Origin of the sequence: Corynebacterium bovis DSM 20582 = CIP 54.80 (assembly GCF_030408615.1) — a bacterium.
In the GTDB taxonomy this organism is placed as follows: Bacteria; Actinomycetota; Actinomycetes; order Mycobacteriales; family Mycobacteriaceae; genus Corynebacterium; species Corynebacterium bovis.
Window position 1 is genome coordinate 173014 of the sequence record NZ_CP047187.1, and the last position, 115343, is coordinate 288356.

A 115343-nucleotide genomic window follows, 5' to 3' on the forward strand; every position below is an offset into this window, starting at 1 on the left:
GGGTGGGGACCGGCAGCGTGGCGAACTGGGCCGTGTCCAGCTGGTTCTCGGGGGACGGCTGGATGATCGCGAGGAGCCAGTAGGCGAGGACGCCGATCGCGGGGGTGAGGGTGAGGGGGCCCGCGGCGCCGTCGGCGGCGGACGCGCCCGCCCACGCGGCGAAGGCCACACCCGCGCCGAGGCCGTACAGGACGGTGAACACGATGCCGATGATCTGCGCGCGGTTGCGGCGCAGGGCCCGCGGCCAGAGGCGTAGGTGCAGGGAGAGGATCGTGCGGGTCACTGCGGTGCCCCCGGCGTCGTCGTGCCCGGGGCACCGTCGACCGTGCCGCCCCCACCCGGGTGAGTACCGGCGGAGGTGGGCGTCGTCCCCCCGGCGGGTCCCCCGAGCCACCCGAGCGAGCCCTCGGCGATCGTCCCGCCGCCGACGAGGCGGACGAAGACGTCGGAGAGGGACCGTCCGGCGCGGACCTCGTCGATGGTGCCGCTGGTGAGCACCCGGCCCTGGGCGACGACCGCCACGTGGTCGCACAGGCCCTCGACGAGCTCCATGACGTGCGAACTCATGACGACCGTGCCGCCGGCGGCGACGTACCGGCGGAGGATCTCCCGGATGACCTGGCCGGACACGGGGTCGACGGCCTCGAGCGGCTCGTCGAGGATGAGGATCTCCGGGCGGTGGAGGAGTGCCCCGGCGAGGAGGATCTTCTTCGTCATGCCCGCGGAGTAGTCGACGATGGACTTCGTGCCGGCGTCGTCGAGGCCGAGGGCGGTGAGCAGGTCCGCGCTGCGTTCCTCGATGACGGCCGGGGACATGCCGCGCAGCCGGCCGAGGTACTCGAGGTACTCGTGGCCGGAGAGGCGGTCGAAGACGGGCAGGCCGTCGGCGAGGAGGCCGTAGGCGTTCTTCGCGGCGAGCATGTCCGCCGTCGGGGCGGTGGGGGTGGGCGTCGGGGCCACCGGCATGGGGCCCGGGGCGGTGCCGGGGGAGCCGGCGGGTGGGGCGGGTGGGGCGGGGATGCCCGTGCCCCAGACGTCGTGCCCGCACACGAACGCGGCGCCGGCGTCGGGGCGCAGCAGGCCGGTCGCCATCATGATGGCGGTGGTCTTGCCCGCGCCGTTCGGGCCGACGAGGCCGTAGAAACTGCCGCGGGGGATGTCGAGGGTGAGGGTGTCGACGGCGACCTGTGAGCCGTACACCTTGGTGAGCCCGCGGAGCGCGAGGGCGGGCTCCCGGGGGTCCGCCGCGACCGGCGCGAGGTGCGGCTGCGTGCCGGCGTCCGGCGTCGGCGCGGGCGTGGGCGTGGCAGCGGCGGCGGCGTGGGCGGCGTGGGTGGCGCCCGGGGTGGGGGCCGGGGCGTCCGGCGCGGGGTGGTCGGTGGGCGTGGCGGCGGGGCCGGCGTTCCGGCCGGGGCCGTCGGGGCGCGGTGCGGTCATGGGGTCCTCCGGGAATGCGGTCATTGCCGTTCACAATGAAGCACTGAATGTCGGTCCGCAATACCGTCCCCCCGGGGCCGGGGCGGCACCCGGGCGTGGGGGGGCGGCCTGGCCGCGGCGTGCCGACGGGCGTCGAGCCCCGACGATCTGTGTCCTGTCACCCCCTGATGAGGGTGATGTGCGGTGTCGGTGCCGTGAATCGCTCCGTGGGGGGCGCGACGGCGCCGGGGAGCGGCGGGGCCTCGACCTCGGGTGACGGCGACGACGGGCGGACGTGACGCCGCCGGAAAGGCCGCCGGAAAATGCGACAGAAAGAACTTTTTTCCAGCCCTTACGGCCACGCGCGAGGCTTTGCTATCTCTTTGCGAAGGGTCCGCTCAGAGCAAGGAAGATGACATAGATGACATGAAGACCCTGTCCCCGTATTCCATCGTCAAACTGTCCCTGACCGTGCTGTTCGTCGGGTGCGTGGTGCTCGGGGCCGCCACAGCGGTCATGCTGGAGAGGGAGCGGGTCAGGGGTGTCGATTCCGCGGTGGCGGTCACGACCTCCGTGGACCCGGACAGCTCCCGGCGCTTCATCGCCGATGTCGAGGCCCTCTCAGCGAACACCGGTGCCACGGTCGTCGTGGACCGCACGGACTTCGGCGTGCGCACGCTCTATGTCGCGCAGGGCGGTCACGGCGCCCGGTGGCTGCGCGACGGGTACACGTCCTTCACGCCGTCCCTGACGTATGTCGTCCGACCGCTGACGGACCTTCCGGACGGTGACATCAAGCAGGGGTACGACATGTCGGGAGGGGAGGAGGTCACCCGGCAGTTCGTGGACCTCGCCCACCGCTACGGGGCGGACACCATCACGTTCCGGACGACGGAGCTGCAGATCCTGGTGGCCACGCCGTTCGGTGTCGGGCTGCTGGAGATCCTCTTCATCAGCCTTGCGCTCCTCCTGTACGCGGTGATCGTCAACGGTCGCCGGTACGCGGTGCTGTCGCTGCACGGGGCGGGACCGTGGAGGATGTTCCTCGGGGACCTGAGGGCCGGCCTCGTGGGGTGGGTCCCGTTCGCCCTCGCCGCCGCGGTCGTGGGGGCCGTGGTGCTGTACCTGGCGACGTCGGTCGACGGGCTCGTGTTGTTCGGCCGCCACACCCTGCTCTACGCCGTCGCGTTGATGCTCGTGCACCTGGTCGTGTGGTGGGTGGCCTGTCTGTGCTCCTCGCGGGTGGACGTCATCCGGTCGTTGGCCGGGAAGGTGCCCGCGCTGACGGTGGTGTCGTCCGGTCTGGGGTTGCGCCTCGTGTCGGTCATCCTGCTCGTCGTCACCACCGTGTCCCTGTGGAACCACCTCCCGGAGTTCCTGCGCCAGGAGCAGATGCGGGCGGACGTCCAACGGATCGGCGGACTCTACCGGGTGTCGGTCAACGCGGGTCCGACGGGCGAGGACCTCACGACGCTGGAGGGTCGGCTCACTCAGGTGGTGAACCGGCTGAAGGCTGAGGGGAAGGTCCTGGAGTTCACGAGGTTCGAGACGGTCGACCGGAGGACGGTCCTCATGATGAACCGGTCGGCGGCGGCGACGTTCCTGTCGGACTCCGCCCGGCGTGCGGTGGAGGACGTCCCGGAGGGGGCGGCCGTGTTCCTCCACGGGGCCGGGCCCACCGCCGGTGACGGCTCCGGTGACGGCTCCGGCAGCGGCGACGTGACGGCGCTCGTCGAGTCCGCGTCCCGCGGGTACTACGGGGGCCGGGACCTGTGTGGCGAGCGTGGGTGTGACGTGCGGGTCCCCGACGGTCCCTATTCCGTTCTCGACCCCGTTCTCGAACCCGGGATGTGGAAATCCGATGTCGTCCGGCACGACCCGATGGTTCTCGTCGCCCCGGACGACGTCGTCCCCGCCGACGACTCGACGGTCCTCTCGCTGATGTCGACCGGGAACATCCTCTTCCGCGACCGGGAGGCGGTGAACGAGCTGGCGGACGACGACGTCGTCCGACGGGGGATATTCCTGCAGCGGACGGTCCTGGACAGCTGGGACGAGAGTCACAACCAGTTCCGGATGACGGTGACCGCGGATGTCGTTGCGGCGGTGGTGGCGGTGGTGGCTGTGCTGGGGTTGGGGCTGGGGTTCGCGTACGTGTGTTACCTGGCGTGGTACCAGCGGTTCCGGGTGGGTTTCATCTTCGGGTTGGGGGTTGTGCGTCGGTTCCGGGCGGTGCTGGTGATGGAGGCGGTGACGGTGATGGTGGCCTTGGGCCTGCTGGGAGGTATCTACGCCGGGTACGCCGGGGAGGAGTTCTCCAACCCGGTGATGAAGCAGGCGATCCTGCACGTCATCTCGCCGTGGGCGGTGGTGACGGTGGCCGGGGTGGTGCTGGGGTCCTCGGCGGTGATTCTTTCCGCGTTGGGTGCCGCGTCGCGGCGTATCCAGAAGTCGCGGGCGGTGTGAAAGGTGGATGGTGTGAACATTGATGTTGTCGGTGGGGCGAAGTCGATCGGCGGGACGGTGATCTGGGACGACATGAATGTGTCGTTCGCCGGAGGTGGTGTCCACGTGCTGACGGGGTCGTCCGGGTCCGGGAAGTCGACGTTGCTCAACTGCATCGGGTTGATCGACCGGTGCACCGCGGGGCAGGTGCTCTACGACGGCACCGATCTCAACGGTGCGTCCGGGCGGACCCGGAGGAGGTACAGGCGTGACCGCGTCGGGTACCTGTTCCAGGACTACGCGTTGGTCGACTACGACACGGTGCGGGCGAACATCGGGTTGGCGATGGTCGGGCACCGGTCACGGTCGGCGCGGCGGGAGGCCGTGGACGACGCGTTGGAGCGGGTGGGCCTGGCCGGTCGTGGTGACAGCCGGGTGTTCCAGCTCAGTGGCGGGCAGAAGCAGCGGGTGGCGTTGGCGCGGTTGCTGGTCCGGGATGTCGCGGTGGTGCTCGCGGACGAGCCGACCGGGGCGCTGGACCGGGACAACGGGCGGATGGTGCTGGACCTGCTGCGGGAGATGGCCGGTGCGGGTGCGTGCGTGGTCATCGCGACCCATGACCCGTGGGTCGTGGAGCGGGCGGACACGCGGTTCAGCCTGGACGCCCACCTCGCGCGGTGACGGCGCGGCACGGCGGGCAGGGCCGACCGTGACGGTCGCGGCCCGGCGGCCGTCGCGCCGCGTCAGAGCAGCTCGGCGACGATCTCCGCGACCTCACGCGGGTGGTCGTTCATGACCAGGTGGCCGCTCGGGTGGATGATGAGGTGCCGCGCGGCGAGGTCCCCCGCCATCCGCGCCTGCTGCCGGTACCAGGAGCCGGGGAGCCGCCGCCACCGCCACGCCCGCTCGCTGAGCGCGGTGACGACGACCGTCGGCACCCCGTCCAGCGCCCCCGGCCGGCGCCGGCGTTCCCGCCGCACCTCGCGCGCCGTCGCCCGGAACGACGCGTTCTCGCGGACCGCCTGTGCCCCGGTGGCGAGCAGCGTCGAGACCCGGTGGTCGTCGACGACCCCCGACGCGCGGTCGAGAGCCCAGATCACCGGCCGCCACAGTGCCCACAGCCGACGCGGGTCCATGATCGGGCGCGGCACCCCGGGCGTCGAGGAGTCCAGGAAGACGATCCCCCTGACCTGCCCCGGCGAGGACGCCTCCAGCTGCCGCGCGGCGATCTCCGCGATGTAGCCGCCGAAGGAGTGCGCCACGTACACGACCGGCCCCTCGCCCGCGAACGCGACGGCCTGCCGGACGGCGAGGTCGTGGCGGAAGTGGGTGTCGGGGAGGGGGCCTCCGGACCAGCCGGGGCCGGGGCGGTCCGCGGGGACGACGTGCGCCTCCGGTGGGAGGAAGGAGGAGAAGGCGTCGGCGTCGGCGCCGGTGCGGGCCATGCCGGGGATGAAGACCACTCGCATCGCACCGATCGTAGTGCGTGCGCGGGGTCCGCGCGCGGGTGGCGTGGGGCGACGGCGGCGCGCGGGTGCGTGCGGCCGGTGCGGCGGGTGGGCGCGGGCGGCCCGGCGCGGGATGTGATGCACATGACACAGGGTTCCGGGAATGCGGCGGGGGCCGGTGTGGTTGACTCGACGGACAGATGAAGACAGACCGGTCTACCCGTCACCGGTCGGCGCCCCACCGCCCACACCGTGGACACCGTGCACCCGGTGCACCCCGCCCACCCGACGTCACGAGGAACACTCATGTCAGACCCGACCCCCACCGGCGGCGACCCCGCCGGGACCACCGCCACCGCCGGGACCACCGCCACCGCCGGGACCACAGCAGCCACCGCCACCACCGCCGACACCCCGGCGTCGACCCGGACCCGCCTGCCCGGCTGGCTCACCGGCTTCGGCGCGCAGGTCGTCGCGGGCCTCATCGTCGGCGTCATCCTCGGCCTCATCGCCCGGGGCCAGGGCGGTGCGGACGGCGGCAGCTGGCTCGCCGGCCTCCTCACGGGTGTGGGCGACGCCTACGTCCAGCTGCTCAAGGTCATGATCCCGCCCCTGGTCGTCGCCGCCGTGGTGACGTCCGTCGCGAACCTCCGGAAGGTCACCGGGGCCGCGCGCCTGGCGGTGAGCACCCTCATCTGGTTCGCGGTGACGGCGTTCTTCTCCGTCCTCGCGGGGCTGCTCGTCGGCACGGTCATGAAGCCCGGCCTCGGCGCGTCCGTCGACGCCGCCTCCGCCGCCGCACCGTCGACGACCGGCAGCTGGACGGCGTTCCTCAAGGGCATCGTCCCGCAGAACATCCTCGGCCTGGGCGTCGGCACGAGCCACGGGTCGCCGACGCTCTCCTTCTCCGTGCTCCAGCTGCTCGTCATCTCCCTCGTCATCGGCGTGGCCGCCGTGAAGACCGGGAAGGCCGCCGAGCCGTTCCTGGGGTTCATGGAGTCCTTCCTCTCGGTCGTGCAGACGGTCCTGTGGTGGGTCATCCGCCTCGCCCCGATCGGCACGGCGGCGCTCATCGGGCACGCGGTCGCGGACTACGGCTGGGGTGCGCTCGGGTCCCTGGGCAAGTTCGTGCTCGCGATCTACATCGGCCTCGCCCTCGTCATGGGGGTGATCTACCCGGTGGTCCTCAAGGTCACCGGGCTGCCGGTGCGCGGGTTCTACCGGCGGGTGTGGCCGGTGACGAGCCTCGGGTTCGTCACGCGCTCGTCGATGGGTGTCATGCCGGTCACGCAGCGGGTCACCGAGCGGTCGATGGGCGTGCCGACCGAGTACGCCTCCTTCGCCGTGCCGCTCGGGGCGACGACGAAGATGGACGGGTGCGCCGCCGTGTACCCCGCGGTCGCCGCGCTGTTCGTCGCGCAGTTCTACGACATCCCCCTCACCGTCACCCACTACCTGCTCATCATCTTCGTGTCCGTCATCGGCTCCGCCGCGACGGCGGGCACGACGGGGGCGACGGTCATGCTCACCCTCACGCTCTCCACGCTGGGGCTGCCGCTGTCCGGCGTCGGCCTGCTGCTCGCCATCGAGCCGATCGTCGACATGGGGCGCACGGCCGTGAACGTCACCGGGCAGTCGCTGGTCGCGACGGTCGTCGCGAAGCGCGCGGGGATCTGGTCGAAGGAGACGTTCGACGCCGCGCGTGACGGGATGGTCGACCGTGCCCCCTCCATGGCCGACGTCGCCGACACCGCCGGGTCCGCGGACGCCGGGGACGACGCTGACGCCGCCGGGTCAGACACCGCCGCCGCGCCCCGCGCCGGGGCCCGCGTCGCCGGCTGAGGGGCCCGTCGAACCCCCCGACCCCGGCGGGAACCCCGGCCCCGCCGGACGCCGACCGGGCCCGTCGACCCCCCGACCCCGGTCAGGGCAGCAGGTCGACCGCGTCCCACGCCCGGCGCAGCTCCGGGTCCGGGTCCGGCACCGTGAACTCGGCCGGGTCGCCCGCCCGATCCCCCTCGACCGCGCCGAAGACCTGCACCGTGTGGTCCTCGGACCAGCGGGGGAACCCCGGGTCGCCGTCGTGGATGAACGCCCGCCAGCGCGGCTGCATGACGGCGGTGGTCCGCACCATCGCCTCCCTCCCGCCGAGGGCGAGGGCCAGCGGGCCACGCCCGGCGTCGTACCGCTCGAACAGCACGGGCAGGTCGAGGGCGTGGATCGCGCGCACCCCCGTCGCCCGCAGCGACGGGGTCTCGAGGTCCAGGCGGTACATCCACGCGGCCCCGTCCGGCTGCACCGACGCGAGGCGGCGGGTGGGGGCCGTGAAGATCGCGTCGCTCATGAACATCGCGCACCGGCGCCGGGTCCGGCCGCGCGCGTAGAACCGGTCGAACAGGTCCGTCGACACGCTCCCGTCGATCGCCGCCGCGAGGCGCCGGGCCCGGGCGCGCTGGTGCGCGGTCGTCGCCGGCTCCCACCGCATGAGCAGGTACTCGTGCCGGTTCGTGCCTGTGAGCAGGGGCAGGCCGGTCTGCGCGCCGGGCGCGAGCGGGTGCGCGGGCAGCAGGTCACCGTCGACGACCGGGGCGAACGGCCCGGCGAGATCGTGGGCGGCGGACAGGTTGTCCCTGCTCAGGGCCTCGGTGAGGCGGCTGAGGGCCTCCGGGGAGGTGTCGACGAGCGCCTCCCCGGCCCGCACCTGCCCGCGCCCGGGGCCCGACGGTGCCGCGGCGAGCTCCGCCCAGTGGTGGGCCGCCCGCCGGCACCAGTACGCCGCGAGGTCCGGCGTGTGGACCATCGCCGCGGCCGGCGACTGGGAGATCGCGCCCGCGAGCAGCGGCCGGACCCGGGGGACGGCCGTGAGGGCGGACACCATCGCCCCGCCGGAGGACTCGCCCATGACGGTGATGCGCGACGGGTCCCCGCCGAAGACCTCCGCGTTGGCGTGGACCCACTCGACGGCGGTGACGATGTCGCTGAGGCCGACGTTCGCGTCCGCCCGCGACGGGTCCGGCATCATCGACGACGGCTCGGCGTGGGCGAGGGACAGCTGGCCGAGGACGCCGAGGCGGTAGTTCACCGCCACGTACACCGCGTCCATCGCGGTGGCGAAGTGTTCCCCGGTGAGCAGCGGCTCCCCGGCGGAACCGTGGACGTTGCCGCCGCCGTGGAGGTAGACGACGACGGGCCGGCGGGCCGACGGGTCGACCGCCGGGCCGCGCGGGTCCGGGCGGGGGACGACGACGTTGAGCCACAGGCAGTCCTCGGAGCCGATCCAGCCGAGCCGCCGGTTGCGGAACTGGGCGCAGTAGTCCCCGGGGCGGTCGGCGTGGAACACGCCGGTCCACGGGGTCTTCGGGACGGCCCGGCGGAACCGGAGGTCACCGGTCGGCGGTTCGGCGTAGGGGATGCCGCGGAAGGCGGTGACGCCGGTGGCGGCGTGGCCCTTGACGAGGCCCGTCGTCGTGCGGACCGTCCAGCGGTCGCGGGGTGCGGCGGGGAGGGCGGTGGTGGCCGTGGTGTCTGTGGTGTCGGTGGTGCTGCCGGGCGGGGTGTCCGGCGCCGACGACAATGAATCGGGCATGTCAGTCAGGATAGGCTCCGGTGTGGGCCGGGGCACACCGGGTACCGGTCAGTGACGTGTCACGCGCCCGGACCGCGCGGCGGTGGACGCGGCGTGCCCGGCGGGTGTGGCGGACCCGGGCCGCGCGGCGGTGGACGCGGCCGCCCGGTCCGTCCGCCCGGACCGCGCGGCGAGCGCGTACAGCGGCAGACTCACGGCCCCGGCCACGCCGAAGGGGGTCATCACCGCCGCGGGCGGGTAGTCCAGGACCGTGCCGAGCTCCCCGTTCTCGACGGCCACCCCCATGACGAGCGTCAGCACCCACAGGAGCACCAGCGCCGTCGTGGCCGTCAGATGTGTCCGCTGTGCCGTCGTCATGCCGTCCGTCCACCTCCCGGATCCCGCCCGGCGGGCCGTCCCCGGGGCTGCAGCTGTCCTAGCGTACCTGACCGGCGACGGGTGACACATCACGGAGGGGCGTGTCCCGCACCTCGCGCCGGCCGCCCCGCACCCCGCACCCCGCCCCGGCCGCGCCCCGGACCCCGCACCCCGCCCCGGACTCCACACCCCGCGCCCTACACCCCGCACCCCGCGCGGCGGGCGACACCACCGGCCACCGCGCGGGGCACCCGGCGGTGGGCGTCGTCCCCCGGGACCTCAGAAGGCCCAGTCGGACTCCTCCGTGGACTCCGCCCGGCCGATGACGTAGCTCGACCCCGACCCGCTGAAGAAGTCGTGCGTCTCGTTGGAGTCCGGGGCGAGCGCGGCGAGGATCTCCGGCTCGGTGCGCGCGGCCTCGTCCTCGTAGCGCGGGGCGTACCCCAGGTTCATCAGCGCCTTGTCCGCGTTGTAGTGCACGAACGCCATGACGCCGTCGATCATCGGCCGACCCCCGCCGCCCTGCACACCCTGCGCGTCGATGCCCTCGTACAGCTCGCCCGAGTACCGCGTCTCCAGGTCGAGGAGGGTCTCGACGAGCCCGTGCGTGAAGTCCTCCATCTCCGCCACCCGCTCCGGGTGCGCCTCCAGGCCGCGCTGGTACGTGTACCCCGAGTAGTAGCCGTGGACCGCCTTGTCCCGGAGGATGAGCCGGATCATGTCCGCCGTGTTCATGAGCGTGCCCCGGCAGCTGAACCACAACGGCAGGTAGAAACCGGCGTACAGCAGCAACGAGCTCAGCAGGGTCGCGGCGACCTTCCGCTTCAACGGGTCGTCGCCGGTGTAGTGCGCCATGACCGTCGTCGCGCGCGCCTGGAGCGTCGGGTTGCCGACGGCCCACGTGTACGCCTCCGTGATCTCGTCCGAGCTGCACATCGTGCTGAACACGCTGCTGTAGCTCCGCGCGTGGACGGCCTGCATGAACGCGATGTTCGTGTAGACCGCCTGCTCGTGCTCCGTGCGGGCGTCCGGGATCTGGCTGATCTCGCCGACCGTCGCCTGGACCGTGTCCAGGAGCGTCAGGCCCGTGAACACCCGCGTGGTCAACCGGCGCTGGGCGTCCGTCAGGCCCCGCCACGCCGCGAGGTCGTTGGACAGCGGCACCTTCTCGGGCAGCCAGAAGTTGCCCGTGAGGCGCTGCCAGATCTCCAGGTCCTTCGGGTCCTGCAGCCGGTTCCAGTTGATCGGGCGGAGGGGCGTGTCCGGCGAGCCGGCCCACTGGGGCGGCGTCTGTGACACGTCGATGTAGTTCATGTGTGCTCCTTCTGGTCGGGGAGGGTGGTCTGGGTGAGGTCCGGGGGTCGTCCGGGGCGGGGCCCGGGCCGGGTCCCGGGGGCCGGGGTTGTCCGGGGGTCGACGTGCGGCTCAGCCGGCGGTGGCGTGCGGGTGCGTCCGGGCCGGGTCGGCGGGCGTGACCGGGTGCGTCCGGGCCGGGTCGGCGGGCGTGACCGGGTGCGTCCGGGCCGGGTCGGCCGGCGGGGTGGGGGAGTCCTGGCGCGCCCAGAAGGCGTCGAGACCCTCCCTCACCCGGGCGACGTCCCGGGCGGTCCCGAGCAGCTCGAACCGGTAGAGCTCCGGCACCCCGCACTTCGCCGCGATGATCGGCCCCGCGCAGCAGAACGCCGTGCCGAAATTGGTGTTTCCGCTGGTGATGACGCCGCGGATCCAGCGGCGGTTCGCCGGGTCGTTGAGGAAGCGGATGACCTGCTTCGGGACCGACCGGCCGATGTCCCCGCCGCCGTACGTGGGCGTGACGAGGACGTACGGGCCGTGGACCTCCAGCGGCGGGTCGGAGCGGCGCAGCGGGATGCGGAGCGCGGGGACGCCGAGTTTCTCGATGAACCGGCGGGTGTTCTCCGAGGCGGAGGAGAAGTACACGAGCCGGGGCTCCGTGTGTGGCACGGATGGTCTCCTTCCGGTGGTACAGGCGGTGCGGGCCGGCGGTGCGGGCGGCACGACGTCCGCAAAGTTCAATACAATGAACTCTGGCATCACCGTACATTGAACAATCGTGTAGGGTCGGCGGGTGTAGCGAGACTCACAACCACATGGAGGTGCCTGACATGGCGAGACTGACCGAGCAGATGAAGGACATGATCGACGCCCAACTGCCGTTCCTGGCGACGGTGACCGACGCGGAGTCCCTCACCCCCGACATCGGGCCGAAGCGCACGCTGCGCGTGTGGGACGACGAGACGCTGATCTACAACGAGAACACCGCCCGGCAGCACCTCGCGAACCTGCTCGAGGGCTCGCGCGCGGCCGTCGCGGTCGTGGACTGGGACGCGCTCGACGGCTACCGGTTCATCGGGCGCGCCAAGGTGCTCGACGAGGGCCCGGCGTGGGACGACTGCGTCCGCTACGCCGAGGACCGTGGATGGAACCCGCCGCGGAAGGCCGTGCTCATCCACATCGAGCAGATCTACACGCTCATGCTGGGGAAGAACGCGGGGACGCTGCTCGCGAGCGACGACCCCACCGACGACGTGAGGTAGGACGACGGCGGGAGCGGGGGCCGGCGGATGAGCGTGGGGGAGCGCTCGTCCGGCGTGGACGACGGGGCGGGGTGGCCGGGTGGCGCGGCGCGGACGACGGGCGTGGACGACGGGGCGGGGTGGCCGGGTGGCGCACGGCCGGTGGCCGGTGACGGAAAACGGGACGCTCTAATACATCCATGCCAGAGAGGGGAAAACCGGCATAGAGTGGAGGAGTACACCCTATTTACTTTTTTGCAGCCCCCTGGGCTGCGTCCTCGGAATGAAAGGAAAGACAATGAGCGATCGCACTGATCCCTCCCGCCCGGACGTCGACCCCGCCGGCGCGTCCGCGGCCCGTCCGGTCGGACACACCGACGACGAAACCGCTGGCACCGCCGCCGCCACCGACGCATCCGGTGCCGGATACACCGCGGACACCGCCGCCGGAGGAGCCGGAATCGCCACTGTCGGTGACGTCACCCGCCTCGGTTTCCGCGTTCTCCTCATCCGCGGAATTTTCGCCCTCATTCTCGGCGTGCTGTTGTTCATCGCCCCGGCCGTGAGCGCCGCGGTCGTCGGCACGTTCATCGCCCTCGCCATCGGCGTGTGGCTCGTCATCGACGGCATCGGCACGATCAGCCTGGCGTTCACCCGGCGCCGCGGCGGTGCGCAGGGGTGGGGCTGGACGCTCGCCGGCGGCATCATCGCGCTCCTCGCCGCCGTCGCGATCATCGTCTTCCCGCTCACGTTCGCCGTGGTCGGGAGCCTGCTGGTGCTGTGGTTGCTGGCCGTCGGCCTGGTCATCCAGGGCGTCATCGAGTTCATCGACACCCGCCTCGGCGGGTGGGGCATCCTGCTCGGCGTCGTCAACATCATCTTCGGCGTGCTCATCGGCATCCTGCTGCTGACGCACCCGGCGTCCTCGCTGGCCGCGCTCGTGTGGCTCGCCGGGATCTACGGGATCGTCTTCGGCATCGCCGCGATCGTGTCCGCGTTCCGCGTCCGCTCGGCGGGTCAGGACGTGGCCGCGTCCGGTGCCGCCCGGAACTGACACCGGGGGACACGACGACGACCGGCCCCACCGCTGCGGGATCTCCGCAGGACGTCCTCCACGCACCTGAGGTGCGGGGACGGGACGTCACGGTGGGGCCGGTCGTCGTGAAGGAAGGGGGGCCCGGGACCGCGCCCGGGACAGGGGCCGGCTCAGGGGGCCGTCGCGGGGAGGCCCGGCTCAGGGCTCACCGCCACCCGGCCGCCCCGGCCACCCCGGTCAGAACCCCAGCGAGCCGACGATGGAGCTGCCCGGCAGGGAGCCGGTGAGGGAGCTGCCCGTCGACCCGGGGAGCGACCCGAGCGACCCCGGCCGCGGGTCGGTGACCGACCCCGGCAGCGAGGACTCCGGCGTCGACGGGGCCTCCGGGGTCTTCCGCCCGAGGCCCAGCTGGCTGTCGATCGTGAAGAACAGGTCCGTCTGGTCGGTGAGGCCCACGACGTTCGCGGCCCCCGGCCCGTACGCGGCGACGCGCAGCTGCGTGCCCGTGTGCTCCTGGGAGCCGTTCGGGTCCCCGTTGGTGCCGTAGCTGATCGTGAGCTCGGAGCCCTCGCGGGTCCGCAGCTTCGACGTCAGGCCCGGGTACAGGCCCGGCTCCAGCTCGTCGACGGTCGGCACGATCTGGCTCGTGTGCGCGTGGTCGGCGGTCGTGATGACGAGCGTCTCACCGTCCTGCTGCGCGAACTCCAGCGCCTTCTGCACGGCCTCGTCGAGGTCGACGGTCTCGCCGATCTGCCCGCACGGGTTCGCGGCGTGGTCCTGCTTGTCGATGGACGCGCCCTCGACCTGGAGGAAGAACCCGTCCTTGCGGGTCTTCAGCAGGTCGATGGCCTTCTGCGTCATCGCCGCGAGGGTCGGCACGGAGGCGTCGCGCTTCGGGTTGTCCTCGCAGCTCGCGGCGGGCTGCGCGTAGCCGCCCTGGGAGGCCTTCGGCCCGGTCCAGCGGACGGGCATGTTGCCGGAGGAGAACAGGCCCAGCACCGGGCGCTCCTGGTCGGCGGCGGTCACCGCGTCGAGCTCGGAGGCGTTCGTCGGCAACTGGTAGCCGCGCTCCCGGGCCTGGTCGAGCAGGGTCTTCCCCGCGTAGTCACCGGCCTTGGCCTTCTCGCCGAAGGTCTTCGCGCCGCCGCCGAGGGTGACGTCGGGCCGGGTGGTGAGCATCTGCTCGGCGATGGAGCCCCGCCCGCCGTTCTCGAGGGCGTTGTCCGCGCAGGACTTCGAGGTCGCCTCGGGGCCGTAGCAGCGGCGGTTGGTGACGTGGGAGACCTCGACGGCGGGGGTCGCGTCCTCGATCTCGGCGGTGGTGACGTTGCCGGTGGCCTTGCCCGCGGCCTTCGCCCGCTCGAGGAGGGTCTCCTGGTCCCTGCCGTTGATGTCGACGCCGATCGCGCCGTTGTAGGTCTTCGTGCCGGTGGACCAGGCGGTGCCGGAGGCGGCGGAGTCCGTCACGTAGTCGGGCGACCCGTCCTTGTTGAGGGAGTAGTGCGTGTACTGGCCGGTCGCGGGGAGGGCGTCGAGGCCGCGGAAGAACCCGCCGGCCCCCTCGGCGTAGTCGCGGGCGGCGGTGATCTCGGAGTCGCCCATGCCGTCGCCGATGAGGAGGATGACGTTCTTCGCGCCGGTGCGGCTGACCGCGTCGCGGATGGCGTCGGTCTGGTCGCCCTGGATGCGGCGGGCCCCGCCGTGCTCGGAGAGGGTGCCGGCGGCCTGCCGGGAGGCGACGCCCTGGCCGGCGACGGTGGAGACGTCGTCCTGCGCCGGGGTGCCGGTGCCCTGGGTGAGGGTGGCACCGGTGACGAGGCCGGCCACCGCGGCGGCGGCGACGGCGGGGACGGTGAGGCGGCGGGTGAGGGAGCGGCCGCGGCGGGTGGCGGCCGGGGTGGCCCCGGTCTCGGGGACGGGCTGGGTGTGGGGGGTGGGGTTCGTCATGGCTCCTCGTTGACTCCTTCGTGAGGGTGGTCAGCCGTCCGCGCGGGGCGCGCCGCGCTCCACCGGGCGTGCTTCGGAGCCGAAGCTACGGGGCGGTCGTGAACGGACCGTGGCCGGTGGTCCGCCGGTCGGTGAACGCCTCGTGAACCGGTGGTGCGGTCGCCGGGACCGGGTCCGGGGGGCGTCGGGACCGGGTGTGGGGGTGTCGACGGGGACCCCTCCGCGGGGGTGGCGCCCGCATTCCCCCACCGGGTATGTGACGTGCCCTGCGACGACGCCGCCCCGTCCCGCGCCACCCCGCCCCCGGTCCCCGGGGAACTCGCGGGCCCCGTCCCGCGACTGTTTCCCCGTCCGCAGCAGCACCGGCCCACGGCCCCCGCGCGGGGGCCGCCGACCTGAAAGGTCCGCACCACGTGACCGTGACACCCCTCACCGACGGCGCTCCGCCGTCACCGTCCCCCACACAGTCCGCGTCCGCGGCGGCGTCCGCGCCGGGTCCCCACACGGCCCGGCCGGGGCGGCGGTCGGACGGCCGGTCCCCGGGCCGCCGTCCCCCGCTGCGCCGCCAGCTCGGGGCGTTCATCCTCCGCCTGCACTTCTACGCGGGCATGGCGGTCGGACCGTTCATCCTCGTCGCGGCGCTCTCCGGGGCGCTCTACGCCCTGACGCCGACGGCGGAGGAGTACGTCTACCGCGACCTCACGACCGTCCCCGCGGTCGCGGCCCCGGTTCCGCTCCACGAGCAGGTCGACGCGGCGCAGCGCAGTCACCCGGAGCTCACGGTGGCGCAGGTGTGGCCGGCGCAGCAGCCCACGGACAGCACGCGGGTCCTCTTCGACGTCCCCGCCGACGCGGAGGGTAACCCGCTGGCGGTGTTCGTCGACCCCTCCGACGCCCGGGTCCTCGGCGAGGAGGCGACCTACTCCAGCCTCGGCGAGCTGCCCCTCCGGCGGTGGGTCTCCGGGTTGCACGAGAGCCTCAACCTCGGCGCGCCGGGCGAGGTGTACTCCGAGTTCGCGGCGTCCTGGCTGTGGATCATCGCGCTCGGCGGCCTGTGGCTGTGGTGGCGGCGCGTGCGGGCGGCCCGCCGCCGGGGCGCGCGGCCGGCCCGGCTGTGGTTGCCGCTGCGGGGTCGGGGGTCGACGCCGCCCTCCGCCGGGACCCCCGCGACCGCGGAGGCGACGGGCGGTGACGCCGCCGCACCCGCGGCCGGCACCGCACCCGCGGCCGGCACGGCGACGCCGGTGGGCACCCGCCGCGACACCGCCGTCCGCCGGCGCGGCGCGATGAACATCCACGCCGTGACGGGCGTGTGGCTGCTCGTCGCGGTCCTCGGCCTGTCCGCCACGGGGATCACGTGGTCGCACTTCGCCGGGGACAACGTCAACGCCGTCGTCACGGCGATGAAGTGGAAGGCCACGCCGATCGACACCGAGCTCCCGGGCCCGGTCGTCCCGCCCGGCCACGAGGGACACGCGGGCCACGACGGCCACGCGGGTCACGCCGGCCACGGCGGCGACGGTGCCCACGCGGGTCACGCCGGCCACGGCGGGGCGGGCGGGGACGCCGCGGCGACGGTCTCCCCGCGCACGGTGTCGGCGCAGATCGAGCGCGTCGTCGTCGCCGCCCGGAAGGCCGGGCTCACCGGGGCCCTGACCGTCCGGCCCCCGGCGAGCCCCACCTCCACCTGGCAGGTCAACGAGCGGTGGGTGCCGTGGCGCACGACGTCCGACGCCGTGTCCGTCGACGGCCGCGACGGCGGGATCGTGGACCGGCAGGACTTCGGCGACCTGCCGCTGTTCAGCCGCCTGTCCGCGTGGGGGATCTACCTCCACATGGGCATCATGTTCGGCCTGCCGCTGCAGATCGCGCTGTGCGTCGTGGGGCTGGGCATCGCGCTCATCGTCGTGCAGGGCTACCGCATGTGGTGGCGCCGGCGGCCGACGCGCCCGGGCTCCCGCGCGGGCCTCGCCGGGGTGCCGGGCGTGCCGTCGACGCTGCCGTGGGGCGCGTACGGGTGCGTGGTCGTCTTCGCGGTGACGGTGGGGGTGTTCCTCCCGCTGGTCGGGGTGTCGCTCGTGGTGTTCACGGTTCTCGACGCCGCCCTGGCGACCGCGCGGTCACGCCGGCGCGTGCGGGGCGGGGCGCGGGGGCGCTGAGCGGCCCGACCGGGCGGCGGTGAGCGCGCAGGCGACCGCGAGGAGCGTCGTCAGCGCGAGGACCGCCGCCGCCCCCGGCCACCCGCCGGCCGAGATGCCGAGGCCGGCGAGCGCCGCGCCGCCGAACGTGCCGAGGGACTGCCCCGCGCCGTTGAGCGACAGGACGGTCCCGCGTGCGGGTCCCGCGCGGCGGACGAGCAGCGTCGTCACCGAGGCGGCGACCACCGCGTGCGCGACCGAGGTCAGCGACGTCATCGCGAGTGCCACCGGGAGCACCGGGGCGAGGAAGAGCCCCGTGACGGAGCCGGTGCCGACGAGCGCGGCGACGACGGTGACCGTGAGGACCGTGCGGGGCGCGTCGACGGCGCGGAGGAACCGGCCGCCGAACCAGTTGCCGAGGAAGAACGAGAGCCCGGACAGGCTCCAGACCAGGGAGAACACCCCGGGGCCGAGGCCGAAGGTCTCGTTGTAGAACACCGCGACGAACGCGAGCTGGCCCATGAACGCGGCGGTGCGGGCAGTCGAGACGCCGAGGAGCGGGACGACCGCGGGGAGGCGGGAGGCGGTGCGCAGCGCGGTGAGGTAGCCGGGGCGGCGCGGGGGTGTCGTGGCGGTGGCCGCGGCGGGGGAGCCGGACGTGTGCGCGGCGGGGGTGGGTCCGACGGGCGTGCCGGGCGTGTGCGCGGCGGGGGCGTGCGGCGCGGCGGCCCCGAGCGACGAGCGGGTCTGCGCGACCGCGGCGACGACACACAGCACCGCGACGGCGACGAGGTCGCCCCGCCACCCCCACAGCAGCGCCGGCCCGGCGAGCAGCGGCGCGGCGAGCATGGCGGTGAGGGTCGTCGTCGAGGAGACGAGCGTCGCGGCGCGCCCGGCGGTGGCGTCGTCGGGGAAGGCGTCGGACGCGGCGGCGGTGACGGCCGGGGTGAGCGTCGCCGTGCCCCCGCCGACGAGCAGGCAGAACACGACCCACGACCACGTCTGCCCGAGGACCCCCGCGGCGCAGGCGAGGGCGAGGACGACGAGCGCGCCCGCGGCCACCGTCCGCCGCGGCAGGTGGTCGATGAGCGGGGCGCACGCCACGCCGGTCGCGAGCGCGGCCACCCCGCCGAGGCCGCGGAGGCCGCCGAGGACCGTGGCGTCCGCGCCGGCGTCGTCCGCGATGCCGACGAGGAACGTGCTGAAGACGGTGAACGGGACGAGGCCGAGGGCCGCGGCGGCGAGGGCCGGCCAGATGACGCGCGTCATGGCGGCGTCGCCCGGCGGGGCGGCGGCGGGGGGACGACGGGACATCTCCGCGACGCTACCCGGCGGCCCGTCGCCGCACCCGTGCGGCATCCACGCGCCCCACCCACGCGCCCGGCGCACGGGGGTGTCCGCGGCGACGCCCCGGGCCCCGCGGTCGGCCGGAACAGTGACTGACCGACACGGTGAGTGACGCTCTTGTGATACACGTGCTGTGGTGGAGAAGCACGATATTGTCGATAACGCCAGGGCGTGGACAAACAGCGAACTTACGCACGTTACCAGCGACGATGGTGTCGAATGGAGGTGCAGATCACACGAAGGGTGTGCTACTAATAGCGCACGTGATGTACCACTGTGGTGTGTCACGATCTGTATCGACCACAGAGTTCCCTTCGAAAGGAATGACATCGTGAAGATCTCGCGCATGTTCGCAGCGTCCGCCCTCGCGGCCGGCCTCGCCGTGACCGCCACCGGCGGTGCCGCCTTCGCCGCCGACACCACCGAGGCCCCGGTCCGGACCTCCGTCCCGGCCGACGCCCCGACCGTCCCGGCGAAGCCGTCCCTCGACCTCGCCTCCCTCGAGGCCGTCAAGACCTCCGTCCCGAAGGACGCCCCGTCCGTCCCGGAGAAGCCCTCCCTCGACCTGGGCTCCCTGACCGGCAAGAAGTCCCCGAAGGGCGAGAGCGAGCAGGCCGACCTCGTCGGCAAGCGCCTCGACAACGCCAAGAAGGGCATCGAGGCCGCCAAGAGCATCGTCGACACCCTCACGGGCATCGGCGGCCTCTTCGGCTTCGGCGGCAACTGAGCCGTCGCGGACGCTGCATGACGGTGGCCGTCGGCTGACGTCGGCGGTGACCGGCACGCGACCCCGCACCCTGAGGGTGCGGGGTCGTCGTCTGTCCGGGGGTGGGGCGGCGCAGCCGCGGGTTCAGGCGCTCAGGCCCGCCCGTCCCGCGCGCCCCACGCGGGCCCGCCCGCTCACTCGCCGGCGCCGGCGGGCACGCTGGACGCGTCGTCCCCCGACCCGGACCCCGACCCTGCCCCGGCCTCCGGCTCCGGCGACCCGGTCCCGATCGAGCCCCGGGACATCCGGTCGACGATCATCGCGATCGCGCCGTCGCCGGTGACGTTCGCGGCCGTGCCGAAGGAGTCGATGGCGATGTACGCGGCGATCATGAGCGCGACCTGGTCCTGGCTGAACCCGAGCATCGACTGGAGCACGCCGACCGCCGCCATGATCGCGCCGCCGGGCACGCCGGGTGCGGCGATCATCGTCACGCCGAGGAAGAGGATGAATCCCAGGGCCTTCGTCCACGTCAGGGGCATGTCGTCCATCGCCATGATCGCGAAGGCGAAGAGGCTGATCTTCATCATCGACCCGGCGAGGTGGATCGTCGCGCACAGGGGGACGGTGAACCCGGCGACGTTGGGGTTCACGCCGTTGCGCTTCGTCGCCTCGAGGGTGACCGGGATCGTCGCGGCGGACGAGCTCGTGCCGAGGGCCGTGACGTAGGCGGGGAGCATGTTCCGCAGGGCCGTGAACGGGTTGCGCCGGGCGTACGCGCCGGCGAGGAGGAACTGGACGATGAGCAGCAGCAGCGTCATGACCACCGCGAGGACCAGCACCTTCGAGAACACCGAGAGGGTCTGCGTGAGGTTGCCGTTCATGCCCATCGACAGGAACATGCCGAAGATGTACACCGGCAGCAGCGGGACGATGAACGAGGAGATGACCTTGTGCACCACGGCCTCGAGCTCCGTCGCGGCCCGGTACAGGGTGTCCGAGCGCACGGCCGTCATCGCCAGGCCGACGACGAAGGCGAGGATGAGGGCGGTGAGCACCTCCATCGGCGGGGTCATCTCGACGGTGAAGTAGGCCTTCAGCGCCCCGGCCTCGACGTCCGCCGCCTGGGCGGTGCTGTCACCGGCGAGAAGTCGCGGGTAGACGCCCTGGGACACGCCGTAGGCGACGATGCCGGAGATGACGGTCGAGGTGTACGCGACCGCCGTCGTCACCCCGAGCCACTTCCCCGCGCCCCGGCCGAGCCCGGAGATCGCCGGGGTGATGAGCGCGAAGATCAGCACCGGGATGAAGAACCCCAGGAAGTTGCTGAACAGGCCGTTGACGGTGACGAACACCCGGGCCAGCCACTCCGGCATGACGGCGCTCAGCGCGATGCCGAGGATGATGGCGACGACGATCCGGAACAGGAGGGACCCGGTGAGGCGCGAGACATTCATGGGGGAGACAGTAGTTCACGAGCCCGAAACGGACAGCTTGGTCTAGAATATCGGGGACGACGCCGTCCCGGCGGCCCCGCACCCCGCACCCCCGTCCGGTGCACCGCCCCCGGGCCGCGCCCCCACACCCCACCCGCGACCCCGCTACGAGGAGACCCCGTGACCGACAACGACCACACGACCCGCGCCGACGCCGGAACCGCCGCCCGCCGCGCGGAGGCGCGGGCGGCCGCGGACCGGGCGGCGGCGGCCCGCCCCGCCGGCTTCGCCACGACCGCGATCCACGGCGGGTACGAACCGGACGGCCACACCGGCGCGGTGAACGTGCCGATCTACACGTCCACGACGTTCGCCCAGGACGGGGTCGCGCAGCTGCGCGGCGGCTTCGAGTACGGCCGCTGCGGCAACCCGACCGTGACGTCCCTGGAGCAGACCGTCGCCGCGCTCGAGGGCGGGTTGTTCGGCCGAGCGTTCTCCTCCGGGATGGCGGCGACGGACACGCTCCTCCGGGCGCTGCTCCGCCCCGGCGACCACCTCATCCTCGGCGACGACGCCTACGGCGGGACGTTCCGCCTCATCGACACGACCTTCCGCGAGTGGGGGGTCAGCCTGTCCGTCGTCGACACGACCGACCCGGCGCAGATCCGGGACGCCCTGCGGGAGAACACCCGCCTGGTGTGGCTGGAGACGCCGACGAACCCGCTGCTCACCGTGACCGACATCGCGGCGGTGGCGGAGGTCACGGCGGGGCACGCGGCGCGGCTCGTCGTCGACAACACCTTCGCGAGCCCCTACCTGCAGCGACCCCTGGACCTGGGGGCGGACGTCGTCATGCACTCCACGACGAAGTACCTCGGCGGGCACTCCGACGTCATCGGCGGGGTCGTCGTCACGTCCGACGAGGAACTCGACGGGGAGCTGCTGTTCCTCCAGGGCGGCGTCGGCGCGGTCGCGAGCCCCTTCGACGCGTACCTCACGACCCGGGGGATCAAGACCCTCGGGGTGCGCATGGACCGTCACTGTGCGAACGCCCAGGCGGTGGCGGAGTTTCTCGACGCCCGCCCCGAGACGACCCACGTCCTCTACCCCGGCCTGCCCGGTCACCGGGGGCACGACGTCGCCGCCCGGCAGATGCGCGGCTTCGGCGGCATGGTGTCCGTGCGCTTCGCCGCGCTCGGCGGGCGGTCCGCCGAGGAGACGGCCGTGCGCTTCTGCGAGTCGACGGAGCTCATCTGTCTCGCGGAGTCGCTCGGCGGGGTGGAGTCCCTGCTGGAGCACCCGGCCCGCATGACGCACCAGTCCGCCGCCGGGTCGCAGCTGGAGGTGCCGGACGACCTCGTGCGGATCTCGGTCGGCATCGAGGACGAGGCGGACCTGCTCGCGGACCTCGGCGCGGCGCTCGACGCGCTGCACTGAGCGGGGGTGGGCCGACGCGGCCGTGCGGCCGTGCGGCCGTGCGGAGGGGGACCGGCGGGCGCGCGGCGGTGACGGCGGCGGCTCGCTCCGGGCGGGGCGGGCGCAGTAGGGTCGCGGACATGACCCGCACCACCACCGACACCGACGCCACCACCGCCGCGGCCGACACCACCGGCACCACCGGCGACACCACGCAGCTGCCCGGCGGCGCCGTCCACGGGCTGCCGGACGACCTCCGGGACTCGCTGCTGACCAGCGACGTCGCCCGGGAAGCGTGGCTGGACATCACGACGCTCGCCCGGAACGAGTTCATCTGCTGGGTCGAGGACGCGAAGAAGCCGGAGACCCGGGCCCGCCGCATCCGGCGGACGAACGAGGAGCTGGAGGACGGGATGCGCCGGCCGTGCTGCTGGCCCGGCTGCGCCCACCGGGAGCGCAACGGCCACCCCTGACCGGCTCGCCGCCCGGGCCGCCCCGCGCCTGGCCGGCCGTGCCCACGCCGCGCCTACAGCCGCAGCGCGACGGTGTGCACGAGCGACCGCTGCGAGCGGCTGAAGTTGTCGTCCGTCGTGACGAGCAGCGTGCGGCGGCCGTCCGGCTGGTCCGGCCCCCACGTCATGCCCTCGATGTTGTCCGGGTTCTCGCCGTGCGGGGAGAAGTCCAGCAGCTCCTCCTTCTCCACGGTCACCTCCCGGCCGTCGAGCGTCGGCCGCCCGAGGACGTCCGTCGCCGCTCCGGGGCGTACCCGGTAGAGCTTCCCGCGCGTGCCCTGACCGGGGACGTAGCCGCGTTCGAGGGTGAGGAACGTGCCGTCGCCGACGGCGAGGATCTCCGTCGCCCCACGCCCGTCCGCGCCGGGGTCGGCGGGGTCGAGCTGGTAGGCGTACTCCGCCCGGGGCATGCCCGTCGCCGTGTCGTACACGGTGAGGCGGTTGCGGCTGTCCTGCTGCAGCGGCCCCTCGGTGAGGACGACCGCGCTGCGTCCGCCGTCGGTGAGGGTGAGGCCCTCGTAGGCCTGGTTGTTGCGGATGCCGCGTCCGGGGCCCGGCCGGTGGTACTCGGGGATCGTGTAGCTCAGCCGTGCCTGTCCGTCGGGGCCGGCGAGGGTGACCGCGGGGGCGATGCCCGCGTCGGCGTCGCCCTCCGAGCTCCAGAGCAGGTCTCCACCGGGGGTGACGCGGATGCTCTCCGGGTCGACGGTCCCGCGGGCGTAGGGCTTCCCGTCGGCGTCCGTGAGTGTCACAGGTGCGCCAATCGTGGCGGTGCCGGTGCCGCCGGTGGCCGTGCGCGGCAGCGTCAGCGGGTACGCCCGGGCCGGGCCCTTCTCCGACCGGTCGTCGCTGATGCCGATGTACCGGTCGCCGGCGATGCGGTCGATCCCGGAGATGCCGCCGAAGGGCGCGTCCGCCGCCGGCCCGTTGCCGTGCTCGACGGTCGACCCGGCGAGGTCGTGCGTGTCCACGAGCTCGGCGACGGGCCCCGCGGCCGGCGGCGTCGGTGTCTGCGGCCCGCCCGGGGTGGTCGCCCCGGGGTCGGGGAGCAGGCCGGGGGAGGACAGCGCCGGTGAGGACAGGGAGGGGAGGGAGGGGAGGGGGGACGACGACGCCACGCTCCCGCCGTCCCACGTCAGCGCGGCGGTGGACCCGGACGTCGACGGGGCCGGGGCTGGGGCCGGGGCGGTGGCGGGCGCCGCGGAGGCGGGGGCGGTGGAGAGGAGGACGGCGGCGGCGAGCGTGGCGGCCGTGGCGGAGAGGGACGCGGTGCCGGTCGCGACGCGGCGGGCGGGCGCGGGCGTCAGGGCGGCCGGGTGGCGCGGGGGCGTGAGGGTCATGCGGCCCAGTGTGCCGCACGAAGGTGGAGCGTCGGTGACGCCGCGGTGACGGTCCGGTGACGCCGGTCAGCGGCGGACGACGCCCCCGGTCAGCGCCACGGACAGCCACGGACAGTCGGGGACCGCCGCGGGTCGCCCCCGGTCAGCGGCGTGGGCGGCCGCGCGGCGTCGTGACCGTGGGGTCCCCCGGGATCCAGAAACGCAGCGGGGCCTCCCGGTTCCGCGAGATGCCGATGCGCGGCCCGGAGACGACCTCCACGTCCCCCGTCCGCGGGATGAGCGTGAACCCGTCGTCCGCGCCGGCCCCGCCCGCGCCGGCCCCGCCCGCGCCGGTTCCGTCCGTGCCGGTCGCGTGCGTGCCGAGGGCCACCGGCGACCCGTCGAGGTCGAGGTCCAGCCCCAGCGCCGCGCCGAGGTTCCCCGGCCCCCGCGCGAGGTTCACCGCGACCGGCCGCCCCTCGGGCTCCCCGGGGACCTCGCGCCAGCCGCGGCGGAGGCGGACGTCGTCGACCCCCTCGACGACCCTCCCCGCCCGGAGCAGCACACCGCCGCCGCGACCGGACGGCCAGCACACGATGTTCCCCGCGCGGTGGATGCCGTAACTGGCGTAGACGTACAGGTGCAGGGGCGGTCCGAACATCGTGCGGCAGCGGGGGGTGGGCCCGCGGTGGGCGTGGGAGGCGGGGTCGAGGTCGCCGAGGTACGCCTCGACCTCCGTGAGGACGACGGCGACGCGCCCGCGGCGGAGGGTCGAGCCGACGAGCAGGGGTGCGACCTCGTCGGGGGAGCGGGCGAAGTCGGCCGCGCGGAGCGGGGCGGACACCGGGGTCGACGCCGCGGGCCCGGTCGGCGGGCCGGGAACGGTGGGCTGCGGGGAGTTGTCCGGGGTCGACGACGCCGTCATGCGCCCGCGCCCCCGTCGGCCCGTCCGCCGTCGCCCGCCACACCGGGTTCCGCACCGGGGTGCGCACCGAGTTCGGCACCGGGTTCCGCACCGGGGTGCGCACCGAGCGCCGCGCGGAGGGCGCTCCCCGCGGCGGCGTCCGTCTCCCGGAGCATGAGCGGGTCCGTGCCCGGCACGGGGCTGACGGTCGTCCCCGCGCGGAGCTCCTGCAGCGGGATCCCCACGAGGTGCACGCGGGGGTCCGGGGTGCCGTCCGCGCCGATGACCCGGGTCGAGGGCAGGTCGACGTCCGGGGACCGCGTCGGCCGCCCGTCCGCCCCGGGCGTGAACGGGCGCACCCGCCCCGCCGCGACGAGCGCGGCGGTGAGCGGGTCGGCGGAACTGCGCACGTCAGGGGCGTGCATCCAGGCGTCGAGCAGCGCCGGCGCGGCGACGGGGTGGTCGCCGGTCGTCGGGGAGGTGAGGACGAACGCGGGGGCCTCCGGGTCCACGACGACCGTCGGGTGCGCCCCGGCGAACCGCACGACACCCGCGTCGACGAGCGCGAGGAGCTCCCGGGTGCGGAACGCCGGCGGGCCCGAACCGACCATCTGCCCGAACGCCGTCAGCCGCGCGACGGCCGGCCGGGACGCGGCGGTGTACCGCCCGGCCTGGCCGATGAGGTGCACCGGGGTGCGCGCCGCGCCGATGACGCGCAGCCCGGCCCGCAGCGCGCTGTCCCGCCCGGCGGCGGCCTCGCGGAGATCGTCGACGAGGCGGTCGCCGACCCACGCCGTGAAGTCCGCCACCGGGTCGGCGCCGGGGTCGGCGCCGGTACCGCCCGCCGCGCCGTCGCCCGGCCGGTACGCCCCCACGGGGTCCATGAGCGCGGGGATGTCGAGACACGGGAGGGCGGCGTCGTCCCCCGACCCGGACCCTCCCGCGGCCGGGCCCCCGACAGCCTCCGCGATGACCGCCCGGATCCCCGGGTCCCGGTGCAGGGACTCCGGGTCCCGCGCGGCGTCGATGACCGCCCGCGCCCGGTCCAGCAACGGCCCCGGGGTGCCGACGGTCGAGGTCAGCAGGGTGCGGAGGAACTCCTCGTGCGCGTCACGGACGACGGCGGGCCACACGCCCGTCCCGGGGTCCGTCGCGTCGAGACTCCCCGGCTCCGTGTCCGGGCCGCCCGGGCCGAACCGGTCCAGCAGGGCGGTCAGGCGCGGCATCGAGGGGGTCGGGGGCATCGCGCCGAACTCCGGTTTCGGGAGGAAGGGGTAGCCCCGGTGGGACGACGCCACGATCCGCGGTTCACGCCCCGACGGCACGTACCGCAGCCCGGAGCGGGCCGCCGCGTCCCGGACGAACCGGCCGCCCCGGCCGACGGTGAGCAGGGTGACGGCGTCGGTGAAGCCCATGCCGAGACCCCGGACGATGACCTCCGCGCCCGCCGCGAGGGAGGACAGGTCCTGGTCGACCGGGGTGCCCGGGCGGACCCACGTCAGCGGGGACGGGCGGCCGATCGCCGCGCTCATCTGCGCCGCCGAGTCGACGGTCACGGCGAGGAAGCGTTCCATCGCGTCGGGCTCGACCGGGGTCCAGCCCTGCGCGAGGACGGTCGCGTGGGCGGTGACGGACGTGCCGTCGGCGAGGAGGAGCGTGTCCGTGGTGGCGGGGGTGGGGGTCGCGGCGGTGGGGGTGTCCGTGGCGGGTGCGTCGGTGCCGGTGGCGGGCGCGTCGGCGTGGAGGTCCACCGCCCGGGAGCGGTGCACGCGGACGTCGACCCCGAGGGCGGCGAGACGGTCGACGGCCCGGTCCGGGCACCAGCGCAGGTAGCGGCCGTACAGGGCGCGCGGCGGGTGGGACCACGGGTGGAGGGCCGACGGGCCGTCGAGGCGCGCGGAGGGCGCGGCGGCATCGGGGGCGGCGTCGGGCTCCGCGGCGGATGCGGCGTCGGACCCGGTGCCGGTGAGACCCCGCGCGCGGGCCCAGGCGTAGAGCGTCGGCCCTTCGTGGACCGGGGCGGTGACCGACGCGCCGGGCTCGGTGAACAGCGTCACCGCGTCGGCGAGGGTGTTCATGCAGAGGATGTCCGGCTGGTCCGTGCGCCACACCTCACCGGCGCCGGGCTCGGCCGGGTCGATGAGGTGGACGACGAGCCGCGTGCCCGGGCCGGCCGGGCCGGTGGTTCCGGCCGAACCGGCCGACCCGGCGGACTCCAGGTGCGCGGCCAGGCGTTCGAGCACGGACACGCCACGCGGACCCGCGCCGACGACGGCGACGGACACCTCCCCGTCGGCGGGGCGGTCGAGGGGGGTCCGCGGGGTCACGCCTGGGGGCCGTTGAGGGGCACGAGGCAGGTGTCGGTCCCCCCGTCGGCGCCGAGGAGGGCGACGGCCACCCCGTTGAGGTCCGCGACCTGCGGGCCGTCGGACACGGTCACCGAGGACCGCCCGTCCGGGACGGTCGTGACGTGCTCCTCGGTCCGGCCGTCGCGGAACATGTAGGCGTAGCGCACCTGGTCCCCGGCGGAGCCGGTGTAGCGCAGCTCCGCGGGGCCGGAGCGGGAGGTGAGCGTCGCGCGGGAGGCGATGCACGAGCCGTTGTCGGCGGCGAGCGCGCCCCGGGTGTTCGTCGAGCCGGCGACCGCGGCACGGGTGTCCGCGCCGCCCGGCTGCCGGGTGGTCGACGCCCCGGCGTCGGGGGTCGTCGCCGTCGGGCGGTCGGCGGGGTCCGCCGTCGTCCGGGCGGAGCTGCCGGAGGTGCCGGCGCCGGCCGTGCCGGAGGTCGTCCGCGTGCCCGCCGCACCCGACTGTGGTGCGGTCGTGCCGGACGCGGTCGCGTCTGCGCCCTCGCCCTCGCCGCTGAGGGAGAGGGTGGAGTACTTCTCCGGGGAACTCAGCCGGTCACCGGGGCCGTCGGTGTCGCAGGCCGCCACCGACAGCGCGAGCGCGCCGCACACGCCCGCCGCGGCGAGGCGTCCGGCCGCCGCCCGGCGGGGCGTGCGGTGCGCCGCGCCGCGGCCGGCACCGCGGTCACGGCCGTGGTCCGTGGCCCGGGTCGCGGGGTCTGTGCTGCCGGTCACATGAGGCGTCCTCAAGGTACTCATGTGATCCAGCGTAGCAACGACCGTGACGTACCCTCGGGGCCATGGAGTGTGAGGTGGTGGTCCGTCCGGAGAACGACGCCGACGCGGAGGCCGTGCGGCAGGCCGTCACGGCGGCCTTCGCCGACGAGGGGTTCTCCGACGGCTCGGAGCCCGATGTCGTCGACGCCCTCCGGGAGGCCGGGGCGTTGACCGTGTCCCTCGTCGCGGAGGCGCCCGACGGCTCCGTCGCCGGGTACGTCGCCCTCTCCCCGGTGACGCTGTCCGCCGAACACCCCGCTGACCTGGAGGAACCGCTCGCCGACACGGGTGAGGGCGACGCCCGCCCGGCCGTCAGCCCGGACGGGTGGTACGGCTTCGGGCCCGTCGCCGTCGTCCCGGACCACCAGGGGAGGGGCCTCGGCGGCCGGCTCGTCACCGGGGCCCTCGACCGGGTGCGGGACGTCGACCCGCGGGCGCGTGGCGTCGTCGTCCTCGGGGACCCCGGGTATTACAACCGTTTCGGTTTCGCCCACCGCGAGGGGCTCACGTATCCGGGGGCACCGGTGGAGATGTTCCAGGCGAGGTTTCTCGACGACGACCCCTCCCCGCGCGACACCGGCTACCCCACGGGCACCGTCTCCTACCACCGGGCGTTCGCCACGGGGGTGTGAGCGCGCGGCTCACTGCGGCAGGCCGGCACCCGCCGTGGCGTCGGCGCCTGACCCGGACCAGCCGCCGCCCGACCCGGATGCGGCACCCGCGGCGGACGTGGCGTCGGCCCCCGACCCGGAGCCCGCACCCGCCGTGGCGTCGGCGTCCGTCCCCGCCCCGACCGTCCCAGGCCACCGGCGACCCCCGGTCGCCGTGTCCGTCGCCGCGACCGCGTCCCGCACGAGCTCCCGCATCCCCGAGTTCGCGAAACTCGCCCCCGGGGTGAACCCCTGGCGCACCACGACGAGCCGCCGCGACGGGACCACCGCCAGGTACTGGCCGTCGTGGCCGTCGGCCCACACCATGTCCACCGGCAGGTCCGGGAAGTGGGCCCGCCCGTCGGCCGCGCGGTTGACCCACCACCCGGCCCCGTACGGCGCGGTGCCGGTCCCGCCCGAGGACTCCGTCGCGCCCTCGCCGCCGGCCGGGTGCGTCGTGAACGACTCCCGCAGCCAGTCCCGCGGCAGCAGCCGCCGCGCCGCGGGCGCCGGGGAGGCCTCCCCTGTCGCCGGGTCGACGACGTCCGGCGCATCCGGGTCGACCACCCCGTCGTTGAGGATGAACTGGCCGAACTTCGCCCAGTCCCGTGGTGTGGCCATCATCCCCGACCCGCAGGCCAGGCCGCCCGACCGGTCGAACTCCAGCTCCGCGCTGGCCATCCCCAGCGGCCGGTACAGCAGCCGGTACGCCATGTCCGCGCCCATCCGCGTCCGGTCCTGCAGCACCGAGCACAGCAGCGCCGTCGTGCCCGTGCTGTACGTGCGGGTCGTGCCCGGGCGCGACGTCAGCGGCTTGTCCGCGACGAACGCCGCCTGGTCCGGCTCGTGGTACAGCAGCTCCGCCACGTCGCCGGTGAGCCCGTAGGACTCGTCCCACTCCAGGCCCGGGGTCATCCGCATGAGGTTGTCGACGCTGATCGACCGGCGCTCGTCGCCCTCGCCCCAGCCGGCCCACAGGTCGTGGTCGTCCGGCGAGAGGGTCGCGCCGGGCACCGCACCGGCGGCGACGCGGCCCGCCAGCGCATTGGTCGCCGACTTCGTCATCGACCAGCCCCGCTGGGGCGTGAATTCGTCGAACCCCCCGGAGTAGCCCTCGCCGACGACGGCACCGTCCTGCACGACGACGACCCCGCGGCTGCCCTCCCGGTCGAGGGCGGCGGCGACGGCGCGCTGCACGGCGGCGTCGGCCGGGCCCGTGAACGGCCGCACCGGCTGCGGGACACCCGGGGTCGTGCGCTCCGCCACCGGCGGCACCGGGTCCGTGACGGCGGGGCGGGAGTCCGCGACGACACAGCCGGACCCCGGGATGCGCCACGCGGTCGACGGGTACAGGCCCATCACCGACGCCGTCGCGGACTCCTCCTGCGCCTCGAAACCGGTGCTCACGAAGCCGTCGATGCTGTTCGGCGGCACATCCGGGGTGAAGTTGCCCTGGCCCTGGACGTAGCGGCGCTCGCACGCGGCCTTGGCGATGTACGCCGTCCCGGTCGTGGCGGTCGGCGCGATGTTCACCGCCACCGCGGTGCCTGTGACCAGGCCGACGACGACCACCGCCGCGCCGACGCCACCCGCGTACCTCACCCATCGCTTCATGGCGTACACCTTAGCCAACGGGTCGCCGCCGGCCCCCGGGGCGCGGGGCGGCGGCGGGTGGTGCGGTGTGGCGTTGTCGGTGACTGGCAGTGTCAGGTCAAAAAACCGCCCGAAATTGACCTGCAGCTGCCAGTTGCCGACATCAGCGCGGTGCCGGCGGGTGGTGCGGTGTGGCGTTGTCGGTGACTGGCAGTGTCAGGTCAAAAAACCACCCGAAATTGACCTGCAGCTGCCAGTTGCCGACATCAGCGCGGTGCTGGAGGGCGGCGATGTCGGTGACCGGCAGTGCCAGGTCGGGTGCGCGGGTCAGGTGTCAGCGGGCCCCGGGCGCGCCGGGGGCACCGGGGGCGCCGGGCGTCGTCGCGGTGAGCGTGATCGGTGCCCCGCCGGGCGCGGGGGTCCCGGCCGCCGGTGCGGTGTCGTCCGTGTCGTCGGTGTTCCCGGAGTCCGTGGAGTCCTCGCTGGTGTCGGGCTCGGTGTCCTCCGGGGACGACGCCGCGCTCCCGTCCCCGCCGGTCCCGGCCGTCTCCGTGGAGTCCGTGGTGTCGGCGTCGTCCGTGTCGGCGTCCTCGGCAGCGGCGGCCGTCGGCGCGGAGGGGGCGCTCGGAGCTGACGGTGCCGACGGCGCACCGGGCGCACCCGGTGCACCGGGGGCCGTGGCGGCGAGCGAGATCGTCTCGCCGGTCGCGGCGGCCCCCGACGCGGGCTTCTCTTCCGGCTTCTTCTCCGGCTTCTTCTCCGGCTCGGCGTCAGCCTGCGGCTTCTCGTCCGGCTCAGCGTCCGTCGGCGTCTCCTCCGCCGGCTCAGCGGCGGCCGACGGAGCTGCCGGAGCACCCGGAGCACCCGGGGCGCTCGGCGCGGACGGCGCGCTGGGTGCCGACGGTGCGGACGGGGCCGACGGTGCGGACGGGGCCGACGGCGCCGACGGCGCGCTCGGGGCCGACGGTTCAGCGGCGGCGGACGGAGCACTCGGCGCGGACGGGGCGGACGGTGCCGACGGCGCACCGGGCGCACCCGGTGCCCCCGGGGCGCTGGCGGCGAGCGAGATCGTCTCGCCGGTCGCGGCGGCCCCCGACGCGGGCTTCTCCGCCGGCTTCTTCGCCGGCGTCTGCTCCGGCTCGGCGTCAGCCTGCGGCTTCTCCGCCGGCTCCTTCGCGTCCGCCGTCTCCTGTGTCTCCTGCTTGTCCTGCTCCGGGGCGTCGGCCGGGTCGTCGGCGGCGTCCTTCTCGTCGGCGTCGGGCTCGGCCGCGGCTTCGGGGGACTCGGCCTCGGCTCCCTGCTTCCCGTCGGACGTCTCCGCGCCGGCCTTGTCCGCGTCGCCCTTCGCGTCGGCGGTCTTCGCGCCGGCCGCCTTCCCACCGGACTCGGCAGCGTCGTCCTTCTTCTCGCCGGCCTTCTTCTCGCCGGCCGTCCCGCCGGCCTTCTCGTCAGCCGTCGTCCCGTCGGCCGTCGTCTCGCCGGCGTCCGGCTCGTCCTCCGGCTCCTCGTCGAAGACCGCGAACGCCGCGGAGGCGGCGTCGAGATCCTCGACCTCCGCCGTGGTGAGCCGGACCGTGTCGACCGCCATGAGCGCGGACAGCTGCCGCAGCTCGCGGGCGGACGCGATCGGCGCCGTCGCCCCCTTCGCGCGGAGCCACGCCAGCGCGACCGTGGACATGCCGGGGCCGGTCGACCAGCCGCCGCCGTACTTGTTCGCCATGCCGATCATCGCCCAGATGACCGCCAGACCGTCGCTGTTGACGTACTGCTTCACCCCGTCCTTGCGGTCGCCCTTGACGTCGGACTCCTCGCGGTACTTCCCGGTGAGGAATCCACTGGCAAGGCCGTAATAGGGGAACACCGCGACGTCGAATTCCTCGACGATGGGCCTGATGTACTGCTCGTAGTCCTTGCGGTGGACGAGGTTGTAGTGGGGCTGCACAGCGACGGGGAGGGTCGCACCTGTGTCCCGCGCGACCTCGAAGAACCGGCGCATACGCTTCGGGGAGTAGTTCGACAGGCCGATGTTCCGGACCTTGCCGGAGTCGAGGAGCGCCTGCGATGTGGCCACCTGGTCCTCGATGGAGGTGTCCTCGTCGTCAAAGTGGAAGTAATACAGGTCGATGTAATCGGTGCGGAGTCGCTCGAGGGACTCGTCGAGGGCGGCCATGACATTCTCCCGGGCCAGCCCCTTCCGGTCCGGCTTCGCACCGACCTTGGTCGCGACGACGACCTTCCCCCGGGTGCCCCGCTCCGCCATCCACTCGCCGATGATGGACTCCGACTCGCCGCCCTCGTTGCCCTTCGCCCACACGGAGTACACGTCCGCGGTGTCGATCATCGAGCCCCCACCTGCGACGAAAGCGTCGAGGATGCGGAAGGACTCCTCCTTGTCCGCGGTCCACCCGAAGGTGTTGCCGCCGAGCGTGAGGGGGAACACGTCCAGGTTCGTGCGGGGGATACGGGCCATCGGTCGTCTCCTTGGGTCGTGGGTCAGGTGTGCCGGTCAGGGTCCATTGTCCCCCATCGGTCCACGCGGTGTGACGCAGGCCTCAGTGGGGGAGGGGGTGCCGGGGTCAGGCCGCGAGGAGGGCGACGAGCGCAACCAGCGGCATGACGCCCTGCACCACCGCGGCGCGCATCTTGTCCGGCGAGGACACCCCGAGGACGACCGCCGCCGCGAGCATCGACCCGCACCCGGCGGTGAGCAGCGCCGTCGACACCGCCGGCGCCGCGGCCCACAGCACCATGCCCGCCAGCGTGACCACCGCGAGGAACAGGTTGTAGAACCCCTGGTTGAACGCGAGCGCCTTCGTGGCCTCGGCCTCCTCGGGCGTCGTCCCGAACACCGCCCGCGCCCGCCCGGTCCACAGGACGCTCTCCAGCACGAAGATGTACACGTGCAGGATCGTGGCGAGGGCGGCGGCGACGAGGACGACGACAGACATGGCGCGGCTCCGGTTCATCGGGTGAGGGGTGACGCGGGCCAGCCTACCGACGGGGTGCGGTGGTGCCGCGGGCGTCGGGTGGGCGTCGGGTGGGGTGGTGGGAGGGGACGACGGACGGGGTGACGGGCGGGCGTCGAACACCGCCGGTGACGGCCGGGACCCCGCTATCCTCCCTGACGGAGGCGGTCCGACCCCCGCCCCGCCGAGCTGTCCCCCTCCCCGCCAGGAAGTGTGCCCCGTGTCCGTCCCCGTCATCTCCGCCCTGCTCATCGGGTCCCTCGCCGCCGGCTGGGTCGACGCGGTCGTCGGCGGCGGCGGGCTGATCCTCATCCCGCTCATGCTCATCCTCAACCCGGGGATGTCCACCGCCCAGGCCCTCGGGGTCAACAAGGTCGCGGCGATCGCCGGGACCGCCAGCTCCGCCGCGGTGCTGGTCAGGAAGGTCCCGTCCGCGACGCGGGCGCTGCGGTACGTGCCGCTGGCGCTCGTCGGGTCGGTCGCCGGGGCCCTGGTCGCCTCGTCCGTCGACAGGCAGATCATGCGCCCGGTCATCATCGTGCTGCTGGTGGCCGTCGGGCTGTTCATCCTCCTCCGGCCGTCCTTCGGCCGCGGCGGCGCACCGTCGGCGGCCCGCCCCCGCGCGCGGGCCCTGCCGGGGCTCACCGCACTCGTCGCCGCCGTGAGCGTGTACGACGGCGCGTTCGGGCCGGGCACCGGGCTGTTCCTCATCCTGGGGGTCACCGGCCTGGTCGGCGGCGACTTCATCACCGCCGCCGCGTGGGCGAAGGTCCTCAACGTCTCCACGAACCTCGGCGCGCTCGTCACCTTCGCGGTGCAGGGGGAGGTGCTGTGGCTGCTCGGCCTGGGGCTGGCCGTGACGAACGTGATCGGCGCGCAGGTCGGTGCGCGGATGGTGCTCGGCCGCGGGGTCGGGTTCGTGCGCGCCGCCATCCTGGTCGTCGTCGTGGTGATGGCGGTGAAGCTCGCGTACGACCAGGTCGTCGGCGCGGGGTGACGGGCGCGGCCGGGCAGCCTCCGTCCCCGGGGGCCGCGGGAGGTGCCGGCCGCCGGGTGACGGCGGGGCGGCGCGTCACCCGGCGATGACGACGTCCAGCGTGCGCGGGCCGTGCACCCCCTGGACGCGGATGAGCTCGATGTCCACCGTCGCGCTCGGCCCGGAGACGAACGTCATCGGCTGCCCGTCGAGGCCCTGCCCCGTGAGCCGCCGGAACGCCTCCGGCACGATCTCCACGATGTCGTCGACGTCCACGACCACGACGTGGTGGTCGGGGACGAGCGTCGTCGCGCGCCGCCCGGACAGCTCCCCGACCAGCACGATCGTCCCCGTGTCCGCCACCGACACCGCCGAGCCGGTGACCACCGCGTCCACGCTGTTCACCGTGTCGACGTCCAGGGGCCGCTCCCGCGAGTCGCGGATCACCCGCACGGGGACCCCGTCGCCGTCGCCGGTGACCTCGGCGAACCACTCCGCGGGAACCGCGTCCGGGGTCACGACGGTCACCTCCCCGGCACCGCCACCGTCCTCCCGCGTGGCGCCCCCGCCGCCGTGCCGCTCCCGGAGGAACGCGGCGACCGCGCCGGCCACCCCGTCCGCGGGGACGCGCCGGACCGTGGCGTCGTAGTCCTCCAGCCGGTCGATGAACAGGTCCACGAGCTCGTCACCGGTCAGCGAGCCGCTGCGCCGGTACTCCCGGGGGATGTCGCCCGCCGGGGGAGGGGTGGCGTCGTCCCCCCTCCCGAGGGCGTCCCGCACCCGGGCGAGGATGACCTCCCTCGCCCCGGCACCAACCCCGGCGGCGGCACCCGCTCCGGCACCAACCCCGGCACCAACCCCGGCGGCGGCACCCGCTCCGGCACCAACCCCGGCACCAACCCCGGCGGCGGCACCCGCTCCGGCCCCGGCCCCGTGGCCGCTGTCCGTCCGTCCACTCATCGCGTCCTGCCTTTCCACCAGCTCCTGAACGACTCCTTCGGCGGCTGCGGCACGTCCCGCGACCCCGTCCACTTCCCGGCCACGCCCGGCAGGTTCCACAGACCCGCCGCCGGCGACACCTTGTTGACCAGCGGCAACGCCCGCTCGGCCGCGGCCATCCGCCGGCCGTCGGACATGAGCCACTTCGCACCGGTCAGTGCCGCGTCCAGCTGCGTCCGCGGCACCGCCGACCCGTGGTTGACCTCCTGGTCCTGCGCGCGCAGCCGGGTGAGCATCTCCGGGATGTTGATCTTCACCGGGCAGGCGTCGTAGCAGGACCCGCACAGGGAGGAGGCGTACGGCAGGGACCCGTTCTCCGCCTCGTCGACCCCCGTGAGCAGCGGCGTGAGGATCGCGCCGATGGGCCCCGGGTAGATCGACCCGTAGGCGTGGCCGCCCGTGCGCTCGTACACCGGGCACACGTTCATGCACGCCGAGCAGCGGATGCAGTGGAGGGCCTGGCGGCCGTCCGCGTCCGCGAGCGCCCGGGTGCGGCCGTTGTCGAGGAGGACGACGTGCATCGACCGCGGCCCGTCGCCCTCCGTCACCCCGGTCCAGAAGGAGCTGTACGGGTTCATCCGCTCGCCCGTCGACGACCGGGGCAGGAGCTGCATGAACACCTCCAGATCGTCGACGGTGGGGATGAGCTTCTCGATGCCCATGACGGTGATGAGGGTCTCCGGCAGTGTCACGCACATGCGGCCGTTGCCCTCGGACTCCACGACGGACAGGGTGCCCGTCTCCGCGACGCCGAAGTTCGCGCCGGACACCGCGACCTTCGTCTCCAGGAACTTCCGCCGCAGGTGCCGGCGGCTCGCCTCCGCGAGGTGCTCGGGGTCGCTGTCGAGGTCCGGGTCGACGTCGTCCATCCCGTTGAGGAAGATCCGGCGGATCTCCTCCCGGTTGCGGTGGATCGCGGGGACGAGGATGTGCGACGGCCGGTCCCCGCCGAGCTGCACGATGAGCTCGGCGAGGTCGGTCTCGTAGGCGTCGACGCCGTGCTCCGCGAGGTGCTCGTTGAGCCCGATCTCCTGCGTCGCCATCGACTTGACCTTGATGACCTCCCGGCGGCCGTCGGCGGTGAGCGGCGCGTGCTCCTCGACGAGCCCGGTGATGATCCGGTTCGCCTCGTCCGCGTCGCGCGCCCAGTGGACGTGCCCGCCGCGGGCGGTGAACGCCTCCTCGAACTGCACGAGCAGTTCGGGCAGCCGGGCCATGACGTCCTGCTTCAGCGCCGAGCCCGCGTCGCGGAGCGCCTCCCAGTCCGGCATCTCGGCCACGCGCGCCGCCCGCTTCGCGCGGATGGTCTGCGTCGCGTGCTGGAGGTTGGACCGGAGCTGGATGTTCCCGAGCTCGTGCCGGGCCACCTCCGGGAAGGGATGGGTCTCGACGAGCTGTCCCCGGCCCGGCACCGTCGGCGTCCCGAGGACCGTCCGCGTGCCGTGCGTGTGCCGGGGGGTCGTGTCCGTCCGCGTGCTCACCGCAGCGCACCCCCCGTCACGGCCGCGCCCTCACCGGGCAGCAGCAGCGGCGCCTCCTTCGTCGAGGCGAGGATCCGGGCGAGGTGCACCGCCGCCGGGACGTCGCCCTCCCCGGGCACGAGCCGGTGCGTGCGCGACAGCCCGCCGCCGATGTGCATGAGGCAGCTCACGTCGCCGCCGGTGCAGGCGTCCGCGCCGGTGGCGATGATCGCCTCGACCTTGTCGCCGAGCATCGCCCCGGACACGTCCGGGTTCTTCACGGAGAACGTCCCGCCGAACCCGCAGCAGATGTCCCCGTTGTGGATCTCCCGGACCGCCAGGCCCTCGACCGAGGCGATGAGGTCACGCTGCCGGTCACCGAGCCGGAGCAGGCGCATACCGTGACACGACGGGTGGTAGGCGACCGTGTGCGGGAACCAGCTGCCCAGGTCACGCGCGGCGTCGGTGACCCCGCAGATGTCCGTGAGGAACTGGCACAGTTCAAAGGTGCGGGAGGCGATGTCCGTCGCGCGGGAGGCGAGGGACGGGTCACCGTTGTACTCGGCGATCATGGGGTGCTGGTGGCCGAGCGACGCCACGCACGACCCGCTGGGGGCGACGGCGTAGTCCCAGTCCTCCTCCTCGAACGCGCGGACGTGGTTGCGCACCACCGGGTAGGCGTCGTGGAACTTCCCGGAGTTGATGTGCATCTGGCCGCAGCACGCCTGGCGTTCCGGAAAGGTGACCTCGTGGCCGAGTCTTTCCAGGATGCTGACGGTCGCCTTCGCCACCTCGGGGTACATCGCGTCGACGATGCACGTGGCGAACAGGGCTATTCGCATGGTCGGCTCCTCGGAGCAGTCGTTGCAGTCGTGGGATCGGATCCGTCGGGATCGACGGTGCGGCGGGGCCGGCACCGGGACCGGGGTCAGTCGGTCACCCACCGTTCTACCCCTCGGTCCGGACGGGGGCCCTCGACCGGCCACCCGGCCCGACCCGGCCCCGTCGTCCCGCCCCCGGGCCCCGCCCCCGTCCCACCCGCCCCGGCGACCCGGCCCGGTGCGGGCACTGTCACGCGCTGGGGGTAGGATGTCCCCGTTCCGGGGGCCTCCCGCTGAGCCGGACGCAGACCCCAGGTCGGCCCGCACCGTCACGACCCCCACGGCCAGTCACAGCGAGACAGGATCGGACGCCCACGTCATGACCGCTTCCGCACACCGGCTCCGCCGGGGGACCGGATCCCTCCGGCGCAGCACGTCGCACCGCACGGACATCGACGGCCTGCGCGGCTTCGCCATCATGCTCGTCGTGCTGTTCCACGTGTACGTCGGCCGCGTGTCCTCCGGCGTGGACGTCTTCCTGCTCGTCGGCGGCATCTTCTTCTTCGCCCCGCAGCTGCGCAACGCCGTCGACCCGCGGGGCACGACCGTCCTCCAGTCCGTCATCCGGCTCCTGCGCCGGCTCTTCCCCGCGCTGGCCGTCGTCGTCGCCGCGACCGTCGCCCTCGGCACCCTCGTCCTCGACGAGGTCCACTGGCGGTCCCTCGGCGCGGAGGCCGTCGCGTCCCTGACCTACCGGCTGAACCTCCACCTCGCCCACCGGGGCCAGTCCTACGCCGCCGTCAGCGACGAGGTCAGCCCCCTCCAGCACCTGTGGTCGATGAGCGCGCAGATGCAGGTCTACCTCGCGTCCCTCGTCGTCATCGTGCTGCTCGGCTGGTGCGAGCGGCGGTTCGGGTGGCGGCGGCACGTCGCCCGCGGGGTGCTCGTCGGCGCGACGGTCCTGTCCTTCGTCTACGCCGCCTGGCTGCACGGGGTGAACCAGGACGACAACTACTTCTCCCCGGTCGCCCGCTTCTGGGAGATCGGTCTCGGCGGGATCTTCGGCCTGTGGCTCATGCACGTCGTCGCCCCCCGGGCGGTGCGCCAGGTCATGGGGGTCGTCGGCCTCGCCCTCATCGTCGGCACCGGCCTCTTTCTCGACGGCGCCCGTCAGTTCCCTGGCCCGTGGACACTGGTCCCGCTGTGCGGTGCGATGCTCGTCGTCCTCGCCGGCAACCACTGGGAGCCCACGCCGCCGCCGACCGTCGCGACCGCCCTGCTGGAGTCCCGCGCGTTCCAGACCCTCGGGCGGATCAGCTACGCCCTCTACCTCTGGCACTGGCCGATCCTCGTCCTCCTCACGACCGCCTTCGGCCGGCCGTCGTTCGACCTCACCGTCGGGTTCCTCGTCATCGTCCTGAGCCTCGTCCTCGCGTACGTCACGCACCGCTGGGTGGAGGTGCCGCTCCGGCAGGGGCGGCGGCCGCGCCGCTCGTGGGTCGTCGCGGACGCCGCGTACCTGCGCGACGCCTGGCGCGCGCAGGGCAAGGCCACGGGGGCGGCCGTCGTCGTCCTCCTCGCGGTGCTCGTCCTGGCCTTCCCCGTCGTCCACACGACCGTGCAGACGCGGACGAGCCACCAGCTCGACGCCGAGAGCCGCGACGCCGCCCAGTACCCGGGCGCCCGGGCGTTCCTCGACGACGCGCCCGTCCCCCCGGTCAAGGACGTCGTGCCGCTGATCTCGAACGTCGAGAACATGCTCCCCGCGACCCAGGCCGACGGCTGCTTCTCCGAGTTCGACGGCACGGACATCGTCCTCACCCACGACATGAACCGGGGCGACACCCCGTGCGCCTACGGTGACCGCTCCTCCGACCGGACGCTCTACCTCGTCGGCGGCTCCCACTCCGAGCACTACCTGCCCGCCCTCGACATCATCGGCCGGGCCCGCGGCGTGAAGGTCGTGCCCCTGCTGAAGATGGGGTGCGTCCTCGGCGTCGACCTGCCCCGGTTCACCGGCGAGGCGTACCCGGAGTGCGCCCGGTGGCGCGCGGACGTCGAACGGTACATCCACGACAACCCGCCGACGCAGGGCGTGTTCATGACCTCCACCCGGCCGACGACCCTCCAGGGCAACGGCCCGGACCTCGTCCCCGAGGGCTACCGGGAGGCCGTGCGCCGGCTCACCGGCTGGGGCATCCACACGTGGGGGGTGCGGGACACCCCGTGGCTCATGGCCGGGTGGCGCGAGCAGAAGGACGGCCGGGCGTGCGTCGCCGCCGGTCGGGGCCCCGCGGAGTGCGGGACGCGGCAGGACGCCGCCCTCGCGCCGGTCGACCCGGCCCCCGCGGCGTACGCGGGGCTGGACATCACGACCCTCGACGTCACCGACGCGCTGTGCCGGGACGGGGTGTGCCCGGCGGTCATCGGCAACGTCCTCGTCTACCGGGACACGCAGCACATGACCTCGACGTTCGCGGAGACCCTCGCCGGGGAGCTCGACCGCCGGACCGACGGCCTCGGGACCGGTGCGGGGGCCGGGGTCGAGGGGGACGACGCCGCCCGGCACGGGGACGACGGCCGGCGGCGGCCCGACCCGGGCGCGGAGATCGTCGTCGCCCCGGAGGAGTTCCTGGAGCAGCAGCGGGACGCCGACAGCGCCCGGGAGGACGCGCGGCACGCGCAGTAGGACGCGGGGGCTAGTCGGCAGGGCAGGGCCTGGCGGGGTGGGCCTGGTGGGGAGGGCCTGGCGGGCGGCGCGCGCGGTAGTGCGGGTGCCGGCGGGCTGGCGCGCGGGGGCTAGCGCGCGGCGGCGACGGCGCGGGCGAAGGCCTCGGCGCTGCGGGCGTCGTCGAAGATCCCGAAGTCCACCTCGATTCCGCGGCGGCGGTCGACGAGGCTGACCTCCCCCTGGTCGTGGGCGCGGACCGCGATCCACCGGGAACTGTCGTCCTGCACGACCTTCCCGTCGGCGGCCCGGCCGCGGGCGCCGTGCCCGGGCGCGCCGGGGCCGGCCGCGGTGAGGAACGTGTCCCGCCGGTGGTCGGCCCAGTCCCGGTCGCGGATGAACCGCACGACGTGGTCGGACAGCGCCGTGCCCGGGCGGCCCGTGCACTGCACCGCGCGGGCGGTGCGCTCGGCGGGGCGCGGGCGGGCGGTCCCCGACGCCGGGGCCGCCGACGTGGCCGCGACCTGCGACGACGGGGCGGCCGACGTGGAGCCGGCGTCCCCGCCGGTCGGTGCCGCCGCGCCCGCCGCCGCGCCCGACGTCGCGGCCGCCGTCCCGCCCGCCGCGGACGTGGCCGCGACCTGCGAGGTCGTGGCGGCCGCGGGCTCACCGTCCGTCGCACCGCCGACGGCCTCGATGGTGACGTCGCCCTCCCGGCAGTCGTGGAGGAGCTCCGCGACCGGGCGGGGCAGCGCGCCGAGGGCCGGGTCGCGCAGGGACCCGTCGAGGCCGGTCGACGCGCCGGGCGAGGTCACGAGCTGCCCCGCCGGCACGTCCGGGCCGGGACCCGTGGGCGTCGCGGGCGCCGCCGCGGACGGCCCACCGGGGGCACCGCCCGCGCGCCCGCCGCCGTCGAGGGCGGCGTCCCGGCTGTCGGCGTCGTCCCCTCCGTCACCGAGGGCGAGGAGCACGGCGATGACGACGAGCACCACGACCGTGACAGTGACGACCGCCCCGAAGAGCACCGTGAGCGGCCGCACGCGGCGGCGACCCCCCGGGGTCGCGGACCCCGCCGGGGCCTCCGGTGTCGCGGACCCCGCCGGGACCTCCGGTGTCGCGGACCCCGCCGGGACCTCCGGTGTCGCGGACCCCGCCGGGACCTCCGGTGTGCCGTCCTGCTCCGTCATGGGGCCTCCTCCACTCCTCGACGCTGCGCGGGGAACTGCATCCGTGAGCAGCATAGCCAGCGGCGGCGGGGGCGGGCCGGCCAGGGGGCGCGTCGGAGGGGTCGGGGCCGGGGCGGCGGTAGACTCCGCGGCATGAGCTCTGACACGGCGGACAGCGCACACCGGGCGGCACGTGGCACAGCACGCGGGGACGGCCCGGACACCGCCGCCCCGCGGTTCGCCGAGGCCGTCCGCCACCTCGACGTGAGCAACGGCTCGGTCCCCGCGCACATCGACCGCGCCGCCGCGTTCGCCCGCTTCGCCCGCGCGACCGGCCGCGGCGCGGTGACCGTCGCCCCCGTGCTCCTCACCGGCCAGGCCCGACGCCAGCACATCCGCAACACCGTCCTCGAGGACCACCGCGTCCGCCTCCACGTCGTCCCGGACGCGGTGGAGGACAAGCTCGACGACCTCGTCGACGACCCCTTCGCCTTCTTCCGCGGCACCGCCCTGCTGTACTACCGCGACCACGCGGGCACGGACGCGCACCTGGCGACCGTGCCGTCCATCGGCGACGTCCACCCGGAGAACTTCGGCATCATCCCCGGCGCCGACGGCGAACCGCTGTTCAGCGCCAACGACTTCGACGAGGCGTGGCCCGCCCCCTTCACCTACGACGTGTTCCGCGGCGCGGTCGGCTTCGCCCTGCTGGTCGAGGCGCAGGGGCGCAAGCCGTCGAAAAGGAGGAAGGTCGCCCGGGACTTCGTCCGCGGGTACATCCGGGGCGTGGAGGCGTGCCTGTTCGACCCGGGGGAGATCGACGCGCGCGTCACCGCCGACAACGCCCCCGGGTGCCTGGAGCCGTACTTCCGGAAGGCGTCGCGGAGCCGCGGCCGGTTCCTGCGGAAGAAGGTCGACCCGGAGACCGACCGGTTCCGGCACACCGACCGCATCACCCCACGCCCGGAGCTCGTCGACGTGCTGCGGCCCGTCGTGGAGGAGTACGCCCGCCGGGTCCGTCCGGCGGGGAGGCCGGAGGGGTTCTTTGAGGTCAGGGACGTGGCCACCCGGTCGGGCAGCGGCACGGCGAGCCGGGGGCTGCCCCGGTTCTGGGTGCTCGTCCGGGGGTGGGACGACGCCGCCGACCAGCGGGTCATCCTGGAGTTCAAGCTCTCGCGCGCGTCCGCGATGCAGGGGCTCGTGCCGGCGGACCCCCGGAGCACGATGCCGCCGGCGGAGCGGATCGCGAAGGCGTTCACGGCGTTCGTCGGCGACGGTGACCCGTTGTACGGGCACGCGGACATCGACGGGCTGAGTTTCCTCGTCCGCGAGCGCAGCCCGATGAAGGTCAACGTCGACGCCGAGGACATGTCCTACCCCGACCTGCGCGAGTACGCCGAGCTGTGCGGGCAGTTGCTCGCGCGGAAGCAGGCGCGGGCCGACCGGGTGCTCCGGGAGGCGGGGGCTGCGTCCGGCGGCGCGGGTGCCGGGGCTGCGTCCGGTGGCGCGTGCGGGCGCAGCATCATGGAGCGGATCGCGGAGCAGATCCACGCGGCGGTGTTCCTCGCCGACGCCGAGGAGTTCGTCGAGGAGCAGGTCGCCCGCGTTCTCGAGGACCACCGCCTGTTCAGCGAGGACGTCGAGCGCGGGGCGTTCCTCAACATCGACGCCACCGGGTGGGGCGAGGGCGACTGACCGCGGCCCGCCGCCCCGCCCGCCTCAGGACGGGTCGCCGGCCGCCGCGTCCCTCGTCCCCGCCCGTGGGTCGCCGGCCGCCGCGTCCCTCGTCCCCGCCCGTGGGTCGCCGGTCACCGCCCCGCCCGCCTCAGGACTCCGGGCGGTCCGGTCCGTCCGTGTCGTCGTCGCTGTCGCCGCCGCCGGTTCCGTCATGTCCGTCGCCGCCGGCGCTGCTGTCATTGCCGCTGCCACCGCTGCGGCTGCCGCCGTCGGCGTGCTCGTCGAACTGCCGCAGCTCGTCGGCCAGGCCGGCCTCGAGCTCCCGGGCGAGGTCCTCCAGCTGGCGGTCCATCGCGTCGGTGTCCCGGTCGTCGTGGTCGTCCCGGTCGTCATGGTCGTCGCGGACATCGCTGTAGTCCCAGGTCGCCTCGTCCCCGAGTGCCCCGAGGTCGTCGGCGTCGGCGATGGAGAGCCCGTCGGGGATCGTGTCCCGCAGATCGTCCGGCATGTCGCCGACCAGCTCGTCCGCCACGTCCCCCGGTCGGCCCGACACCGGCGCACCGGGCGTGTCCCCGTCGAGCCCGTCGTCGCCGAGGTCCGTCTCGGAGGGGTCCGGGTCGCCGGGCGCGCGGCCGGTGCTGTCGTCGTCGGACCAGTGCGACCCCATCCCCATGAACTCCGCGACCGTCTCGGACCCGGTGAGCCCGATCTGCTCCAGCAGACCCTCACCCTCCTCGGGCCACACCTCGCACCCCTGCAGCGGCATGAAGTTCAGCGACGCGCCCTCGGGCAGGCAGAGCACCACGCTGTCGTGCGGGGACAGGTTCGCGAGCACCTCGTCCAGCCGGTCCTCGGGGAACAGGGTGACGAGGATGACGTCGTCCGGCACCGCGTCCACCGGGTACAGCGAGGGCACACTCCGCTGGATCTCCGGCGACCCGGTGATCGCCTCCACGTACGCCTGGGCGAGGTTCTGCCTGTTCAGCCGGACGTTCGTGTCCTCGTCCTGGACCGCGCGGACGTAGATCGCGGGCAGCCCCCGGACGGACTCCAGCGCCCGCCACTCGACGAACGCGGTCATGTGCGGGTGGCTGTCGCCGCTGAGGAACTGGATGTCCTGCGTCGCCGCGAACTTCGCCTCGGAGAGCCGTTCGGCGCTGCCGGTGACCGGCGCGTTGACACCGTAGTAGCTCCACTGGGGGCTCGCGCCGGGGTCGTGGCGGAACACGATGCGTGCGGTGTCCATCGTGGTCACCGTCCTTCCTGGTGGGTGTCGGGGGAGGTGGGCGCGTCGTCGCGGGGGGTCGCCGGTGGGGTCACCGCCGTGAGCACCGCGACGAGGAACCCGGAGCGTCCGCGCGTGAACGGGTCCGCCTCCCACGTGCTGAACCGGTGCTGGACGCTCAGACCGGCGCGGGCGCAGTCCGACGCGAACGTGTCGTCGTCCCACCCCCGGTCCAGGCCGAGGCCGACGATGAGCCGGCCGGGGCGGGACGCGTCCGCGGGCGTGGTGAGCGGTGTGGGCGGTGCGGCCGGGGGTGCGGCGTCCGCACCCTCGGCGAGGCACGTGCGCAGGGTGCGCAGCGCCCGGACCCGGTGGGCGGGCTCGATGAACGTGAGGACGTTGCCGGCGCTGACGATGACGTCGTACGGGCCCGTGGGCCACGACGGCTCCTCCGCCGCGAGGTCGCCGACGTGCCAGTCCACCTCAGGGTGGTGGGCGCGCGCGTAGTCGACGAGGTACGGGTCGATGTCCACGCCCGTCACGTGGTGCCCCCGGGCGGCGAGGTACGCGCCCGTCCGGCCCGTCCCGGCACCGGCGTCGAGGATCCGTGCCCCGCGGGGGGAGAGGGCGTCGACGAGCCGCGCCTCCCCGTCGATGTCGCGACCCTCGGCCTCGAGGCGTTCCCACCGGTGCGCGTAGTGAGCGGAGTGCTCCGGGTCGGAGGACGTCAACTCCCGCCACGTGGTTGTTCGTCCCGTGGATGTCATTCCCCCAGTATGCCTGTCCGCCGGACGGTTCTCACCCGGTCCCCGGCGCGCGGGCGTGGGTGCGGCGTGGCGTGGGGTGGCTCGCGTGTTGACGGGAGTGGCGAAGGTTTTTGCACGACATCGGCCCAAATCGTGCAAAAAGCTTAGCCACACCGGCCGCAGCGGGTGGGCGGGCGTCCGGAGCGCGTGGGGTGGCTCGCGTGGTGACGGGAGTGGCGAAGGTTTTTGCACGAAATCGGCCCAAATCGTGCAAAAAGCTTTGCCACACCGGCCGCAGCGGGTGGGCGGGCAGAGATCAACACCGAAGCCGGCCAGACGCCAACGCCAGCGCCGGCCGGGACCAACGCCGGGGCGTCAAGGGTGGGCGGGCGGGCAGAGATCAACACCGAAGCCGGCCAGGCGCCAACGCCAGCGCCGGCCGGGACCAACGCTGGGGCGTCAAGGGTGGGTGGGCGCCTGGGATGTGTGGGTCGGCCCGCGTGGTGGCGGGAGTGGCAAAGGTTTTTGCACGAAATCGGCCTAAAACGTGCAAAAAGCTTAGCCGCACCGGCCGCAGCGGGCGGGCGGCGGCGGGATGCCGCTAGCATCGTGGGGCATGACCACGAGGGACGACGCTCAGGACACATCCACGACCACGGAGACGGGCGCGACGACCACCACGGGCGGGGATGCGAGCGCGGCAACGACCACGGGCGGGGGCGCCGCGCGGCGCCGGACCGCGGTCGTCACCGGCGCCTCGGCCGGCATCGGGGAGGCCACCGCCCTGTCCCTCGCTGAGGACGGGTGGGATGTCGTCGTCGCAGCGCGGCGTCGGGAACGACTGGAGACCGTGGCCACCGCCTGCCGTGACCTCGGCGCGACCGCCCACCCGATCGAACTCGACGTCACCGACCAGGCGAGCATCGACCGGTTCGCCGCGGCCGTGCGCGCGCTCGGCGGCGGGGTCGACCTGCTGGTCAACAACGCCGGCGGCGCGCGCGGGCTGGACCCGGTGCTCGACGCGGACGTGGACGACTGGCGGTGGATGTTCGAGGCGAACGTCATGGGGACGCTCCAGGTCACCCGCGCGCTGTTCGACGAGCTGGCCGCGGGCGTTGCGCCGCAGGTCATCAACGTCGTGTCCGTCGCCGGGCGCGGGGCATACCGCGGCGGCGCCGGGTACAACGCCGCGAAATTCGGCGAGACCGCGCTCACCGACGTCATGCGCATGGAGTTCGCCGAGCGCGGCGTGCGCGTGTGCCAGATCGACCCCGGCCGGGTCGCGACGGACTTCAGCCTCAACCGGTTCAAGGGCGACGCCGCCCGGGCCGAGGAGGTGTACGCGGACAAGGAGAACCTGGTGGCGGGGGACATCGCCGAGGCCATCCGGTGGGTCGCCGCGCGGCCGGCGCACATGGACGTGGAGTCGATGATGATCCGCCCGATCGACCAGGTCTGAGCTGGGCTGGCGCGGGTGGGCGGGACGCGCTGGTGGGGGCGGGCGTGCTGGCGGGGGCGCCTGCCCGCTGCGCGGCCGCCCGTTGTGGCCGGCGTGGCTAAGCTTTTTGCACGTTGTGGGCCGATTTTGTGCAAAACCCTTTGCCACTCCTGCCAACGCGAGGGCCGCCCCACGCGCTCTGGGCGCGCACCCGCCCCTGACGCCCTGGTGTTGGTCTCCGCTCGCCCGGCCGGCCGGTGTGGCTAAGTTTTTTGCACGTTGTGGGCCGATTTTGTGCAAAAGCCTTTGCCACTCCTGCCAGCGCGCGGGCCGCCCCACGTGCTCTGGCCGGCCGCCCGCCCTGGCGTTGGTCTCTGCGCGCCCGCCCGGCCGGTGTGGCTAAGTGTTTTGCACGTTTTGGGCGTATTTTGTGCAAAAACCTTTGCCACTCCGGGCCGCGCATCGCTGCGCCGCGCATCACCCCTGGTCAGCAGCGGCCGCCAGCGCCTCGCGGGCGGCGGGGAGCGCCGCCTCGCGGTCGGCGGGCACCAGCCCCACCCGGGAGCGGCGGTCGAGGATGTCGGACACCGTCACCGCGCCCTCATGCGTGACGTGGAAGCTGAACTCCGCGCGCGTGACGTCCAGCCCGGGCGCGACCGGGTCCAGCGGCCGGTCGAGCACGCACGCCCGCACGACCTCCGGCGCCTCCCAGCCGAACCGCTCCACGAGCGACGCCGGCAGCCCCGCCAGGTCGGACTCCGTCACCGCGCGGCACACGGCACTCCGCGGTGCCCCGACCAGCGGAATCGACGTCGTGACACACGGCCCGGGCCGCCCGCCGCCATGCCCGCCGCGGCCAACCGCGCCCACGCCAACCCTGCCGCCAGCGCCGTCCCCGCGCCCGCCGGCGCCGCCCTCGCCCCCGCCAGCGCCGTTCCCGTCCCCGCGCCCGCCCTCGCCAGCGCCGCCACCCGCGCCACCCCACGCCCCCTGCGCGAGCACGGCGTCGACCGTCTGCTCCGCCATGAGCCGGTACTCGGTGAGCTTCCCGCCGGTCACGGTGACGAGGCCGTCGTCCCCGGTGAGGATCACATGCTCCCGCGACAGGTCCGCGGTCGAGGCCCCCGCCCCCGCCCCGTCGAGCGTGATGAGCGGCCGCAGGCCCGCGTACGCGCCGATGACGTCGTCGCTGGTCAGCCGCGTGGCCAGCGCCTGGTTGACCACGTCGAGGATCCACGTCACGTCGCTGTCGGGCACCTCCGGCTCGTCGGGGATCGCGCCCGGCTGGTCCTCGTCGGTGAGCCCGATGTAGCACCGCCCGAGCTGCTCGGGGAGGATGAAGCAGAACCGGTTGGTGGCCCCGGGGACGGGGACGGTGAGGGCGCCGGTGGGGTTGCCGACGCTGCCCGCGTCCACCACGAGGTGCGTGCCGCGGGACGGTCGGACGGTGACGGCCGGGTCCATGTCGCCGGCCCACACGCCCGTCGCGTTGACGACGGCCCCCGCCGTGACCGTGGTCGGGGTGGCTGCCGTCGGTGCGGCGGCTGCGGCGGCTGACCGGCCGGCGGCGTCGTCGCCCTCCGCGAGCGTGTCCTCGAGCACGACCTCCCGCCCGGACACGGACGCGGCGCGACAGTGCGTGATGACCGTCGCCCCGTACCCGGCGGCGGTCCGGGCGAGGCACGTGACCAGGCGCGCGTCGTCGACGAGCTGCCCGTCGTAGTTGACGTACCCCAGCCGCAGGTCGGAGGTCTCCACGGCGGGGCACAGCGCGCGCACCGTCGCGGCGGTGACCGTGCGGGAACGCGGGAGGGTGCGCGAGCTCGTCCGCGCGGCGACGCGCAGCAGGTCGCCGGCGAGGAACCCGACGCGCGGCAGCACCCGGTTCAGCACGCTGTACCGGTCCTGCACGGGCACGACCTGCGGCAGCGCGCGGGTGAGGTGCGGCGCGGTCCGTTCCATGAGGATGCCGCGTTCGCGCGCGGAGCGGGTCGCCACGGAGACGTCCCCGGTGGCCAGGTAGCGGAGGCCGCCGTGGGCCAGTTTCGACGACCACCGCGACGTGCCGAACGCGAGGTCGTGGGCGTCGACGAGGAGCACGGTGAGCCCCCGGGTGACGGCGTCGAGGGCGACCCCGCAGCCGGTGACCCCGGCGCCGACGACGACGACGTCGTAGTGCGCGGGTCGGCCGGCGTCCGACGCGTCCCGCAGCGCGGCGAGGTCCGCGGCCCGGCGGGCGGCGGTGAGGCGGGCGGCGGTGGCGGAGAACCGGCCGGTGGCGCTGGCGTGGGGCGCGGTGCGCTCCGCGGTGCCGGGGCGGGGCGTGGTGCGCTCCGCGGCGTGCCCGGCGGTGCGGCCGGCGGCGCGGTCCGCGGTGCCGGGGCGCGGGGTGGGCGTGGAAGGGGTGCTCATGCCCGCCAGCGTAGGAGCGGGCGGTGGCCGGGAGGCGGCCCCGGGCCGGACCACCGCCCCCGGCCGGGGGCGGAAATCCGTGCTTCACGCCGGACGGCTGTCCGGACCGCTGTGTACGCTCAGGACATGTCTCAGCCTTCGCCGCAGTCGCAGCCGGACCCCGCCGAGCAGCCCACGCCCGCCACCCCGGGCGTGCCGCTGCCCCCGATGGCGTTCAACCTGTGGGGCACCCCGGACGAGGCCCGCCCGCTCAGCCCCGGCATCCGCCGGATGCTCGCCTCGCTCCTCGGCGTGGACGCCTCCCGCGTGCGCCGCGTCGCCGCCGCCGACGTCCGCCTCAGCGACCCCCGCCTCTCCGCGGAGGACATCGCGGCGCTCGGCGCGCTCGTCGGCCCCGACCACGTCACGTGCGACCGTGACCAGCGGATGCCCCGCGCCCGGGGCAAGTCCTCGCTCGACCTCCTCGAGTGGCGCGAGGGCGGCGTCGTCAGCGCCCCGGACGCGGTCGTCGCGCCGGGCACCGAGGACGAGGTCCTGGCCCTGCTGGAGTGGGCGTCCGCGGAGGGGGTGGCCGTCGTCCCCTTCGGCGGCGGAACGAGCGTGGTCGGGGGATTGACCCCGCTCGACGGAGGGTTCCGCGGCGTGATCTCCCTGGACCTCGCGCGGTTCGACGCCGTCGAGGACGTCGACCCGGTGTCCGGCCTCGTCACGCTCGGCGCGGGGCTGTCCGGACCGCACGCGGAGATGCTGCTCGCGGAGCACGGGCTGCAGCTCGGCCACTTCCCCCAGTCCTTCCCCTACGCGACGATCGGCGGGTTCGCCGTGACCCGCTCGTCGGGGCAGAACTCCGCCGGCTACGGGCGGTTCGACGACATGGTGCGGGAGCTCACCGTCGTCACCCCCCGGGGCGTCATCCACCCCGGGCGGCAGGCCCCGGCGACCGCGGCCGGCCCGGACCTCCGCGAGGTGTTCATGGGCTCCGAGGGCACGTTCGGCGTGGTCACGCGCGTGCGGGTGCGCGTGCACCCGATCCCGGAGACGAAACGGTACGAGGCCTTCACGTTCCGGACGTTCGACGCCGGCGTCGAGGCGCTGCGGGCCGTCGAACAGCAGGGGACGGGGCCGACGGTCATCCGCCTGTCCGACGAGATCGAGTCCTCCGTCAACCTCACCTCCACCGACAGGATCGGCGAGGCGTCGCACGCGCCCGAGGGCTGCCTGTGCATCACCGTCTTCGAGGGCACCCCCGCGCACGCCGCGTCCCGGCACCGCGAGACCCGCGAGGTGCTCCTCGCCCACGGCGGCGAGTCCGCGGGGGAGGGGCCGGCCCGGGCGTGGGAGGAGGGCCGGTTCGGCGCCCCGGTGCTCCGGGACTCACTTCTCGACGGCGGCGCGCTGTGCGAGACGCTCGAGACGGCGACGGACTGGTCGAACGTCCCACGCCTCAAGCGCGCCGTGGGGGAGGCGCTGGCCGAGGGGCTCACGGGGTCCGGCACGGCGGCGCTCGTCATGTGCCATGTGTCGCACGTGTACCCGACGGGGTGCTCCCTGTACTTCACCGTCGTCGCGGCGCAGAACGGGACGCCGGTCGAGCAGTGGCGGGCGGTGAAGACCGCCGTCACCGGTGCGATCGTGGACAACGGGGGGACGGTCACGCACCACCACGCGGTCGGCACGGACCACATGCCGTTCATGGGCCGGGAGATCGGTGAGCTCGGCGTGGAGATTCTCCGCGGGATCAAGCGCACGCTCGACCCGGCGGGGATCCTCAACCCGGGGAAGCTGTTCGATGCGCGGGGATGAGCCGCGGGCGGCGGGTGGCGGGCGGGGCGCTGGTGCGGGCGACGTCCCGGGTGACGGCCTGGGCGCTGGTGCGGGCGTCGGCCCGGGTGGCGGCGTCGGCCCGGGTGACGTCCCGCCGTCCGGCCGCGGCGGCGCCGTCGGCCCGGGTGCGGGCGTCGGCCCGGGTGATGGCCTGGGTGCTGGTGCGGGCGTCGGCCCGGGTGACGGGCGGGAGGATGCGGGCCTCTACGCCGTCGGTGAGGTCGACGTCCGCCGCGTCGCCCTCCTGACCAACCCGGCGGCCGGCAAGGGCACGGCCGTCGCGGCGGCGGACGCGGCGCGCCGGCGGTTCGGCGAGCGGGGCGTGGACGTGGTGAGCATCCAGGGCGCGTCGCCGGCGTCCTCCCGCGAACTCGCCGCGCAGGCGGTGGCGGACGACCGCATCGACGCGCTCGTCGTGTGCGGCGGCGACGGCCTCATCAATCTGGCGCTGCAGGAGCAGGCGGGGACGGGCACGCCGCTGGGGATCATCCCCGCAGGTACAGGCAACGATCACGCGCGGGAGTACCGCATCCCGATGGACCCGCGCCGGGCGGCGGACGTCGTCGTCGGCGGATTCACGACGATGACGGACCTCGGCCTCATGACGCGCCGGGCGCCGGGCGCGCGCGGCGGGGTGGACCGGGCGCCGGGCGCGCGCGGCGGGGTGGACGGAGCCGGCGTGGCTCACGGGGTGGACCGGGCGCCGGGCGCGCGCGGCGGGGCCGACGGAGCCGGCGTGGCTCACGGGGCGGACCGGGCGCTGGGCGTGGCTCACGGGGCGGGCGCGTCCGACGGGGTCGTCGAGCAGGCGTGGTTCGGGACCATCGCCTGCGCCGGCTTCGACTCGCTGGTCAGCGACCGGACGAACCGCATCGTCTGGCCGACGGGACGCGCCCGGTACAACCTGGCGATCGTCATGGAGTTCCTCAACTTCCACTCCATCCCGACGCGCCTCGTCCTCGACCACGAGCGCGTCATCGAGGACCACATGACGCTGGTGGCGATGGGCAACACCCGCAGCTACGGCGGCGGGATGCTCATCTGCCCGCAGGCCGACCACCACGACGGGCTGCTCGACGTCACGGTGCTCGAGCGGATGAACCGGTTCCGCGCCGCCGCGAAGTTCGGCACGATCTTCAGCGGCGAGTTCGTCAACGAGCCCGGCATCAGCACGTACCGGGCCCGGCACATCTCGATCGAGATGGAGAGCACCCCGCCGATCAGCTGCTACGCCGACGGCGACCGGTTCGCGCCGCTGCCCGTCGAGGTGGAGGTCGTGCGTGCCGCGGGGAGGTACATCGTCCCCCGCCCGTGAGGCGCTGAGCGGGGGCCGCGCGCCGCCTCCCTGCGCCCGCGATCGGCCGCGCGCCGCCTCCCCGCGTCCGCGATCGGCCGCGCGCCGCCTCCCCGCGTCCGCGATCGGCCGCGTGCCGCCGGCACCGCGCCCGTGGCGTGTTTCTTCCCCGCCCGCGGCTAAGTTTTTTGCACGTTTCGGGCCGATTTCGTGCAAAACCCTTTGCCACTCCTGCCAACGCGAGGGCCGCCCCACGCGCTCTGGTCGCCCACCCGCCCTGGCGTTGGTCTCTGCGCGCCCGCCCGCTGCTGGCGGGGCCGCCCGCCCGTTGTGGCCGGTGTGGCTAAGTGTTTTGCACGTTTTGGGCGGATTTTGTGCAAAACCCTTTGCCACTGCTGTCAACGCGCGGGCCGCTCCACGCGCTCTGGCCGCCCACCCCACCCACCCACCCCACCCACCCCCGACGCCCCGCCACCCCACGCACCCGGCCCACCCACCCCAACCAGCCCCGCCGCTCCACCCGCCGGGACCTGAGGGGAACCGAAACCGCCCTCGGCGCATCTAAATACGTTCAAGGGCACAGTTCCGCACGCCGGCACTGTCACGACTCAGGGAGGGGACCCCGATGCACCGCCGCGCCACCAGACGATCCGCCGTCTACCGGCCGCAACGCACACGCTCACGCGCGCGGCCCCGCCCCTCGCGGACCCCGGAGGTCTGGCCGGAGCGCCCGGCCACGGGCTGGGACCTCGACCTCACCGGCCCGCAGACCCGCGACGAGCTCCGCGCGGCCGGTGTCAGCCGCCGCCAGCTGGAGGCCGACTACATCGCGTGCGCCCCGGGCCGCTTCATCCCGGCGTCCAGCATCCCGAACCGCCCGGGCCCGCCCACCACCTCCGCCGACCCACTCAACCTCGCCGACCCCGCCAACCCACTCAACCTCGCCGACCCCGCCAACCCACTCAACCCACTCAACCCCGCCACCCCACCCAACCCCGCCGCCGCGATCCCGCTGGAGGTCCGCACCCGCGCGTACTGGCTCCGCCACCCCACGTGGATCGCGTGCTCATGGTCCGCCGCGCGCCTGTGGGGCCTCCGCTGGTTCTGCGACTCCATGCCCCCGTGCTTCCTCACCCCCACCACCCGCGCGCGCCCGGCCGACCTCACCCGCCCGCTCCTCCTGAGCACCGACCGCGGCTCGCCGGCCCTGATCGACGGCTGGAGCGTGGACGTCGACCCGGCCGTGCCGTCGTTGCGCGTCATCGCGCCCCGCATCGCGTGCGCGCAGCTCATCCACTCCGCGTCGTCGGGCTCGCACGCCTGGTGGACCCCGCCGGCCCCGGGTCTGACCCCGCGCGAGGTCCGTGTGGCGCAGGTCGGGGACGCGGTGTGTCGGTGGTGGGGGCTCACGGCCTCCGGTTTCTCGACGCTGTGCAGCGACATCATGGCGGCACGTGACCGGCGGGCGGTCGAGGCGTTGTGCGACTGGGGCGCGGATTCGCCCCCGGAGACGGTGGTGCGTCTGGCGTGCCGGGGGTTGGCGGCGGGGATGGTGACGCAGTACGAGCTGGTCGTCGACGGTGAGCTGGTCAGCGTGGCGGATCTCGCCTGGCCGTCGCAGCGGGTGCTGGTCTTTTACGACGGAGCCCACCACGGCGGGACCGATCAGTGGCTCGCGGACGCGCGGCGGTCGAGTGACCTCTCCGCCAGCGGGTGGGTGGTGTTGCGGTTGACCCGACGTGACCTGAGGAACCCTGTCGGCATCCGCCGCATGGTCGCGAGGGCGTTGGGGGTGCGGGAGTGACCCGCGCCCTGCCGCCCCGTCCCCTCCCCGCCGCCCCTCGGTCCCTTCACCTCCCCGCCGCCCCTCGGTCCCTTCACCTCCCCGCCGCCCCTCGGCCCCTTCACCTCCCCGCCGCCCCTCGGTCCTGCCCCAGCGCCCCGTCGTCCCTTCACCTCCCTGGTGTGGCTAAGTTTTTTGCACGTTTTGGGCCGATTTTGTGCAAGAACCTTTGCCACGCCGAGGGGCTCCCCGGGCCACCGCCGGGAAAGCCCAGGACGAGCCGCCAGGCCATGCCAGTCACACCGGGGAAGCCCGGGAGACCCCGCCGCCCCGCCTCCTCGGTCCTGCCCCGCCCCCGCCTCCTCGGTCCTGCCGAAGTGCCGCGCCGCCCCTCGGTCCCTTCACCTGCCTGGTGTGGCTAAGTTTTTTGCACGTTTTGGGCCGATTTTGTGCAAGAACCTTTGCCACGTCGAGAGTCTCCCCGGGGCACGGCTGGGGAAGCCCAGGAGACCCCGCCGCCCCGCCTCCTCGGTCCTGCCCCAGTGCCGCGCTGCCCCTCGGTCCCGCCCAAGCGCCCCGCCATCCTCGGTCCTGCCCCAGTGCCGCGCTGCCCCTCGGTCCCTTCACCTCCCTGGTGTGGCTAAGTTTTTTGCACGTTTTGGGCCGATTTCGTGCAAGAACCTTTGCCACTTCAGTCAACACGCGGGCCAACTCACGCGCTTCGGGCGCCCTCCCACCCTTGACGCCCCGGCGTTGGTCCCCGCCCGCCCGTTGGCGTTGGCTTCCGCCCGGCCGGCACACATGGACGTGGAGTCGATGGGGATCCGCCCGATCGACCAGGTCTGAGCCGGGCGGGTCGTGCCGGGCGCGCGGGCGCGCCGCGGGGCCTACCTGCCGCGCGGGCGCGCCGCGGGGCCTACCTGCCGCGCGGGCCGGGAACGAACCGTGGCAGTCCTTGTCGCCGCCGCGTCTCATTGAACGAATAGACGTAGCCGTCGAAAGCAGGAATGACAGTGTACTCGGGCAGTTCCTCTCTCAGGGCGGCGACGATCTCATTTCCTTGCCTGTGCCATTCGAATGAATCGGCGCCGTCCTCCCAGAGGGGCGGATAGTCAAAGCGGTCGGGTACGTCGTCAGGGCCGACCACTTCCGTAATGAACATGTCCTGGAAGTACTGGGTCCATGAGTATATCTTCTGCGTCAACGATCGGCTGAGGTTGAAATCTTCCGGTGTGACGTAGGGGCGGTCGGCAGCTGCATCGCTCCGTGGAGGCGTTCCCCACAGTGAGCTGGGGTGACCGTGATCCGGAGAGACTTTCAACACCTTTTCTGTAGCTTCTGTGGCTTCGTTCAATCCCACGGTGTATCGCGACCTTCCGTGTCGTTGTTCCGGTGTCTAGCGGCGAGAGTAGTTGCTCATCCGAGCACGGAGTACACGTGATGTCAAGGGTGTCAGGTGATTCATGTCTGATGTGGCGTCTCATCGATTACTCCGGGGTGGCGATACCATACTTCTTTCGCAGGGTGAATGAACTAACGGATACGGTCAGTACCCTTTTGGTGATCACGGCGTCGCGTGAGTACGTGTCGCAACCGGGGCATCTGGTCATGAGGCTATGAGTCCATGAGATACGGAGCGGACCCGACGGGGGAGGTGGGCGTGTGAGCTTCGGAATTGTGGAGTTTCTTCTGTTCCACGTGCCTGTGCTGGAGATCGTGGTCGTTGTATGGGCGGTGGTCACGGTGGTGCGGGCGCTCAGGGGGAAGTGAGCCGTTGTGGTCGCCGCCGTTGTGAGCGTCGCGGTGGAGGGTAGCCGGAGCTGAGGGGAGGGCTGTGTCCGACCCTTGACGAGGCGGTGCGCGGGCCGGGTTGGCTGGTGTGGCTAAGCTTTTTGCACGTTTTGGGCCGATTTTGTGCAAGAACCTTTGCCACGTCGAGGGGATCCTCGGGCCACCGCCGGAAAAGCCCAGGATGAGCCGCCAGGTCATGCCAGTCACGTCGGGAAAGCCCCGGATGAGCCGCCAGACCACGCCCGCAGGGGGCCTGGTTGCCTGGTGTGGCTAAGTTTTTTGCACGTTTTGGGCGGATTTCGCGCAAGAACCTTTGCCATGTCGAGAGTCTCCCCGGGCCACCGCCGGGAAAGCCCAGGACGAGCCGCCAGACCACGCCCGCAGGGGGCCTGGTTGCCTGGTGTGGCTAAGGTTTTTGCACGTTTTGGGCCGATTTTGTGCAAAAACCTTTGCCACGCCGGCCCGGCGCGGGCGCCAGGCCCCGCCCGCGCGCACGCGATCGGCCGCATCGCCGCCGGCACCGCGGGACAGGTTTACGCTGGTGCAATGAGCACCCTCATCGACCGCTACCTCGCCCGCACGGGGCACCCGGTCCCGGCCGGGGACCGTTCCGGCCGGACCGCGGGGCAGATCGTCGCCGATCTCGACCGCCTCCTCGCCGCCCACGCCGACACGATCCCCTTCGAGGACCTCGACAGCGCCTCCGCCACCCCGTTCTCCGTGGACGAGGACGCGGTGGTCGCCAAGCTCGTCGACGCCCGCCGCGGCGGCTACTGCCACGAACACGCCGCCCTCATCCGCGCGGTCCTCCGCGACATGGGCCTCACGGTCAGGCCGGTCCTCGCCCGCGTCTACGCCCGGGACGGCCTGACCGAGGTGCAGGCGTTCGGCCACCAGGCCACCATCGTCACGCTGCCGTCCGACGCCGCCCCCACCACCGCCCCCACCACCGACCCCGCCACCCCCGCCGCGCCACGCGGCCCGGCGGAGGTGCTCGTCGACCCCGGTTTCGGCGGCGGCACCCCCACGGTCGCCGTACCCCTCGACGGCACGGTGCGCGACTCCCCCCAGGGCCCGTTCCGCGTGGTCCCCGCCGCCGACGCGATCGACCCGGCCCTCGTCCGCGGCCTGGACCTCATGCTGCAGCACCGCGCGTTCGGCGCGGCGGAGTTCGCGAACGTCTACGCGTTCTCGCGCACGGCGGTGTGGGAGCCGGTGGACCTGGACATGTCGCACTGGTTGACGTCCGCGCGGCCGGGCACGTTCTTCACCGGCAACATCGTCATCGCGCGGCACCGGCCGGACGGCGGCCGCGTCACGGTGTTCCAGGACACGGTGCACCGGGTCGCGCCGGGCGTGCCGGGGCCGGACGGTTCGCCGGGCACGGCGGGGGAGGAGCGCCGCGAGCGGGTCGGGTCGCCGGAGGAACTCGCCGGTGTGCTGCGGGAGGAGTTCGGGTTGGGTGTCGACGCCGCCCTCGTCCGCGCAGCGTGGGAGCACTCCGGGGCGGGGCGCCCGGCGCACTGAGCCCCCGCCGCGCAGCGTGGGAGCACTCCGGGGCGGGGCGCCCGGCACACTGAGCCCGCCGCCGCGCAGCGTGGGAGCCCCGGCACGCCGCCCGCTACCCCGCACCCCCCGCGCCCCGCTACCCGAGCAGCGCGTTGAACACCTCGGAGCTGCTGGGGTGCGTGTAGATCCCTGACCCGACCGCGGACGCGGGGATGCCGTGCACCATCGCGGTCGTCACGAGGTTGATGAGTTCCTGCGAGTCCACGCAGTACAGCGTGGCGCCGAGGATCCGGTCGTCCTCCCGGTCGACGAGGATCTTCGCCCGCCCGCGCGCCTGCCCGAGAATCTTCGGCCGTGGCATGACCGCGATGTCCCGGATGTCCTGCACGCGCACGTCGAGGGTGTGACCGCGCGCCCCGGTGTCCTCGCGCGCGGCGTCCTCGCCGAGCCCGACCTGCGACAGCGGCGGTTCCAGGAACGTCGTGGAGGGGATGAGCCGCCCGGTGGTGGTGCGGGAGCCGTCGCCCCACCGGTCGGAGAGGATGACGCGGTGGTCGTCGTAGGACACGTACGTGAACTGGGGGCTGCCGGCGACGTCGCCGGCGGCGTACACGCCGTCTGCGGTGGTGCGGAGGTGGGGGTCGACGACGACAGCCCCGCGGTCCGTCACCTCCACTCCGGCGGCGTCGAGGCCGAGCCCGTCCGTCGCGGGCTTCCGGCCGGTCGCGAGGAGGACGTGGTCGGCGTCCACGGTCCGGCGGGTGCCGTCGGCGTCGGTGTACGTGACGGTGACGGGGGCGCCGGCGGCGGGTGTGGCGCCGCCCGCGGCGTCGGTGTCGGCGTTGGCGCCGGTCGTGGCGTCACCGCCCGCGGCGCCGTCTGCGTCACCGCCCGTGGCGTCACCGCCCGCGCCCGCGCCCGCGGCAGCGCCGGCGGCGTCGGCGATCTCCTCGACCGTCACCCCGGACAGCACCGTCACGCCGAGGTCACGCAGGTCGGCGTGCACGGCGTCGGCGATGTCCCGGTCGAACCTCGGGAGGAGCCGGGGAGAGCCGTCGAGAACCGTGACCTCGGTCCCGAACTGGGCGAACATCGTGGCGAACTCCAACCCGATGGGACCCCCTCCGACGATCGCCAGCCGTCGCGGCCGCTCGGGGAGCATCTGCACGCCCGTGGAGTCGAGGACGCGCGGGCCGTCCGCGCCGGGGATCGGCGGGCGGACGGGGACGGAGCCGGTGTTGATGACGACCGTGTCGGCGGTGACGGTGAGCTGCTCGGCGGGGTGGGCGGCCGCCGGGTCGCCGCCGGTGACGGTGACGGTGCGCGGGCCGGTGAAGGTGGCGTGGCCGTCGACGACGAGGACGCCGGTGTTCTCGACCATCGCGTGGTTCGCGGCGTTGAGGGTGCCGATGAAGGAGTCGCGGTGGGAGCGGGCGGCGGAGAAGGCGGCGTCGTGCGACGGGGTCGTGGCTGTGCCGGGCTCGGAGTCGGCGGTGTCCGTGCTGCCCGCGCCGGTGCCGGCGGAGCCCGTGCCGGTGCCGGTGCCGGCGGAGGCCGCGCCCGCGCCCGTGCGCGTCGCGGCGAGGAGTTCGCCGGCGTGGCGGTGGGCGTCGGTGAGGAGGGTCTTCGTCGGCACGCAGCCGACGTTGATGCAGGTCCCGCCGTACATGGAGGGGGATTTCTCGACGAGTACGACGCGGTCGCCGGCCTTCGCGCGGGTCATGGCGATGGTCTTGCCGGCCTTGCCGAACCCGACGACGAGGACGTCGCAGTCGATCGAGCCGGTCGTGGTTCCGGCCGGGGCGCCGGAAGCGGTGTTGTTGTCCGTGGTCATGTGCATCCAAACACGAACGGGCCGGGCACCTATTCCGCGCAGGCCGCGGGTGTGGTGCAACGGGGGTGGCGGGGTTCGCGGCGTGCGTGCGGGTCGGCCGGGGTCAGTGGGTGAGAGGTGCGTGCGGGTCTGCCGGGGTCAGCGGGCGCGGCGGGGGAGTGGCCGGGCTGAGGCGTCGGGTGGGCGGCGGCATGGCCGGGCGTGCGTGCGGGGCAGCCGGGGTCAGTGGGCGGGCGTCCGGGCCGGCACGCGGGGCGCGGCGGCGGCCTTCGCGGCGAGGATCCCGGAGGTGCGGGTCACCGCGTCCGGGCCGGGGTTCGGCCTGCTCAGCGGCCCGGCGACGGCGTCCGCTGCGGCGAGCCCGGAGTGTCGGCGGCCGTCGGCCACGGGTGCGCCCGCCCCGCCCCCGGCGGCGTCCCCGCCCGCCCCGTCGGACGGCCCGTGCGAGCCGGACCCACCGGTGAGACGACGGATGATCACCCCGGCGAGAACGGGGTGCCGGACCTGGGCGAAGGTCATCGCCCGGTTCCTGGTGGTGAGGACGCGGGCGGTCACCGACGACGGGACGCGCGACCGGAGGGACGTGAGCACGCTCATGCCGGCGAGTCTACCGGCGGGCGCCGGGCGCGGACGGGTGGTGTGAGTATGACCACTATGACCAGTATGACCAGTATGTTGGGTATGGTGAGTACACCAACACATCGTGATGCCTTGTGAGGCCTGTTCAGGGAAGGCGTGCTCGGCGGGCACGCCTGATGCAGGTTTGATGCTGTGAGGAATACAGTGCTCGGTGCGAACCCGGGTAGGAAGGGGGTGTCCCATGCGGACCTACAATGCGATTGATTTGGCGGATACGATCGCTTCACGCGCGGAAGAGACACTGGGGGCAGTCGAGCTGCAGAAGATCCTCTACTTCACCCAAGGATGGTCGTTGGCCATCACGGGTACTCCCGCTCACTCGTCGGAGACGCAGGCGTGGACCCGCGGCCCTGTTGTTCCTGATGTCTGGAGGGCAGGTGACACGAGAGGGGGCGACTCTGCATCCGACGATGCTGAGCTCCACGGCCTCCTCACGTTGGTCTTAGCCGAGTACGGCAGAAAGTCTGGCATAGAGCTAACTCGCCTCACGCACAGGGAGGGGCCGTGGCGGGACGCACGCGGCGATATTCCGGAGACTGCGTCGTCAACCGAGGTGATTCCACTGGACAAAATCAGGGACCACTTCCGGCAAAGCCCGACGCTGGCGGGCTTCTCTCAGGTTGAGATCATGTATCTTGGCCTCGAGGCATTTGACGAGCGTTCCTACAAGCCTGTGCCTAAGATGCCCAGCGTCGACGACGATATTGACGATCTCGACGAGTGGATGACTGAGTCAGCCAATCTCTTCGAGATTCCGCGGTAATTTCGAGGATCTGGAGATCGTGAGCTACCCGAAAGTGCATCATGTACTTTTCGACTGTAATGTTTTCATCATGTTATTCAATCATTTCGGTCCGAATTTACATTGGCCGGACGTTGTCGGCCTTGCCGCTGAGCCGGAGGTGAAGGGGTCGTTGCCGTCGAATATCCGTGACATCATTACGTGTATGTCGTTTGTCAAGTCCGGGCGGCGCCCAGACGGGAGCCGAGTTCGAGTTTGGGGTTCGGGCCATGTGCAGGACACGGTCGTGTACAAGATGCGTCACAGCGGGGATAATGTGTGGGCTGAGCGAGATCGCGGCGCATCTCAGCTGATCATGGACTCCTTCTATGACTTTTTCGGTCAAGAGCTCTTCGCTGGAGTTGTGGGAACTTCGGAACACGGAGCGGAGAGAAATCCTCCTCTGGATCACGAGGATGGCATGGTGTACGGGGCGTGTCGGACGATTGCTGGACAAAATCCTGTTGACGTCGTGTGGCTTATTACGTTTGACCGATCGTTTATCAGGGAGGCGGAAAGATTCAAGCCTAAAATGGTTAATGTTTGCAAGCCTGGGGAGTATATTTCCAGTCACATCCGTTCGGGCGGGTCCTTGTGGGAACGTATGGGATCGAGGTGATCCTTTTGTGTGGCCCTGGCGTCCGCTGCGGTGCCCTTAGTGTCGCATCTCGATAGCAATTAGTCTCGTGTGTTCGTCCCGCGTGGTATGGGTGCGGGTACTGGAGGGCTGGGGTCAAAGAATTTTGCGGCGGCAGGTCGGGTAGAGTGCCGGGGGCGCGGTCGGTAGTGTCGAGACCATGCGTGTAATGTCCCGAGGCGGGGACCTGTCGTGCAGCCGACCGAGCGGGGAATCCGTGACGGACGACCGGCCGCGCCCACTCAACACGACGGTGCGCGAGCAGATGCGCCGGATGTCGAGGGAGGGGACATCGCCGGAGCTGGCGTTACGGCGTGAACTGCACCGCCGTGGTCTGCGCTTCCGGGTGAACTACCGGGAGGTCCCGGGCCGGCCCGACATCGCGCTCACCCGGGCGAGGATCGCTGTCTTCATGGACGGGTGCTTCTGGCATCTCTGCCCGGTCCACGGGGGTGTTCCCGTCAACAACAGGGAGTGGTGGCGGGCCAAGCTCAACCGCAACGTGGAACGGGACCGGGAGAAGGATGAGTCCCTCAGGGAACGGGGGTGGCTTCCGCTCCACTACTGGGAACACGATGAGGTGGACGAGATCGCCGACGAGGTCGAGATGGTCTGGCGGTGGCGGGTTCCCGGTCCGTGATCGGTGTCGGCGGGGGGCTGCAGTCTATCGAACATGCGGTTCAGGGGTTGTCCGGGGCGCCCGGTACGATGTCCCTGTGGTGCGAACAGAGCAGGGAGCCGGCGGAGCGTCGAGGTACAACGTCGCCCAGATCCGGGGACCCTACCTGCATCTTCCGCCTCACCGTGACCACTGCGACGACGTGGATTCGCTCAAGGACTACTGCCGGGCACGTCGACGCAGGGGAGCGGTTCTCGCGGCGGACCTGTTCTCCGGGGCGGGGGGAATCTCACTCGGACTGGAGGACGCCGGCTTCGAGGTCGTGCTCGGTGTCGACCATTACCTGGACGCGGTCAAGACCCACCGGCACCACTTCCCCGGGATGTCGGTCGACTGGGACCTGTCCTCGGAGGAGGCGATCGAGAAGGTCGCGGGTCTGATGAGGGAGTGCGGCATCCAGGTGCTGGCCGGAGGCCCACCCTGCCAACCGTTCTCCAAGGCCGGCCGGAACGGGATCCGGGACCTCGTCGAGCGCGGCCTCCGTGAGCCGCACGACGTCCGTCGGGACCTCTGGCGCTCGTACCTGGAGATCGTCAGCCTGGCGAGGCCCGCCGCGATCATCATGGAGAACGTCCCGGACATGGCCCTGGACCAGGAGATGTTCATCCTCCGGTCGGTCATCGAGGAGCTTGAGCAGCTCGGGTACTCCGTCTACGAACGGGTCGTCGAGACCTGGCGGTACGGCGTGCCGCAGCACCGCCAGCGTCTCATCATCGTGGCCTTCCGCGACGGGATCCACTTCGAGTGGCCCGAGGACCACCCCGAGAAGGTCACGCTGTGGAACGCGATCGGTGACATGCCCGAGGTCGAGGGCGGCTGGCGTCCCGAGGGCGGAGCCGACGGGTGGATCCCCTACGACGGGCCGCAGACGGCGTTCCAGCGGTACATCCGCCGTCGCGTCGCCCCCGAGGACCGGGGAAAGCTCTTCGACCACATCACCAGACCCGTCAGGGACGACGACCGCGAGGCGTTCAACCTCATGGACGCGAACACGAAGTACTCGGATCTGCCGGAGTCGCTGCGCCGCTACCGGTCGGACATCTACGACGACAAGTACAAGCGCCTCGACGAGAACGATGTCTCCAGGACGATCACCGCGCACATCGCCAAGGACGGGTACGGGTACATCCACCCGCGTCAGCCCCGGACGCTCACCGTCCGTGAGGCAGCACGGATCCAGACGTTCCCCGATGACTTCCGCTTCAACGGTCCGCCGAGCGCGGCCTTCAAACAGATCGGAAACGCGGTACCCCCGCGGGCCGCGGCGGCCATCGCACAGGCGATGGCCGAATGGATGAAGGAGGCGACGCCCGGCAGGCAGTGGAGCAGGGAAACCGCGTCCGCACTGGCGCGGTGGTTCCGCGGACGCCCGGCACCGGAACGGATCCTCCCCTGGCTCTGGACCGGGAACCGCTGGCGAGCGGCGGTCGGGGAGATCGTGCTCACACGCATGGCGAAGCGGCAGGTCGATCAGATCTGGCCGGTGATCGAGGCCATGCCCGCACCGGAGGCGGACGACCCCCACGTTCCCGGCGACACCGTGGACGTACTGGTCGACATGTTGGACGGGGCCGGTATGACGAAGAGAGCCGACAGGCTCCGCCGCTTCGTGGATCAGCTGCGGACGGATCCCGGCGCTCTGTGGCGTCCTGCCGTGGACAGGAAGGTTCTCAAGGAGCTCACCCCCAGCGAGGCTGCGCTCGTCGAGCTCATCGCGCCGGTCACCGGGACGGAGGGCGGGGTCTCCGAGGAACCGGTTCTCGTCACCCGGGGCGTGGGGCGCGTGACCTCCCGCTACCAGTCCATCTCGATGGAGAAGAAGAACAGGCTGACGGACGGACGGCTGGCGGTGGCCCGGATGCTCGGGCTCAACGAAGGCTCCCGGAGCGCCCATCTGGGGCTGATCGAGCTCGCGCAGTCCCACTGCCGCATCGCGAACCCGGTCTGTGCGACGTGCCCGTTGCTCGGGACGTGCGACCGGTTCGGCGTCAGTGACGCCCAGGGAACGATGGACGACGCCATATCGGAGGCGTGACGCCGTCAGTTCACAGGCCGAGTCGCTTCGCCAGCTCCGGTGACTCCTCGTGCAGGATCCTGCTGATCTCGCGGAACGCCGCGTAGTTCCCGGACCGGGCTGCCGCCGACTTCAACGCCAACCCGAGGTCCGCGGCGTCAGGCAGGTCCGCCTGGTCCCGGTCCTGAGCTGCGGGGCTGTCGGCGGTCCCGGTGGCCGACGTCGAGGACTTCTGGTCCTTCCGGTACCGTGAGTCGGCTTCGGCACACACGTCGGCGACGGCCCGGCCCATCATCTTCTTCAGCTGGTGGGGGATGTTCACCCGCATCTTGGCGACGTTGATGTTGAACTCGTCGTCGAGGTCGGTGTCGAAGTCCAGGGCGACCCTGGCGAGTTTCGTGTGCTCGTCGATCGTGCGGATGCCGTCCCATCCGCCCCACTGGACGAGGCGGTCCGCCCGGTAGACGTAGATACCCTGCTGCCGGTTCCATTTACGCGGGCCAGCGGTCCGCTCGAAGTTCTCGAGTGACGAGAACTGGGAGCGGGAGGGCAGGCAGTACGCGCGGAGCGAGACCTTCCCGCTCCCGAGGCCGGTGCCGACCTCCAGGATGTCGTTACTGATCAGTTTCGTCGCGGACTCGTCACGGGCGAAGGGGTCCCACGGGGTCAGGCTTTCGCCGTTGACCGAGATCGAGATGGATCTGTGGGCCTCACCCGAGAGGAAGCGGTGGAAGACCGTCTCGAGGTGCTGCGCCAGGCGTTCGGTCGCGCCGGAGAACTTCTTCCGCGCCCAGCTACCGTCCGGGTTCTTGGCCGGGAGGAGCCGGTCCAGGTTCTGCCAGGCGACGACGGTACCGGTCGGGGAGTCGAGCAGCCCGTGCACGCGCTCCTCGAGCTCGGCGTCGTCGGGGTCGACGATCATCCAGTCGTCGACCCTGTCGATGAAGTCCAGGTCGAGGCACCTGCCGTCGACGTGGCCGGTGTCGGGGTTCCGGGAGTAGACCGAGACACGGCGGCACTGGGAGAGGGACGCGGTCTTCAACCCCAACCCGTACCGTCCGAGGTCCCCACGACCGTAGGCCCGTTGGCTCCCGAAGCGGAGGGCTTCGTCGAGTCCTGCGGAGTCCATCCCCGAACCGTTGTCGGCGATCAGGACCCACGAGTCCCGCCCTGCGAAGCGGACGTCGACGGACACCCGGGTTGCGCCGGCGGTGATGCTGTTGTCGATCAGGTCGGCCACCGCCGCCTCGAAGCTGTACCCGACGTCCCGGAGAGAGCCGGTCAGTCGTCGGGCGGACGGTGCGACCCGTGTGGGGGAGGCGGTCAATGGGTACTCCTTCTGCCGAACCGGGACAGGGCCCCGAGGATTGACGGGCGGGCGGGCGCGGTGTCGTCGGACGCCGTGTCGTCGCCCGGGGTGCCACCGCCTACCGGGTCGGACGCGGTGTCCACGGCGGGGGAGGGGTCCGGCCCGGCCCCGGGTCCATCAGCCTCTGAGCCGTCGGTCGCAGCCTCAGTCGCCGGTGGGGCGCCCGCCCCGGTCTGCGGTGTGCTCAGGCTGTCACGGTACAGCTCGATGCCGCGGGAGACCCGTTCGCCCACCACCTCGCGAAGCTGGTCGTCGGTGAGAACCTCGAAGCATGTCGTCGCCGCCGCGGTGCCGATCTGGAGCATGACGCCGCGGAAGGCCTGGGACTCGGCGCCGAGGCCGTTCCGGTACCTCCGGGTGAACTCCTCGACGATGAACCGTGCGAGCCGCCGGTCGCCTGCGAGTCCCGTCCGCTCGAGCAGCGCGACGGCCTGGTCCTCGCCGAGGCGGTCGCTGAGATCGCCCAGCACGTGGTAGCGCCACCAGAGTTTCTTGAACGTGCTCTTCGGCGAGGACCCGAGATACCGGGCGAAGCTCTGGTTCCCCCGGTCGTTGGGGTACCGCCACGCAGCGACGTCGATGAGCACACAGGTGGTGAGGAAGTTCCACAGTTCCGTCGACCGTCCGTCGGCGACGGACGTGTCGACCAGCTCGTACAGGACCTTCGCCGCCTGCCGGTCGAACTCGGCGTACCGGCCGGGCCCCACTGGGTCGGGGAAACCGGCGGCCACCGCGAGGGCGAGGACGGCCTCACGGACCTCCGTGACCCCGGCCTCGCCTGCCGGCGGATGACCGCTCTCGGACAGACGCGTCTTCGGGTGGGAGAGCATGACCGACGCCGTGAGCTCATCGACGGTCTTGTCGACGCTCTGTGCCACCAGTTGTTTCGCGAACACGGTGTCGAGAAGGGGGAATGATCGCACGGTTAGACCGCCTCCCTGAACAGGTTCTGGACAGCTGACGGTATCAGCCCCGGATCGTCGAGTGACCTGCGGTGGAGCCGCGACCAGTCCTCGTTCGGGAAGTAGAGCTGGAGGACACGGAGAAGCGACGCCCCGAAACTCATCTCGTCGTCGGCGAACATCGTGAGGTCGGTTTCAGCGGCCTGGCCGACCGCGAAGACGGCGAGCTGGGTGCGCAGGTCGATCTCGAGGAAGCGCTGCCACAGTCTGGTCTCAGGGGTCGGGCGCTTCCCCGAGGCGAGGTTGTCGAGGGCCTTCCGGCACACCGGGTGCGACGAGTTGATGAGCACCCTGACCCCGCGCGAGGCGTGGACCTCCAGGTCGCGGTCGAACTCGATGCGCCACATGGCGCCGTCCGGCCGGATGCCGGCCTCACGGAAGTCGAGGGGGGTCGTCGGGACGGATGTACCGGACCCCTCGATGTACACGCGGACGGAGTCCCTCCACAACACACTGCCCGGGCGCGACGGGCTGACCGGGTTGCCCCGGGGATTCGGCGCAGACCCGAGTGTGACGACGAGTTCGACGTTGACCGCCCTCGACACCGCCGACCCGTCGATGTCGACGGACACCCGGTTCACGCCGTCCCGGACCGCCTGCGGCCGACCGGACCCGCGGATGGACGTGGAGGGGCAGCTCCACCGCGCGAAGAGGACGATCGGGGGACGGTCGCCCGAGGGGTCGAACCCGCAGTCACCGAGAACACCGTCGAGGTCGACGGTGCAGGTCACGGTGGCTGTGATGTCCGAACCCGGGGGCCAGTTCTCGAGGACGGCGTCGCCGCTCCCGGCGGCACGGACGGTGGCGGAGGTCGTCCCGGACAGAAACTCGACCGTGAGGTCGTCGACACGGTCTGCGCGCGGCCGCAGGTAGCCGTAACTGAGTGCACGCTTGTTGGCGGTCATGTCAGGCCGGCTCCCTGTGGGTCGGCGCCACCGGGCGGGCCTCGGGGTTCAGCCCCACGGCGAGGTCGGCCGGGTGTACGACGGTCACGACGGCCGAACGGTGCTCCGGGTCGAGGATCACCGGACCCGTCTCCGCGGACGGTGACGGACTGCGGGACACGTCCTGCGCCGTCGATGCGTCGCCGTACACCCAGCCGAGCAGCTGCGGTGGGTCGGTGAACGAGCTGAGGTCCGTCACCACCGGTCCTTCCGTCGCGACGTAGGGCTCGACGGACACCTCGACCGGGCCCCGCCGGAAGGGACCGTCGGCGGAGACGACGAAGCTCGCCGTGACCCGGTTCCCGGACGCTGCGAGTCCGGCCAGTTCCAGGGAGATCCGGACACCCGCGGCGTTGTTGCCCCGGGTCCCACCTCCGGACGACGGCCGGCTGCTCCTGAGGGGTTGCGAGGTCGAGGTCCCCCCGACCCCCATGAGGGCCCCGCCGAGGTCGGCGGCGATCTGCCGCGACGCGGAGTCGAACCGCGTCTCGCGGGTGACGTTCTCGTCCTGTCCCCACGTGCGCAGGAGTTCGCGTATGTGGTTGAGGGCGATCCTGACGGGGTTCGCCCGGGTGCTCCGCCAGGCCTCCCCGAGGTCGGAGTCGTCCATGCGCTCGTAGTTCCACCCGTCGTGGGCGGTCGGCTCGCTCTTCGCGAACTCGCGGTCGACGGAGTTGTCGGCGGCGAAGACGCCGACGAAGGCGCGTCCCTGCGGATCGCTGTACCCACGCTGGTAGTCGACGATCATCCGGGGAGCGCGCATGAGGGCGAGTGATCCGGTGCGGTCACCGAGGATGCTTCCGGCGGCCGCGGCCTCACCGATTTCACGGACACCCAGTAAACCGATCCGGCGTGAGGGCCTGTGCGAGCGGACGGTCGTGATGTCCGTGCCACGGTGGAGCGACCACCCCTCGGGAGCGTCCGGGGAGAGTGCCCGGGTCGCGAGGTACGCGGTCACGTACTCCCTGAGGAGCGGGTCCCGCCGCGGGTCCGGGACGTCGACGGGTTCTCCGCAGCAGGTGACGACGAACGTGAGTGGGTCCTCGTCGTCCGGGGTGTGGACCATGTGCGGCCACGCCCAGACCGTGAGTGAGCGGGCCATCGCCTCCAGTGTCTTCCGTGGTTCGACCCCGTCGCCCAGGTCCGGGGCGACGACGGCCACCGTTGTCCCTGTCGCGCGGTCCGCGGTGAAGTGACGGTCCATCCCGAGCCGCGCCGCGACGGTGTCCGCCTCACGGTCCCGGAGTGGTTCGGCGTACTTGATCGTCGCGTCCAGGTCGGGGTCCCTGAACTCGGTCTCGACCCCCCACCAGTGCTTCCCGGTGTACCGGCGGTTGTTCTCGTCGAACTTCTCGTCGTAGGTCACCCCGATGAGACGGTGCTCGCGGGCCCCGTGCTCATTGGTCGTGCGGGTGTAGATCAGGACGGTGTGCGTCCGGCTCGCGCTGTAGAACACCCCTTTCCCGAAGCCGTACGCGCCGCCCTTCACCTCCTTGGCGCTGTCCCGCCCGACCTCGCGGACGAAGCTGCTGAAGTCGTTGGGTCCGTCGTGGGCGACGGCCGCGTTCGTCGGTCCCCGGAGACCGTGGGTCCCGGTGTCGGACACGACGAGCAGCGGGACCCGGGGCGCGTCGAGGGCCTCCCTCAGCCCGCGGGGTCGGCTGAACCCGGTCCCGAAGATGTCCTCGCGGAGGTACTCCGTGGTGGGGCCGTCGAGTTCGTCGTACTCGACGGCGAAGGTGACCCCGTCGTCGGTGCGTGCGGCGTCGCGCGCGTCCCAGCTGTTCTGGAGGGCTTCACGGATGAAGAGGTCCCAGCGTCCCAGCGACGGCCGTCCGAGAGCCTGGGAGACGACGTTGGCGTGACTGAGACTCTGCGGTGACGCCGCCTCGCGGTAGTGGTAGAGACTCACCGGCGGCCCCCGTGGCTGAGGAGGGTCGGTTCGCGGTACCCGGGCACGGTGGCCGGGTCCGTGAGGTCCACGCTGTACCGCACCGTGCCGATCCTCGGGTCGAGGGTCGACGGGTCCACGCGGGGGAAGTCCTCGACGACGGTGTACTCGAGGTCGAGGAGGTCGTTGAAGCGGGTGTAGAGCCCGGGCTCGTCGAGACTCTCCACGGGGACGCCCGCCTCGGAGAGCTTCCGGAGGAACACCTCGCGGTCGAGGCCCTCCGTGGACATGACCTGCGCAGCGAGTTCCGGCACGGAGGCACGGCCGTCCGGGTCCGTCTCGTACCGGCGGACCACGAGGTCGAGCGGCCGGTCGCCGGCGGGCTCGAGCTGGTGCGCACCGTGGATGTCGATCGCCAGTGTCTCGCGTGCCAGCGTCGCCTTGCACTCCACGGACCGACCGGGGAACTCGAAGTCGTGTCTCGTGCCCGCCGGCCCTGTCCACCGGTCGAGGACGGAGACCCCGTCCCGTCGGATGAACGCCAGGAGTGTCTCGAGCTCAAGGACGAGTCCGACCTGGGCCTCGACGGAGGGGACGCTGTTGTAGGCGGACCTGAACAGGGCCTTCCACGAGGTCAACTCGTTGACGGCTGTCCGGCCCGCGTCGTCACCGTTCCGGGCGAGTTTCCCGAGCAGATGGTCGAGAAACGCCCCGAAGGTGAGGAGGAGATCCGGGTCGAGGAGCCGCACGCGGAGCGAGTGGCCGCCCGCGTCCTCCACCGTGTCGACCTCGACCGCCCTCAGTCCAGTGGTGTTGCCGGAGGTGTCTACCTCGGCCGCCCACGACTCCGCGACCGGGATCAGGAGTCCCCGCCCGTTCCTGCGGGTCGCGAAGAAGACCACGGTCCCGTTGGGGACGATGATGGAGGAGTCCCGTTTCACCTCCGAGATCCCGGACGACTCGAGGTACGCGCTGAGGTCCGACAGGGTCTCGAAACTCAGACCCCGGTCGATGAACTTATTCACTGTCGTCCTCTCCTGTGAGCTGTGCAGCCTCCACCTCGGCCGCGGCCTCCGCCTCGATCTCCTCGCGTTCGGCCTCCGTGAGGTCCTCGAGGCTCCGTCCGGAGATGTACTCGACCTCGGCGGTCTCGTCCGCCTTCGGGAGGAACAGGCCGAGGCCGATCACGTCCTCGACCGCGCCGAGTTTCTGCCGCTGCTTGGTCGGGGCGACCGTGGGGTCCCCGGTCGAGGACCGGCGCGGTTCGGAGTCCTTCGAGATGGCGTACACCCCCAGGTGGCCGATCCCCCTGCCCGCGAACTCCTCGTGCTGCTCGAGGAGGAAGGCGTCCGAATGCGTCCCCTTGATCGCCGCGAGACCCCGGTTCACCTCGGCCCACTGGTCATCGTCGAGCGGCAGGTCGTTGATCCGGTCCTTCGGTCCGACGAGGACGTTGACACTGGCACGGCCCTTGGGGCTGCTCGCGATCCGACTGCGGTTGATGAGGTTGAGCGGCTCCGGGAGGCCGAGGTCGATCGTGCCGCGGGTGGGGCGGATCTGTCCGAAGAACGACACGTTCCACCCGCGGATTCCGTTCCGTCTCGCCTCCGACTCGATGTACCGGACGAGGAGTTCCTTCCGGGAGCTCTTCTCGCTGAAGGTCACGTCGGACTCGAAGCTGTAGTCGCGGAGGAACTCGACGATGTCCCTCGTCCCGACGCCGCGGAAGACCCTGGTCCCGTTCCGTTCGGTGGACGTCACACCGAGTTCGTTGAGGCGGGAGACCAGCCGCTTCGTCGCGTCGATGTTGTGCTGGAGCCATTCGCGGTCGTCCTCCCTGAACACGATGGTCTGGACGCGTTGGCCGCTGAAGCTCATGTGGGCCTTCCGGGCGTTGCGCATCTTCGTCGCACTCGTGACCTGCATCGCGGGGTGCGTTCTCACGCGGGCCTGGAAGGACTGGGGGGTCAACCCCTCGAACTCGTACCGGGCGATGTCACGCCGCAGGTCCTCCTCGACCGTCGCGAGGTCGTGGTACCAGGTGCTGAGTGAACCCGGCATCCAGATGCGGACGAGGTCCTCGTAGCCACGGCGGAACCCGAACCAGCGGCCCATCTGCAGCAGGGTGTCGTAGGTCCTGGAGGACCGGGCGAAGTAGCTGCAGACCAACCCCTCCAGCGTGAGTCCGCGGGACAGGGTGTTGCCGCCGACGGCGATGACGGTACGGATCTTCGCCTCGTAGTCCAGCCGCTCCTCCGACGTCCCGTTGTCGATGATCGTCTCGAGGTCCCCGGCGACGTCCGGCAGGCCCTCCCACACCTGGTCGAAGGACAGGGGCTCCCCGTAGTCCGGGTTCAACGGGTTGAGACCGGTCTCGGACTCCCACTGGGTCCGGAGAGCGTCACGGAGTCGTCCCGTCCGGATCCCCTCCCTGACGGACCGGATCTCCGCGTCCACCTCGGACGCGAGGGCCTCGTGGGCGTCGGTCCGTGACGACGTGTGGATGAGCATCGACGAGTGTTTCCCGGCGTCACCGCGGAGCCGGCGGGCCGCGGTGGCGAGGAGGAACCACCGGATGGCCTGTGACAACGATTCCGGGACCGCGGGGTTCCAGGCCTCGATGTTCCTGCTCGGCGGGCGGACCTCGTTGAGCTCGTCCTCGGGGATCTCGCGGATGATGTCGTGGACGTCGTCCGAGATCTCGTCGGGGTCCTCACTGGGCAGGGCGTCGCGGCCGAAGACCTGTTCCGTCCCGAAGTACCCCTCGGGCATGGGCAGGACGTGGATGAAGTCCTTCGGGTAGAGGTCCTGGGAGTCGTTCGGGTCGATGAGGATGTTGGCGAACGGCGTCGCGGTGTAGGCGATGTACGACGTCCGGTTCCTCCGCAGCAGGTCACCGATGAGCCGGTTGATCGCGCTCCTGTCGTTCTTGATCGCGCTTCTGTCGTCCTTGGCCGAGGTCTGGACGTTGATGCTCGCCTGGTCGGCCTCGTCGTCGATGACGAGGATCGGGCAGCTCAAGGCGCTGTCACCCGCGCCGTCGATCCAGTCGTTGAGTGCCTCCAGCCGCCGCCGGTTCTTCTTGACGACAGCGAGGAACCTGATGTCCGGGTTGGCCAGCTGTGCAGCGTTCTTCGTCTCCTCGAAGTCCTTCTCGTCGGTCGTGAGGAGACTCCAGCGGGACTCCGTGGTGTGCATGAGCTGGTCCTCGAGCCGCTTCTGGGTCTGTCGGCGGAGACTCTCGATCGTGCCGGTCAGGACGATGATGAGCCGGAAACCGGCGTCCGCGGCCTTGGCGATCACGGACATGAAGTTCGTGGTCTTCCCGCTCTGGACGTAGCCGACGACGAGCCCTCGCTGACGGAGCTCCGGGATGGACGGCATCTGTGCCTCACGCAGGATCTTCGTGCTCGAGTCGTCGATGGACCTGAGCGCGTCCTCCCCGAGGTTCCGCTCGATGATCGTCCGCAGCGGGGGCCAGAAGATGTCGTTCTCGAGGTCGGGGCCCTCGTACCAACCGTCCACGTAGGCGTCCGTGGGCCTCCGTCTGTTGAGCTCGGTGTGGGGACTGGGGCCGTAGGACTTGCTGATGTTGTCCAGGATCATCTCGTAGGCCTCGTGCAGGACGGCGCGGGCGTCGTCCTGGCGCCACACCCGCGCGGTCGCGGTCGCCTCGTAGGCCTGCGCGGCGCTGAGTCCGTCGCCCCTCATCTTCGTCCGGATGGTGTCCCGGGCCTCGCGGACCCAGTCGAGCCGTTCAGCTTCGGTGATCTGGTCTGACAAGGGGATTCCTTCCGCGTCGCGACTGGCGTGTACATCGTAGGCGCAGCGTTACGTAACGCCGTACGTCGATAACAACGTCGGTTTCCATTTAGACGTTTCACCGGATGATAGCGGGGGTGGGCCGGTTCTGCTGACCGTGCCCTCGCTGTCACGGTCCCGGGGCGGCCGCACCGGTCGTCGTCCCCTGCACCTCCCCGTCCGTTCCCCCGGGAGTCATTATTCGGCCCAGGGCCCCCGGCCGTGCTCCTCGTGCGGTCGGTCCCCCGCTCCGCTCACCGCGCTCTCAGAACCCCACCCCCAAGGCCCCGATGTCGGGGTAGCGGCTGTTCAGAACCCCAACCCAACCCCCCGGCCCCCCGGCCGCGGGCCTAGAGCCGCGCGGCGACCTCGTCGGCAATGAACTGCGACCCGAGGAGGGACGGGTGGCCGATGAGGTTGTAGTGCGGCGTCGTCGTGTCGATGACGCCGGCGACGTACCGCTGGGCGTCCGGGGCGCAGGAGTCGTGCCCGATGCTGTCGGCCTTGATGTCGATGAACTCGCCGCCGATGGCGTCGGCGGCCTCGCGCTGGTTGGCCTGCACGTAGTTCTCGACCTGCCCGAGCCACGGGATCGCCACCCCGCCCGGGCGGTCCGGCGCGATGTTCACGGCGCAGTACCACGGGCCGTTGGAGATCTGCGGCATCCCGGGGATGATGATCCGCACGTTCGGGGCCACCGCGCGCACGCGCCGCGCCGCCTCCTGCATGTCCGCGAGGTACTTCTCCCGGACCTCCTGCGGGTTGAGGACGTTGACGTCGTCCTTCGCCCCCCACGGGCCGAAGTTGTTGATGCCCACGGGGAACACGACCGTGTCGGTCTGCGGGGTGAGGTCACCGGCGGCGACGGACGCGTCGATCCGCTCGAGCATCGTGCGGGAGGTCTGCGCGGTGCAGGATCAGTCGCGGATGTCCAGCCCCCGGTCCTTGAGCAGGTACGGCCAGCTGTCCGGGGCCTGGTAGCACGTCTTGCCGCTGGCGAGCGTGCCCTGCCGCGGGTAGTCCTTGGTGAACTCGTGGAACAGCGGGTTCGGGTCGAGGATCGTCGCGAGCTGGTTCGGGTTCGCCGCGTAGGAGTCGCCGTAGACGACGACGTGCTGTGCGTGCTCCGGGGCCGGGGCGGCCGGTGCGGCCGGGGCCGGGGCCGGGGGCTCGGCGTGCGCGGAGGCGGCCGGCGCGGCGGCGCCGAGGGACACGGCCGTCGCGACGGCGAGGAGCGGGGCGGCGACAGCTGCGGCGAGGGTCGTGCGGGGGGTGGAGAAGAGTGTCATGGCATCGCTTTCGATCGGTCAGGCGCGGCCTGCGGACGCTGTGTTCCTGCTGTGGTTATGCTGTATCGACGCTGTTCCACGGCATCGGGGCGAACCTTAGCGGCTGGTTCTGGCCGGCGTGCTACTCGTGATACCTGTGGTGCGGCTGTGACACTTAGGGGTGATTTCGGGGTTGAGAAGAAATGACTTCAGTGTTGATTCCGATCATCCGGGTTCCGGTTCCGGGCCGGGGGAGGGGTGGCGACGGGGCCGCCCCGCGGGCCACGCCCCCGCCCCACCCGCGTCGCCTGCGCCGCCCGCACCGCCCCCGCCCGCCCCGCCCCGCCCCGCGGGCCACGCCCCGCCCGCCCCGCCCCCGCCCGCCCGGATCATCCGTTCGGACGGGTCCGCGGCCCGCGACGATCATCCTCCGGTATGTTGTCCGCCCTCCGGCCCGGGGATATAATGAACAGGTGAAGAACAGAACCCCCGTCCGGCGCACCCGCCGGCGGCTCCTCACGACCGTCGCCGTCGTCACGGTCGTCGCCGGCGTCGTGCCCGTCGCGACCTCGGAGCCGAGCTACGTCCACAAGGGCGTGGAGTACCCCGCCGTGTCCCTCGTCGACCGCGCGATGGACGCCGTCGCGACCGGCGTGGACTTCGGCGCCGTCGGCCTGCCGGGGGTGCAGGACGCCGTCGTCGGGGAGGCGAACGCGGACCTCGACCTGCCCGGCCCCGGGGGCGTGCGCAACATCACCATGGTGTCCGGCGGGAGGGTGCGCGAGTTCATCGTCGCGGTCCCGGCGTCGTACCGTCCCGGCACCCCGACCCCCGTGGTCCTCGGATTCCACGGACTGCACGGCAACGGCACCGCGATGACCGCCACCGCCCTCGGCGAACCGTCCCCCGGCACCGCGCAGGACCCGACCCCGTGGCCGGGCGCCCTCGCCGTCTACCCGCAGGGCGTCGACGGCGCGTGGCAGGGCGCCCCCTACGCGCGGACGAACACCGACGACGCCTCCGGCGGGGACGACGTCACCTTCGTCCGGGACATTCTCGACGCCGTGCGCCGCGGATACACCGTCGACGAGAACAGGATCTACGCCGCAGGCATGTCCAACGGCGGCGGATTCGCCGCGACCCTCGCCTGCCGGATGCCACGCACCTTCGCCGCCGTGGCGTCCGTCGCCGGCGCGTACTACCCGCGCACCCACACCGGGTGCGACGACGCCGGGGTGTCCTTCCTGGAGATCCACGGGAAACGGGACGCGCTGCTCAGGTACGACGGCGGCACCCGCTACGGCGAGCCCTACCTCTCCCCGCGGCAGCTCGTCGACACGTTCGTGCGGCGCGACCGGTGCGCGCCCGTGCCCGCCGAGGAGCGCCCGGGGCCGACCGTCACCCGGCTGACCTGGGGCGACTGTGCCGACGGGCGGGAGGTCGCGCACGTCGCGGTCGACGACATGGGCCACGAGTGGGCCACCGGGCGGACCCCCCGCCGGGGCGCTGCGGGCCGGCGGGTCCTTCGCGGCGACGCGGGAGATCACCGCGTTCTTCGCCCGGCACGTGCGTGGGTGAATGAGGGGGGACGGGCGGGACAATTCCGGGAATGCGGGCGGAAATGCGCCGGGAATGCGCCGGAATATCCGGGCCGGAATATCCGGAATATCCGGGGGCGGCCGGGACAGTGCCCGGACATGGCCGGAAATGCGGGGAAATGACACGGATCCGGACGCCCGTCCCCCGACAAGGGGGTGAGGTGACCCGGAGAGGCGGTTCCGCACTGGACAGACGCAGAAACCTCCGTCATCGTTAGCGGAGTTCCCCGCCCGCGGACCCGGCTCCGCACGGCGGCCCCTGACGATGTCGTGAAGGAAGAGTGCCGTTGATCGAATTTGTTGACGTGACCGTGCGGTACCGGAGAACAACGGCGGTCCGGGGGGTGACGTTCTCCGTCGGGTCGGGTATCCACGCACTCCTCGGGCCGAACGGCGCGGGAAAGTCGACCCTCATGTCCGTCGCGACGGGGATGCGGGAACCGACCTCCGGGACAGTGACCGTCGACGGCCGGTCGGACCGCACGTTCCTCCGTCGGACCGTCGGCCTGCTCCCGCAGGACAACCTCCCCAGGAGCCGGTTCACCGTCGAGGAGTTCCTCCACTACATCGCATGGCTCAACGAGGTCGACCGTGACGAGGTCGCCGGCCAGGTGGAGACGGCGCTGGACACCGTCTCGCTGCAGGACCACCGGGACTCCCGGATCAGGAGCCTCTCGGGCGGCACCCGCCGGCGCGCCGGCATCGCCGCAGCCCTCATCGGCGACCCGAAGGCGCTCCTCCTCGACGAGCCGTCGGCGGGCCTGGACGTCACGCAACGTCGGGCGCTCTCGAACGCCCTGACCGTCATCGCGGAACGGATCCCGGTCCTGATGTCGACCCACATCGTCGACGACGTCGCCGGCGTCGCCGACGCCGTCACCGTCCTCTCGGAGGGTGCCGTGAAATTCACGGGCAGCATGCACGACTTCACCGGCGGCACGGACGACGCCCGCGCCATCGAAGACGCGTACCTGAGCCATGTCTGAGGCGCAGGGCTCCCGGAGGGACGGTGCCGCCGGGCGGTCCCTCCGGACGAACGGGTTCCTCCTCTGGCTGAGGTTCCACTCCGTCGTCGTCGCGACGGTGGCGGCGGTCGTCTCCGCCGGTCTCGTCGCCGCGCTGCTGACGGCGGTGACGTCGGCGAACGGGTCCGTCATCGAGGACCGCCCGTACATCCTCGCCCTCCTGGTGTCGGTGTGCCTCAGCATCGTCTTCACCCGGGAGACGCCCTACGAGCTCGTGTGCGCGCGGTCGCTGACCCGCCGCCGCCTGGGTCTCGTGCTCGTGGCCGCGGCCGTGGCCGTCGTGCTGGGGGTCGCGACGTGCGGGGTGGGCACCGGGCCGTACGGCCTCCTGGCTTACCTCCGTGACGTGCTCATCTTCCTCGGGGTGGCCCTCATCGCCGCCGGCGTGGGGCCGGCGTGGACGGTGTGGGGTGCTCCGCTGGCCCTCGGGCTCGGGTTCGCGCTGTTCTCCCCGCCCTACCGGATGCCGACGTCCGACACGGTGTGGATGGCGCTGAAGGCCCCCGGGCTGCTCCACACGGTCGAGGGACACCCGGACCTCAGCTGGGCCGTGGCGGCCGTCGTCGCCGCGGTGGGGGTCGCGGTCTACGCCGGTGGCGCGACGTCGAGAGGTGCGCACTGAGGTGGGTGCGGTGAGGACGACGGCACGGACGACGGTCAGGATGACGGTCAGGATGACGGGGACGACGATCAGGAGGACCGGACTGTGACGAACGACGGGAACGGGAGCGGACCGGTGGGGACGGACCGACGGGGCCGGGACCGGAACGACGACGGGGGGCGCGCCACCGCGGCGCCGCGCAGCCCCCGCCGCGGGCGTGGTGGCGCTCCGTGGGCGGGCCGGGCCGTGAGGAGATCGCAGTGGTGGCTCGTGCTCTGGGCCCTCTCCACGGTCGTGCTCGTCTGGATGGCGGGCACCTCCGTGGGGGACTGGGGCGGCAGCCCCGCGGAGTTCATGAGGGTCCAGTTCACGAACGCCCCCTTCATCACGTGCCCGTGGTTCATGGGGGTCGGCGTGCTCTGCGGTCAGATGCGCTGGCGGGCAGGTCTCAACCAGTGGGATCGGCGTCCCCCCGGAGCCCGGCTGAGGACGTGCGGGAATGTGCTGGGTGGCGCGGCGGTGATCGTCGTCGCGGCGCACGCCACCCTCCTGGTCCTCGGCCTCGTCGCCGCCTCGTACGGTGCCCTCGCGGACGGGGTCGCGGTCCCGCGTGTCCTCGCGGACATCGTGCTGAACCTCCCGTCGGTCCTGGCCGGCACCGGCCTCGCGGTGGCGGTGGCGGTGATCGGCGCGGCGGTCGGGTGGGCCGTGTCGCGGCTGTGGATCGCCCCCGTCATGGTCGTCGTCACCCTGATCCTGTCGATTGCGGCGTCCTTCGTCGTGGGACTCGGCGACCGTGACGACCGGCTCTTCGCCGTCCCCGTCGACGATCTCGTGTGCGCGGGGGAGGCACCGAGGGTCTGCGCCCACCCGTCGAACGTCGGGTACCTCGACGCGGGGCTGCGCACGATCGGCGAGGTGTACGGGGCGAGCCCGTACCGCGACCTGCTCCCGGGGACGGTCTACCTGACCGACGAACCGGTGGGGGACAGGCCGGAGACCGGCGCCGACTATCCCGCGCAGGTGCAGTTGATGACCCACCGCGGGTTCACGGCCCCGGACTCGCTGAACGCATCGGCCGCGTGGCTGAACCTCCTGCAGTCGGTGGGGAACGCCTGCGGACCGCCGTTGTCCCCGACACGGACAGAGGTGACCTCGATCATCAACGACCGTGACGCCTCACCGGCGGACATCGAGCGGAACCGGGCGCGGCTCGCGTCTCTCCTCGAGTCCTGCCACGGTCGCTGACCCCCGCCCGCCCGGTCGCCGACCCCCGGCCCGGACGGCCTCGGCTGTCCCCGGCCCGGCCCCGCCCGCCCGGTCGCCGACCCCCGCGCGCTCAGTGCCGCGCGACCTGCAGGGCCCGCAGCCAGGCGAAGACCATCCGCTCGCTGGCGTCGATGAGCCCGGGCCCGTGCTCGGCGGAGTCCCGCCGCAGCGCGTCGAGGTCCACCCCCTGCGCGACCAGGTCACTGTGGTGGCCGATGAGCCACCTCTCCACGCGCCGCCAGTCGAACTCCGGGTGGAACTGCACGCCGAGGCCCGCGGGGGTGGCGAACGCCTGGACGCGGCACCGGTCGTCGTACGCGAGGACCGTGGCACCCTCGGCCGGAAGTTCGATGTCGTCGCCGTGCCAGTGCAGGACCGGCCGGTCCTCCAGCTCGGCGACGGCGTGCCCCCGCCCGGCCTCGGTGAGCGTCACCGACCCCCACCCGATCTGCATGGGCCGGTCGGGGGTGCTCACGGTGCCGCCGAGTGCGCGGGCCATGAGCTGCGCCCCGAGGCACACGCCGAGCACCGGCCGGCGGGCGGCGAGGCGTCGGCGGATGAGTTCGACCTCGCTGTCGAGGTACGGGTAGCTGCCGGTGTCGTCGAGGCCGAGGGGCGCCCCGAGGACGACGACGAGATCCGCCTCCATGAGCTCCGTGAGGTCGTCCGCGGACGCGGTGGCGTCGTCGAGCCGGAAGACGTCGGACCCGACGTCCCGGTACTCGGTGCGGAAACCCGCCCGCTCGGCCACCGCTCCCCACGTCCCCAGATCCTCGAACGCCACGTGGCGGAGCACGATCAGTGAACTGTCCATGGGGCAGACAGTACAACTCCCCGTCGGGGCTGCGGTTGCGTGCATCGGTCGGCGGCGCGGCGGGCCCGGCGCGCGGCGTCGTGCACCCCGGACCGCGCGCCGTCGCGCACCCCGTCCGGCCCCGCCACGAGCCCCGCCACGTGCGCCGTCGTGCACCCCGTCCGCGCGGCGTCGTGCGTACGGTGGGACCGGGAGGGCCCGGCCCCGGCGACCACCGCACCGGACCCGGCCCGGGACGCGGGACCCCCGCGGGACACCCGGGACAGACACGACCGGCAGGACAGGAAGGGACCCCCGATGGCGTACATTCTCGTCGTCCACCACAGCCCGAGCGACCGGCTCCGCATGATCGCGGACACCGTTCTCGACGCCGCCCGCGAGGCGTGCGCGGAGGTCACCTCCGCCCTCGCGGAGACCGGGGGTCAGGGTGGTGACGGGCGTCTGGAGGTCCGTGAACGCCGTGCCCTGGAGCCGGACGCGGAGGAGCTCCTCGGGGCGGCGGGGGTGATCCTCGGCACCTCCGCGAACTTCGGCTACATCTCCGGCGCCCTCAAGCACTACTTCGACAGCACCTTCGCCGCGGCGGGCCCCGACGGGGAGGGCGCGTCCCGCACGAAGGACCTGCCGTTCAGCTACTGGATCCGGGGCGGCTACGACACCACGGGCGCGGAGAAGGCCATGGAGGCCATCACCACCGGCTTCGGCTGGGGTCTCGCCGCCGACCCGGTCGTGTTCACCGGCGACCCGGAGCCGCGGCTGGACTCCCTGCGTGACATGGCGCAGAACACCGTCGGGGCGGTCGCCGCGCGGCTGTGACCGGGCCCGACCGGCCCTGACCGGCGCCGCCCGGCGGCGTCACCGCCGGATCGGCAGCATCGTGCGGTAGGTGACGCACCGCCACGCCCACTCCAGCGGACCCTGCCGGAAGTGGCGCAGCCACACCACGGTCAGCCCGTACTGGACGAGCAGGATCACCACGGCCATGACCACGGCCAGCGGGTACCCGGCGTCGCCGCGCCACGGGACGCCGCCGAGCCCCTCGGCGGTGACCGCGGCGGCGAGGACCAGCAGCGTCGCCCCGACGTAGTTGCTCAGGGCCGTCCGACCGAACGGCTCCCACAGCCGCCGGACCACGCCGCCGACGCGGCTGCGGAGCAGCAGCAGGACCGTCGTGGCGTACAGGACCATCGTCGCGAGGCCGAACGCCGGGGAGAACCACGGCAGCGCCCGGACGTGCGGCGTGCCGGTCCACGTCACCGCCCCGGCGACGGCCACGGCCGCCGTCACCGCCGCCACGACCGCGAGCCCGTGGCGGGTGCCCCGCGACGGTCCGGTCACGGCCGCGAGGACCCGCGGGTGCGCCAGCGCGACGCCGAGGACGAGCAGCGCGGGCACGAGCAGCACCCCGCCGCCCTGGTGCACGGCGACGAGCGTGGCCACGACGCCCAGCACCGCGTGGACCGGGGTCCGCACGGTCCGCGGCACCCAGGTCAGGGGCAGCAGGACGACGAGCCCGACGAGCGCGTACGGCAGCAGTGCCTCCCCGGGCTGGAGCTGCTGGTGCACCACGCCCAGCACGAGGAGCATGAGCAGGCGGCGCAGCATGACGACCCGGGGGCGGGCGTCGCGGGTCTCCAGCCGGTGCCACAGCAGCCCGAAGCTGATGCCGAACAGCAGGCTGAACAGGGGGAAGAAGCGTTCCTGCACGGTGATGTCGAGGACCGTGCGGATCCACGCCGTGCCGGGGGTCTGTTCGAGCCACAGCAGCGGCGGGATGTTCACGACGAGGATGCCGCAGAGCGCGAAGCCGCGCAGGACGTCGAGCGCGACGATGCGCGCCGCGGGCGCCGCGGGCGCCGGGGTGGTCCCGGTCGGGGCCGGGGTGGCCGGGGCGGTGCCGGTCGCGGCCGGCGCGGTCGCTGAGGCCGCTGCGCCGGCGGCCGGGGCGGTGTCCGCCGGGGTCGGGTCGGTCGGGGAGGGTCGGGAGGAGGGAGGCACGTCGGGCCCTTCACGTCGGGGTCACGGGTCGGGTGACGACGCTACGGTGCGCGCTCCGCGGAATCGTCGGGCCGGAGGATGAGACGCGCGACGGCCCGCCCCTCATCCCGGGGGATGAGGGGCGGGCCGTGGGGCCGGGGGGAGGGGAACGTCGTCCCCCCACCGGATGACGCGGAGGTGCGGGACCTACTTCGCGTCCGACAGGGCGTACGCGGCCCCGGCGGCGACGGCGGTGACGGCGAGGACCGACGGCCACGCGCCGATCTTCTTCGCGAGCGGGTGCGACAGGCCGAACGCCCCGACGTACGTGGCGGTGAGACCGGCGGTGAGCGCGGCCCCGCCCTTGGCCTGCCACGTGCGCCCGGCGTAGAGACCGGCGGCGGCGAGGAGGACCCCGCCGAGCGGGCGGATGCCCGTCTCCTTGGCCGAGACCCACCCGCCGATCAGGCCGATCGTGACGAGCTGTGCGGTGTTGACGTCCTTGGCTTTCCTGAGCTTCATCTCCATACCGGCCAACGATACGCGCCGGGGCGTGCCGTCCGGCCGGAACGGGTGAACGCGGATGGGGGTCCGGGAGGGGGGCGTCGCCCGGCCGGAACGGGCAGGCGGGACGGGCGGTGCACCCGAACCGCCGCCACCCCGGGTCCCCCCACACCCGGGGAGGTGGCAGCGTCGTCGCGGCCCGGGGCGCGGTGAGCACGTAGACTGTGCGCTGGATCTGACGCCGACCCGGCCGGACACGGTCGGGCGCGGACACCACAGCAAGGCCAGCACGACGCTCGGAAGGGATGTCCCGTGGAACCGTCTGAGACCACCACCTCCACCTGGCCGGACGGGGACCATGCCCCGGAGACCCGGCTCACCACCCGCCTGACCCGCCTCTGGGGTATCGACGTGCCTGTCATCGGCGCCCCCATGGCCGGCCGCGCGGGCGGCGACCTCGCCGCCGCCGTCACCGCCGCCGGGGGCCTCGGCATGATCGGTGTCGGCGCGTCGACCGGCCCGGACTGGATCGCGGAGAACGCCGCGACCGCCGCCGCGGCCGGCCCGTTCGGCATCGGGCTCATGGTGTGGAACCTCGCGGACCACCCGGAGCAGTGGCGGGCGACCCTCGACGCCCGCCCGACCGTCGTGAGCCTCGCCTTCGGCGACCCCGCGCCGTACGTCGAGGAGGCGCACGAGCACGGGGTGAGCGTCGTCGCCCCGGTCAACGACCGGACGCAGCTGCTCCAGGCCCTCGCGGCGGGTGTCGACGTCGTGTGCGTCCAGGGCACGGACGCCGGCGGGCACACGGGCCGCCTCGGGACGATGCCGTGGATGCAGCAGGTGCTGACGTACCTCGCGGTCACCGCGCCGGGCGTGCCCGTCGCCGTCGCCGGGGGCGTGGCCTCGGGGCGGGGGCTCGCGGCGGTGCTCGCCGCCGGTGCGGACGCCGCGTGGGTCGGCACGTCCTTCCTCGCGTCCCCGGAGGCGCTCGGTGACGAGGCGCTGCGGGCCGCCGCGGAGAAGGCCGACGGCACGCAGACGGTGCTCACCGACGTGTACGACCGGGCTGAGGGCCTGGCCTGGGACACGGAGACCTGGCCGACGCGCACCGTCGTCACCGACTTCGTCTCCCGCTACACCGGCGACCCGACGGTCACCGACGACGAACTCGCCGCCGCGCTCGCCCCGGGAGGGGAGTACGACGACACGCTCAAGCTGCACGCCGGGCAGGGCATCGGCCTCGTGAAGTCGAGGGAACCGGCGGGGGACATCGTCCGGCGCTTCGGGGAGGAGGCGGCGGCGCTGCTGCGGCGCACGTTCTGACCTCGGGGGGGACGGGCGCCCGCGCGGGGGCGTGGCCCGGGCCCGCGCCGGGCGTGACGGTCGTGGACGCCCGCGCCGGGTCAACCGGGGTTGTCGTCAGCCGAGGTTGTTGTCGACGACCCAGCGCGACAGCGTGTGGCGGTTCGACTGCTGCGTCTTGCGCAGGATGTTCGACACGTGCGTCTCGACCGTCTTCACGGAGATGAACAGCTTCTCCGCCATCTCCCGGTACGTGTACCCGCGCGCGAGGAGGCGGAGCACCTCCTTCTCGCGGGGGGTGAGGACGGAGAGCATGGACTGGTCGGCGTCGTCGCCGAGCGGGGTCACGGCGTCGTCCCCCTGACCGGGACCGACCTGACCGGGACCGGCCTGACCGGGGCCCTGACCGGGACCGGGACCCTGACCCGGGCCCTGCGTGCCGGGCCGGCCGTCGGCCGCGTCGCCGGAGGTGAACGCGTCGAGGACGTAGCCGGCGAGCCGCGGGGAGAACACCGCGTCGCCGGAGTGGACGCGGATGATGCTGTCGACGAGCGCGTCGCCCTCGATGGACTTCGTGACGTACCCGCGCGCCCCGGCCCGGATGAGGGCGATGACGTCCTCCGCCGCGTCGGACACGCTGAGGCCGAGGAACCGCGGCGGCTCCTGGCCGCGCGCCCGGGCGGCGTCGAGACACCGCAGGAGGACGGCCCCGCCGCCGCCGTCGGGCATGTGGACGTCGAGGAGGACGACGTCGGGCCGGGTGGCGGTGACGCCCGCGACGGCGTCCGCGACCGTGCCGGCGTCGCCGACGACGGTCGTGCCCGCGCGGTCGTCGAGCTCCGAGCGGACCCCGGTGCGGAACATCGCGTGGTCGTCGACGATGAACACCGTCACGGGCCGGGGCGTGGCGGGGGTGGTGTCGGTCATGCTCGTCTCCGTCCACGGTCGTCGGGGGTCGGTGGGTGGGGGTCGGTGGGTGTGGTGTGCCGGCGCCGGGTGCGCGGGTCGCGGGGCGCCGGGTGCGCGGGTCGCGGTGTACGGCGTCAGGGGTCGCGGGCGGGCCGGCCCGGCGGCGGCCTCACGACGGCATGTGCAGCGAGACCTCGGTGCCCCGCGGCCCGGAGTCGATCCCGACGTCCCCGCCGGCACGGACCATCCTGTCACGGATCGAGTGCCGGACACCGTGCCGGTCCGGGGGCACATCCGCCTCGGAGAACCCGGGCCCGCGGTCGCGCACAAACACGTCCACGCCGGACGGCGTGACCTCCGCGAAGACGTGCACCTCCGCGCACCCCGAGTGCGTCGCCGCGTTGAGCGCGGCCTCCCGGGCGGCGAGGACGAGGGCGTGGAGGGGGCCGTCGAGCCCCCTGTCCGTGCCCACCGTGACCGGGCGGATCGTGACGTCGGTGAGGTCCTCGACCTCCCCGCACACGGTGTGCAGGGCCCCGAACAGGGTTCCCGACGCGACGTCCCCGGTGGTCGCGGCCCCGGGGACGGGTGCGGTCGCGGGGGAGCCGGCCGCCGGGTCGCGGTGGGTGCCGGGGGCGGGGCCGTAGGCGGGACCGGGGCCGGACCCGGGGGTGTGGAAGAGCCACCGGCGGAGTTCGCGCTCCTGGGCCCGGGCCATGCGGGAGATGAACGGGTCCGTCGACCGGCGCTGGATGAGCGTGAGGGTCTGCAGGACCGAGTCGTGGATCCCCGCGGCGATGCGCGCCCGCTCCGCCTCCGCGGCGCGCGCCCGGTCCGCGGCGGCGGCGACGGTCCACAGACGCAGCCACAGGGGGATGAGCGCGACGACGAGTCCCACGACCATCGTCACCGTCGCGAGGACCGTCGGGACGACGAGCCCGCCGGTCGGGGCGCCGGCCGTGCGGGCGGCACTGTCCGCGCCGGTGATCGCGACGAACGCGGCCGCGGCGACGAGCAGCAGGATGCCCCCGGCGAACCCCGCCCACTGCGGCGCGCCGGGGGTGACCCCCGCCCGGCCGGTCGCACGGTCGGCCGCCGGGTGCCCGGGCCGGTCGCCCGCACGGTCCTCCGCCCGGTCGCCCGGGGTGCCCGGGCCCGCGGTGCGCCACACGAGCATCGCGCCGACGGCGATGAGGACGACGGTGACGGTCGTCGTCACCCGGGGCGTCGACCCGGCGACGAGGAGGACGAGGGCGACGACGGCGAGGACGCGGTCGAGGGTCCGCGCCGGGCGGGTCACCGCCGCCGGGGGTGCGGAGTGCGCCCGGGGCACGCCGGGCAGGGCCTCCGGGGCGGTGTCGACGCGACGCGTGAGCGTCCACACGCCGAGGTAGAGCAGGCCGCTCACCCCGCCGAGCGCCATGAGCAGCGTGAACGCCACGCGCACGGCCGTGAGCCGGACGCCGAGGTGCACGGCGAGGCCCGTGCACACCCCCGCGACGACCCGGCCCTCGCGCAGCCGGACGAGGCGCGGCGTGGGCGGCGGGGCGGTCGGCGGGGCGGACGGGGCGGCGAGGGGGAGCGTGCCGTCGGGACCCGTGTGCGTGGTGTGCGTGGTGTGCGCGGCGGCGGACGTCGGGGTGCCGGCGCCGGCGGTGTGCGGCGCGGCGTGCGGGTCGGGGGCCTCGGGCGGTGGCTGGGCGGACATGCCTCCAGCGTTCCAGAGCCGGGGCCCGGGGACATCAGGGACATCCCCGAGACGGTGCTGCACGTATGATGCACAGGGTAACGATGTCCGACACCGTGCCCCGCGACGGCGGAGGCGGCGGTGGGCGGTCCCCGCGGACCGCGCTGACCAGCCAGGAGAGTATCCACGTGACTGTGTTCCGTACCGCACCCGGCGGCCGTGCCGACGGCCGCGCCACACCCGCCACCCGGCCCGTCGCCCCGGCGGCCGCGTCCGGCCCCTCCCGCCGGCTGCGCGGCGGGGCCCTCGCCGCGGTCGCGGCGGTGTCCCTCACGCTCGCGGCCTGCGGGGGCGACGACTCCTCCGGGGACGCGCAGACCTCCGCCGCGGGCAGCGCGGCCGCCGCGGCGTCGGACGGGGCCGCGACCCCGGCGGCGACCCGCACCGAGGATCCGGCGGTCGCCGGGCTCGCGCTCGAGGCCGCGGACGCCCCGGACGGCTACTCCTTCCTCGGCGACCCGCTCGCCGCGCTGGGTGACCAGGCGGGACAGGCGACGCCCCTCGCCGAGGAGATGATGAAGCAGCTCGACGTCTCGCCGCCGCAGTGCGCGGACCTCATCACCCGGGGGCTCAACGCGATCACCCAGACGGGCAGCATGAGCAAGGTGTCCACCCGGGTCTACGTCCAGAACCCCGAGGCCCCGGCCGACGGCCAGCTGACGGTCTCCGTCGAACCCCTCACCAGCGGCGCACCCACCCCGCAGGAGGTGCGCGACGCCTGCCCGACGGTCTCCGCGAAGGGCAAGCTCAGCGAGGTCGACTACATCCTCGACGCGAAGGTCGACTGGGGGACGACGGACATCGAGGGGGCCACCGACGTCGTGACGAACCACATCGTCGGGGAGTTCAGCCTCGCCGACCAGAAGGTGCCGTACACGCAGGACGTCGTCACCGGGGTCGTGGGGGACAAGCGGTTCAGCGTCATCGGCGTGGGGGCGGACGTCGCGGCGGTCCAGGACCTCGCCCGCAAGCAGGCCGCGAAGATGGTCGCCGCCCGCTGACCCGGGGCGGGGCGTCGGGGCGGTGCGTCAGGGTACGGCGTCGGGGTGCGGCGGCCGGGAATCAGGGTCCGTCCCTGATGTGGCCGCCGCCGGGCGACGCGACAATGGGGCCATGAACACTCAGCCGCAGCACCCCGACGCCGGTGACCCCCGAGCCCTCACCACCGCGACCTGGACCACCGGCCCCGGCGACGGGCAGCATGCCGGTCAGCACGCCGGCCCGAACCCGGGGGGCTGGACCACCGGCCCCGGCCCGCACCCCGGCCCGACCTCCGACATCACGGCGACGCTCCGGGCGATGTGGGCCACCCGCCCGTCCCGGGTGCCGCGCAGCCGGTTCTCCCGGTCGTGGCTGGCCGGCGTGTGCGAGGGCATCGCCCTGCGCTACCAGATCTCGTTGGCGCTGGTCCGCCTCCTGTTCGTCGTCGGGACGCTTCTCAGCGGCGCGGGGGTCCTCGTGTACCTCCTCGCGGTGCTCGTCCTCCCGTGCCGGCCCCGGGCCCTGTCCCCGGTGGAGGCCCTCGTGAACGGGCGCGGGGACCCGGCGTACTCCCGGGACCGGTCGATGGTCGTGTTCCTCGGCTTCGCGGCGCTGGTCTACGTCGCCGTGGCCGGGGTCCAGGTGCTGTGGTCGGGGCTGTGGGCGCTGCCGGACCTCGCCGTCGCGGCCGTCGTCACCGGCGGGCTGTGGTGGATCCTCCACGCGGGGTGCCCGGTTCCGCCGGCGGGGACGTCCGTCGACCGCGGGGGCGCGGCGGCCGCGGAGGGGTCGGCGTCGACCCCCGAGGGGACCACGCACCGAATGTGAGATTGACACATAAGGCGGAAAATTAATCGACACTGAAACGAAATGAGGCGTAGAGTGAACCGCATGGATTCTCTCATTCTTGCTTCACCGTTCAGTTTCTCGAGTGTCGGCTGGATCGCCTGGATCATTCTCGGCGGTCTCGCCGGCTGGATCGGCTCCAAGATCATGGGCACCGACGCCCAGATGGGCCTGTTCGCCAACATCATCGTCGGTATCATCGGTGGTGCCCTCGGTGGCATCATCCTCAGCATCCTCCCGTTCTTCCACCCGGACGACTACGGCTGGATCTGGACCTTCATCACGGCCCTCATCGGTTCGTGTGTCCTGCTCTGGATCGTCAAGGCGGTCACCGGAGCCGGAAAGAAGTAATTCGTCCCGATCCGTTCTGTGGAGTGATGAACAGAGAGCTGCCACGGTAGTTCTCACGTGACAGTCCCCCCGCGCCCCGACCGTTCCGACGGTCCGGGGCGCGACGTCTGTCCGGGGCCGGTGCGGGGCCGGGCGTGCGGGGCCCGCCGGTGGGGGACCGGGCACCGGCCGCGGAGGTCAGGCCGTCCCGGCCGCGGGGTCCTCCGGCCACGGGTGCTTCGGGTACCGGCCCCGCATCTCCCGGCGCACCTCCCGGTACGGCCCGGCCCAGAACGACGCGAGGTCGTCGGTCACCGCCAACGGCCGCTGCGCGGGGGACAGCAGGTGGAACTGGATCCGCCGGCCGGCGATGACGGGGGACCGGTCGAGCCCGAAACAGTCCTGCAACCGGGTCGCGACGACCGGCGGCCCGTCGTCCCCGACCTCCGGGTACGTCACCCGGGCCCGTCGACCCCCGGGGAGCTCCACCGACTCCGGGGCGACGTCGTCGATCCGCCGGTCCCACGGCAGCAGCGCGCGCAGGACCGTGAACATGTCCGGCCGGCGCCCGGCGGTGAGGTCGTCGAGGGCGGAGTCCGTCACGCCCGCGGTCACCGGGTCCGGGTCCGGGTGGGTCCCGGTGCCGGTCGGGGTGTCGACGCCGCCCCGGCCGAAGAGCCCCGCGTCCGTGACGTCGGGGAACCCGGGTTCCCCCGCCCGGTGGAGGAACTGGATCCTCCGGCGCAGCGCCGCCGCCCGGTCCGACCACGGCAGGATCACCGCGCCGTGGTCCCGGAAGGCCTCCCGCACCGCCTCCCGGGCCTGCGCCCGGGTCGGGGCGACGGGCGTGGACGTCAGCTCCACCGCGCCGAGCCGGCGGACGCGCCGGGCGTGGAGCCGGAAGGACGTCGCGGCCCCGCGGGCGTCCGCCCCCGTCCCGGCGGGCGGGGCGTAGACGGTCACGGTCTCCTCGACGAGCCGGTGCCCCGCCGCGGCGAGCGCGAGGTCCCGGGGCACGGCCACGGCGGAGCGCACGACCGCCCCCGTGCCGTCGGCCGTGCGGGCCCGCGCCGCGTCCGCGACGACGATCCACTCCGACCCCGCCAGCGGCGACCCCGCCGGCAGGACGACCGCGGTGCCGGAGACCGTGAGGTAGCGGTCCCCGTCCGGGGCGACGCGCCGGGCGACCGTCTCCGGCAGGCAGCAGGCGGTGACGTAGCCGACCGCGTCCCGGCCGGTGAGGCCCGGGCCGGCGGACGGTGCGGCGTCGGGGCCGGGGGTGCGGTCCGCGGAGCGCCGGGCGGCGGTGGCGGTCCGGGCGTCAGCCTCCGCGGCGACCCGGGCGGCCCCGTCCCCGTCCGCCCGGGCGAGGACGCGGGTGAAGCGGCGCACGGCGGCGTCGTCCCGGCGGACCGCCGCGACGGCGCGGGTGAGGTCGGGTTCGCGGGGGCCGTCGTCGAGAACCGCGAGGACCCGGGCCACCTCCGGGAGGGCGACCCGGTGCAGGGCGACGAGCCCGCCGCGCGCGAGGCGCGGATCGGCCGGCACCCCCGCGAGCACCCGACCCAGCTCCGTGACCTGCCCGAACGGGGTGGCGGCGGTGACGCCGTCGATCGCGCCGAGGGAGACGAGGGTCTCCGTCGCCGCGCGGGCGGCGGCCTCCGGGAACGGGTCCGGCAGCGGCAGGTCGAGGCCGCCCGGGCTGCCCCAGCAGGCGACGTCGAGCAGCGCGCCGGTGAGGTCGCTCGTCCGGACCGCCGGGGGCGGGGTGTCCGGCAGCCGCGACCACTCGTCGGCGGTGACGCAGCGGAGGACCGTGCCCGGGCCCTCGCGGCCGGCGCGGCCCGCGCGCTGCGTCGACGACGCCTTCGACACCGGCTCGGTGACGAGGACGGACATGCCGCGCGTCGTCTCGCGGCGGGCGACGCGGGAGAGGCAGGAGTCGACGACGACGCGCACGCCGGGCACCGTGAGCGAGGACTCCGCGACGTCCGTGGCGACGATGACGCGGCGGGGGGTGGCGGTGGTGGACGCGGTGGCGGCCCCGGTGGCGGGGGAGCCGGTGCCACGGGAACCACCGGGAGCGGCTGCCCCGGCACCGCCGCGGACGACCTCCGCCTGCGCGGCGGCGCTCAACCTCCCGTGGAGTGGCACAGCCGTGACACCCGGCACCCCGGAGAGGCGCTGGGCGAGGGTCTCCGTCGCGCGGATCGTCGGGACGAAGACGAGCACATCGCCGCTGGTCTCCGCGATTGCACGGTGGACGGTCCGGAGGACGTGGTCCTCCACGGACCCGGGCGCGCCGGGCCGGGCCCGACGGTCGCGCGCTGTGACAGAATCCTCCGCCGCGGCGTAGCGGACGGTGAGCGGGTGGATCGGGGAGGGGACCTCGACGCACGGCACCGCCGCGGCGGCGGCCGCGGGTGCGGGGGTGGCGGTGGCGGGAGTGGCTGCGTCCGCGGGTGCGGGGGTGGCCGGGTCCGCGGAGGCGTCCGTCGTCCCCCCTGCGACCCTTCCCCCTGCGGCGGCGGGGGTGAGCAGGGCGGCGAAACGCTCCCCGTCGACCGTCGCGGACATCGCCGCGACCAGCAGGTCGTCGCGGAGTTCCCGCAGCTGGGCGACCATCGCGAAGACCAGGTCGGACTCCAGGTGCCGCTCGTGGATCTCGTCGATGACGACGGCCCCCACCCCCGGCAGGTCCGGGTCGCGCAGGAGCCGCCGCAGGAGCACACCGGGGGTGACCATCTCGATGCGGGTGCGCGGGCCCACGGCGGACTCGCCGCGGACGGTGTACCCGACCTCGTCACCGACGGTCCCGCCGCGCAGGTCCGCCACGCGCGCCGCGGCGGCCCGGGCCGCGACCCTGCGGGGCTGGGTCACGACGACGCGCTGGTCCGGCCCCACGAGATCCGCGATGTACTGCGGCGTGAGGGTGGTCTTGCCCGTCCCGGGCGGCGCGAGGACCACCGCCGCGCCGTGGCTGCGCAACGCCGCGAGGAGCCGGTCGCGGCCGGCGGCGAAGGGGAGGTCGGCGGGGTGGTCCGACGCCCCGTCTGCGGCGGGGTCCCGCCTGGTCGCGGCGGGTGCGCGGGGGTGTCCGCGGCGGTCTGGGCGGTGGTCCGGCATACGGCCGAGTGTAGGCATCCCGGGCGCGCGGTCCGGGAGCGCGGTCCGGGAGCGGACACCGGGCACGCGGTCCGGGCACGCGGACGGGACACGCGCACGACACCCCCCGCCGGCTCCCGTGCCCGACCTGTGTCACGGATGAACAGAACCCTGACGGCTGTTGAACAGCGGCGACGTTCCGCTGACCCGCACAGGCGGTGGCCGCCGGCAGGTGAGTGTCCGGGGGCGGGTCTAAGGTTGTCACCGACCACAACGACTGACTGTCAGACGACCAGCAGGAGGCGATCCGTGAACCTCACCCCGAGGGAGCTGGAGAAGCTCTACATCTTCACCGTGGCGGACGTCGCCCGCCGGCGCCGGGCACGCGGACTCCGGCTCAACCAGCCGGAATCGACCGCGTTGATCAGCGAGGCGGTCCTCGAGGCCGCCCGGGACGGGCGCACCGTCGCCGAGGCGATGGAGATCGGCGCGCAGGTGCTCGGCCCGGACGACGTCATGGACGGCGTCCGCGACATGCTCGACCTCATCCAGGTCGAGGCGACGTTCCCGGACGGCACGAAACTCGTCAGTGTCCACGATCCGATCGGGGAGTAACTCAGGGATGACTCAGATTCACGGAACGCAGCTCGGGTCCGACGACGGCTCCGACGACGGCGCCGGAGGCGCACGCGCCGGCGGGACGGCGACCCGACCCGGCAGCGGCGCCGGACCGTCCGGCGGCGGGGTGTCCCCCGCCCTGACCGTGCTGTACGCCGGGGCTGAGGCACCGGACCCGGAGGAGCTCGCGGCGGCGACCGGCGTGCCGGTCGTCACCTCGGCCCGCCAGCTGTCCGCCGTCGTGTCCCGGCACGCCGCGGCCGTGGCCGACGGTGCGGACCCGCTGGTCACCGTCGTCCCCGCCGGGACCGGCCGGGACCTCACCTCCGTCACGCAGGCGGCGCAGGCGCTCCGCTGGCTCGTGTCCCACGGCCAGCGGGCGTGCCTCGCCGGGTCCCTGGCGAACGCGACGTACACGGTGGCGCGTCTCCGGCACCACCTGCGGCAGCGCCCCGCCGGGACGGATGCGGTCGTGTTCCTCGCGCGCAGCGTCGACCCCTTCGCCGACGCCGAGCTGGTCCGCCGGGTGCGGCTCGCCCGCCAGTACTCCGACGACCTCGAGGTCGAGCTCGCCTTCGAGGGCGACGGCGCCTGGCCGGTGCTGGACGACATCCTCGCGCGGCTGCGGACGCTGGGTGCGACGTCACCCGTCGTCGTCCGCGCCGACCTGGGCCTGACCGGGGAGGGGGAGCCGTTGTTCCGGCCGCGGGCACTGCAGACGGCCGTCGCGACCGTCGCCGCGGAGACCCGGCACCTCGCCGGTCACGGGGACGACGGGATCGACGCGGGTCTCCTCGCCGATCACGACCAGGGGTTCGCGCACTCCCACGGTGACGAGGACGAGGTCGGCGGGCACACGCACCCGCACAGCCACGGCCACAGCCACAGTCACGGGCACGGGCACTCGCACGGGCACAGTCACGGGCACAGTCACGGGCACTCGCACCCGCACGGTCATAGTCACGCGCATCCGCACGACCACGACCACGGCCACGACCACGACCACAGCCACGCGCACGACCACAGCCACAACCACGACCACGACCACAGCCACGACCACGCGCACCCGCACGTGCACGACACGACGACCGGGGAGAACTGACATGAGCGGGTCAACGACGGCGTACGAGATCCAGCCGGGCGTCATCGACATCAACGCGGGGCGTCGCACGATCACGCTGACCGTGGAGAACCGGGGCGACCGCGCGGTGCAGGTCGGCTCGCACTACCACTTCTTCGAGGTCAACGCCGGTCTCACGTTCGACCGCCGGGCCGCGTGGGGGATGCACCTCGCGATCCCGTCCGGCCTCGCCGTGCGGTTCGAGCCGGGTGACGAGAAGGACGTCGAGCTCGTGGAGTTCGGCGGGCGGCGCATCATCCACGGCTTCGCCGGGCTCGTCGAGGGCGCCCTCGACGACCCCGAGGTCCGGGACCGGGCGTTCGCCGCGGTCGACGCCTTCGTCGCGACGGCGAACACCCTGCCGGAGGACGCCGCCACGGCGGACGCCCTCCCGGGGAAGAGCGGGGCCGACCGGGCCGCCGCGTCGGACGCGGCCGGCGCCACGGACACGGCCGCGGCCGGCACCACGGACGGCACGACAGCCACGGACACGACGGACGGAGCGGAGGGCAGCGATGGCAGAGATTGACCGGCAGCGGTACGTGGAGCTCTTCGGTCCGACGACGGGTGACCTCATCCGTCTCGCGGACACGAACCTCCGCGTGCGCATCGAACACGACTACTCGGCGGTCTACCCCGGGGACGAGTCGGTGTACGGCGGCGGGAAGGCCGTCCGTGACGGCATGGCGATGGACCCGGGCGCGGAGAACGAACTGGACACCGTGATCGTCGGCGTCGTCGTCCTCGACGCGAAGGTCGGCGTCGTCAAGGGCGACGTCGGGATCCGCGACGGCCGGATCGTGAAGATCGGCAAGGCCGGCAACCCCAACACCCAGGACGGTGTGGACCCCGACCTCGTCATCGGCCCGGGGACCGAGGTCATCGCAGGTCAGAACCGCATCCTCACCGCCGGTGGCATCGACACGCACATCCACTACATCACCCCGCAGCAGGCGGAGGAGGGGCTGTCCAACGGCATCACCACCTTCTTCGGCGGCGGGACCAGCCCCGCGGAGGGCACCCTCGGCACGACGTGCACCCCCGGCCGGTCCGGCATCGAGTTCATGCTCCGCGCCGCGGAGGGCATGCCCGTGAACACCGGCTTCCTCGGCAAGGGCTCCGCGTCCCTGCACGAGGGGCTGCGCCGGCAGATCCGGGCCGGGGCCGCCGGCCTGAAGATCCACGAGGACTGGGGCGCCACCCCGAAGACGATCCCCGTCGCGATGGACCTGTGCGACGAGTTCGACGTCCAGCTCGCCATCCACACCGACACGCTCAACGAGGGCGGCTTCTTCGAGTCGACCGCGCGGGCGTTCGGCGGCCGGCCGGTGCACACCTTCCACTCCGAGGGCGCCGGCGGCGGTCACGCCCCGGACATCATCCGGGTGGTGGGGATGCCCAACGTCCTGCCGGCGTCGACGAACCCGACGCTGCCCTACACCGTGAACTCCGTCGAGGAGCTCCTCGACATGGTCATGGTGTGCCACCACCTGTCCCACGACATCCCGGAGGACGTCGCCTTCGCGGACTCCCGCGTCCGCGCGGAGACCATCGCCGCGGAGACGGTCCTCCACGACATGGGCCTCATCAGCATCTTCAGTTCGGACTCGCAGGCGATGGGCCGCGTCGGCGAGTCCTGGGCCCGCGCGTTCCAGACCGCCCACCACTGCCGGGAGCAGCTCGGCGAACTCGAGGGCGACTGCGGTGACGACAACAACCGCGTGCTGCGGTACGTCGCGAAGATGACGATCAACCCGGCCATCGCCCAGGGCATCGCCTCCCACGTCGGCAGCATCGAACCGGGCAAGCTCGCGGACCTCGTCCTCTGGCCCACGGCCAGTTTCGCCGCGAAGCCCCGGCTCGTCCTGCGGCAGGGCCGGATCTGCTGGGCGGTCATGGGCGACCCGAACGCGAGCATCTCCACCCCGGAGCCGGTGTTCTTCCGCCACCAGTTCGGCGACTACGGCCTCGCCCTCCCGGCGACGCGCGCGACGTTCATGTCCCGCGTCGCCATCGAGGCCGGGGTGCCGGAACGCCTGGGCCTGACCTCGGCGGTGCTGCCCGTGGAGAACTGCCGGGACATCGGGAAGCGGGACATGGTGCGCAACGACACCCTCGCGGACATCAGCGTCGACCCCGACACCTACGAGGTCCGCGTCAACGGCGAGGTCGCGACCATCGACCCGGCGGACTCCCTGCCCCTCGCCCAGCTGCACTACCTGTTCTGACCCTGTCCGACCGGTCCGGGACCCGGCCGCGTCGCCCGACGGTGGCGCGGCCCGGCCGCCGGCGACCCCGCCCGAGGAGGTGACGCCCACGTGGACGACCATGCACCGTCGTCGTTGTTCCCGCTGCTCCAGGCGGTGATCTACGGCGACTCCGCCTACCCGTCGGGCCGGTACACGCTGTCGCACGGCCTCGAGGGGCTCGTCGGCACCGGGCGGGTGACCGGGGCCGACGGGTCCGGGAAGGTTCTCGACGACCACCTCAGATACACGGCGGGTCCGGGGGACGCGGTCGCCACGGCGTGTGCCGCGCTCCTCGCCACGGCACCGGCGCACCGGGACCGTCCCGTCGACGACAGGATGAAGGAGCTGGTCCGGCTCGATGCGGAGCTCAGTGCAACGAAGATCACCGCGGAACTACGCCGCGCGTCCACCCGCGTGGGCCGTCAGACCCTCATGGTCCACGGCCAGGTGCGGGACCGTTCGGCCGGGGAGTGTCCGGCGCCCCCACGGTCCGTGACGGACCTGCTGGACGTGTTCGCCCGGGCGGCCCGCGAGCGGCGGACCGCGGCCAACCAGGCGGTCGCGATGGGCCTCATCCACTCGGCGAACGGCCTGTCGCCCCTCGAGGGCGTGGCCGTGGAACTGCTCGGCCTCGCGGTCGGGTGGTCGAGTGCGGCGCTGCGCCTCCGCCAGTGCGACCACGTGCGGGCCCAGGCGATGGTCGCCCGGTCCCTGCCCGTCATCTCCGAGGTCGCGGCGGCGAGCGTGCGCGCGGCGGAGGCCGCCCTCGCCGACGGGTCGTTCCGGCTCATCGGGCGGGCCAGCCCGGGGTCGGACCTGGCCAGCGCGGCGCACGAGACCGCCCCGGCGAGGCTGTTCATGAGCTGACCGGGGCGTCGACCCCCTCCGAAACACCCCGAAACCAACCGAAACCCACCGAGAGACACACGGACGAAAGAGAGGCAGCACCATGAGCCCACACACAGTGACCGGCGAAGGATCCCCCCTGCGCATCGGCGTCGGCGGACCCGTCGGGTCCGGCAAGACCGCGCTCATCGAGGCGCTCGTGCCGAAGCTCGTCGAGCGCGGGCGGCACGTCGGCGTCATCACGAACGACATCTACACCCAGGAGGACGCCCAGCACATCCGCCGGCAGCTCGAGGGCGTCATCCCCGGTGACCTCGTCATCGGCGTCGAGACCGGGTCGTGCCCGCACACCGCGGTCCGCGACGACCCGACGATGAACCTCATGACCGCCGCCGACCTCCTCGACGAGCACCCGGAGATCGACACCCTGTTCTTCGAGTCCGGCGGGGACAACCTCACGCTGACGTTCTCCCCGGCGCTCGTCGACGTGTTCGTCTTCGTCCTCGACACCGCCGAGGGGGAGAAGATGCCGCGGAAGCGGGGCCCGGGGATCACGGACTCCGACATCCTCGTCATCAACAAGATCGACATCGCGAAGTACGTGCGCTGCGACCTCGAGCGGATGGTCACGGACGCGGACACCGTCCGCTCCGGCCGGCGGGTCATCCAGACGAACTGCCTCGACGGCGTGGGCGTCGAGGAGCTCCTCGACGCGCTCGAGGAGTACCGCGACACCGGCTCCGGCGAGCCGGGCGCGGAGCAGGCGGGGGCCGGCGCGGCGGGGGCAGAGCCACGTCAGTGAGCCGGCTCGACCCCTCCGCACTCACGCCCCCCGTGCCGCCGGAGCTGGACCGGTTCCTCGCCGCGACGGACCCCCGGCCGGGGGACGCGACGGCACGCCGGTCCGGTGTCCAGGCCGTCGGCAGGCCCGGCAAGGTCGGCGTCATCCACGGTGCACTCGGCGTCGGCGCGTCGGGACACACGGTGCTCCGCGACCGCTTCGTCAAGGCCCCGATGCACCTCACCCGCCCCCTCTACGTCGACCCGACGGACCCGGACCACGCGTGCGTGTACCTGTGCATGACCGGCGGCGGCATCGCCGAGAACGACCGGATCGGGCAGCGCTTCCGCGTCGCGTCCGGGGCGTCGGCGACCGTGACGACGCAGGCGGCGACGAACGTCCACCGGATGAACGCCGGGTTCGGGTCGCAGTGGACCGTCGTCGAGCAGGAGCCGGGGTCGGTCGTGGAGTACCTGCCGTGGCACACGACGTTGTTCGCCGGGTCGCGGCTCGTGCAGTCCACCGACTTCGACGTCGCGCCCGGGGCGACGCTCATGGCGTCCGAGGTGCTGCTCGTCGGCCGGCTCGCGCGCGGCGAGTGCCACGAGTTCGACGCGCTCGCCCTGACGTCCCGGGTGGTGCGCGACGGGCTGCCGCTCATGTCGGACACGGTGTGCGTCGTCGGGCGCGGCAGTGGCACGAGTGAGATGCTGTTCTCCCGGTGGCCGGTGTGGGGCACGCTGCTCATCGTGCCTGCGGAGCCCGACGGCGGGCGCGGCACGGACGCGGTCGTCGCCGCGGTCCGCGACGCCTGCCCGACGACGAGCCTCATCGGGTCGTACCGGGCGGGGCAGCCGGGGGAGGTCGCCGGGCGCCCGGACCGGGAGGTTGTCGTCGGCGTGACGACGATGGTCGCCGACCAGGGCGTCGTCGTGCGCGTCGCGGGGCACTCGCCCGTCGCGGTGCGCGCGACGGTGCAGCGGGCGCACGACGTCGCCCGCCGGATCCTCCTCGGCCGCCCCGCGTTCGACCTGCGCTGCATGTGACGGCCCCGCCGGTGCGGTGCGGTGTGCGCCCGGTGAGGTGCGGTGCGGTGTGGTGAGGCCCGGTGCGGTGGGGGAAGGTGCAGGTCAGGGGAGGGTTCGACGGCCCCCTCCGCCGCCGGCCGTCAGCGCCCGTCGGTCGCGTGGGGCGCCCCGACGTGGTGCAGGAGGTCGTGCACCCGGGGGTCGGTGAGGGCGTACCGCGTCTCACGCCCCTCGCGGGTCGGTTCGATGATCCCGGCGGCGGCCATCGACGTCAGCGCGGCCGAGGCGGTGACCGTGCGGACACCGGTGGCCTCGGCGAGTTCGGTGACGGACCGGCGGCCCGGCCCCTGGTGGTGCATGGTCACGAGGAGGCGCAGGCGCGTCGGGTCGCCGAGGACCTTGAACACCGGGGCCCAGTCGTCGGCGGTCTCCAACACGTGAGGGGGGAGCGGCAACATGAATCCATCGTAACCCGCACCCCCTGTCACACCCGTGCGCCTGACAGTCAAACACCCGTTAGAATGTCGTGGGTACGCCGGGTCGCGGAGTCCGTCGCAGCGGACACCGGGGTGAGGGTTCACACATGGATGATCGCAGTGGAGGGAGGCGCATGGCGTCCGAGGGAGTCGAGGAACCGGGCACCGCGCAGGGCCGCCCCGCCGACACGGACACGCTCGGCCTCCGCGCGGCCCGCCGCCGGACGGTGGCGTGGTGCGTCGGGCTCGCGGCGGCGCTCGTCGTCACCCTCGTCGTCGGCGTCGGGGCCGGGCCGGTCGGCGTCGCCCCCGGGGACTCCGCGTCGATCCTCTGGTCGCACCTCACCGGGCTCGTCACGGGTCGCGACGGGGTGGCCGCCGGGGTGCGGGGGGACACGATCATCTGGACCATCCGTGTGCCGCGGGTGGTCCTCGGCGCGGCCGTCGGGGCGGGGCTCGCCCTCACCGGCGCGGTGATGCAGACGGTCGTGCGCAACATCCTCGCGGACCCGTACATCCTCGGCGTGAACTCCGGGGCGAGTGTCGGCGCCGCCGCCTCGATCGTCCTCGGCATCGGCGCGGGCCTCGGCGACTACGCCCTCCAGGGCAGTGCGTTCGTCGGCGCGTTCCTCGCCTCGGTCCTCGTCTTCACCGTCGCCCGCTCCGCCGGGCGGTTGACGTCGACCCGCCTGCTCATGGCCGGGGTGGCCGTCGGTTACGCCCTGTCGGCGGGCACGAGCTTCCTCATCTTCGCCTCGGACGACGCGGAGAGCGCCCGGTCGGTCATGTTCTGGCTGCTCGGGTCGCTCGCCCTCGCCTCGTGGGGCGGGGTGCTCGCCGTGACCGTCGCGGTCGTCGTGCTCGCCGCGGTCGTCCTCACGGTCCTCGGCCGGAGGCTCGACGCCCTCGCCGTGGGCGACGACACCGCCCTCTCGCTCGGCGTCCACCCCGAGCGGTTCCGCATGGGGCTGCTCGTCGTCGTGTGCCTGCTCGTCGGCGTGGTCGTGGCGATGGCCGGGAGCATCGGCTTCGTCGGGCTCGTCGTCCCGCACCTCGCCCGCCGCGCGGTCGGCGGGGCGCACCGGGCGGTGCTGCCTGTCTCCGCGCTGATGGGGGCGGTGCTGCTGGTGTGGGCGGACATCGCCGCCCGCACGCTGCTGGCCCCGCAGGAGATCCCGATCGGCGTCATCACCGCGATCGTCGGCGCGCCGTTCCTGCTGCTGCTCGTCCGGCGCATGAGGACGGTGGAGGCGTGAGGGCCGCGGAGGGGGCCGTCGGACCCTCACCCCCGACACCACCGACCACCCGGGCCGGCCGCACCTGACACGGCCGGCCACGACCGGGACGCCGGGGGCGCAGCCCCGGTCCCGACAGACACCCCAGACGACCAGGAGGAACAGTGAAGAAGACCATCACCGCCGCGGTGCTCGCAGCCGCGGTGACCGTGCCGCTCGCCGCGTGCTCGACCGACGACGCGACCACCGACGCCCACCAGATCAGCGTGGAGAACTGCGGCGACACCGTCACCTTCGACCACACGCCGCAGCGGGTGACGCTCATGAAGCCCGCGTCCGTGCCGACGCTCCACCGGCTCGGCGTCATGGACACCGTCGTCGCCCGGGCCGGGGTGTACCCGGACGAGTACTTCGACGACGCCACCCGGGCGGAACTCGCGAAGGTCCCGAGCATCACCGACAAGCTCAACCCCAGCGGCCACGTCCAGGTCTCCAAGGAGGAGGTCGTGCAGACCGACCCGGACCTCGTCATCGGCGAGTCGGACACGATCACCCGCCAGGCGCTCGCCGACACGGGCATCCGGCTCGTCGAGGAGCCCGGGTTCTGCGGGGCGATCACCGGCGACGCCCGGTTCGACGACATCTACGACCAGGTCCGCACCTACGGCACGATCTTCGGCAAGTCCGACGAGGCCGACGCCTACGTCTCCGAGCTGCGCAGCCGCGTCGACGACATGCGCGCCCGCGCGACCGAGGCCGGGAAGAAGGCCGAGCAGGCCCTCGGCCACCAGCTCAGCGTCGCCGTGCTCTACCCCTCGGTCGGCGGCGGGACGACGTACGCCTACGGCCGCAGCTCCATGTCCCACCCGCTCGTCGAGGCCGCCGGGCTGAAGAACGTCTTCGGTGACCAGCAGAAGCGCGTCTTCGAGGTCAACACCGAGGAGGTCGTGGACCGCAACCCGGACATCATCATCTCCCTGTACAGCCAGGGCTCGCCCGCCGACGTGGAGAAGGCGATCGCCGACCTGCCCGGCGCCGGGGACATCACGGCCGTGAAGGAGCACCGGATCCTGCCGATGCTCATCAACTTCGCCGAGCCGCCGACGCCGCTCGCCGTCGACGGGCTGGAGAAGGTGACGAAGGAGGTCTCGGACATCACGGCCGCCGCGTCCGCCGGGGGAGCCGCCACCGAGTCGGCGTCCGCCACCGAGTCGGCCAGCGAGTCCGCCACCGCGTCGGCCACTCAGTCCGCCGCCGCGTCCGCCACCGAGTCGGCGGTGCCGGCACGGTGATCGAGGCGCGCGACCTCGTCTTCCGCTACGGGCGGGCGCGGCGACCCGCGTCCGGCCCCGCCCCGCACCCGCAGCTCGACGACGTGAGCCTCCGGGTCACCGACGGCGAGAAGGTCGGGGTCGTCGGCCCGAACGGCAGCGGCAAGACCACGCTGCTCCGGATGCTCTACGGCTCCCTCACCCCGGACCGGGGGCAGGTCCTGCTCGACGGCCGCGACCTCGCCGGTCTCCCGCGGCGCGACATCGCCCGGGAGCTCGCGGTCGTGGTCCAGGAGCGCAGTTCGGACCTGCCGATGACCGTCGCCGACCTCGTCATGCTCGGCCGGTTGCCGTACCAGGGCACCCCCGGGCACACGCGGGCGGACGACGAGGCCGCCGTCACCCGGGCCCTCGCGACGGTCGGGATGGACACCCTCGCGCGCCGGGACTTCGCGGTCCTCTCCGGCGGGGAGCGGCAGCGTGCGCTCATCGCCCGCGCCCTCGCCCAGGGCACGGGGCACATCCTTCTCGACGAACCGACGAACCACCTGGACATCCGCTACCAGCACGACGTCCTGGACATGGTGTCGCGCCTGCCCGCGACGGTCGTGGTGGTCCTCCACGACCTCAACCTCACGGCACGCTACTGCGACCGGGTCGTCGTCATGGACGCGGGCCGGATCATCGCCGACGGCGCCCCGGCCGACGTGCTCGTCCCCGAGGTCATCGCGCCGGTGTACGGCGTGGACGTGCGGCGGGTCGACGTCGACGGGGACGTGAACCTCGTCTTCCGCCCGCGGCGCTGACGCGGCCGCCGGGCGGGTCGGGGGAGGCGGCGCGGTGCGGCGGTCAGACCCCGCCCCGCGTCAGTTCCGCCCCGCGGTCACTCCCCGGCGGGCGAGACGATCTGGATGAGGTTGCCGACGGTATCGTCGAACACCGCGGTCCACACGGGCCCGGCCTTGGCGGGCTCCGCGGTGAACCGCACCCCGCGCCCGGTGAGCCGCCGGTGCTCGGCGCGGACGTCGTCCACGGTGAACTGGGCCAGGGGGATGCCGTCGGCGACGAGCGCGGACCGGTACGGCCCGACCGCGGGGTGCCCCGCGGGTTCGAGCAGCAGCTCGGTGCCGTCCGGGTCGTCCGGGGAGCCGACGGTGAGCCAGGAGTCCTCGCCGAGGGGGACGTCGTGCCGGACCTCGAAGCCGAGGACGTCGGTGTAGAACGCGCGGGCCTTCGCCTGGTCGTCGACGTAGATGCTGGTCAGGGTGATCTTCACGGGGTCTCCCGGGGTGTCGTGGGGCGGGGCTGGGTGAGCGGCGCGGGCACGGGCGACCGGCCCGGCCGCGCCGGGGGCCGCCCGCCCACGCGGGGCTCGGTGTCTCGGTGGCTCAGTGCGCGGCGCGGGCGACGATCTGCCGCTCGTGCTCGCCGGGCTCGCGGACCGTGCCGCCGGCGGCGGTGAAGTCCTCGCCGTGCTTCGTGAGCCAGTGCGCCACCATCGAGCACACCGGCACCACGGCGACGCTCCGCTCACGGGTGTCGTCGAGAGCCCCCTCGACCAGCGCGGACCCGATCCCGCGGCCGCCGAAACGGTCGTCGACGACCGTGTGGTGGAAGATGCGGGCGGGGTTCTCGGGGTCGGAGGTGTCGTCGATGAAGTCGGCGGTCCCGGCTTGCTCACCGGTGTCGTCGACGGTCACGACGTACGACGCCGCATCCTCGTCGAGTGTGACGGTGAGCGCCGCGCCGGTCTTGTCTGTCAGTCCCTGGCTCATGGTGGTCCTTTCCTCAGGATGTCAGGTGGTTCCCGCCACTGTACCGGCGTCACGCGGCCCCCGACCGGCCCCCGACCGGCCCCCGACCGGGCCGCGACCGGCCCCGACCGGCGCTGACCTCCGCCCGCTCATCCGTCGGTCCCGGACCGTCGCTGACCTCCGCCGTCGCATCCGCCGTCGCCTCCGCCGTCGTATCCGCCCGCCCGGCCGCCACCCGGCGCCGCCTCCCCGGTCCGGGTAGGGCCCACGGACCCCGGCAGGCGGGGGACCGGAGGGAGGGCTAAGGTTGAATCACATGAGCCTTTCACGCAGCGCACTGTCCGTGGTCGGACGTCTCACAGATGCCCTCGTGGACACGTTCGGCTCGGGGCCGGGCGTGGACCCGCGTGAACTGCAGCCGGTGGGCTGGTTCCGCCACGGGGAAGCGGTCGACCGGCTCCTCGAGAGCTTCCGCGCGGTTCCCGCCGGCTCCCGCGTCCGCCTGGCGAAGCGTACGTCGAACCTCTTCCGGGCGCGCGCGAACGGCGACGTCCCGGGGCTCGACGTCTCCGGCCTCGGCGGGGTCATCGCCGTCGACCCGGTGGAGCGCACCGCGGACGTCCAGGGCATGTGCACGTACGAGGACCTCGTGGACACGGTGCTGCCCCACGGCCTCGCCCCGTACGTCGTCCCGGAGCTGAAGACCATCACCCTCGGCGGGGCGGTGACCGGCATGGGCGTGGAGTCGACGAGTTTCCGCAACGGCCTGCCGCACGAGTCGGTGCTGGAGATGGACATCCTCACCGGCACCGGCGAGATCGTCACGTGCTCCCCGGAGCGCAACGTGGACCTCTACCGGGGGTTCCCCAACTCCTACGGGTCGCTCGGCTACGCGGTGCGCCTGAAGATCCGGCTGGAGCCGGTCGAGCCGTACGTCGCCCTGCGCCACGTGCGCTTCTCCGACGTCACCGAGCTCACCGCGGCGCTGGAGCGGATCGTCGTCGAGAAGTCCTGGGACGGTGAACGCGTCGACTACCTCGACGGCGTCGTCTTCAGCCTGGACGAGGCCTACCTCGTGCTCGGCACGCAGACCTCCGAGCCGGGCCCGGTGAGCGACTACACCCGGGACCGGATCTACTACCGCTCCATCCAGCACCCGGAGGGCGTGTCCCGCGACCGCCTGACGATCCGCGACTACCTGTGGCGCTGGGACATCGACTGGTTCTGGTGCTCCCGGGCGTTCGGCACCCAGGACCCGACGCTGCGCACCCTGTGGCCCCGGCCGCTGCTCCGGTCGAGTTTCTACTGGAAGATCGTCGGCTGGGACCGGAAGTACGACCTCGCCGACCGGATCGAGGCCCGCGCCGGGCGCCCCGCCCGCGAGCGGGTCGTCCAGGACATCGAGGTCACGCCCGACCGGCTGCCCGAGTTCCTCACCTGGTTCTTCACCGCCTCCGAGATCCAGCCCGTGTGGCTGTGCCCCATCCGGCTCAGTGACGACGCTGCGCGTCTCACGGGCCGTGGGGAGGTTCTCGACGACGCCACCGCGCGGGCCGACGGCTCCGGTGACCACCCCTGGCCGCTCTACCCGCTCACCCCGGAGACGACGTGGGTGAACGTCGGCTTCTGGTCCAGTGTGCCCGTCGACCTCATGGGGCCCGAGGCCCCGCCCGGGGCGTTCAACCGGGAGGTCGAGCGCGTGGTCAACAGTCTCGGCGGCCACAAGTCCCTCTACTCCGAGGCGTTCTACCCCAGGGACGTCTTCGAGGGCCTGTACGGCGGCGGCATCCCCGGACTACTGAAGAAGACCTTTGACCCCGAGGGACGGTTCCCCGGGCTGTACGAGAAGACGGTGGGAGGAGCTTAGACACATGGCGACAACGGATGACGGGATCCGCGGCAGCAGGCGCAGCACGCGCGGCGGATCCGGGGCGACGGGGCTGTTCGGCCGCAATTTCACCCCGATGACGGTGGCGGAGATCGTGGAGGCCGTGACCGTCCCCCCGCTGCCCTTCCGGGTGGAGGCGTTCGACGGCTCCTCGACCGGGCCGGCGGACACGCCGCTGAAGATCCGGCTCACCTCACCGCACGCGCTGGCGTACATCGTCACCGCGCCCGGCGACCTGGGCCTGGCGCGGGCGTACATCACCGGTGAGCTGCGGATCGACGGGGAGTCCCCGGCGCACCCGTACTCGATGTTCGACGCCCTCCAGACGTTCTACTACGAGTCGTTCCGCAAGCCCTCGGCGGCGACGCTCGTGCGCATCGCGCGGTCGCTCCGCGCGCTCGGGGGCGTGCACCTCATGCCGGCCCCGCCGCAGGAGGAGCTGCCGGGCTGGCGGAAGGCCCTGCTGGAGGGCCTGTCCCGCCACTCGAAGGAGCGGGACAAGGAGTCGGTGTCGCGCCACTACGACGTCGGCAACGACTTCTACGAGCTCTTCCTCGGCGACTCGATGGCGTACACCTGCGCCTACTACCCGGACGAGGGCACGGGCCCCGGCGGGGCGTGGAACCCGGCCGACTGGCCGAAGGGCAGCGCCGTCCACGACGGCCTCACCGCCGCCCAGGAGAACAAGCACCGGCTGATCTTCGACAAGCTGAAGCTCTCCGAGGGCGACCGGCTGCTCGACGTCGGCTGCGGCTGGGCGGGCATGGTCTGCTACGCCGCGCGGCACGGGGTGAAGGCCGTCGGCGTCACCCTCTCCCGGGAGCAGTACGAGTGGGGTGCGCGGCGCATCCGGGAGGAGGGGTTGGAGGACCTCGCCGAGGTGCGGTGCATGGACTACCGGGACGTCAAGGAGGAGGGGTTCGACGCGGTCAGCGCGATCGGCATCCTCGAGCACATCGGTCTGGACAACTACGAGGACTACTTCAGCCGGCTCTACGCGAAGCTGCGCCCGGGCGGCCGGATGCTCAACCACTGCATCACCCGCCCGACGAACGAGCGGGTGAAGACCGGGCAGTTCATCGACCGGTACATCTTCCCCGACGGTGAGCTCACCGGGTCCGGCACGATCATCTCCACGATGCAGGACGTGGGCTTCGACGTCGTCCACGCGGAGAACCTGCGGTTCCACTACCAGCGCACGCTCCACGACTGGTGTGAGCTGCTCGCGGAGAACTGGGACGCGGCGACGGAGCTCGTCGGCGAGCCGACGGCCCGCCTGTTCGGCCTGTACATGGCCGGGTCCGAGTGGGGCTTCGAGCACAATGTCGTGCAGCTCCACCAGGTCCTCGGCGTGAAGCTCCACGAGGGTGGCGCGGCGAACCTGCCGGTCCACCAGTGGTGGCGCGCCTGACGCACGCGCGGCGTCGTCCCCTCCCTCCCCGGGCGGGGCGGTGACCGGGGGCGGGTGCGCGGTAGGGTGATGCGATGGCGTCGATGAGGGACACGATCGGGGAGAAGGTCGAGAAGCTGACCGCGCACCACAGCGCGCTCAAGGAGCGGCGCCACGGGTACCTCGTGCGGCCGCTGACGCTCATCGTCGGGTGGCTCGTCGTCGTCGGCGGGATCGTCACGATCCCCGCGCCCGGGCCGGGGTGGGTCACCGTGTTTGTGGGGGTGGGGATCTTGTCGCTCGAACTGCGGTGGGCGCAGCGCCTGCTGGAGTGGGGTGTCGCGAGGTACGACGTCTTCGACGACTGGTTCCACCGGCAGTCCCGGGGGACGCGGTGGGTCCTCATCGCCCTGCTCATCGTGGTGATCTGGGTGGTGTTCGCCGCGATCGCGTGGGCGATGTGGTGGTTCGGGCTGGCCGGGTGGCTCGACCCGGTCGCCGCGCGGCTGGGCCTGCACAGGTAGGCGCCGCGCCGACCGCGCCCCGGCAGATGTCGGCGACTGGCAGCTGCGGGTCAAATTCGGGCGGTTTTCTGACCTGACGCTGCCAGTCGCCGACTTCCCCGCCCCCCGCCCCCTCCCGCGGCCGTCAGGCGGTGAGCCCCGCCCCCTCGAGCGCGGCGATGAGCGCCTCGGTCTCCGCCTCGTCGGTGACGGTGAGCCGCACGCCCTCGCCGGCGAAGCAGCGCACGACGACCCCGTGCTCGATCATGAGCTCGGCGATCTCCTCGGAGCGCTCCCCGAGCGGCAGCCACACGAAGTTCGTCTCGGACGGGACGCGCAGGTCCTCCCGCACGGCGGCGACGACCCGCTCGCGCTGCCGGCACGTGGTCTCCACCCGCTCGCGCAGTTCGTCCTGCGCGGCGAGGCTCGTCACCCCGGCGGCGAGGGCGAGGCTGCTCACGGCGAACGGCACGCCGACCTTCGACACGCCCTCGACGAACGTCCGGTGCCCGACGAGGAACCCGAGGCGCAGCCCGGCCAGCCCGTACGCCTTGGAGAACGTGCGCATGACCGCGAGGTTCGGGAACTCGCTCAGCAGGCTGAGGCCGTCCGGGGTGTCCGAGTCGGTGTAGTCGATGTACGCCTCGTCGAGAACAACCGGGATCGTCTCCGGGATGCTGCCCATGAACTCGCGGAACTCCGCGTCGGTGACCGTGGTGCCCGTCGGGTTGTTCGGGTTGCACACGATGATGAGCCGCGTCCGGTCCGTGACGGCGGCGGCCATCGCGGGCAGGTCGTTGCGCAGGTCGGGGGTGAGGGGGACGGCGACGGGCGTGGCGCCGGCGATGCGGCAGAGGCCCGGGTAGGCCTCGAAGCTGCGCCACGGGAAGATGACCTCGTCACCGTCGTGGCAGGTGGCGTGCACGATCTGCAGGCAGATCGCGGACGAGCCGTTGCCGACGGTGACGTTCTCCGGGGTCACCGCCGGGAGGTTGGGGTGCAGGTCGGAGGCCCAGGTCGCGATGGTGCTGCGGAGTTCCATCGCGGCCATGTCGGGGTAGCGGTTGGCCTTGTCGAGGGCGTGGATGACGGCCTGACGGACGGTGGGGAGGGGACCGTGGGGGGACTCGTTGCTGGAGAGCTTCACGAGGTCCGCGATGTCACGGCCCTGGACGTAGTTCGAGAGCAGGGAGAGGTCGGCGCGGATCATGCTCACAGAGGTTACCCTGTGCAGCCCCCGGCAACCCTGTGATTGGGGTGATTTCACGACGGTGACCTGGGTCGCCCCGGTCCTCCACCGGCCGGGTGAGGTGGGGGTCGGCGGGGGCCGGCCGGGTGGGGTCACCGGCCGGGCGAGGGTGGGCGAGGGGGTGCGGGCGGGGCGCACCGGACGGGGCGCGGGCGGGCCGCGGGGGCCCGGTTGTCCGGTGGTGGCGGATGCCCCCGCGTGCCCCCGGGGGAGGCGGCATCACCCGTGCGGCGCACGATGTGTCCGGTTTTTGGCCACCGGGTGCCGGCTACGGTAGTGTGTCAACCGGCCGTCAGGGTACCGGTGTCACCGGTGAACCGCGGCCGAGGAGGCGTGCCAGAGCGGCCGAATGGGACTCACTGCTAATGAGTTGTCTGCCTAACAGCGGACCGGAGGTTCAAATCCTCTCGCCTCCGCCACTTCAAAATTTCACTTCAGTAGCGGTGCCGTCGTAGCCGTCCGATTCTTGTGGTGAGCTTCGGACATTCCGGTCGCGGGGTGCGTGTGAAGGCGTGTGGTGCGCCTGTTGCAGCTCGCGGGGCGTGCCCCTCATGGTGGTGTGGTGGAGTTTTGAAGTCGCTGGAAACAGCGGGCGCCCGTAGCTCAACGGATAGAGCATCTGACTACGGATCAGAAGGTTGGGGGTTCGAATCCCTCCGGGCGCACCACTGTTCCTTCGCCGGACGGTGGTTTCCACCGCCGGGCGCAGGAGGCGGCGTCCCAGGGTATGTGGTGTGCCCCGGGACGTCGCCTCTTTGTGGTGCGGGGGTCATTCGTGGCGCGGGGTGTGGTGCGGAGTCTGGTCGCGCGTGGGGGATCGCGGCGATCGCGCGGTGGGGATCGGCGCCGACATGTCCGCCACTGGCAGTGCCGGGCGTGCGGTGTCCCCTGTGTGTCCGCGACTGGCAGTGTCAGGTCAAAAACGGGGCGAAAATTGACCCGGGACTGCCAGTTGCTGACATCCGGTGGGTGGCGGTGACCTGGGACTGCCAGTTGCTGACATCCGGTGGGTGGCGGTGACCTGGGACTGCCGGTCGCTGACATCCCGTGGGTGGCGGCGACCCGAGGGCGCAGGTTCCCGACGTCCGCTGCGGTGGGGTTGGGTCGGCCGCGCCCGGGGACGACGCCGTCCTCCCGCATGACCTGCTGTTTTGTCTCAGTGGGGGTCCGCGGTGTAGGCTGACATCTCGTTGTCGAGCACATCGTTCTGCGGTGAACTCAGCGACGGCTGCGCCCGTAGCTCAACGGATAGAGCATCTGACTACGGATCAGAAGGTTGGGGGTTCGAATCCCTCCGGGCGCACAGCGCAACCCGTCCCACATCGTGGGGCGGGTTTTTCGTTGCCCGGCCATCCGTGCCATTCCGGTGGCGGTGAGGCGGACAACGCCGCGGAGGGTAGAGGTGTTGTCGCCCCCCAGAGAGGTGGGACAGGTTCCGTGGCGGGGCCGGGGGAGGGCGGCGTCGTCCCTGATGGTGGGCATGACTCCGCGCCGGCGGACATGAGGCGGGGCGGGGCCCGGCCGTGCCGGGTACTGTGACGTGCGTCGTCGCACGAGGCGGCGGATATTCACCGCCGACCGTGCCAGAAAAGGGACAGCACGTCCACTGCACCGGAGGGAAACGCACGATGTCCACACTGTCTGACGCACACGGCACCCCCACTCACTCCACCCACCGCCCGCGCGCCGCCCACAGCGCGCCGGTCGCGGACGCCTCCCACGGTGCGTCCGGCACCGGGACGACGCCGCCTTCCCGCCGGCGCACCGGCCGGATCATCGCGGGCGCGGTCGCGGCGTGCGCCCTCGGAGCGGTCGGGCTGGCCGGGCAGGGGGTCGCCGGACCGGTCGCGTCGGCGGTGCCCGCGACCTCCGCGCCGGCGGGTGACACGACCGCACCCGCGACGCCCGCGACCTCCGCCCCGGCGGCGGCCCCCTCCACCACGGCGGCACCTGCGCCGACGGGTGACACGACCGCACCCGCCGCCCCCGCTGACCTGCAGCACGCCGTCGACCGCGTCGCGCAGGAGACCGGCGCGACGCTCGGCGTCTCCCTCATCCGCGCCGACGGCACCGGCGCGCAGTCCGCCGGGCCCTTGCAGTCCGGCCCCGCGTGGTCGACGTCGAAGATCCCCGTGTCCGTCGCCGCGCTGCGCAAGGACCCCACGCTCCTCCCGACGGTCCAGGCCGCCATCGAGAAGTCGGACAACGCCGCCGCCACGACGCTGTGGGAGTCCCTCGGCACCCCTGAGGAGGCCGGCCGCGCGGCCGAGCAGGTCCTGCGCGACGGCGGGGACACCACCACGCACGTCGAGACCCGCAAGGTCCGCCCGGAGTTCACCTCCTTCGGCCAGACGCAGTGGTCGCTCGCCGACCAGGCGGCGTTCATCACGCACCTGCCGCAGGTCGAGGGCGCGGCGCCGGTGCTCGACGCCATGCACCACGTCATCCCCGAGCAGGCCTACGGGCTCGGCACCCTCGCCGGGGCCGCGTTCAAGGGCGGGTGGGGTCCCGACGAGAACGGCCGCTACCTCGTCCGCCAGGTCGCCCTCGTGGACACCCCGGCGGGTCTGGTCGGCGTGGCGGTGGCCGTGCAGCCCGCCGACGGGACCTACGAGGCCGGGCAGACCGCGCTCACGGCGCTGGCCGGCGCGATCCGCGGCGTCGTCACCGGGGCGTAGCCGCAGGACGGACCCCGCCCCCGCACCGCGGCAGCGCCGGACGGGCCGCCGCCGTGCCCGCCCCCGGAACCCCCCCGGAACCCCCCCGGCGCCCCCGCCCCACGAACCCCTAGAACACCCCGATCTGCGCGCCGATGGACTCGGCGTACCGCAGCTGGTCGAGCCACCCCGGCGCCCCCGGCCGGACGCGGATGATCGGCCGGTTCGACGGCTCACCCGGCGTCCGCCCGGCCCGGGCCTCGAAACGCAGCCGGGAGGAGTGGCCCGCCTCCGCGAGCACCCGGATGTCCCGGTCGGGGGAGGCGATGTCCTCGCGCGCGGCGGTGAGCAGCTGGATGGCTTCGTCGAGAACCCCGGCGAGGGCCTCCCGGTTGTTCTCGCACATCGCGCGGACGAGCGCCGGATCGGTCCCGGCGACGCGCGTCCCGTCGCGGAAACTGGACGCGGCGAGGGACAACGTCAGCGCGCCGCCCTGGTCGCCGGTCACGGCCAGCGCCTCGGCGAGCACGTGCGGCAGGTGGGACACGCGCGCCACCGCGTGGTCGTGCTTCCGGGCGCGCGCCGGGACGACGACCGCCCCCACCGCGGAGGCCATGCGCACGACGCGCCGCCACACGTCCAGCCACTGCCGTTCGGCGTCGCGGCGGGTGCTGTAGGGGTTCGACGTCCCGTTCCCCGCCGCGGCCTGGGGCGCCTCGGGGGAGACGTCGCGGAGGATGTACTCGTACTCCGCGGCGCGGGGGTTCGTGGGGTAGAGGGGGGACTCGTCCTCGACGGGGACGTCCTCCACGGGGGCGTTGTCGTACGTGACGACCCACACGCAGCCGGTGAACAGGCCGTCGACGGTCGCCGCCCAGCCGGAGTCCGCCGTGCCCGCCATCGGGTGGCCGCCGACGAACCGGTGACTCATGCCGTGCGCGGCGACGAGGTCGAGGACCTGCGCCTTCACGCTGGTGACGTCGGTGAACCCGCAGTCGGGGGCGTGCTCGGCGAGGTGGCCGAGCAGCCCGTCGAGCGCGGGCACCGGCACGGCGAGGACGACGAGCGCGTCCGTGTCCGCCGCGCGCCGCAGCGTGCCGACGAGGTCCGTCGACGCGTCGAAGCCCTCCGACCGGGCGGCGTCGGCGGGGCCGGCGGAGCGGTTCCATCCGAAGACCGTCCACCCCTGGGCGGTGAGGTCCCGCAGGAGACTGCCGCCGATGAGGCCGAGGCCGAGGATGCACACGGGCCGGTTGTCGCGGCCGAACGTGTTGAGCGTGCCGGTCATCGTGGTGGACCTCCTCGGGATGTGGTCGGGGGTGGGGGCGTCGGGCATCGCGGGGAGTGACGCGCGGGGTCGTCCGTCCCCTTTCCACAAGTACCGTCACCAGACTAGCGTTAGCGGGTATGAGCACCCGGGACCGCACGCGAGATCCGCTCTTCTCCGCAGGGGACGAGACCGAGGGCCCTGACGGCCCCGCCGCCACGCGGGACGACGGCGGCCGTGCCGCCGGGGACGACGACGACCTCATCCGTGACGACGCCGACGACGACGGCGACGACGATGACTATGTCGACGGCGACGATGACGATGCCGACGACGACTACGACGACGGCGACGATGATGACGACGCCGAGGATGACGAGGATGACGACTACGACGGTGATGACGCGGATGACGACGCCGCCGACGACGATGACGCCGACGCCGAGGATGACGACTACGACGATGACGACGACGCCGGCGTGACCTTCGCCGCCGTCGCCGTCCGCCAGGACACCGCGTGGACCGTCCGGACCCTCCGCGACCGCGCGTTGCGCGGGCTCGACGACCTGCTCGCCGACCTCCGCAGCCTGCGGTCGGAAGGCTTCGTCCTCGGGTTCGTGTGCGTCGACGACGACTGGTGCGCGCTCGTCCGCCCCGTGCCCGGTGGGGTGCGGGTCCTGCTCAGCGACGCCACCGCCGCCCTCGACGACGACCTCGCCGCCGACATCCTCGACGAACTGGACGTCGACGTCCCGTCCGAGGAGGAGGCCGACGAGACCGACGAGCCGTGGCCGGAGGGGGAGTTCGACATGCTCGAGGACCTCGGCGTCGGCGAGCAGATCCTCTCGGTCATCTTCGACGACGAGGACCTCTACGCGTCCGACCAGCTCATCCGCGTCGCCGAGGAGCTCGGCCTGGGCGACGAGCTGAGCGACCTCGTCGACGGGTGCGACCCGGGCGATGCCTGACAGGTCCGGCGGGCGGGGCGCCGACGGCCCGGCGGCCGGGCGCGAGGGCGGGCGCGTCATCGGCGCGGGGCTCCCCCGCGAGGCGTCGCTGGTGCGCGACGAAGAACGGATGCGCCGGGCGGTCCGGCTGGCGGCGTCGACACCCCCGGAGGATGTCCCCGTGGGGGCGGTTGTCTACGGCCCCGACGGGCGCGAACTCGCCGCCGCGACGAACCGGCGCGAGGCCGACGGCGACCCGACCGCCCACGCCGAGGTGCTCGCGCTGCGCGCGGCCGCGCGGGTGGTCGGTGACTCGTGGCGGCTGGAGGACTGCGCGCTGGTCGTGACGCTCGAGCCGTGCGCGATGTGCGCCGGGGCGGCCGTCGGGGCGCGCGTCGGCTCCGTGGTGTTCGGTGCGTGGGAGCCGCGGACCGGGGCGTGCGGGTCCGTCATGGACGTGCCCGGGGAGTCCGTGCTGCACCGGCCGGGGGTGCGCGGCGGCGTGCTGCGCGACGAGTGCGAGGCGCTGCTCGCGCGGTTCTTCGCCCGGGTGCGCGGCGGGTAGGGCGCGCGGCGCGGCACGGGGCGGTGCGCGGCGGGGAGGGCGCGCTACCCCTCCTTCAGCTTCCGGGACTCGACGGCGTAGTAGTTGGCCCGGTAGTAGAGCGTCTGTGCACTCCGGGCGCCTGCGACATCGGCCACGAACCCGATGCTGACCCCGTTCCTGCGGAGTTCGACCACCGTCGCCCCGATCCGGAACATGATCCTCCTGATCTCCCTGTCGATCGACGCGACGGCGCGGAGGTGCCGGGTGAACTGGGTGAGGAGGGTGTCGTCGTCGACGCCCCGGAAGAGGTCGGGGTCGTAGTCGGTGGTGATGGAGCGGACGAGCCGGTCCCGCAGCGACTGCTCCCCGATGCTCGCGGAACGCCGGGCGACGTCACTCGCCGTGTGACCCCGTCGGGTCAGCTCCCGTGCCCGGGACCACGCCTCCTGCTGCAGAGCGGAGACTTTCTGCCGGAGGGCGGCTTCGCTCGCGATGTCCTTTGCGAGCGACGCGACGAGCGCCTGCTCAAATGATCGAATGTTCGTCCTCGTGGCCATGCTCCCGTCTCCGGCTGTTCACTGGGCTGCACAGGTGATGGTAAAACACCGGCCCGTGATCCGGTGACCGCCACACGCCGCCCGCGACGCCGGCACCCCCGGCGGGCTGCGGTGTCGGGTGGTGCAGCCGCGATGCGTGGGACAGCACCGTCGGCGAAATTCTTCTACCCTGGTCCGTGACCGCCCGGTGGACCGCCGGGCCACGTATTCACCACAGATCACTGGAGGACCTCATGGGTTTCATGGACAAGGCGAAGGACGCCGTCACGGGCAACCGCGAGACGATCGAGCAGAAGGCCGGCGAGGCCATCGACTCGAAGCTCGACGGTGACAAGGCCGGTAAGGCGAAGGACGCGCTGAAGACCGGGCTGGACAAGCTCTCCGGTCAGGGTTCCGACGACGCCGCCAACGACGAGAACTGACACCCCCGTCGGTGCGGTGCGCGCCGCCCGTCACCAGCGGTTTTGGGAGCGCGGCGGTGGTGTTATACGCTGTTTCGCGGTGGCGTGTCCGAGCGGCCGAAGGTACTCGCCTCGAAAGCGAGTGTCGTGTAACAACGACCGGGGGTTCAAATCCCTCCGCCACCGCCAGCATGTCGAGCCCCTTCCCGGATCACCGGGGAGGGGCTCTTCGCATGTCACGGCCCGCCCGTGCCGGAGGGGAGGGGACGACGCCCCCACCCCGCGGCCCGGCGTGAGCGCCCCACGTCGCCCACGCCCACCCGTCACCGCCCGGCGTAGTACCGCCCGAGGAACTCGTCGCGGTACTCCTCGAAACGCCCGTCCTCGATGGACTGCCGGATGCCCGCCACGAGGCGCACCATGAAGTGGATGTTGTGCATCGTGCACAGCGTCCCGGCGAGGTACTCCTTCGCCCGCAGGAGGTGGTGGATGTACGCCCGGGTGTAGTTGTCGCTGGTGTAACCGCCGACCTCCGCGTCGACGGGGGTGAAGTCCCGGCGGAACCGGGCGGCGCTGAGGTTCAGCCGCCCGTCGAGGGTGTACACCCCGCCGCGCCGCCCGAGCCGCGTGGGAGCCACGCAGTCGAAGGTGTCGGCCCCGGCGGCGACGGCGGTGAACAGGTCGTCCGGTTCGGAGATGCCGAGGAGGTGGCGCGGCCGGTCGTCGGGCAGCTCCTCGGACACCCAGCTGACGATGGTGCCGAGGTTCTCCTTCTCGAGCGCCCCGCCGATGCCGAAGCCGCCGAAACCGCGTCGTCCCTCCTGCTCCGCTTCCCGTGAGAGGGCGACGAGCCCGCGGGCCGCCGCCCGCCGCAGGTCCTCGTACTGGGCGCCCTGGACGACCCCCCACAGCGACTGGAGGGGGCGGTGGGGTCGGGCGCGGGTGAGGCGGTCGTGTTCGGCGAGGCAGCGCCGGGCCCACCGGTGGGTCCGGTCGACGGACTGCTCCTGGTAGAGGCGGGTGTTCGCGAGGGTGGTCAGTTCGTCGAAGGCGAACATGATGTCCGCTCCGAGCTGGTGCTGGATCTGCATGGACACTTCGGGGGTGAACCGGTGGAGGGAGCCGTCGATGATGCTCTTGAAGTCCACGCCGTCCTCGTCGACGACGGCCATGCGCTTCTTCTGTTGGGCGATGATGTCCGCCTCGGCGAGCCCGGCGGTGTTCATCGCGAGGACCTTCTTGTACCCCACGCCGAGGCTCATGACCTGGAATCCGCCGGAGTCCGTGTACGTGGGCCCGTGCCAGTTCTCGAAGGCGGCGACGCCCCCGGCCTCGTCGACGATGTCGGGCCCGGGCTGGAGGTAGAGGTGGTACGCGTTGGAGAGGATCGCCTCGGCGCCCGTCGACCGGATCTGTTCTGGGGTGAGGGTCTTCACGGTCGCCTTCGTGGCGACGGGGATGAAGGCGGGGGTGCGGATGTCCCCGTGGGGGGTGTGGATCACGCCGGTGCGCCCCTGGGAGGGGGAGGTGTCGACGCTGTCCAGGCGGGTCCCCGCGACGAAGGACGTGTCGTGGTGGGACGGGGTGGGCTCGGCGCTCATGGTGTCCGATCCTAGGTGCTGTGACCGGCCCCGTTACCATCGTGGTGATGATCGGTCCCGAGTCCTCCGCCGCGCCCCCGCCGCCGGGTGCCGGGCGTTTCGCGCCCAGCCCGAGCGGCGACCTGCACCTGGGGAATCTCCGCACGGCGGCGTTGGCGTGGTTGTGGGCGCGGTCGTCGGGGCGGCCGTTCGTGCTGCGGGTCGATGACGTGGATGCGGAGCGGTCCTCGGCCGCGGCGGCGGACCGGCAGCTCGGTGATCTCGCGGCGCTGGGGGTGACGGGGGACGGGCCGGTGGCCCGGCAGAGCGCGACGCTGGACCGGTACGCCGCCGCGGTGGACTCGCTGGCGCGCCGGGGGCTGGTGTACGAGTGCTACTGCTCCCGCCGCGACATCCGGGAGGCGTCGCGGGCGCCGCACGCGGTGCCGGGGCGGTACCCGGGGACGTGCCGGGACCTCG

At 73.1% G+C, this 115343-nt stretch carries 94 protein-coding genes, 4 tRNA genes and 2 pseudogenes (2 of these 100 only partly in view); 52 read left to right on the forward strand and 48 right to left on the reverse strand.

Annotation, left to right across the window (positions count from 1 at the left end):
- Positions 1-283 carry the beginning of a hypothetical protein gene (locus CBOVI_RS00525; RefSeq protein ID WP_029157993.1) on the reverse strand. 1316 nt of this gene lie to the left of the window's left edge, so only the first 283 of its 1599 coding nucleotides appear in the window; it begins with the start codon at positions 281-283; its stop codon lies beyond the left edge, outside the window.
- Positions 280-1437 carry an ABC transporter ATP-binding protein gene (locus tag CBOVI_RS00530; protein WP_125187219.1) on the reverse strand — a complete coding sequence of 386 codons (1158 nt, stop codon included), beginning with the start codon at positions 1435-1437 and terminating at the stop codon, positions 280-282. The genes CBOVI_RS00525 and CBOVI_RS00530 overlap by 4 nt, the downstream gene beginning before the upstream one ends.
- A gap of 405 nt (positions 1438-1842) precedes the next feature.
- Between CBOVI_RS00530 and CBOVI_RS00535 the strand changes: the two genes are divergently transcribed.
- Positions 1843-3882 carry a bacteriocin-associated integral membrane family protein gene (locus CBOVI_RS00535; RefSeq protein ID WP_010265332.1) on the forward strand — a complete coding sequence of 680 codons (2040 nt, stop codon included), beginning with the start codon at positions 1843-1845 and terminating at the stop codon, positions 3880-3882.
- Between the two features lie 12 nt (positions 3883-3894).
- Positions 3895-4542 carry an ABC transporter ATP-binding protein gene (locus tag CBOVI_RS00540; protein ID WP_010265335.1) on the forward strand — a complete coding sequence of 216 codons (648 nt, stop codon included), beginning with the start codon at positions 3895-3897 and terminating at the stop codon, positions 4540-4542.
- A gap of 62 nt (positions 4543-4604) precedes the next feature.
- On the opposite strand, the gene CBOVI_RS00545 is transcribed toward CBOVI_RS00540, so the two are convergent.
- Positions 4605-5330 carry an alpha/beta fold hydrolase gene (locus CBOVI_RS00545; protein ID WP_083825973.1) on the reverse strand — a complete coding sequence of 242 codons (726 nt, stop codon included), beginning with the start codon at positions 5328-5330 and terminating at the stop codon, positions 4605-4607.
- Positions 5331-5615: 285 nt separating this feature from the next.
- Here CBOVI_RS00545 and CBOVI_RS00550 point away from each other — a divergent pair, with 285 nt between their 5' ends.
- Positions 5616-7151, forward strand: coding sequence for a dicarboxylate/amino acid:cation symporter (locus CBOVI_RS00550; protein ID WP_010265435.1), 1536 nt, complete (start codon positions 5616-5618; stop codon positions 7149-7151).
- Positions 7152-7233: 82 nt separating this feature from the next.
- On the opposite strand, the gene CBOVI_RS00555 is transcribed toward CBOVI_RS00550, so the two are convergent.
- From CBOVI_RS00555 to nrdI, 4 genes and pseudogenes are all read right to left on the reverse strand, one after another.
- Complete coding sequence (locus CBOVI_RS00555; RefSeq protein WP_050798186.1) at positions 7234-8895, reverse strand: carboxylesterase family protein; 1662 nt, start codon at positions 8893-8895, stop codon at positions 7234-7236.
- 48 nt (positions 8896-8943) lie between these two features.
- Complete coding sequence (locus CBOVI_RS00560; protein ID WP_125187216.1) at positions 8944-9252, reverse strand: hypothetical protein; 309 nt, start codon at positions 9250-9252, stop codon at positions 8944-8946.
- Between the two features lie 279 nt (positions 9253-9531).
- Positions 9532-10566, reverse strand: coding sequence for a class 1b ribonucleoside-diphosphate reductase subunit beta (nrdF, locus tag CBOVI_RS00565; RefSeq protein WP_010274735.1), 1035 nt, complete (start codon positions 10564-10566; stop codon positions 9532-9534).
- A 240-nt stretch (positions 10567-10806) separates the two neighbouring features.
- A pseudogene (nrdI, locus tag CBOVI_RS00570) lies at positions 10807-11190 on the reverse strand (class Ib ribonucleoside-diphosphate reductase assembly flavoprotein NrdI); the annotation flags it as partial.
- 185 nt (positions 11191-11375) lie between these two features.
- Between nrdI and CBOVI_RS00575 the strand changes: the two are divergent.
- Positions 11376-11807, forward strand: coding sequence for a pyridoxamine 5'-phosphate oxidase family protein (locus CBOVI_RS00575; protein WP_010274728.1), 432 nt, complete (start codon positions 11376-11378; stop codon positions 11805-11807).
- 277 nt (positions 11808-12084) lie between these two features.
- Positions 12085-12840, forward strand: coding sequence for an HdeD family acid-resistance protein (locus tag CBOVI_RS00580; protein ID WP_010274725.1), 756 nt, complete (start codon positions 12085-12087; stop codon positions 12838-12840).
- Between the two features lie 219 nt (positions 12841-13059).
- Here CBOVI_RS00580 and phoA read toward each other — a convergent pair whose 3' ends face one another.
- Positions 13060-14769 (reverse strand): alkaline phosphatase, encoded by a 1710-nt coding sequence (gene phoA, locus CBOVI_RS00585; protein ID WP_010274723.1) that lies wholly within the window; start codon positions 14767-14769, stop codon positions 13060-13062.
- Between the two features lie 413 nt (positions 14770-15182).
- Here phoA and CBOVI_RS00590 point away from each other — a divergent pair, with 413 nt between their 5' ends.
- A complete protein-coding gene (locus tag CBOVI_RS00590) occupies positions 15183-16928 on the forward strand; it encodes a PepSY-associated TM helix domain-containing protein (RefSeq protein WP_125197003.1) in 1746 nt (581 codons plus the stop codon).
- Here CBOVI_RS00590 and CBOVI_RS00595 read toward each other — a convergent pair.
- Entirely contained in the window at positions 16890-18221 is a 1332-nt protein-coding gene (locus CBOVI_RS00595; protein ID WP_198485087.1) for an MFS transporter, read from the reverse strand. The two genes, CBOVI_RS00590 and CBOVI_RS00595, sit on opposite strands and share 39 nt — an antisense overlap.
- A gap of 364 nt (positions 18222-18585) precedes the next feature.
- On the opposite strand from CBOVI_RS00595, the gene CBOVI_RS00600 reads away from it, so the two are divergent.
- Positions 18586-18981, forward strand: coding sequence for a hypothetical protein (locus CBOVI_RS00600; protein ID WP_010274102.1), 396 nt, complete (start codon positions 18586-18588; stop codon positions 18979-18981).
- A gap of 173 nt (positions 18982-19154) precedes the next feature.
- On the opposite strand, the gene CBOVI_RS00605 is transcribed toward CBOVI_RS00600, so the two are convergent.
- Complete coding sequence (locus tag CBOVI_RS00605; protein ID WP_010274100.1) at positions 19155-20417, reverse strand: dicarboxylate/amino acid:cation symporter; 1263 nt, start codon at positions 20415-20417, stop codon at positions 19155-19157.
- 159 nt (positions 20418-20576) lie between these two features.
- On the opposite strand from CBOVI_RS00605, the gene CBOVI_RS00610 reads away from it, so the two are divergent.
- Both CBOVI_RS00610 and CBOVI_RS00615 read left to right on the forward strand, forming a co-directional pair.
- Positions 20577-21833 carry a cystathionine gamma-synthase gene (locus CBOVI_RS00610; protein ID WP_125187213.1) on the forward strand — a complete coding sequence of 419 codons (1257 nt, stop codon included), beginning with the start codon at positions 20577-20579 and terminating at the stop codon, positions 21831-21833.
- A gap of 197 nt (positions 21834-22030) precedes the next feature.
- The gene (locus CBOVI_RS00615; RefSeq protein ID WP_232625974.1) at positions 22031-22285 is read left to right on the forward strand and encodes a YdeI/OmpD-associated family protein; all 255 of its coding nucleotides are present in this window, start codon (positions 22031-22033) and stop codon (positions 22283-22285) included.
- A gap of 53 nt (positions 22286-22338) precedes the next feature.
- Here CBOVI_RS00615 and CBOVI_RS00620 read toward each other — a convergent pair whose 3' ends face one another.
- The 4 genes from CBOVI_RS00620 to CBOVI_RS00635 all read right to left on the reverse strand — a co-directional run bounded on the left by CBOVI_RS00620 (position 22339) and on the right by CBOVI_RS00635 (position 27653).
- Complete coding sequence (locus CBOVI_RS00620) at positions 22339-23664, reverse strand: esterase-like activity of phytase family protein (RefSeq protein ID WP_125187212.1); 1326 nt, start codon at positions 23662-23664, stop codon at positions 22339-22341.
- A gap of 142 nt (positions 23665-23806) precedes the next feature.
- Complete coding sequence (locus tag CBOVI_RS00625) at positions 23807-24568, reverse strand: DNA-3-methyladenine glycosylase (RefSeq protein WP_125187261.1); 762 nt, start codon at positions 24566-24568, stop codon at positions 23807-23809.
- Positions 24565-26874, reverse strand: coding sequence for an FAD/NAD(P)-binding protein (locus tag CBOVI_RS00630; RefSeq protein ID WP_232625760.1), 2310 nt, complete (start codon positions 26872-26874; stop codon positions 24565-24567). Before CBOVI_RS00630 ends, CBOVI_RS00625 begins: the two co-directional genes overlap by 4 nt.
- A complete protein-coding gene (locus tag CBOVI_RS00635) occupies positions 26871-27653 on the reverse strand; it encodes a hypothetical protein (protein ID WP_125186161.1) in 783 nt (260 codons plus the stop codon). The genes CBOVI_RS00630 and CBOVI_RS00635 overlap by 4 nt, the downstream gene beginning before the upstream one ends.
- A 41-nt stretch (positions 27654-27694) precedes the next feature.
- Here CBOVI_RS00635 and CBOVI_RS00640 point away from each other — a divergent pair, with 41 nt between their 5' ends.
- Entirely contained in the window at positions 27695-28303 is a 609-nt protein-coding gene (locus CBOVI_RS00640) for a GNAT family N-acetyltransferase (RefSeq protein WP_010264063.1), read from the forward strand.
- 9 nt (positions 28304-28312) lie between these two features.
- Here CBOVI_RS00640 and CBOVI_RS00645 read toward each other — a convergent pair whose 3' ends face one another.
- The 3 genes from CBOVI_RS00645 to CBOVI_RS00655 all read right to left on the reverse strand — a co-directional run bounded on the left by CBOVI_RS00645 (position 28313) and on the right by CBOVI_RS00655 (position 32862).
- Positions 28313-29935, reverse strand: coding sequence for a serine hydrolase domain-containing protein (locus CBOVI_RS00645; RefSeq protein ID WP_125186162.1), 1623 nt, complete (start codon positions 29933-29935; stop codon positions 28313-28315).
- Positions 29936-30248: 313 nt separating this feature from the next.
- Positions 30249-32384 carry an aldo/keto reductase gene (locus CBOVI_RS10800; RefSeq protein WP_311711403.1) on the reverse strand — a complete coding sequence of 712 codons (2136 nt, stop codon included), beginning with the start codon at positions 32382-32384 and terminating at the stop codon, positions 30249-30251.
- Positions 32385-32490: 106 nt separating this feature from the next.
- Positions 32491-32862 (reverse strand): DUF1304 domain-containing protein, encoded by a 372-nt coding sequence (locus CBOVI_RS00655; RefSeq protein ID WP_010267942.1) that lies wholly within the window; start codon positions 32860-32862, stop codon positions 32491-32493.
- A gap of 238 nt (positions 32863-33100) precedes the next feature.
- Here CBOVI_RS00655 and CBOVI_RS00660 point away from each other — a divergent pair, with 238 nt between their 5' ends.
- Positions 33101-33877: a TSUP family transporter gene (locus CBOVI_RS00660; protein WP_010267934.1), complete on the forward strand. Its 777-nt coding sequence runs from the start codon at positions 33101-33103 to the stop codon at positions 33875-33877.
- Positions 33878-33952: 75 nt separating this feature from the next.
- Here CBOVI_RS00660 and CBOVI_RS00665 read toward each other — a convergent pair whose 3' ends face one another.
- From CBOVI_RS00665 to CBOVI_RS00675, 3 genes are read right to left on the reverse strand one after another with little or no spacing between them, the layout of a single operon-like run.
- Entirely contained in the window at positions 33953-34816 is an 864-nt protein-coding gene (locus CBOVI_RS00665; RefSeq protein WP_083826028.1) for a LutC/YkgG family protein, read from the reverse strand.
- Entirely contained in the window at positions 34813-36336 is a 1524-nt protein-coding gene (locus CBOVI_RS00670; protein WP_010267929.1) for a lactate utilization protein B, read from the reverse strand. The genes CBOVI_RS00665 and CBOVI_RS00670 overlap by 4 nt, the downstream gene beginning before the upstream one ends.
- Positions 36333-37157 (reverse strand): (Fe-S)-binding protein, encoded by an 825-nt coding sequence (locus CBOVI_RS00675; RefSeq protein ID WP_010267926.1) that lies wholly within the window; start codon positions 37155-37157, stop codon positions 36333-36335. The genes CBOVI_RS00670 and CBOVI_RS00675 overlap by 4 nt, the downstream gene beginning before the upstream one ends.
- Before the next feature lie 358 nt (positions 37158-37515).
- On the opposite strand from CBOVI_RS00675, the gene CBOVI_RS00680 reads away from it, so the two are divergent.
- Positions 37516-39825 (forward strand): acyltransferase family protein, encoded by a 2310-nt coding sequence (locus tag CBOVI_RS00680; protein WP_010267922.1) that lies wholly within the window; start codon positions 37516-37518, stop codon positions 39823-39825.
- A gap of 110 nt (positions 39826-39935) precedes the next feature.
- On the opposite strand, the gene CBOVI_RS00685 is transcribed toward CBOVI_RS00680, so the two are convergent.
- Positions 39936-40991 (reverse strand): hypothetical protein, encoded by a 1056-nt coding sequence (locus tag CBOVI_RS00685; RefSeq protein ID WP_183273689.1) that lies wholly within the window; start codon positions 40989-40991, stop codon positions 39936-39938.
- A gap of 132 nt (positions 40992-41123) precedes the next feature.
- Here CBOVI_RS00685 and CBOVI_RS00690 point away from each other — a divergent pair, with 132 nt between their 5' ends.
- Complete coding sequence (locus CBOVI_RS00690; protein WP_010264720.1) at positions 41124-42665, forward strand: DUF2252 family protein; 1542 nt, start codon at positions 41124-41126, stop codon at positions 42663-42665.
- A gap of 130 nt (positions 42666-42795) precedes the next feature.
- Here the strand turns inward: CBOVI_RS00690 and CBOVI_RS00695 are convergent, their stop codons facing one another.
- Positions 42796-43893, reverse strand: a complete 1098-nt coding sequence (locus tag CBOVI_RS00695; protein WP_183273690.1) for a hypothetical protein — start codon at positions 43891-43893, stop codon at positions 42796-42798.
- A gap of 5 nt (positions 43894-43898) precedes the next feature.
- Complete coding sequence (locus CBOVI_RS00700) at positions 43899-44639, reverse strand: class I SAM-dependent methyltransferase (RefSeq protein WP_050798285.1); 741 nt, start codon at positions 44637-44639, stop codon at positions 43899-43901.
- 595 nt (positions 44640-45234) lie between these two features.
- On the opposite strand from CBOVI_RS00700, the gene CBOVI_RS00705 reads away from it, so the two are divergent.
- Positions 45235-46077 (forward strand): SDR family oxidoreductase, encoded by an 843-nt coding sequence (locus CBOVI_RS00705; RefSeq protein ID WP_010274349.1) that lies wholly within the window; start codon positions 45235-45237, stop codon positions 46075-46077.
- 456 nt (positions 46078-46533) lie between these two features.
- Here CBOVI_RS00705 and CBOVI_RS00710 read toward each other — a convergent pair whose 3' ends face one another.
- On the reverse strand, positions 46534-48468 hold the full coding sequence (locus CBOVI_RS00710) for a glycerol-3-phosphate dehydrogenase/oxidase (RefSeq protein ID WP_185739116.1): 1935 nt from the start codon (positions 48466-48468) through the stop codon (positions 46534-46536).
- A gap of 207 nt (positions 48469-48675) precedes the next feature.
- On the opposite strand from CBOVI_RS00710, the gene CBOVI_RS00715 reads away from it, so the two are divergent.
- The 3 genes from CBOVI_RS00715 (at position 48676) to CBOVI_RS00725 (ending at position 53390) form a co-directional block, all read left to right on the forward strand.
- The gene (locus CBOVI_RS00715) at positions 48676-50271 is read left to right on the forward strand and encodes an FAD-binding oxidoreductase (RefSeq protein WP_010270099.1); all 1596 of its coding nucleotides are present in this window, start codon (positions 48676-48678) and stop codon (positions 50269-50271) included.
- The gene (locus tag CBOVI_RS00720) at positions 50258-51607 is read left to right on the forward strand and encodes a diacylglycerol kinase family protein (RefSeq protein ID WP_198485097.1); all 1350 of its coding nucleotides are present in this window, start codon (positions 50258-50260) and stop codon (positions 51605-51607) included. The genes CBOVI_RS00715 and CBOVI_RS00720 overlap by 14 nt, the downstream gene beginning before the upstream one ends.
- A 604-nt stretch (positions 51608-52211) precedes the next feature.
- Positions 52212-53390 carry an endonuclease domain-containing protein gene (locus CBOVI_RS00725; RefSeq protein ID WP_139016742.1) on the forward strand — a complete coding sequence of 393 codons (1179 nt, stop codon included), beginning with the start codon at positions 52212-52214 and terminating at the stop codon, positions 53388-53390.
- 895 nt (positions 53391-54285) lie between these two features.
- Here the strand turns inward: CBOVI_RS00725 and CBOVI_RS00730 are convergent.
- On the reverse strand, positions 54286-54729 hold the full coding sequence (locus CBOVI_RS00730; RefSeq protein WP_125185999.1) for a hypothetical protein: 444 nt from the start codon (positions 54727-54729) through the stop codon (positions 54286-54288).
- Between the two features lie 977 nt (positions 54730-55706).
- On the opposite strand from CBOVI_RS00730, the gene CBOVI_RS00735 reads away from it, so the two are divergent.
- A complete protein-coding gene (locus CBOVI_RS00735; RefSeq protein ID WP_010273043.1) occupies positions 55707-56687 on the forward strand; it encodes an arylamine N-acetyltransferase family protein in 981 nt (326 codons plus the stop codon).
- 118 nt (positions 56688-56805) lie between these two features.
- On the opposite strand, the gene CBOVI_RS00740 is transcribed toward CBOVI_RS00735, so the two are convergent.
- Positions 56806-58503 (reverse strand): dihydrolipoyl dehydrogenase family protein, encoded by a 1698-nt coding sequence (locus tag CBOVI_RS00740; protein ID WP_290214850.1) that lies wholly within the window; start codon positions 58501-58503, stop codon positions 56806-56808.
- A gap of 222 nt (positions 58504-58725) precedes the next feature.
- Positions 58726-59100: a hypothetical protein gene (locus CBOVI_RS00745; protein WP_232625762.1), complete on the reverse strand. Its 375-nt coding sequence runs from the start codon at positions 59098-59100 to the stop codon at positions 58726-58728.
- A gap of 223 nt (positions 59101-59323) precedes the next feature.
- On the opposite strand from CBOVI_RS00745, the gene CBOVI_RS00750 reads away from it, so the two are divergent.
- From CBOVI_RS00750 to CBOVI_RS00760, 3 genes are all read left to right on the forward strand, one after another.
- The gene (locus tag CBOVI_RS00750; RefSeq protein ID WP_010264257.1) at positions 59324-59905 is read left to right on the forward strand and encodes a Panacea domain-containing protein; all 582 of its coding nucleotides are present in this window, start codon (positions 59324-59326) and stop codon (positions 59903-59905) included.
- Between the two features lie 872 nt (positions 59906-60777).
- Positions 60778-61200 (forward strand): very short patch repair endonuclease, encoded by a 423-nt coding sequence (locus tag CBOVI_RS00755; RefSeq protein ID WP_010264260.1) that lies wholly within the window; start codon positions 60778-60780, stop codon positions 61198-61200.
- A 76-nt stretch (positions 61201-61276) separates the two neighbouring features.
- Positions 61277-63274 (forward strand): DNA cytosine methyltransferase, encoded by a 1998-nt coding sequence (locus CBOVI_RS00760; RefSeq protein WP_232625764.1) that lies wholly within the window; start codon positions 61277-61279, stop codon positions 63272-63274.
- Positions 63275-63284: 10 nt separating this feature from the next.
- Here CBOVI_RS00760 and CBOVI_RS00765 read toward each other — a convergent pair whose 3' ends face one another.
- From CBOVI_RS00765 to CBOVI_RS00800, 8 genes and pseudogenes are all read right to left on the reverse strand, one after another.
- The gene (locus CBOVI_RS00765) at positions 63285-64580 is read right to left on the reverse strand and encodes an ATP-binding protein (protein ID WP_010264268.1); all 1296 of its coding nucleotides are present in this window, start codon (positions 64578-64580) and stop codon (positions 63285-63287) included.
- Positions 64577-65545: a DUF6339 family protein gene (locus CBOVI_RS00770; protein WP_125186629.1), complete on the reverse strand. Its 969-nt coding sequence runs from the start codon at positions 65543-65545 to the stop codon at positions 64577-64579. The genes CBOVI_RS00765 and CBOVI_RS00770 overlap by 4 nt, the downstream gene beginning before the upstream one ends.
- Before the next feature lie 2 nt (positions 65546-65547).
- Positions 65548-66489 (reverse strand): hypothetical protein, encoded by a 942-nt coding sequence (locus tag CBOVI_RS00775; RefSeq protein ID WP_010264276.1) that lies wholly within the window; start codon positions 66487-66489, stop codon positions 65548-65550.
- Position 66490: 1 nt separating this feature from the next.
- On the reverse strand, positions 66491-68440 hold the full coding sequence (locus CBOVI_RS00780; protein WP_010264280.1) for a hypothetical protein: 1950 nt from the start codon (positions 68438-68440) through the stop codon (positions 66491-66493).
- Entirely contained in the window at positions 68437-69444 is a 1008-nt protein-coding gene (locus CBOVI_RS00785) for a PD-(D/E)XK motif protein (RefSeq protein WP_010264282.1), read from the reverse strand. The genes CBOVI_RS00780 and CBOVI_RS00785 overlap by 4 nt, the downstream gene beginning before the upstream one ends.
- Positions 69437-72202, reverse strand: coding sequence for a Z1 domain-containing protein (locus CBOVI_RS00790; protein ID WP_010264285.1), 2766 nt, complete (start codon positions 72200-72202; stop codon positions 69437-69439). The genes CBOVI_RS00785 and CBOVI_RS00790 overlap by 8 nt, the downstream gene beginning before the upstream one ends.
- A gap of 368 nt (positions 72203-72570) precedes the next feature.
- Positions 72571-73119 (reverse strand): annotated as a pseudogene (locus tag CBOVI_RS00795) (GDSL-type esterase/lipase family protein); the annotation flags it as partial.
- 18 nt (positions 73120-73137) lie between these two features.
- Positions 73138-73509 (reverse strand): hypothetical protein, encoded by a 372-nt coding sequence (locus tag CBOVI_RS00800; RefSeq protein WP_183273691.1) that lies wholly within the window; start codon positions 73507-73509, stop codon positions 73138-73140.
- Positions 73510-73961: 452 nt separating this feature from the next.
- On the opposite strand from CBOVI_RS00800, the gene CBOVI_RS00805 reads away from it, so the two are divergent.
- The 4 genes from CBOVI_RS00805 to CBOVI_RS00820 all read left to right on the forward strand — a co-directional run bounded on the left by CBOVI_RS00805 (position 73962) and on the right by CBOVI_RS00820 (position 77960).
- Positions 73962-75209: a CE1 family esterase gene (locus CBOVI_RS00805; protein WP_010266975.1), complete on the forward strand. Its 1248-nt coding sequence runs from the start codon at positions 73962-73964 to the stop codon at positions 75207-75209.
- 164 nt (positions 75210-75373) lie between these two features.
- On the forward strand, positions 75374-76072 hold the full coding sequence (locus tag CBOVI_RS00810; RefSeq protein WP_157998193.1) for an ATP-binding cassette domain-containing protein: 699 nt from the start codon (positions 75374-75376) through the stop codon (positions 76070-76072).
- The gene (locus tag CBOVI_RS00815) at positions 76065-76733 is read left to right on the forward strand and encodes a hypothetical protein (RefSeq protein WP_010266971.1); all 669 of its coding nucleotides are present in this window, start codon (positions 76065-76067) and stop codon (positions 76731-76733) included. Before CBOVI_RS00810 ends, CBOVI_RS00815 begins: the two co-directional genes overlap by 8 nt.
- Before the next feature lie 225 nt (positions 76734-76958).
- A complete protein-coding gene (locus CBOVI_RS00820) occupies positions 76959-77960 on the forward strand; it encodes a hypothetical protein (protein ID WP_125186269.1) in 1002 nt (333 codons plus the stop codon).
- Between the two features lie 91 nt (positions 77961-78051).
- On the opposite strand, the gene CBOVI_RS00825 is transcribed toward CBOVI_RS00820, so the two are convergent.
- Positions 78052-78795 (reverse strand): glutamine amidotransferase-related protein, encoded by a 744-nt coding sequence (locus CBOVI_RS00825; protein WP_010266966.1) that lies wholly within the window; start codon positions 78793-78795, stop codon positions 78052-78054.
- Positions 78796-79092: 297 nt separating this feature from the next.
- Here CBOVI_RS00825 and CBOVI_RS00830 point away from each other — a divergent pair, with 297 nt between their 5' ends.
- Positions 79093-79611, forward strand: a complete 519-nt coding sequence (locus tag CBOVI_RS00830; protein WP_029157911.1) for a flavodoxin family protein — start codon at positions 79093-79095, stop codon at positions 79609-79611.
- Between the two features lie 39 nt (positions 79612-79650).
- Here the strand turns inward: CBOVI_RS00830 and CBOVI_RS00835 are convergent, their stop codons facing one another.
- Positions 79651-80793 carry a DUF418 domain-containing protein gene (locus tag CBOVI_RS00835; protein ID WP_198485105.1) on the reverse strand — a complete coding sequence of 381 codons (1143 nt, stop codon included), beginning with the start codon at positions 80791-80793 and terminating at the stop codon, positions 79651-79653.
- Positions 80794-80979: 186 nt separating this feature from the next.
- Positions 80980-81300, reverse strand: a complete 321-nt coding sequence (locus tag CBOVI_RS00840) for a hypothetical protein (protein WP_010270802.1) — start codon at positions 81298-81300, stop codon at positions 80980-80982.
- Positions 81301-81588: 288 nt separating this feature from the next.
- Here CBOVI_RS00840 and CBOVI_RS00845 point away from each other — a divergent pair, with 288 nt between their 5' ends.
- Positions 81589-82602, forward strand: coding sequence for an NAD(P)H-dependent flavin oxidoreductase (locus CBOVI_RS00845; RefSeq protein WP_010270806.1), 1014 nt, complete (start codon positions 81589-81591; stop codon positions 82600-82602).
- A gap of 96 nt (positions 82603-82698) precedes the next feature.
- Here CBOVI_RS00845 and CBOVI_RS00850 read toward each other — a convergent pair whose 3' ends face one another.
- Both CBOVI_RS00850 and CBOVI_RS00855 read right to left on the reverse strand, forming a co-directional pair.
- Positions 82699-83508 carry a response regulator gene (locus CBOVI_RS00850; RefSeq protein WP_010270810.1) on the reverse strand — a complete coding sequence of 270 codons (810 nt, stop codon included), beginning with the start codon at positions 83506-83508 and terminating at the stop codon, positions 82699-82701.
- Between the two features lie 151 nt (positions 83509-83659).
- Positions 83660-85198 (reverse strand): ATP-binding protein, encoded by a 1539-nt coding sequence (locus CBOVI_RS00855; protein WP_125206677.1) that lies wholly within the window; start codon positions 85196-85198, stop codon positions 83660-83662.
- A 173-nt stretch (positions 85199-85371) separates the two neighbouring features.
- Between CBOVI_RS00855 and CBOVI_RS00860 the strand changes: the two genes are divergently transcribed.
- From CBOVI_RS00860 to CBOVI_RS00870, 3 genes are all read left to right on the forward strand, one after another.
- Positions 85372-86238: a hypothetical protein gene (locus tag CBOVI_RS00860; protein WP_183273692.1), complete on the forward strand. Its 867-nt coding sequence runs from the start codon at positions 85372-85374 to the stop codon at positions 86236-86238.
- A 112-nt stretch (positions 86239-86350) separates the two neighbouring features.
- The gene (locus tag CBOVI_RS00865) at positions 86351-87046 is read left to right on the forward strand and encodes a PspC domain-containing protein (RefSeq protein ID WP_010273597.1); all 696 of its coding nucleotides are present in this window, start codon (positions 86351-86353) and stop codon (positions 87044-87046) included.
- A 63-nt stretch (positions 87047-87109) separates the two neighbouring features.
- On the forward strand, positions 87110-87415 hold the full coding sequence (locus tag CBOVI_RS00870; protein ID WP_050798278.1) for a GlsB/YeaQ/YmgE family stress response membrane protein: 306 nt from the start codon (positions 87110-87112) through the stop codon (positions 87413-87415).
- 177 nt (positions 87416-87592) lie between these two features.
- Here the strand turns inward: CBOVI_RS00870 and CBOVI_RS00875 are convergent, their stop codons facing one another.
- Positions 87593-90520, reverse strand: a complete 2928-nt coding sequence (locus CBOVI_RS00875; RefSeq protein WP_183273693.1) for an ATP-dependent RNA helicase — start codon at positions 90518-90520, stop codon at positions 87593-87595.
- 288 nt (positions 90521-90808) lie between these two features.
- Here CBOVI_RS00875 and CBOVI_RS00880 point away from each other — a divergent pair, with 288 nt between their 5' ends.
- The 7 genes from CBOVI_RS00880 to CBOVI_RS00910 all read left to right on the forward strand — a co-directional run bounded on the left by CBOVI_RS00880 (position 90809) and on the right by CBOVI_RS00910 (position 97159).
- Positions 90809-91114: an urease subunit gamma gene (locus CBOVI_RS00880; RefSeq protein WP_010273025.1), complete on the forward strand. Its 306-nt coding sequence runs from the start codon at positions 90809-90811 to the stop codon at positions 91112-91114.
- A 7-nt stretch (positions 91115-91121) separates the two neighbouring features.
- Complete coding sequence (locus CBOVI_RS00885; RefSeq protein WP_010273023.1) at positions 91122-92219, forward strand: hypothetical protein; 1098 nt, start codon at positions 91122-91124, stop codon at positions 92217-92219.
- A gap of 1 nt (position 92220) precedes the next feature.
- A complete protein-coding gene (locus CBOVI_RS10845; protein ID WP_010273021.1) occupies positions 92221-92766 on the forward strand; it encodes an urease subunit beta in 546 nt (181 codons plus the stop codon).
- Positions 92753-94465: an urease subunit alpha gene (gene ureC / locus CBOVI_RS00895; protein WP_029158033.1), complete on the forward strand. Its 1713-nt coding sequence runs from the start codon at positions 92753-92755 to the stop codon at positions 94463-94465. The genes CBOVI_RS10845 and ureC overlap by 14 nt, the downstream gene beginning before the upstream one ends.
- Positions 94466-94555: 90 nt before the next feature.
- Positions 94556-95353: an urease accessory protein UreF gene (locus CBOVI_RS00900; RefSeq protein WP_010273013.1), complete on the forward strand. Its 798-nt coding sequence runs from the start codon at positions 94556-94558 to the stop codon at positions 95351-95353.
- 82 nt (positions 95354-95435) lie between these two features.
- Complete coding sequence (ureG, locus tag CBOVI_RS00905) at positions 95436-96134, forward strand: urease accessory protein UreG (protein WP_050798271.1); 699 nt, start codon at positions 95436-95438, stop codon at positions 96132-96134.
- A complete protein-coding gene (locus CBOVI_RS00910; RefSeq protein WP_010273009.1) occupies positions 96131-97159 on the forward strand; it encodes an urease accessory protein UreD in 1029 nt (342 codons plus the stop codon). Before ureG ends, CBOVI_RS00910 begins: the two co-directional genes overlap by 4 nt.
- Before the next feature lie 122 nt (positions 97160-97281).
- On the opposite strand, the gene CBOVI_RS00915 is transcribed toward CBOVI_RS00910, so the two are convergent.
- Positions 97282-97599 (reverse strand): ArsR/SmtB family transcription factor, encoded by a 318-nt coding sequence (locus tag CBOVI_RS00915; RefSeq protein WP_043362970.1) that lies wholly within the window; start codon positions 97597-97599, stop codon positions 97282-97284.
- Between the two features lie 152 nt (positions 97600-97751).
- Between CBOVI_RS00915 and CBOVI_RS00920 the strand changes: the two genes are divergently transcribed.
- The 3 genes from CBOVI_RS00920 to CBOVI_RS00930 all read left to right on the forward strand — a co-directional run bounded on the left by CBOVI_RS00920 (position 97752) and on the right by CBOVI_RS00930 (position 100929).
- The gene (locus CBOVI_RS00920) at positions 97752-98873 is read left to right on the forward strand and encodes a FecCD family ABC transporter permease (protein WP_010273006.1); all 1122 of its coding nucleotides are present in this window, start codon (positions 97752-97754) and stop codon (positions 98871-98873) included.
- A 143-nt stretch (positions 98874-99016) separates the two neighbouring features.
- A complete protein-coding gene (locus tag CBOVI_RS00925; RefSeq protein ID WP_010273004.1) occupies positions 99017-100144 on the forward strand; it encodes an ABC transporter substrate-binding protein in 1128 nt (375 codons plus the stop codon).
- A complete protein-coding gene (locus tag CBOVI_RS00930) occupies positions 100141-100929 on the forward strand; it encodes an ABC transporter ATP-binding protein (RefSeq protein ID WP_010273001.1) in 789 nt (262 codons plus the stop codon). Before CBOVI_RS00925 ends, CBOVI_RS00930 begins: the two co-directional genes overlap by 4 nt.
- Positions 100930-101006: 77 nt before the next feature.
- On the opposite strand, the gene CBOVI_RS00935 is transcribed toward CBOVI_RS00930, so the two are convergent.
- Together CBOVI_RS00935 and CBOVI_RS00940 are read right to left on the reverse strand one after the other, a co-directional pair.
- Positions 101007-101399 carry a VOC family protein gene (locus CBOVI_RS00935; protein ID WP_010273000.1) on the reverse strand — a complete coding sequence of 131 codons (393 nt, stop codon included), beginning with the start codon at positions 101397-101399 and terminating at the stop codon, positions 101007-101009.
- Positions 101400-101511: 112 nt separating this feature from the next.
- Positions 101512-101898 carry a GNAT family N-acetyltransferase gene (locus CBOVI_RS00940; RefSeq protein WP_010272998.1) on the reverse strand — a complete coding sequence of 129 codons (387 nt, stop codon included), beginning with the start codon at positions 101896-101898 and terminating at the stop codon, positions 101512-101514.
- Between the two features lie 295 nt (positions 101899-102193).
- On the opposite strand from CBOVI_RS00940, the gene CBOVI_RS00945 reads away from it, so the two are divergent.
- From CBOVI_RS00945 to CBOVI_RS00955, 3 genes are all read left to right on the forward strand, one after another.
- On the forward strand, positions 102194-103744 hold the full coding sequence (locus CBOVI_RS00945; RefSeq protein WP_029158031.1) for an FAD-binding oxidoreductase: 1551 nt from the start codon (positions 102194-102196) through the stop codon (positions 103742-103744).
- Between the two features lie 97 nt (positions 103745-103841).
- Positions 103842-105176 (forward strand): SAM-dependent methyltransferase, encoded by a 1335-nt coding sequence (locus CBOVI_RS00950; protein ID WP_029158030.1) that lies wholly within the window; start codon positions 103842-103844, stop codon positions 105174-105176.
- A gap of 74 nt (positions 105177-105250) precedes the next feature.
- Complete coding sequence (locus CBOVI_RS00955; RefSeq protein ID WP_010272992.1) at positions 105251-105679, forward strand: TIGR02611 family protein; 429 nt, start codon at positions 105251-105253, stop codon at positions 105677-105679.
- A 124-nt stretch (positions 105680-105803) separates the two neighbouring features.
- On the opposite strand, the gene hisC is transcribed toward CBOVI_RS00955, so the two are convergent.
- The gene (gene hisC, locus CBOVI_RS00960; protein ID WP_010272989.1) at positions 105804-106868 is read right to left on the reverse strand and encodes a histidinol-phosphate transaminase; all 1065 of its coding nucleotides are present in this window, start codon (positions 106866-106868) and stop codon (positions 105804-105806) included.
- A 366-nt stretch (positions 106869-107234) separates the two neighbouring features.
- Between hisC and CBOVI_RS00965 the strand changes: the two genes are divergently transcribed.
- The 4 genes from CBOVI_RS00965 to CBOVI_RS00980 all read left to right on the forward strand — a co-directional run bounded on the left by CBOVI_RS00965 (position 107235) and on the right by CBOVI_RS00980 (position 109585).
- A tRNA-Ser gene (locus CBOVI_RS00965) sits at positions 107235-107326 on the forward strand.
- A gap of 173 nt (positions 107327-107499) precedes the next feature.
- Positions 107500-107575 (forward strand) — tRNA-Arg (locus CBOVI_RS00970).
- Positions 107576-108137: 562 nt separating this feature from the next.
- Positions 108138-108210 (forward strand) — tRNA-Arg (locus tag CBOVI_RS00975).
- A 325-nt stretch (positions 108211-108535) separates the two neighbouring features.
- The gene (locus CBOVI_RS00980) at positions 108536-109585 is read left to right on the forward strand and encodes a serine hydrolase (protein WP_125186440.1); all 1050 of its coding nucleotides are present in this window, start codon (positions 108536-108538) and stop codon (positions 109583-109585) included.
- Positions 109586-109694: 109 nt separating this feature from the next.
- Here CBOVI_RS00980 and CBOVI_RS00985 read toward each other — a convergent pair whose 3' ends face one another.
- Positions 109695-110852, reverse strand: coding sequence for a prephenate dehydrogenase (locus tag CBOVI_RS00985; protein WP_010269333.1), 1158 nt, complete (start codon positions 110850-110852; stop codon positions 109695-109697).
- Positions 110853-110971: 119 nt separating this feature from the next.
- Between CBOVI_RS00985 and CBOVI_RS10810 the strand changes: the two genes are divergently transcribed.
- Both CBOVI_RS10810 and CBOVI_RS00995 read left to right on the forward strand, forming a co-directional pair.
- The gene (locus tag CBOVI_RS10810) at positions 110972-111799 is read left to right on the forward strand and encodes a tRNA adenosine deaminase-associated protein (protein WP_010269336.1); all 828 of its coding nucleotides are present in this window, start codon (positions 110972-110974) and stop codon (positions 111797-111799) included.
- On the forward strand, positions 111792-112343 hold the full coding sequence (locus tag CBOVI_RS00995) for a nucleoside deaminase (RefSeq protein ID WP_311711426.1): 552 nt from the start codon (positions 111792-111794) through the stop codon (positions 112341-112343). Before CBOVI_RS10810 ends, CBOVI_RS00995 begins: the two co-directional genes overlap by 8 nt.
- A gap of 44 nt (positions 112344-112387) precedes the next feature.
- Here CBOVI_RS00995 and CBOVI_RS01000 read toward each other — a convergent pair whose 3' ends face one another.
- Entirely contained in the window at positions 112388-112882 is a 495-nt protein-coding gene (locus CBOVI_RS01000) for a hypothetical protein (protein WP_010272937.1), read from the reverse strand.
- A 233-nt stretch (positions 112883-113115) separates the two neighbouring features.
- On the opposite strand from CBOVI_RS01000, the gene CBOVI_RS01005 reads away from it, so the two are divergent.
- Together CBOVI_RS01005 and CBOVI_RS01010 are read left to right on the forward strand one after the other, a co-directional pair.
- Positions 113116-113304, forward strand: coding sequence for a hypothetical protein (locus CBOVI_RS01005; protein ID WP_010272940.1), 189 nt, complete (start codon positions 113116-113118; stop codon positions 113302-113304).
- Positions 113305-113382: 78 nt separating this feature from the next.
- Positions 113383-113472, forward strand: a tRNA-Ser gene (locus CBOVI_RS01010).
- 134 nt (positions 113473-113606) lie between these two features.
- Here the strand turns inward: CBOVI_RS01010 and tgt are convergent.
- Positions 113607-114884, reverse strand: a complete 1278-nt coding sequence (gene tgt / locus CBOVI_RS01015; RefSeq protein ID WP_010272943.1) for a tRNA guanosine(34) transglycosylase Tgt — start codon at positions 114882-114884, stop codon at positions 113607-113609.
- Between the two features lie 47 nt (positions 114885-114931).
- On the opposite strand from tgt, the gene gluQRS reads away from it, so the two are divergent.
- On the forward strand, positions 114932-115343 hold the beginning of the coding sequence (gene gluQRS, locus CBOVI_RS01020; RefSeq protein ID WP_050798270.1) for a tRNA glutamyl-Q(34) synthetase GluQRS. The gene runs 608 nt beyond the window's last position; the window shows 412 of its 1020 coding nt (coding positions 1-412); it begins with the start codon at positions 114932-114934; the stop codon falls past the right edge of the window.

Bases quoted from the DNA above. Each gene is read 5' to 3' on its own strand.
- CBOVI_RS00530 (WP_125187219.1), bottom strand. From the start codon at position 1,437: ATGACCGCACCGCGCCCCGACGGCCCCGGCCGGAACGCCGGCCCCGCC.
- CBOVI_RS00535 (WP_010265332.1), top strand. From the start codon at position 1,843: ATGAAGACCCTGTCCCCGTATTCCATCGTCAAACTGTCCCTGACCGTG.
- CBOVI_RS00545 (WP_083825973.1), bottom strand. From the start codon at position 5,330: ATGCGAGTGGTCTTCATCCCCGGCATGGCCCGCACCGGCGCCGACGCC.
- CBOVI_RS00550 (WP_010265435.1), top strand. From the start codon at position 5,616: ATGTCAGACCCGACCCCCACCGGCGGCGACCCCGCCGGGACCACCGCC.
- CBOVI_RS00555 (WP_050798186.1), bottom strand. From the start codon at position 8,895: ATGCCCGATTCATTGTCGTCGGCGCCGGACACCCCGCCCGGCAGCACC.
- CBOVI_RS00560 (WP_125187216.1), bottom strand. From the start codon at position 9,252: ATGACGACGGCACAGCGGACACATCTGACGGCCACGACGGCGCTGGTG.
- nrdF (WP_010274735.1), bottom strand. From the start codon at position 10,566: ATGAACTACATCGACGTGTCACAGACGCCGCCCCAGTGGGCCGGCTCG.
- CBOVI_RS00575 (WP_010274728.1), top strand. From the start codon at position 11,376: ATGGCGAGACTGACCGAGCAGATGAAGGACATGATCGACGCCCAACTG.
- CBOVI_RS00580 (WP_010274725.1), top strand. From the start codon at position 12,085: ATGAGCGATCGCACTGATCCCTCCCGCCCGGACGTCGACCCCGCCGGC.
- phoA (WP_010274723.1), bottom strand. From the start codon at position 14,769: ATGACGAACCCCACCCCCCACACCCAGCCCGTCCCCGAGACCGGGGCC.
- CBOVI_RS00595 (WP_198485087.1), bottom strand. From the start codon at position 18,221: ATGTCCCGTCGTCCCCCCGCCGCCGCCCCGCCGGGCGACGCCGCCATG.
- CBOVI_RS00605 (WP_010274100.1), bottom strand. From the start codon at position 20,417: ATGAATGTCTCGCGCCTCACCGGGTCCCTCCTGTTCCGGATCGTCGTC.
- CBOVI_RS00620 (WP_125187212.1), bottom strand. From the start codon at position 23,664: ATGACCCTCACGCCCCCGCGCCACCCGGCCGCCCTGACGCCCGCGCCC.
- CBOVI_RS00625 (WP_125187261.1), bottom strand. From the start codon at position 24,568: ATGACGGCGTCGTCGACCCCGGACAACTCCCCGCAGCCCACCGTTCCC.
- CBOVI_RS00635 (WP_125186161.1), bottom strand. From the start codon at position 27,653: ATGAGTACCTTGAGGACGCCTCATGTGACCGGCAGCACAGACCCCGCG.
- CBOVI_RS00640 (WP_010264063.1), top strand. From the start codon at position 27,695: ATGGAGTGTGAGGTGGTGGTCCGTCCGGAGAACGACGCCGACGCGGAG.
- CBOVI_RS00645 (WP_125186162.1), bottom strand. From the start codon at position 29,935: ATGAAGCGATGGGTGAGGTACGCGGGTGGCGTCGGCGCGGCGGTGGTC.
- CBOVI_RS10800 (WP_311711403.1), bottom strand. From the start codon at position 32,384: ATGGCCCGTATCCCCCGCACGAACCTGGACGTGTTCCCCCTCACGCTC.
- CBOVI_RS00655 (WP_010267942.1), bottom strand. From the start codon at position 32,862: ATGTCTGTCGTCGTCCTCGTCGCCGCCGCCCTCGCCACGATCCTGCAC.
- CBOVI_RS00665 (WP_083826028.1), bottom strand. From the start codon at position 34,816: ATGAGTGGACGGACGGACAGCGGCCACGGGGCCGGGGCCGGAGCGGGT.
- CBOVI_RS00675 (WP_010267926.1), bottom strand. From the start codon at position 37,157: ATGCGAATAGCCCTGTTCGCCACGTGCATCGTCGACGCGATGTACCCC.
- CBOVI_RS00680 (WP_010267922.1), top strand. From the start codon at position 37,516: ATGACCGCTTCCGCACACCGGCTCCGCCGGGGGACCGGATCCCTCCGG.
- CBOVI_RS00685 (WP_183273689.1), bottom strand. From the start codon at position 40,991: ATGACGGAGCAGGACGGCACACCGGAGGTCCCGGCGGGGTCCGCGACA.
- CBOVI_RS00690 (WP_010264720.1), top strand. From the start codon at position 41,124: ATGAGCTCTGACACGGCGGACAGCGCACACCGGGCGGCACGTGGCACA.
- CBOVI_RS00695 (WP_183273690.1), bottom strand. From the start codon at position 43,893: ATGGACACCGCACGCATCGTGTTCCGCCACGACCCCGGCGCGAGCCCC.
- CBOVI_RS00700 (WP_050798285.1), bottom strand. From the start codon at position 44,639: ATGACATCCACGGGACGAACAACCACGTGGCGGGAGTTGACGTCCTCC.
- CBOVI_RS00705 (WP_010274349.1), top strand. From the start codon at position 45,235: ATGACCACGAGGGACGACGCTCAGGACACATCCACGACCACGGAGACG.
- CBOVI_RS00710 (WP_185739116.1), bottom strand. From the start codon at position 48,468: ATGAGCACCCCTTCCACGCCCACCCCGCGCCCCGGCACCGCGGACCGC.
- CBOVI_RS00715 (WP_010270099.1), top strand. From the start codon at position 48,676: ATGGCGTTCAACCTGTGGGGCACCCCGGACGAGGCCCGCCCGCTCAGC.
- CBOVI_RS00720 (WP_198485097.1), top strand. From the start codon at position 50,258: ATGCGCGGGGATGAGCCGCGGGCGGCGGGTGGCGGGCGGGGCGCTGGT.
- CBOVI_RS00725 (WP_139016742.1), top strand. From the start codon at position 52,212: ATGCACCGCCGCGCCACCAGACGATCCGCCGTCTACCGGCCGCAACGC.
- CBOVI_RS00735 (WP_010273043.1), top strand. From the start codon at position 55,707: ATGAGCACCCTCATCGACCGCTACCTCGCCCGCACGGGGCACCCGGTC.
- CBOVI_RS00740 (WP_290214850.1), bottom strand. From the start codon at position 58,503: ATGACCACGGACAACAACACCGCTTCCGGCGCCCCGGCCGGAACCACG.
- CBOVI_RS00745 (WP_232625762.1), bottom strand. From the start codon at position 59,100: ATGAGCGTGCTCACGTCCCTCCGGTCGCGCGTCCCGTCGTCGGTGACC.
- CBOVI_RS00750 (WP_010264257.1), top strand. From the start codon at position 59,324: ATGCGGACCTACAATGCGATTGATTTGGCGGATACGATCGCTTCACGC.
- CBOVI_RS00775 (WP_010264276.1), bottom strand. From the start codon at position 66,489: ATGACCGCCAACAAGCGTGCACTCAGTTACGGCTACCTGCGGCCGCGC.
- CBOVI_RS00800 (WP_183273691.1), bottom strand. From the start codon at position 73,509: ATGACACTCTTCTCCACCCCCCGCACGACCCTCGCCGCAGCTGTCGCC.
- CBOVI_RS00815 (WP_010266971.1), top strand. From the start codon at position 76,065: ATGTCTGAGGCGCAGGGCTCCCGGAGGGACGGTGCCGCCGGGCGGTCC.
- CBOVI_RS00825 (WP_010266966.1), bottom strand. From the start codon at position 78,795: ATGGACAGTTCACTGATCGTGCTCCGCCACGTGGCGTTCGAGGATCTG.
- CBOVI_RS00830 (WP_029157911.1), top strand. From the start codon at position 79,093: ATGGCGTACATTCTCGTCGTCCACCACAGCCCGAGCGACCGGCTCCGC.
- CBOVI_RS00840 (WP_010270802.1), bottom strand. From the start codon at position 81,300: ATGGAGATGAAGCTCAGGAAAGCCAAGGACGTCAACACCGCACAGCTC.
- CBOVI_RS00850 (WP_010270810.1), bottom strand. From the start codon at position 83,508: ATGACCGACACCACCCCCGCCACGCCCCGGCCCGTGACGGTGTTCATC.
- CBOVI_RS00855 (WP_125206677.1), bottom strand. From the start codon at position 85,198: ATGTCCGCCCAGCCACCGCCCGAGGCCCCCGACCCGCACGCCGCGCCG.
- CBOVI_RS00865 (WP_010273597.1), top strand. From the start codon at position 86,351: ATGAACACTCAGCCGCAGCACCCCGACGCCGGTGACCCCCGAGCCCTC.
- CBOVI_RS00870 (WP_050798278.1), top strand. From the start codon at position 87,110: ATGGATTCTCTCATTCTTGCTTCACCGTTCAGTTTCTCGAGTGTCGGC.
- CBOVI_RS00875 (WP_183273693.1), bottom strand. From the start codon at position 90,520: ATGCCGGACCACCGCCCAGACCGCCGCGGACACCCCCGCGCACCCGCC.
- CBOVI_RS00885 (WP_010273023.1), top strand. From the start codon at position 91,122: ATGACTCAGATTCACGGAACGCAGCTCGGGTCCGACGACGGCTCCGAC.
- CBOVI_RS10845 (WP_010273021.1), top strand. From the start codon at position 92,221: ATGAGCGGGTCAACGACGGCGTACGAGATCCAGCCGGGCGTCATCGAC.
- ureC (WP_029158033.1), top strand. From the start codon at position 92,753: ATGGCAGAGATTGACCGGCAGCGGTACGTGGAGCTCTTCGGTCCGACG.
- ureG (WP_050798271.1), top strand. From the start codon at position 95,436: ATGAGCCCACACACAGTGACCGGCGAAGGATCCCCCCTGCGCATCGGC.
- CBOVI_RS00915 (WP_043362970.1), bottom strand. From the start codon at position 97,599: ATGTTGCCGCTCCCCCCTCACGTGTTGGAGACCGCCGACGACTGGGCC.
- CBOVI_RS00920 (WP_010273006.1), top strand. From the start codon at position 97,752: ATGGCGTCCGAGGGAGTCGAGGAACCGGGCACCGCGCAGGGCCGCCCC.
- CBOVI_RS00940 (WP_010272998.1), bottom strand. From the start codon at position 101,898: ATGAGCCAGGGACTGACAGACAAGACCGGCGCGGCGCTCACCGTCACA.
- CBOVI_RS00945 (WP_029158031.1), top strand. From the start codon at position 102,194: ATGAGCCTTTCACGCAGCGCACTGTCCGTGGTCGGACGTCTCACAGAT.
- CBOVI_RS00950 (WP_029158030.1), top strand. From the start codon at position 103,842: ATGACGGTGGCGGAGATCGTGGAGGCCGTGACCGTCCCCCCGCTGCCC.
- CBOVI_RS00955 (WP_010272992.1), top strand. From the start codon at position 105,251: ATGGCGTCGATGAGGGACACGATCGGGGAGAAGGTCGAGAAGCTGACC.
- hisC (WP_010272989.1), bottom strand. From the start codon at position 106,868: ATGATCCGCGCCGACCTCTCCCTGCTCTCGAACTACGTCCAGGGCCGT.
- CBOVI_RS00980 (WP_125186440.1), top strand. From the start codon at position 108,536: ATGTCCACACTGTCTGACGCACACGGCACCCCCACTCACTCCACCCAC.
- CBOVI_RS00985 (WP_010269333.1), bottom strand. From the start codon at position 110,852: ATGACCGGCACGCTCAACACGTTCGGCCGCGACAACCGGCCCGTGTGC.
- CBOVI_RS10810 (WP_010269336.1), top strand. From the start codon at position 110,972: ATGAGCACCCGGGACCGCACGCGAGATCCGCTCTTCTCCGCAGGGGAC.
- CBOVI_RS00995 (WP_311711426.1), top strand. From the start codon at position 111,792: ATGCCTGACAGGTCCGGCGGGCGGGGCGCCGACGGCCCGGCGGCCGGG.
- CBOVI_RS01000 (WP_010272937.1), bottom strand. From the start codon at position 112,882: ATGGCCACGAGGACGAACATTCGATCATTTGAGCAGGCGCTCGTCGCG.
- CBOVI_RS01005 (WP_010272940.1), top strand. From the start codon at position 113,116: ATGGGTTTCATGGACAAGGCGAAGGACGCCGTCACGGGCAACCGCGAG.
- tgt (WP_010272943.1), bottom strand. From the start codon at position 114,884: ATGAGCGCCGAGCCCACCCCGTCCCACCACGACACGTCCTTCGTCGCG.